Raw genomic sequence first — 115,343 nt, 5'->3', positions numbered from 1 at the left:
CGGTGACCTTCAAACTTACCGGAATCGGATCAATGTTATCGAATTTGATGTCCGGGACGTTGACCACGCTGTTTTGCACGACGTTGAAGTAGTCGCTTTCCCCGGAAAATGTATCTCCGAGAATGGTACACGTGGCCCGCGCCCTGACCCGGCCCATTTGCGAGGGCACGTTCGGCATCGACCAGCCGCCGTCCTTGCTGACCTGCACGGTTCGATTGAGAATATTGACGATACAGTTTTCATCCAGCACATTGGCCAATGCCGACTCTCCGGTCATGGCAAGACCCAACATCAACACCCATGTATAAAAGGCTTTAACGAACTGTGTTTTCATCGTCTTTATCTCCCGATCCCTAAGACGCTTTACTGTAAAGTTTATTTTTTAAAACTCTCTATCATGCCGGCAAAGGTTTCGAGCGACTGAACGCCATCGAAACGCTTGTAATCCACCAATTGCCGGTCTTTTATCCGCCCAACCAAAAACGCCGGTGTGCCGTTGACACCCAGCTTAGAACCCAAGGCCATGTCGCTTTCTACTTTGCGCAATTGAGCCGGATCATCCATGCATTGCGTTAATGCCGCCAAATCCAGCTTATGCTGCTTGGCAACGCTGCCTATCAACTCGTCGCTAACCAGACCGTGCGCCTCGAAAACCGCATCGTGCATGGCCCAATACTGTTTTTGCTCGCCGGCGCAACGCGTTGCCAACGACGCTTTCCTGGCATGGGCATGGAACTCCAACGGGAAATCCTTCATCACATATTGGATCACGCCCTTGTCGATGTAACGCTCGCGCAGTTTCGGCAACACGTTTTTATAATGCTTGGCACAAAACGGGCATTCATAATCAGAAAACTCGATGATCGCCAGTTTGGCATCCGCCTTACCCAATGTCATGTTCTCGCTACCGACTAACGATATGGGCGCCGCTTTCGGTTGCGCCTCCGCCAGTTTCTGCTCCAAACCGGCAACCCGGTCCTTCAATTGGCCGATTTCCTTACGCATTTCAGACATTTGCGTAAAAATTTCGTCGGCAACCCATTTTTCTTCGGCGTAGGCAATGCTTGTCGACACGCTATAAATAAGTAACCACACAGCCCATCTGCAGCCGATAACGGTCTTTACTAATTTTGAAAAAATAAACGACTTACTGAGTACCATCAGCCCCTTCCATTAGCGTTTCGAGCGCCCCTTGCAAGGGCTCAAGATGGCATTGCACAGTGTCCCAAACCATTTCTACATCCACTCCCAAATATTCATGCGCCAATACATTGCGCATGCCTGCAATTTCCCGCCAAGGCATACTTGGCGCCGTTTCCAACAACGTATCCACACCAAAATCTTTCAGTGCTTGTCCAATGATTTCCAGATTGCGAATCACCGCATCCTGAGTTTTCCTATCCCCCCAAAAACTCACCCAATCATAACCAGCGGTATAAGACTGAATTAACTCAATGCTTTCCAAAGCTGCCGAAATGAAAATCAAACGGTCTTTCATAACAGAACTGCTTCTTGCAAGACCTTTTCACGTAAGAATTTGTTTAGCGCACGCCCACTCACCACATCGACCTTTCGCCCCAATTCCAACGACAAGGCGTCGATCAAACCCACTTGATCCAACAATGTGCTACCGGGCATAAAGTCGACTAGCAAATCAACATCACTATCGTCACGCTCATCTCCTCGCGCTACAGAACCAAACACGCGGATGTTGACGGCGTGATACTGACCGGCTATCGCGGTAATCCGGGCTTTTTGCTGGTTCAAACTTTGCAATATTGTCGTCATAATTAACTATTCCGATTGTTCCTAATAGTCATTGCCAAATTAATCGGCTGCTCGCCAAATTAATCCAAATTCAAATCTAAACAACTCGACCAATCCTTATGCAAGATGCCCTGTTGCACATAACGATGAAAGGATGAATGCGGTCAATCGATCACACGTTGCACCAAGCCATGTTTTACCGGATTCCAATGGCAATAATCGACATGAGCCGCAAAATCACGCCCATCGCGGATCACATGCTCCCAAAAGCGACGTTGCCAAATTCCTCTTTCGCCTCTTGCGTTACGCACCTTTGAGCGGCGCTCGGTTGCAGGAATCGATTTTACAAAGCGAATCTTGATCACCTTCCAGCGGTTGGAAAAATCGCTGTCTCCCGGCGGCAACGTCCAGATACAATGCATGTGATCGGGCAACACCACCCAAGCGTCTATATGAAACGATCGCTCTTGCTTGGTTTTCCGTACAGCCTCGCGAAGATCGCCAATATGCCGCACCAGCAAATCTCGCTTCCTCTCCGGTAAATTCACCGTAAAAAAGTAAGTCCCACCCGGCACCCGATAACGTCGATAATCCGGCATGATTAAACCATCTCCTCATGACGTTGACGTAGGGCAGAAGTCGTCAGACGTTCCGCCATATCAAAACCAGCAACTTACCCGAAACAGACCACCACAGTTGAAGCCGACATTCGGCGGATCACCCTATCGGGTATCCGCCTTACGGGTTCAATTCATCTTTCAAGTTTAAAAATTTCAAGCTACGAAGTTATTCCAGATTCAAGTCTAAACAACTCGACCAATTCTGATTCAAAATGCCCTGTTGCACGTAACGATGAAAGGACGAGTGACGCCTTTATGCCTATTGGGTAAATCAATGACTCGTCGCATCAATCCATGCTTGATAGGATTCCAGTGACAATAATCGACATGAGACGAATAGTCGCGATCATCACGAATCGCACGTTCCCAAAAGCGGCGTTGCCAAATACCTCTTTCACCTCTTGCACTACGCACCTTTGAGCGGCGTTCAGTTGCCGGAATCGATTTTTACAAAGCGAATCTTAATGGCCTTCCACCGGCTGGAAAAATCACAATCCCCTGCTGGCAAAGTCCAAACGCTCGACAACCGCTCCCGGCGTTGTTCTACCTCCTGCATCCCTGCAGTCGAATGCTTGTGATCGGGTAACACCACCCAAGCGGCTATATGAAACGGTCGCTCTTGCTTGGTTTTCCGCACAGCCTCGCTAAGATCGCCAATATGCTGTACCAATAAATCTCGCGTCCTCTCCAGTAAATTCACCGTAAAAAGTAAGTCCCACCCGGCACCCGATAACGTCGAAAATCCGGCATGATTAAACCATCTCCTCATGACGTTGACGTAGGGCGGAAGTCGTCAGACGTTCCGCCATATCAAAACCAGCAACTTCCCCGAAACAAACCACAATAGTTGAAGCCAACATTCGGCGGATACCCTATAGAGTATCCGCCTTACGGGTTACAATTCATCCATCCGGGCTCTGCTTAGAACTCCCTACGAAGGCAAAATCCAGGGTAAATTTTAATTTTACCCTCATTGGCAAAACATCTTTAGGATTTTGTTTTGCGCCGATTAAGCTAATTTGCCAATGTTCATTTGCTTTAGAGATATCACCTAGCTGAATTTGAGTTGCAATTGCATTACCGAATTCACTAAAAAAATTAGGCTCTAGAATCTCTTTTAGATTTATTTTTTTATCAAAGTAATCCAACCCAGAATTATAATTTGAACCATTCTTATCAAAATCAGATTTCACCAATAATTCAATCTCCGAAGTGCTTTTATACAGACGATTAGAACGACTAACTAAAAGCAAATTTCCAGTTGTACAGAAAATTATTAGCTCATTTTCATCAACAAAGGGTTTACAAGTGCGCATGAATTGATCAGCCGGAAAACTGGTATGCTCAGGATACCCTCCGATTTCATAGCGCCACCAATAAAGTTTTTTTTGGGGGGCTGTAATAATCAATAGACGTCCCTCTTCCGATACCGCTTGATCATTCTTACCGTCTACTGGAACTGCAAAAAAATCAATTCGTTGTAATGTGTTTTTCTTTGAGCTGACCTTTATTGTTTTTAATGGTTTAGCAACATCTAACCCACCTGCTGTACTTAACGAGGCGAAAAATAACGCACCAGAAAATACTTTAATCAAGAAAATAAAGAATTTCATACTGCATCCTTAGTTTGAGAAACCATCGGTGAATGTGATATTTTTTGTGCTGTTGACTTTTCTTGCACGTAAAATAATATAATTGTTACCTCCCTTCACATAACTACCATCAAGAAAATTTACCGCATAACCTTCCAAAGCAGATGTCTCGAAACCTTGTTCCCCGGCATAAGTAACACCATATGAAGGGTCGTAATAACCACTTAAAGCCTTGACAATAAAATGCGAATTAAAAATCTTTTCTGAGGGTCGTGGTGAATTTTGCCCTGGCAATCCATTAATATTTGTTAAATCAGCATAGATTGATCCAGGTAAATCTGGGACCATATAATCGCCGTCATTAATATCTAATCTCCATTTATACAAGGGATCGGCAGGAAAGCTCCCTCCATTAAATGTCCATTTCTTGACTATCATTAAGCTACCATCAGTAGGAGCTATGTCCACCCAATTTGCCTGCACACCATTAACCGCTAATGAACCTAATAATAACTTAGCAAATGAACCGCACTGACCACTTTCTGGGTTTGTTTGAATAAGTGCTAAGTAATCCAAAGCACAAGAATTAAAGCCAACACCCGCTTTGTAATAATACAGCTGCCTATTATCCCAAGTAGTGATGTTTGCAGGACCTGAAAAACTTTGCCAGGTTTTCTGCAAAGCACTTGCAACATCAGTCGCACCTTGGTTTTGAATGGCCATTTTTAACAAAGTAACAGGTAAACCACCCGCTGTTGCTGCATAGGCTCTCGGCGTATCAAGCGTTAGATAAACCTTATTTTGTGATGATCCAGCACTTGTAAAAGCCCCGCTTCCATCTTTCTCAAACTTCCAGTCCAATGTCAAAGGTTCATAGATTTTAGTAGCATTATCCAAATTATTATTTGAATCAGTTGCCGGAAAATCGTAGCTTGAGCCGATAAGTATCTGACCCGTATTTTGAATCATACCGACACCCGCAACGTCCGCTTGGATTGTCACTCCACCAATAGGCTTAGTAATTGTAGGGGTAATATCAAACTTAGCGCTAACATTTAGTTTGTTATTTCTTTTGTAGGCTACCTCGCCATTATCTGCAGGCGCATTTGTAGATTTCCAGACCGGGTCGGTAACGGGTACGATCTTAGACTGCCGGTCACGAACAACATCAAAATCCTTTAAGAAAGAAACTTCTTTTAATTTTAATGTCACCGGTTTGCAACTACCGCTAACACAAGCACTAATGACATTGCTGGTTGAATCACATTGATTACCATCTTTGGCAGGATCAGCAACAATATTCCCACTTGCATCGCATTTTTTACAGGCATTATCAGCTGCCGCGTTAGGGTCAGGGGCATCAGTTGTGTCTGGAACCTGTTTCGGCCCATTATTACACCCCGGTTTCTTACAATCTCCTTTGCTATCTGTAAGTGAAGTCGGCTTCTTACTGTTATCCCAATAACAAGTACAACTCGCATCACAACTCTGACACTCCGCACAGTTATGCGTGCAGCCACTCCCCCCCGGTTGACTACCACAATGCCACCCAGCCTTTATAACCCCCACACCCTCATTAGACTTAATCACACTACCATCAGAAGCAACCGTCCCCAAGCCAATCGCCACAAACTCTTCCAAGTCATGGTCGTAGGAATACATCTCCACCTGCGCCCCCGGCTTATGGCCATCGACATTCGGCAAGGTCAAGCGGGCCGGCGGGTCGAACTTGGCGCCGACCGGTTGTATCGTGACGATAAACTGCGGTTGCATGCCGTTGGGCGGCGCCATCGGGATTTTGGAGGCGTTGACCGGCGTGACCGATAACTTGCCGGTTTTTTTGCCGTCCGGGAAGGTCACCGAGCCTTGTTTGACTTCCAGCGCAAAGCCGGGCACGTCGGGCAAGGTTAAGGTGACATCTTTATCGCCCACGGTTTGCGCATTGGCGGTATCCAGCTTGACCAGATAGATCGGCGCGGACAGCGGGTTGTCAGCGCCGGCGATGGTCACCAGATTGAAGGCCAAGGTCGGATATTCGCCTTCGGCGGTGGTAGTTGAGCCGTCGGCAATCAGCCGCACCGAACCAACCGGGACTTCGGTGATTTTGAACTGGCCGTTGGCGTCGGACTGCGCTTCGCGGGTGGTGCCGTCGACGCGCACGGTGACTTTCGGCAGCGGGTGTTCCTGGTTGTCGAGCACCACGCCGCTGATGCTGGTTTGGCCGGCGTTGCCGGTTTTCAGCGCGGAGGCGGTGAAGCCGGCGTAGAGTTCGGTGCCCACCAAGGTCGCGGTCACGCGCTGCACGTCCAAGCCTTCTTCGCTGCCTAGCGTGAATTCAGCGGTGGCGCGGCCGTCGCTGTCGGTGGTGCTGGTAATAGTGGTTTTATCGTTCTGGAACTTACCACTGCCTTGGGTGACTTTGAATTCGATTGGCGCGCCGGGTACGACGTTGGCACCGTCGTCAACCACCGCCACCACAAACGGCAACGGCAACGGCTGGCCGACCGCGCCGCGCTGGTTGTTGCCGGAATTGACGGTGACCTTGTTACCGGCACCTACCGTGGCGGTGGCATAAAATAGTACTTCGCCGTCGAAACCCACCGATGCGGCTCTAACCCGCTGGTTACCGGTACCGGCCCGACTACCGAGTTTGAAGCTAGTTGAGGCTACGCCTTGCGCATCGGTTTGCACCAGTACGCCCTGGCCTTGGTCGCCGTTGCCAACACTCAACACACCGTCGCCTTCGGTGACGCGGTAAATCACCGGTTTGTTGGCAACCGGCTTGTTGGCGCTGTCCAGCAATTTGACTTTCAAGGGTTGCGCCAGCGCCGCATTAATTTTCGCGCTTTGGTCCTGGCCGCTTAGCAATTCAATGTGTTGCGGAGCCAGCGGCTGGTAGGTGACTTTAATGCTGATGCTGCTGGTGTTGCCGACGTTGTCGGCGGCGTCAATTTTCAGGGTGTTTTCGCCGACATTCAAGGCTACGTTTTCGGCTAAATAGCTGCGGTTGGAGATGCTGGCGGCCACGCCGTTGACTTTGACGTTGGCCTGGCCTTCGGCGACGGTGCCGCGCACGATGTCGTTAATCAGGCCGGACACTGCGATTTTATCGGTGCGAACCGTGTCGCCGTTTTTCGGCGATTCGACGGTCAGATAAGGTGGGGTCATATCCAACGATAGCGAGATGGCGTCGCTGACGTCTTCGCCCTTGGCATTGACCGCACGGGCGCTAACGGTATTGTGGCCTTCCTCGAGGGCGACATCGGCTTGGAAGCTGCCGTTGTTGTTGGTGACCGGTGCACCGTTGAGGGTGATTTGCGCCTTGGGATCGTTGACGGTGCCTTTAACCGTTTGCGGGGTGCGCCCCACCGTAAGCAAGGTCGCCGGGCTGGTGATCTGCACCTTTAGCGCTTGCGCTGCGGATTTTTCGACTCGGGTTGAAAAACTGAAGGTATTGGGACCGCCGCCGGTGACAATAACCGTGACCAAGCCGCTACCGCCGGCGCTAAAGTTGCCGCCGACGTAGCCGGTTAAATCGAAGTAGGGTTCACCGGCATCGGTGGTACCGGTGGCGTTGCCGATAGCGACTTTGCCGGCGGGCGCCAATCCGGTAATCACCAGGCGTAACGGCCCGCTAATTTCGCCGCCGCTAGTATTTTTTAAACTGACATCGACTGTGGCATCGTTACTGCGCCGGTTGCGTACCGGGTTGGCGAGTTTGACGCTGACTTGGCTGGCGGATACGGTGTCCCAACTGGCGGTGGCGGCTTCGGCCGACGGCAAAAGCGAAAGCGACAGAAATAACAGCGTAAAAAAAGCCGCTATCGACAATAGCGGCTTGATCGGTGCTGCGGGATATCCTTTCCGCTTCGCGACAATTCCGACCATGAACAAAGCTTGCAAACGCTGGACTTCCGACATCCGTTACTCCTTTTTTCTTATTGTCACGACGGTGCGCCTACGCACCGTCAATTTCAAACGCTCAGGCTCAAGGCCTCCCAATACACGGCACAAACGTAAATGGCTGTAAAATTTCTTGACACCCGCAATTGTCCGTAGGCCACTGAGCCAAACTCTAGCAAATTATTTTCTGTGAAACAACACTAATTTAGTGGATTTGATTTTGAACTTTTCGATCGTTACGCGACACACGCCTAGAATAGCCAAATGCACCCAGGATCAACAGGCTAAGTGTTCCAGGCTCCGGTACGGTAACCGGTGGGTTGGTTTGCTGTTCCAAGCGCACGTTATCCAACAGAACCCTAGAGTCCAAACCGTCGTCCTCGTCGTTCAACTCAAATGAAAAAGCGACCGAGCGGCCAATATAAGAACTAAGATCGAGCGAGAAACTCGAAGAACTGGTCAATGCGTCAATGGTTGCCAACAGAACATCTCCCAACCCGTTGGCGTCGTACATCCAAAGCTGTAAATTATCGCTAAACAATGCCGCCGCGGTTTCCGAGGTATCGTTGCCTAAGGAGCTAAACAGGGCGTCAAACTTGAGCAAATCGTCACCGACGCCCAATAGCACCGGACTGGCAAAATTAAACAATCCATCGTCGCCTTGCACTAACACCGCAGAGTACGGTGCCGAGCCGGCTCCGGTGGACAACTCGGCGGAACCTCCGGCATTCCAGGCCACAGAGCCATTGCCGGTTAAAGCGGACCAGCCGTTAAGATCAGTATCGAACGTGCCGTTAACAATGGATGCCGCGCCCGCGGAATTTGAGAATGTACAAGATGCTAATAAAAGACTTGAGAACAAGATGGCTATTTTGAACACGACAGTATCCCTAAAAGTTTGTTGACCTCCCGTTCCATTAACAAAAAATGGACCATCTTGATATTTACTCATTAATAACAATACCCTAAAAAAAAACCCCCCTAGTCTTATAAATGATATTGCCATCTGTGTAAAAAAAGCCGACAGACACTAAGGAGTTTTTTAACTTGTTAGGCAACCACCATCAGAGCCCACCCGTTTCAACTTCAGGCCTAATTTTGATCGGCAATACCAACGAAGTCGATGCCATTTCAATGATAGGCAGCTCAATCTTTTCATCCTTTAGCGCCCATCTAGCATACCGATTGTTCAGTTTCCTATATTTCAGCCCGGCGGTTATCGTTAAAGGCCCCTTCGCATCGTCCGGCACTTTAAACGAGAAAAGTGATACGTCACTGCCACCCGGCGGAATAGTGCGTTTAAAACTATCCCCCACCATATTGAACAAATCGTGCCGCCATACTGCATTTCCGGCCCTATCAATGGCAACTGAGCGATAAAAATAAGCCCCTTCCTCGACATTGTTGTTTTGATCCAGGTAACCGGATTCATAAATCTTTTGTCCCTGCCCATCGGTAACCAAAACATGAATCCACGCCTCGTTGATATCGGTAGTACCTCCGGGAAAAGCATGCCCGACCTGGGCATTGGTAACCGCAACTTTAAGGGGCACGTTTTCCCCCAAATAGTAATAAGCAGGGGACTCCGTCGATTCGATCAATTTTGGATCAAGATGCTTTGCACTTTCAGTCGCATCCGGACGATTGGGCTTATCGATACTGATGCGGACTTGATCCGCCACCAAAAACTGTCTGGTGCGCTCCAATTGCGCAAGATTTTGAGTCACCCAGGGAATGGCCGTATTGGCACCAACGTTAAAGTGCGTTTTAATCAACCCAGATTGACTTGCGGATGGATCTTTACCCGGCTGCAGCGGAAAATGACAATCCTGACAGCGCCGCTGCTCGGCATGGGCAAAGGTCTGACGCGTTTGCCCCGAATAAGGTCCATTAAGCCAGGCCATGTAGTCATCCTGCATTTTCACCCAACCCCAGTTATTGAAGTCTTTATCCATGAATTGCGCATGGCAAGTCGCGCACATTTCCGGGGTTGACAGGACATTACGCGCGAGGTCTGCCTTGTGCTGTTCCGGCTTTATCCGTATCAGCAGATTATGGATGAATGTCGGCAATACCTGTTCCGAACCGTCAAACAGATAGGGTTTTGGTGGCATGAAACGATAACTTGCGACCCCTTTCAAATGTTCGACTCGCTCTATACCGTGACAGGCCATGCAGCTTACGCCTTCTTGTAGATGTCCAGGCGTGTCGAGCTTTCCGCCTTTAGTCAGTTGACCACTTAATAACGCCGCCGGCGCATGACAGCCCTCACAGTATCGTGTTGCTTCCATGCTCTTTTTTTCCGACAACAATTTGATATTGGTCTGATAGGTTTTGTCGGAAGCCGCCTGAGCATGAATCGATGCCTTCCATTGCACGGCAATTTCTTGATGGCAAGTTGCACAGCGCTCAGACTTACCCACTCGTTTAGCATCCAAAAATCCACCACTGCTGGTCTCGGTTTGACTAGGTCGGAAGGGATGCTCGCCATAAGCGTAGATATAAGGCTCAACAGCCGGCGCATCTTTATAGGGATTGTCTCTTATCTGATAGAGTGCTATTGCCACTAGCACCAATAGAAAGCCGCCGAGGAATACTTGAGTCGTCGACTTTAACAGACCACTCGACAAGGAAGGGAAACGGCTGGGTTCGTTTTTTTTCCGCCGCTCCGGCAGCGATATAACATGAAAAACCACGTGGATTGCTGACAAAGTTAGTACTATCGCGGCAAGCCAGATATGAGACTGAAAAACCCAATGCTGAGCTTCAGTTTGTCCTTCAATGACGACATCAATTCCGGTTGCAGCCAGCCCTAGAAACGCCAGGGCTAACAGAATCCCGGAAAATGCTATCCATGACCGCCGTAAGCCAATGGTTCTTTGAAAATGTGAAATAACATAGGGTAGCAATAACGCACTAATAACTACCCCTAACAACGTGTGAACCAAATAGACCCATTGCTCAACTATCGAAAAATCTTGCCAGAACCAACTGAAATAGCCGCTTACCACCAAAAAAAGTGTTAGGGCAGCTAAAGGTATCGCGAATCTTCGTTCGGTTATCATTGCGCTGTTCTGTACAGTCATACCATTGCCTTTATTTTGTTAAGCTTCAACGATACAGGATTTCCTGTGCATCCGACCGCCCCAGACGCACTAAAAAACCAATAGCCTGAAGACGAGTCTCGGCATCCTCGGAGGCATTCATTGCAATTTTTCTAGCGAACTCGATCAATGCGTCGGAATCAAATGAAAGTAGCTTAGTGACCACGTCATTGTGCAGCGGGTCTTTTTTCGTTTGTAATAAGCCATATAAGACGTTGATCGCGTCCGAATCAAAATTGACGCCGTAATGGTTTAAAACGGACTGGCGAATTGCAATGGGCTGAGCTGGGTCGCGCAATATCTTCACGGCAATTTCGCGATGCTCGGCGATAGTGCTCGAAAACAGGACGACTGAACAAATTTTTTGCAGGTTGGCGTTGGTACTGAAGCAAATTTTTTCCAATAAGGCATCGGAATTGTTGACAGCAAATTCGGGCAAATAAACTGATTGAATGGCCTTGATCAGTAAATTTGAATCTGCTGCCGTCAAGCCATTTTCCGACCAAAACTGTAAACCGACTGTTTGCAACTCGGGATTGGTCAGTATGGTGCGGTAATCCTGCTGCGTTAACGCCATTTTTTCGCGTAACAATTCTTTCAATGCCAAGGCTTTGATGCCCAATTCCTGATCGGACCAAGCCCGTCGTAAAATGGAGCTACGCTCAGTGTGTCCTTGCCGCTCATAAAAAAGCGCTCGATAGGCGTCTGCCCTGACATCTAGTTGTGCCGCGCTAGTTTGTTTATCCAACCAACTGATACCGGCTTGGTCGCTTATATGCCGCCAAATCGCGATCCAGTGCGGCGCTAACCCGGTGGATTTAACCACTGGAGGAAATTTTTGAAAAACGACATGGGTCACCCGCTTCAATTCCTGCGCATCGAATACGGTAGCCTCGTCATCCTGCGCCAATAAATCCGCAAACACCGCCAAGCGCTTTTCTAGTTCCACCGATTCGAAACCACCCTCTCCCATTAAAAAGGACTCAAGCTTTTTTAACGCGCCATCATCGCCCAGGCGTTTCAGTGCGATAAACGTATTGGCGACTACATGCGTGGACTGAGTGCGATCCGACAACAGCTCAGTCAGATTCGGAAGCGCTTTGGCTTGTCGAATCAACCCCAGGGTACGAACGATCTCCGCTCGCACTGAAGCCTCCGAATCACTCAAATGATCTAGTAAAGCATGCACTCCTCGAAAACGCTCGGCTTGACCTAAAGCTCTAACGGCGGCGATACGGACATTGGGATCGGGATCGTCAAGCAATCGAATCAAGTATGGGACGGCGAGATATTTGCGATAGACGACGGCTTCTTCTTCTTGAAAAAAATGAGCGAAGCAATCCGCAAGCTCGATTTTGACCGCAGCATCCTGATGTGAGAATACCCGTAATAACCATCTAACTGATGTCTCGTCCTCATAGTTCCTTAATCCTGTTATGGCAGCAATTACATTGGCGGGTTCTGCGTCCTCCAGACCATGTACCAGAATACTCAAACCTTGTACGGAATTTGTGCGGGAGGAAAAATCAATGGCCTCTCGGCGTACTGACGAATCACTATCGTTGGCGGCGACAGACAGTTCCGACCAAATATTTTTGGTATCTTTCGCTTGGCTGAGCATTTTGAGGTAACCGACTCGGATACTGGCCTGGTCGACCCCCAATTTTAACCGGAGATGTTTAACCGGTTTTTCAACAATCGTTGTACCAGGTAATTCCAAGGCATCATCGCTACTTTCAGTGATCTGCCAGTAATGATTGGCTTGAATCGCATGAATTGTTTGTTTATCACCACTGGGCCAGTCGATGATAAGTTGGTCAATTTTGCTGTCCTGACCTAAACCAAAAACGATTCTTTTATCACTATCCGACAAAAATCCCTCACCACTCACAACGAACTTAGTCTGATTTCCATTGGCTGTATCCAATTGGACTTTCGCGCCCACTGCATCCCGGTTGGATTTTGTCCCGATCAGTTTCAAACCCAGCCATTGCTGCTTAGGAGACTCATTTACCAAATACTGGCCCAAGTCATTGTTATGCGTAACGTATACATCGATATCGCCATCATTGTCGAAGTCAGCGGCAACAGCCCCTCGAGCCGATTGCCTATCTCTAAGCGCAACGCCTGATAACATCGTACTATCGACAAAATATCCCTTGCCATTATTCAGTAAAAGTTGTTTCGGCTGTCCTTGGCTAATTTTGGCTGAATCCGGATCAGGCTCCAATTGCCCCGCAGCAATAAACACGTCATTAAAACCGTCGTTATTAAAATCTTGAACTAGTGGGGACCAAGCCGAGATACTGAGAAATTGATCCGCGCCGATCCCGATTTCCCGTGCCCGATCCTTATATCGGAATTTCCCGTCAGATGATTTCTCATTAATGAGAGCGATCGTGCTTTCTCCAGCACTGCTGGCTATAACAAGATCTATATCGCCATCATTGTCTAGATCACCTGATGCTGTGCCACGACTGCCTAACGACGAACGAAGCCCAAGTGCTTGACCGCCCGGTTCAAAATGTTCACCATCTTTGTTCAAAAAGGACGCATTCGAGCCAGTACCTCGATCATTGCTAGCAATTAAATCCGGCAAACCATCTTGATTAATATCCTGCCAACTCACATCAAGCGTTCTACCCTCCGAATCCATTACACCGGATTCAGCTGTAATATCTTGAAATTTTAAACCGCCTAAATTTTGGTAAAGCCGATTAGGTTGTGCTTGATATAAACTAGCATCGAAGGAATGTTTTTTTTCTCCAGTAAACTGGCTACTGGCCTCAAAGGTTTTTTTACCTTTTTCAAAATCAATAAAATTACCTATGTATATGTCCAACAATCCATCGCTATTAAAGTCAATAGCGGAAGCAGAAGTTGACCAATATCCACCGATAATTCCGCTTTCCTGGCTGACATTGGTGAACGTACTATCTCCATTGTTTTTATAAAAAAGATTGCCATCCTTACCTGTAATTAAAAGATCAATATCGCCATCATTATCGAAATCACTGGCTAAACACCCCATACCCCACATGTTCTGATCTAAACCGCTGGCAGGTGTTGCATCACGGAAACCCTGCCCGCCATCATTTATAAACAACGTATTGCTTTGGGAGGTTTGCCACCAGTACTGTTTTCCATAATAGCGTGTCTGTCCGGATCCGTTAACCAAAAATAGATCTACCCACCCGTCACTATTGAAATCGGCGGAACAAGCGCCAGATCCTAAAGACTCATCGATTCCTGCTAGATGCTCATCGCCTTGTTGATGAAAAAAGTTTAGCCTCGCTTCTAAAGTCTTATCAGTAAATAGAACCTGATTGATATGGCTATTTTGAACTATCTGTTCTGAACTAAGCGTCTTTGCCGCAAAAGGAAAGCCTTCCGGGACATCTATGGGCATACAATAAATAATAAAACCTATTATTAAGGTAACAGCAAGAGCAAAATACATTCCAAATATATTCGTAATACGACTGCGCATATAATTTTCTCAAGAAGAATCCACTACGAATATATCAGCATCCAAATCATGATGTTGCGCAAATTTCACAGACACCCTATGAAGAAATCTCTGAAAACGGTCAGTCGTATGAGAAGCAATGACCGAACACTATTTGCTATAGTAAACCCTAAACGCAACAAATATTCACCCCGCGTATAGAGCCTTGGAGCAAGTAAGAACAAAACACAGCTTCTAAGTCAACTTCCCACCATAAACCAGCCGTTCGTTGCCTTGGTTTTCTCGCTTCTTGAATGTCGCTAATTGGCCCAGACTGTGTCAAAACGCCTAACTTGATATAATAGGCTCAGGTTATTGATGAGGTCAGCCGATGAAACGTTTCATTGAAGGTGAATGCCGAACACAAACAACGTTATTGCCGGAAAGTATCGACGACTACATCACCGATACCAATCCAGTGCGCGTCGTTGATGTTTTTGTCGACGAACTGGACCTGGGCAAGCTTGGATTTGACGGCGTTGAACCGGCGATCACCGGTAGGCCGGCCTATCATCCCGCCATTCTCTTGAAGATTTACATCTACGGTTACCTCAATCGCATTCAATCCAGTCGGCGTCTTGAGAAAGAGACACAACGTAATGTCGAACTGATGTGGCTGGTTGGACGACTGACGCCCGACTTCAAGACCATTGCCAATTTCCGTAAAGACAACGGCAAAGCGATTCAAAGCGTCTGCCGTCAGTTTATCGTGTTGTGCCAGCAACTGGGTTTGTTCTCGGAAGCTTTAGTGGCCATCGATGGTAGCAAATTCAAGGCGGTCAATAACCGGGATCGGAATTTCACCAGCGCCAAGTTGCAAAGGCGAATGGAAGAAATCGAGTCAAGCATCAATCGCTATCTGACAGCACTCGACACTGCCGACCGGCAAGAGCCAGCCATTGCCAAGGCCAAGTCCGAACGCCTGCAAGATAAGATTGCTGCCCTGAAAGCGCAGATGAAAGCGCTCAAGGACATCGAAGTCGAGCTCAATAAGACACCCGACAAACAGATTTCCCTGACCGATCCGGATGCCCGTTCCATGAAGACGCGTGGCACCGGCATCGTTGGCTACAATGTTCAGACGGCCGTCGATACCCAGCATCACCTGATTGTTACCCATGAGGTGACCAATGTCGGCATTGACCGAGACCAGCTGACCTCAATGGCTAAGCAAGCCCGCACAGCCATGGGTGTCCAAGACCTAACGGCCATTGCTGATCGCGGCTATTTCAAGAGTGAAGAAATTCTGGCCTGCCATGAAGCCGGTATCACACCCCTCGTCCCCAAATGCAAAACCTCTTCAGCCAAAGCTGCTGGAAGATTTGATAAGGCAGATTTTATTTACGACGCCGAGAACAACGAGTACCGATGTCCGGCCGGCCAACGCCTCATCTGGCGATACAGTACTGTTGAGCGAGAAATGAAAGTACACCGTTATTGGAGTTCATGCTGCCAACAATGTGAACTCAAAGCCAAGTGCACCCCAGGCGAACAGCGACGGATTACACGTTGGGAGCATGAAGATGTTCTGGATGCCATGCAAACGCGTTTAGACCAAGCACCAGACAGCATGCGTATTCGGCGCCAGACGGTGGAGCATCCCTTCGGCACCCTCAAGGCATGGATGGGTGCAACCCATTTTCTGACCAAGACACTTGATCGCGTCAGCACCGAGATGAGCCTACATGTACTGGCCTACAACCTTAAAAGGGTGATGAATCTACTGGGAACCACTGCATTGATGGAAGCAATGGTGGCCTGACGGCCATTTATTGCTCTTTTTTAGCCTATTACCGATGGCTATCAGCATCAATTTGGTCAAATCAAGTCGATAAACCAGTTAACGCCATTCAGAAACGTTAGCCGCTCAGGACCGCGCGATTTCAACAGAATTGGTCGATACGGGCTGGGTATTTCATCTATTCAACGTTTTTACACAGTCTGGGCCGAAAGCCACAGCACAGGTAGGCTGGGTTGAACGACAATCAAACCCAGCTTAGAAGCTGAAATATTTTCTAATCCAAAGATCAGTTTTAATGCTAAGCAAACTTGGTTATTTCAAAGCGTCTGCTGGGTGTCGCGTTGCTCCACCCAGCCTACCGGTTAAATAAAGTTAAAACTATCGTAAGTTTCCTGAGGCTCAGAGAGAAGTGCGCCCCAATTCCTGTAGCCTCAAATGAAAGTTATTTTTTATCGTCAGCCATTACACGCTGAGTTTCCGCGATTATATTGATTACGGTATAGCTTAAGTTACTATTTCGTTTAACTGTAAGCGCAGTAATGGGATATTTATCAGTTACCGGTGTCGCCACACATAATAAAAAATAATTTAGATATTTCTCATCCGCGCTTTTTCCAATTAGCTGAGAAATTAATTTATTGGTGGAAAATTCGTTGAATAAGGTGATACCCGGTGCTGATTTCTATTTTTCCCAGGCTTCTTTATAAGGTGGCGGATTCAAAACCGAAAGGCAACACCTAGTTTATTAATGAATGAGATTTGATTGTTGCGAGCTGTTCAAGAGCAATTCGCGATAAACAGCGAGCGGGCAGCGTACCCCAAGACCTTTTCGAGGGCGAGCGTTAATTTGATCGGCAAGCGCATCCAGTTGTTGCTGGGTATAGCCGGACAGATCGGTGCCTTTGGGTAAATACTGACGAACCAAGCCGTTCATGTTTTCGTTGGAACCGCGCTGCCAGGGACTATGAGGATCGCAGAAGTACACAGCAATGCCGGTGTTGACGGTCAGTTGTTTGTGTAAAGCCATCTCGCGGCCTTGGTCATAGGTCATGCTTAAGCGCATCGGCTGGGCAATGCTGTTGAGCTTATCGCTAAAGGCTTGCGGACGTTGGCGGCACTGGCAGGTTGCGGATGGGGAAGTTTGATCAGCATCAGTAAGCGACTGGTCCGTTCCACCAAAGTGCCGATGGCGCTGGCATTGCCCGCGCCTTTGATGAGATCGCCTTCCCAATGCCCCGTAAACTGGCGGTCTTCGATTTCCGGGGATCGCAGGCTATAGGCTCCGAACTGGACATATAGAAAGGAAGCCCAACAGTCCGCTTTTGGCCGATCTCCGGCGTTTAAACTCTGGCTGAGTTTGTATCGGAATCGCTGGTGGTTTTGCGCTCGGAATGTCTTACTGCCTTCAAGTCGGAATCAGTGGCGGCTTTGATCGGAACACGCAAACATCTAAAGGTATGGCCGTCGGCATCACTACGCCGACGGCTTAATGCAAGAAAGTTATAAGAGGGTATTGTGCTAAATCACCTAAGGAATAGCAGCGCGGGGATTATTTATTCCGAAAAAACGCTTCTAACGCCTTTGCCCGGTCGGCACCCACTATTTGCGCGTGCGGGCGACTTTCGATCATTTGTATATAAGCCTCAATGCCAGGAATATGCGTATTCACCAAGTTCTCGCCATAAATTTTTTGGGTAGCAAAACCTACCAACTGCAGATGCGGCCAAGCGACGATATCCGCTGCACTAAAGTGATCTCCCAGCGCATAAGGAGAGAATTTCATCAGTTTGGCTAAACCCGTTAAACCTGTATCCAGTTTGGCTCTGACTTCGTCCTTGGTTTCTTGCGACACATTGCTACCGAACAGGGCTTCTCCATACAAGCGGCGGGCGATCAGCTCGACGTTTAGTTCGATATGCTGGATAAATTCCCGGCATTTACCGCGTTCGAAAGCGTCAGATGGATACAGCGGATTTTCCGGAAATGCATCATCCAGATACTCCAGAATCGCTTGCGATTCGGATAGATAGCCTTCGCTGGTTTTGATGAAAGGGATTTTTCCCAGCGGGGAACGTTGTAACAAATCTTCGCTCTGGCTGGGTGCGGTAAACTCCTCGATGAACGCTATATCCTTTTCCATCAACGCAAATTTGATTTTGTTGTAATAGTTGCTGATGGCCACGCCGTATAAAGTAATCATTGCATATTCTCCGTTGGGTAAATTGAGGACTGATGCGGACAGACCGGTCAGTCTATTTACATAATACATACCGGTCTGTATAGTTGCAACCTATTTCTTCCGGCACTTAATTATGGCTCGTAATCTCCAAGATCACATTTTGCAAACCGCCTCTGTGCTGTTTTACAGCCAAGGCATCAAGGCCACCGGCGTCGACGCGATTGTCAAAGCCGCCGGCACCACCAAGATGAGCCTGTATAAATACTTTCCATCAAAGGACGACCTGGTATTGGCGCATCTAAGTAAAAGCAGAGAAGCCATGCTGAATCGTATACTTATCGGTATGGAACAACGCGCCAGCGAACCCAAGCAAAAGTTGCTGGCGGTGTTTGCGGTATTCGATGAATTATCATCCAGCCCGGAGTTTCGCGGCTGCCCGTTTATCAATGCGGCTGCCGAATTTGCCGAGGCCGCCAATCCTGTTCAACTGGCCGCCGCAGAGTTTTCCGACACCTTTCAACAAGTATTGACAGATTTAGCCCGACAAGCCGGCGCGCGCGACCCGGAAGCACTGTCTCAGCAATTGGCAATGCTGATTTCCGGCGCCATCGTTAGCGAACAGAGACGCCGAGAATCCGGGGCAATGCGCATTGCCGCAGAGGCGGCAAAAGTCCTAATCGAGCAAAGTTTAGCCTGCGCGGATTAATCAACACCCAAGCGGCTGGCTGTGCCGTATTGCGCGGCGAGCCGGCAACTGACTTACAATATCGCTACCTTAGACCTCAGCGAGAGGTCTCATCATTATTTGGATCCAACCGCTTTTGAGCTCACTACGCCAACTCGTCTCCCAAACCGCCATCTACGGTCTCAGCAGTATTGTCGGCCGCTTTTTGAATTATCTGCTGGTGCCGCTGTACACCTACACCTTCAGTGCCGGCGAATACGGCGTGGTCTCCGAGTTTTACGCTTATGCCGGATTTTTTGCGGTGTTGTTAGTGCTGGGTTTGGAGACCGGTTATTTCCGCTTCCGGCAGCGGCCGGAATTTAGCGGCGACGAGGTTTACCGCAGTGCCTTGGGTTTTTTACTGATTGCCAATCTCGGTTTCATCGCGGCAATCTGCTATTGGCAACAGCCATTGGCCAACTGGCTGCAGTATCCGCAGCATCCGGAATATCTGCTGTGGTTCGGCTGGCTTTTGGCGCTGGATGCCTTGTCGGCACTGCCGTTTGCCCGGCTGCGCGCCGAGAACCGGGCCTGGCGTTTCGCCGGCATCAAAATGACCGAAATTTTCCTCGCCATCGCTTTGAATCTGCTGTTTTTGTTGGTCTGGCCCAAGCTGCACAGCCTCTGGCCGGATAGCGAACTGGCTGCTTATTACGACCCCAAACTGGGCGTGGGTTACATATTTTTAGCCAATCTGGCAGCCAGTGTTTGCAAGCTGCTGCTATTACTGCCGCAATTTCGCGCGGTGCGTTTCCAGCTAGACCCGCGCGTGCTCGGGCCAATGCTGCGCTATTCCCTGCCTATGGTCATCATTGGCTTTGCCGGCATGGTCAACGAGATGCTGGACCGGGCGATTTTGAAAGTCTTGTTGCCCTACGATTTACCCACTAACCTGAAGATGCTGGGGATTTATGGCGCGTGCTACAAGCTGTCGATTTTAATGAGTTTGTTCGTGCAGGCGTTCCGGTACGCCGGCGAGCCGTTTTTCTTTTCCTACGCCGGGCGCGCCGACGCCAAACGCGCTTATGCCTTGGTGATGCAGTATTTTGTGATCGCCGGGGTGTTTATCTTTTTAGTCGTGATGCTGTTCATCGATCTGTTCAAGTATTTTATCGGCGAGGAATATCGAGTAGGCCTGGACGTTGTGCCGATATTACTGATAGCCAATTTGCTGTTGGGGATTTATGTGAATCTATCGGTCTGGTACAAGCTCAGTGACCGCACCGGCCTTGCCGCCTGGGTATCGCTGGCCGGGGCAGGCCTGACGATTGTTTTGAATATCTGCTGGATACCGGTGTGGGGTTATGTCGGCTCGGCGTGGGCGACCCTGGCTTGTTATCTGTTTATGGTGGTTTTATCTTGGGCTTTGGGCCGGCACTATTATCCGGTGAGCTATCCGCTCATGAAGATCACCGGTTATTTCGGCTTGGGTCTGGCGCTATATTTTGCCAATCGCTACGTGTTGGATATTTATCAGGTGAATGTCTGGCTGGCCGGTAGCCTGGGCTTGGCTACTTATATAGGCATTGCTGCTTGGCTGGATGTCAGGCCGATATTACAAAGGCGGCGTAGCGCTTAAGCTTTCGGCAATTGTTCGACATAACTAGACCTCAACCGAGTGGCTTGCAAAATCTTGGTACGCCGCTCGGCAGCCTGCTGCAAAAACAGTTCGCGCGTCTGAGTGTCTGCTGTAGACCACATGCGGATTTCATCCAGTGAGCGGTAACAGCCCAAGCAAATATCGTCGTCGTTCAGACAACAGTTACGGACACAAGGCGATGCCGGGAGGTTGGCGGAGTTAATCATTTCATGTCCAATGTTTGACTAAAAAACTGCTGAGCCTGTTCGACATCCCGGCTGATTTGCAGCGTCAACTCGCTCAGCGAGGCAAACCGGATTTCGTCGCGCAGCTTCTTTTTAAAATGCACTTCAACATAATGCCCGTAAATGTCTTGATCGAAGTTGAGTAAATGCGTTTCCAGCACCACTTTGGCGCCGCCGTCGAAGGTGGGCCGCGTGCCAACATTGGCTACACCTTGATACTCGTTACCGGCCACACCGGTCATCGTTACTGCAAATACCCCGACGATAGGCGTGTTCTTCCGAAACATCCGCACATTGGCGGTCGGAAAGCCCAACTCGCGGCCGCGCTTGTCGCCGTGCGCCACCCGGCCGCATACCGAATAATCTCGGCCCAACATCAGTTTGGCTTGATCCAGTTGGCCTTCGCCCAAGGCATCGCGTATTAAAGTGCTGCTGACTCTTAATCCCGCCAATTCGAAGGAATGACTATCTTCCACCACAAAACCGTATTCCTGACCGCGATGCTGTAACAACGCAAAATTGCCGCGTCTTGCCTTGCCAAAATGAAAATCGTCGCCAACCACCAAATGCTTGACCTGCAAGCGATTCACCAGAATGTCGCGGATGAAATGTTCAGCATCATAATCAGCCAGGCTACTGTTGAACGGTAACACCAACAATTCGTCGATCGGCAATTTTGCAAATTGGATAACTTTCTCGCGTAAACGGGTCAGTCTGGAAGGAGCATGGTCACCGAGGAAGTACTCCAAAGGCTGGGGTTCGAATACCATTGCTACGGTCGGCAAACTCAGGCGCCGACCATGCTCGGCGAGCTTTTCGATCACCAGCCGATGACCGAGGTGTAGTCCGTCGAAGTTGCCTATGGTCAATACGCAGCCGTCGCGTAACGGCTCAAGATGATTCAAACCCCTAATTAAGCGCATGATGGCTGTCTGGCTAAAAAGCCTAATTCTATCAGTAACAGCCCTTGAGCGACCATGCCGGCAGTTGCCCGTGCATTGAGCGGCAGTAAAATTCGTCTTGCCGCGTCATGGTTTTCCACCGAATATAAGCCACCCTAATTCTCCGGCATACCCCGACATGACAACCATAAACAGCATTTGCATCTATTGCGGCTCCAGTCCCGGCCGACTTGACGCTTATGGCGAGGCCGCGCAGACCTTAGCCCAAGCCCTGGTCAGCCGTAACATCCGCTTGGTATATGGCGGTGCTGGAATCGGCATCATGGGTACGGTCGCGGATCAGGTATTAAAGCTCGGCGGCCAGGCCATTGGCGTTATTCCCAAAGCCTTGGCGCACAAGGAGGTCGCCCATCCCAATCTCACCGAATTACATGTCACCCAATCCATGCATGAACGAAAAATGCTGATGGCCGAACTGGCGGACGGCTTTATCGCATTGCCCGGCGGCATCGGCACGCTGGAGGAATTATTCGAGATTTGGACCTGGGCGCAGTTGGGCTTCCACCAAAAACCTTGCGGATTGCTAAATGTGGTGGGTTATTACGACGCTTTGATTAACTTTCTGGACCACGTTGCGGCGGAGCAATTTGTCAAACCGCATCACCGTGAGATGCTAATGGTCGAAGCCGACCCAAATTTGTTGCTGAATCGCTATGCCCATTATCAGCCGCCTGCGGTAAAACATTGGGTGAATAAAGACGAAACCTGAACAAACACAGCAGTTTGCGTCTGAGTTATTTTTTATTCGGATGGAGAGTTTACGGTCTTGGACTATCCTCGACAGTGTGTAACAGGCGATTTTTAGGGTTTGATAAATATGGCTAAGCAAAACGGCAAGACGTTGAATCGCAGAGTGGCATTTCGCATCTATGAGCAAGCCAATCTTTTCTATCGGCAGATTGACCAGGATGGGCGAACGCAAGCACCGGAAAACTTCGATGCTTTGCTGAGTAACGTTGATCTGTCAGATGCCGCGACACTTCATGCTCTGCCTGGTTCGCAAAGCCGGGAAAACGACACGCTCAACGTCAATATCAGCACCAGCGGTATTGCGTTTACCTCGAAAGACCCTTTGCAAGCCGGCGATTATCTGATGCTGCGGATACTGCTGTTATCCAGCATGACCGCAATCATGACTTGCTGTAAGGTGGTGTATTGCAAACCCGGCAACCCTTACGAAAACGACCGTTATCCATATTTAATCGGCGCCCAATTTGTCAATCTGACGCCTGAAGATACCGCTCTTTTAAGTAAACATATCGACAGAAGTAAAAAGCAACAGTGGGCTGTGAACGGCGTATTGCTAAGCCTGGCAGCCTTAATTCTGGCGATGCCGGATGCCGCGTTCGGGCTGTTAATGGGCTTGGTCCATTATATTTTCGAAGTAGTTTTACACGTACTACACTTGATTTTTGAGTATGCCGAATACAATCTCGACCATGTCATTGAGCACACATTCCATACTGACACCTACCCTACCCAAGTCATCGTTTTTTATATTCTGTGTACGGTCGGCCTGATCGGCATTTACTTCCTTTGGCATATTGTTCCGCGTAACTGTCGGCGAGCCGGTAATAGCCTAATCGCATTCTGCTGCCGCAAAAAAGCCAGTTGTCTGTATTATTGGGGCGAGCAAAGTTTGGTGGACAAGATCAAAATTGTCGGACTAGGGATAGTCGTGGTGGCCTGTTACGGATATTTTGCTATCTGATCGATTCGTGTCAACGCTTAGGCGAACAAACGCTGCGATACTTTTCCAGTTGCTTGGCTATTTGCAGGCTGGGCCAGCACTCTGCATGTCGGATAAAGTCGCCAAGCCATCATGCCGTCAACACTATCTGCTTGTCCGGACAGGTGTCTTCTTTAGCCCTTGTAAAAGGATGTCTAGCAAAGCGTAGCCACTGCAAACATGCTTTCTATTTCTTACGCTAGCTGTCAGAATCCTGGCAACGCTAAATTTGTTTTAAGCTGCTAACTTCATAATATGTCGCAAGATTTCAAATCTGATATCGCTGCTGCTTTCGATAATGAGCTAGCTGATAAATTTAATATTGATACCTATCAGGCCTTGGTCGAGCATATGCTTAACGGTGTCGCGTACTGCCGTATGTTTTATCATGATGACCAGCCCAATGATTTTATCTATCTTTACACCAATCCCGCCTTTGAACAGCTGACAGGGCTTAAACAGGTTGTAGGCAAGCCTGTTTCCGAAGTCATTCCCGGTATCAGGGAAACTGATCCACAGCTTCTCAACACATATAGCCGAGTCGCTGCAGGAGGAAAACCCGAGAGATTTGAAACATTTGTCGAGTCATTGGGCATGTGGTTTTGGATATCGATCTATAGCCCTCTGCCGGAGCATTTTGTTGCGATTTTTGACGTCATTACCGAGCGCAAACAAATTGAATTAGAACTTATAGAGGCTAATGAACGATGGTCTTTAGCGCAGCGAGACGCAGCGGCTGGTGCCTGGTATTGGGATGTCGGTGACAATATCATCTATTGGTCCAAAGAACTCTACGAGTTATTTGGCCTGGATCCGCAAACAGCCACAGCTAATTTTGAAACTTGGCGATCGATTATTCATGTCGACGATAGACAGCAAGCCGAGAACAACATTTACCAAGCAATTCGCGAACATTTACCGCTTTCCAACGAATACCGGATCATTACACCTGACTGCGCAATACGCTGGATTCGTGCCTTGGGTAATACAAGTTATGACACTGACGGTTTACCAAAACGCATGACCGGAATTTGTCTTGATATTACCCGCAGCAAGGCTGTCGAAGACGAGTTGCGTGAAAGTGAAGCTCGGTATCGCCAAATGTTTCAGGCAAATCCTCATCCCATGTGGCTTTATGACGTGGAAACCCTGCAATTTCTGGCTGTGAACGACGCCGCTATTGCGCATTATGGCTATAGCGAGCAGGAATTCCTATCAATGACGATAACGGCGATTCGACCGCCCAAAGATGTGCCGCGCCTGATCGACCATTTACAACAGCTTAATGGTCAAGCCCAACATCATTCCGGTCTCTGGCACCATCGTAAGAAAGACGGTACGTTCATTGATGTCGAAATCAGCTCGCATGAAATCGAATATGAAGGCAGACATGCCAAAATCGTATTGGCATACGATGTCACGGAGCGACAACGTGCCGAGCAACGCATTCAGTTTTTGGCCAATTTTGATCCGCTGACCGAATTGCCGAATCGCGGCCAACTGGATGATCATCTGCGTTATGCGCTTAGCCTGGCCAAGCGCAGTAATGGCCACTTGGCTTTGATGTTTCTTGATCTTGACCACTTCAAAGATATTAACGATACGCTCGGGCATAGTGTTGGCGACGCCATTTTAATCGAATTAGCCAAGCGACTACGTTTAGTGCTGCGAGAGGAAGATACCGTTACCCGTTTGGGCGGGGATGAGTTCATCTTGTTGTTGCCAGGGGTTGATGTAAACGGAGCCGTACATGTCGCACAAAAACTATTGAGTACCATTGCCGAACCCTTTCAAATAGAGCACTACGACTTGGTTTTGACAGCGTCAATTGGCGTCGCGATTTATCCAGCTGACGGTGTTGATTTGGAAACGCTCTCAAAGAGCGCTGATACTGCCATGTATCGCGCAAAGCAGGAGGGACGCCAAGGTTATCAATTCTTCACCCAGGAAATGCAATCGCGCTCGGTGCGCAATCTGCAAATAGTCAATGCTCTCCGTCAGGCACAGCAGCTTAACCAGTTGCAAGTCTATTATCAGCCGCAAGTGTCGATTGCGGATGGACAAATTATTGGCGCCGAGGCCTTACTGCGTTGGTGGCATCCGGAGTTAGGGTCCGTGTCGCCTGCGGAATTTATTCCAATAGCGGAAGATAGCCGATTAATTCTATCAATTGGCGAATGGGTCATCAGACAAGCGGTGCGGCAGGCAAAAGATTGGATGAAGCAAGGCTTTGCCCCACTGATCATGGCGGTCAATTTATCTGCGGTTCAGTTTCGCCATCATGACTTACCCGCCTTGGTTTCGCGAATACTTACCGAGGAAAACCTGCCCCCGGAATGCTTGGAACTGGAATTGACGGAAGGCGTGGCAATGCATAATCCACAGGGAGCCATAGCCATAATGAACAATCTGCATGCGCGCGGTGTTCGCATGTCAATTGACGATTTTGGTACGGGTTATTCATCACTCAGTTATCTAAAAAAATTCAAAAGCTACAAATTGAAAATAGATCAGTCTTTTGTGCGCGATATAAACACGGATGTTGAAGACAAAGCCATTGTCAGCGCCATTATTAGCCTGGCCAAAAGCTTGGGATTGAAAACGATCGCCGAAGGCGTGGAAACCCATGATCAACTGTCATTTCTAAAGGAACAAGGTTGCGATGAGATGCAAGGCTATTTGATCAGTAAGCCCTTACCCAGTGATCAATTTGAGGCGTTGTTGAATACTTATCGCAGTCCAAGTAGCTAATATATCAGGGCTGGAAATGGTTTGCGAAACGCTAAATGAATCGCTGGGCTTTAGCGTAACAGCCCAGCTCTATTCAAGCCTTACAGCGCTTTATACAGTTCGATTGTCTTGGTCAATTGTTCGGTAGCTTTAGCCACGTTACCGCTTTTAGACAGAATTTGTCCTTGCATCAAAGATGCATGGGCTTTTTTCGCTGCTTCAGAGTTGCCGGCAATCGCTTCGGAACTGGTTCTGGCAGCTTTCAGATGAATTTGCGCGGCGGAGAAATCGCTTTTGCTCACTTCAACCAGCGCTTTTTCGATGTGAGAGATAATGCCGGCGGTACCGGATTGTGCTGTAGCAGCTGGCGCTTCTTCAGCAGCAAATGCGCAAACGCTGGTCAGATTTAAAGACACGGCCAATGACAAGGTCAATACTGCTTTGGTAAATAGTTTCATTAATTAATTTCGCGTGATGGTTTATAGGTCCAATGCCCTAAAAAACACGTCATCACAGAATAGATTTTTTATACCGGCAACTTTCATCGCTAAGTTCAGCGTGAAAGAGCACCGGCACAGCACCTTTTGGCAAATCGCCGCCAACAGGCTTGTAGCAAATCCATGCTGATGGGAAGTATCTTTTTTCCTACTGGGTCCAATTGAAAAACTAAATTGCTTTTCAGAGTCCATCATAACGGATTTAGGGCGCCTGCAGCGGACCATTTACAGCGGGTAGTTGCGACAAGTTGCCGCACCCCTCTGATCTGCGGTTTTATAGGTCGCAAGCCGGCGGCGCTATCGCGGTCGTCACTCTCTATCGCCGGCAATCATTTATAATGACCAACTGCCTTTTTGCTGCAAAAAATCCATCATGATAGACACCCTGTATATCGAAACCGCTATCGAGCAGCATCCGCGCGTGGCGACGATTCGGCGGCGTTTTCCGCAAGCGCGGACAGTGATTTGCGAGCGGTTTGGAGAAGTGTTTAATCCCAAGGCGCAAAACTTTCGCTTACAAAAGCAGCATCCGGCCCTGATTCTGGCGGAGAAATACCAAAAGTTCGTTCTACCGGCGCCGGCGGGTTACGGCATAGGCGGCCAGCGCAATTATTATTTTTCGCACATGCTCAATTGCTTGTACGACTGCCGTTACTGTTTTTTGCAAGGCATGTATCAGTCGGCGAATTACGTGTTATTTGTCAATTATGAAGATTTTCACGAGCAGATTCGCCAGATTTGCCGGGAAACGCCTGACCAGGATGTGTACTTTTTCTCGGGCTATGATTGCGACAGCCTGGCTTTCGAGCCGGTCACCGATTTTGCCGAGCAATTTTTGCCGGTGTTTGCGGAATTAGCCAATGCCTGGCTGGAACTGCGCACCAAAAGTACACAGATCAGAAGCTTGCTGAACCGCGAGGTGGTGCCGCGCTGCGTGGTGGCGTTTAGCCTGTCGCCGGATGCGGTGGCCGATAAGGTGGAGGCTAAAGCGCCTAATGTAGCCAAGCGCATCGAAGCCGCCGCCAAATTGCAGCAACAAGGCTGGCAAATTGGTTTGCGTTTCGATCCCTTGATTTATCAGTACGACTACCGGCAGCAATACCGAGCCTTGTTCGAACAAGTCTTTGCGGTAATCGATGCCCAGGCCCTACATTCGGCTAGCCTGGGGGTGTTTCGTTTACCTGAGCAATATTTCAAAAAAATCCACAAGCTGTATCCTGATGAAAAACTATTTGCTAGCCCGTTGCAAACCGCGTCCGGCATGGTGTCCTACCGAGCCGACCTGGAACAGGCCATGATGGCCGATTGCACGCAAATGCTGCTGGAATACATCCCTGAATCGAAATTTTTCCCATGCACACTCTAAAGCGCACGCTACTGGTCACCGGCGCCAGTTCCGGCATTGGCCGGGCGATTGCGCGGCGACTGTTAGCCCAAGGTCACAAAGTTATCGGCACCTCCCGGGATTGCCGGCGTTTTACCGGTTTTCATCCGAGTTTTGTCGGCGTCGAGCTGGATCTCGCTGAATTAAACAACGTGCCGCAGTTTGCCAAACAGCTGCAAAGCGATTTTCCGCAAATGGATGCAGTGGTATTCGCGGCCGGTTACGGCCAGTTCGGCAGCCTGGAACAGTTTTCTTACGAGCAGATCGAAAAGCTGATGACAGTCAACTTCACAGCACCAGCCTGTTTGACGCGAGCCTTGTTACCAAAACTGAAGCAAAAACCGCATGCCAACCTGGTGTATATCGGCTCGGAAGCGGCGTTAAAAGGCAGCCGCAACGGCAGCATCTATTGCGCCAGCAAATTTGCGTTGCGCGGTTTTACCCAGGCCTTGCGCGACGAGTGCGGCAAAAGCCCGGTAAGGGTATCGTTGATAAATCCGGGCATGGTCGATACCGCGTTTTTTGATACCTTGTCCTTCGCACCCGGCAAACAGTCCGGCCAGGCCTTAATGGCCGATGACGTTGCTGATGCCGTCTCGTACATCCTGCAAGCCGGCCCGCATTGCGTCATCGACGAAATTAATCTGAATCCCTCCAGCAAAGTGATCGAATTTAAAAAATAGGCAACGTATTGTTAAAACACCTATTTGCAATCATGATTGCTGCTAATGTCGTTCTACAAAAGCAGCGCTAGTGGTGCTTTGAATGATGTGCGCTGGGCTTTTGGTATGTTGGTAAAATACTATTCGTTCAAATTTCAAACATAGCCGGAAACACCAATAAGCAATGGCAAAACAACAAGATTTACCAAATATTGACTGTTTAGAGGAAACAAGAAAGCTCTTAAGAGAAAATTTCCTTGCAGACAGTCGCCCATGGGTTATTGCTTACTCGGGCGGTAAAGATTCGACGCTAGTCTTGCAGCTTGTCTATGAGATGCTGCTGACGTTAACGCCGGAACAACAAAAACCTGTCCATATTATTTCTTCGGATACCCGTGTCGAAGCGCCAAATATAGAGGAATACCTGCAAAACAGTCTGATACAACTTGAGCAGCACGCTCAAACCTCCAGGCTGGATTTAGCCGTTCACTTAGTCAAACCGGAAATCGAAGAGAGCTTTTGGTCTTTGATAATTGGCAAAGGCTATCCGCCGCCAAATCGCTGGTTTCGTTGGTGCACAACCAAATTAAAAATCAAGCCGGTTAGAAAAGTCATTGACGATATTACTTCCGGGTATGGCAGCGTGATCTTGTTGATTGGTACCCGTAAAGCCGAAAGAAGTAACCGCTCCCGCCAAATTGAAAGCCGTCAATACAATAGCAGAGGGCTCAATCAACATAGCGAAATTCCCAATGCGTTGGTATTACAACCGATTATGCATTGGTCTACCGACGATGTTTGGGAGTATTTGTTCACCCATAATCCCGCGCCGTGGAATTTCGACCATGACAGAATGCTGGCACTTTACCGGCAGGCAAACAGCGGTGAATGTCCGGTTATTACCGATCTAGATACACCATCGTGCGGCGGCAGTCGATTCGGTTGCTGGACATGCACGGTAGTGAAGGAAGATAAATCGATGAAGGGCTTTATAGAAACGGGCGACGAATGGAATATGGCAGGTGCTTAGCTCTACTTTGTCAGATTGCAAAAAAGGTTCGTCATACCCGCTGGGAAGCGGGTATCCAGTGCCATGGATGGTAAGCTTCGATCCGTCCATGGCGTCTGGATTTCGGCAATCCCTGCCGAAACGACGGACTTAGAGATGTAGTTCGAGTAATCTGACAAAGTAGAATTAGCAATAAATTAAAATGAGCAATTTCAAAAAGAAAGATTTAAATCACTACCTACTAAAATTTAAAAATCTTAGACGGGACAGAAAAAACGGTGGCGCTCCGCATAAACCAATATTATTGTTAAGTATTATAAGTTTATTTGAATCAAATCCATTACAAACCAACCAAATCTATATAACTCCCGAGCTAATAAGTTTTTTTAAAACAAACTGGGCTACTTTGGTTAATTCCGATCACCATATGATATTTGCCTTACCTTTTTATCATTTAATAAGTGATGGATTTTGGAGGCTAGTTGCGAATCCAGGATGTGAAAAATGGGTTGAAGCAAAATCAGCCATGAGAAGTTTTTCCAATCTGAATACCGCTGTTCAATATGCCGAACTTGATTTCGAAATTACTCAGCTTTTGAAAGATCTTACCAATAGAGAAATATTGAAGAAATTTCTACTAGAAGAGTACTTTCCAAAGCATACGTACCATTTTGAAAACAATTCAGGCCACACGAACCTTGATGACATCGCTAACAAAATCAGAGAAGAATCACCTACCGAATATAAGCAACATCTGATTAATTTAAAAACCGAACTAGATAAAAACGCTTATGAAGAAGAAATTTTTATCCGGGGAAGCTTATTTAAGCGGGAAATACCAAAAGTATACAATAATACTTGTAGCGTTACAGGGCTGCGTATAGATGCAGTCATTTCAGTATCTATGATAGATGCATGCCATATCACACCATTTTCTGAAAGTTATGATGACACCATTTCCAATGGAATAGCATTGTGTCCAAACTTACATAGAGCATTTGACCGTGGATTGATTTCTATTGATGCGAATTATCGAGTAATGATAAGCTCCACCTTTTCAGAGCTCTCGAAATCCACTCATAGTATTCGCCAATTTGAAAGGCAAATAATTAGCCTCCCAGACAATCCACTATATTTTCCATCCCAAGAGAATTTAGCTTCCCACCGTAAAAAATACGGATTTCTATAAAGACACAATATACATGGCTAACGAAATAATATTCCATGAATTTCGACCTCTATTTTTAACTTTACATCGCATTGGCCCTTTTCAAAATGCGCCATATGAAGTTGACTTCACCGACAAGCAAAATCGCCCTTGTAATTTTTTCCTGTTGACATCAAAAAATGGATTAGGAAAAACAATTGTTTTGGACACATTATCCTGCTTACTTAGTTTGCTAGGCCAAACCGAGCCTAAAGAATATGGACTGGAAGATTTAGACAGAGGGACTGGACGCGCACAGCTTGATTTAAAACTTCGGGTTTATTGGCAAGGACTAGATCATCATCTGGTTTTGTCGATTTTAGGCGGTGATTTAAGCAACGACTTGTCGTTAAAAGTTTGGAGTAATGATGACCTAAATTCCCATGGGACATCAAAATGGCACCGCATAGGATTTATTGGACAACACAGTGGCCTGCCTTTAAAACCATTATCGACGCATAAAGGCGACGACTTTATTGGTGACTTATTGGCAACCATTCAATTTAATATTGGAAGTTCACCGTCTAGTTTTGGGGAAAGTACATTTTCTTATCCAACCACACTTAACTTTTCCGCTTACCGAGATATTCCGCAGATTAGTGCCGCTAGAGAAATAGCTCAGCCGCGTTCAATTACCAGACCTCAGTATTGGGGATATAACCCGGTACATTCATTTTCCGCACACAATGAAACATGGACTTACTCATTGGATAATCTGTTGGTTTGGCTGAAATGGCTTGAAGGTGGCCGTTTTGAAAAAGCCTGCGAATATATAAATAAACATGTATTTGACGGCTCCAGTAAGTTTTTAAAAGATGTAGACCGTCCTACTTTAGAAGCTATTATACGCACGGGAGATAATGAACCTAGCGAACACCGCCTAGACCGATTGAGCAGCGGCGAAAAGAATCTGATGCAGTTATTTTTGCGTATTGGCGCTCATCAGACCAAAAACACTATTCTATTAATCGATGAATTCGATGTGCATTTACATATTCGCTGGCAATACCGATTGTATAATGCATTAAAAGCATTAGCGTTAAGAGATGATACTAATTTTACCGTTATAGCTAGCACACATTCGACAGAAATACTCCAAACCTTTGCTGACACGATGGACATTGAGGAATATGGGTTAATTAAAGGCGGCCATCTAATTAAGCAAGATATGGAGTAACTTCATGAAAAACAATGGAAGTTTTAAAAATATTGGAAAAACCGTTAGTAGCGAATATCAGGATGGAGTAAAGGTCTATCTTGAATCTGGAGATGATGAATATATTATTGGCAGAAAGTGGTTTTCAAAATTAAAGGATAAAATCAGCTTTGAAGCTGTTTCCGATAAAAAAGCTAATGGCGGCTGTCAATTAGTTATAAAAAGAGTAGAAAGCTCAAGCAACTCTAACAATAAAACATTTGGTATTGTCGATAGAGATGTTTTACTTGCCCACCCAAATTTTCAAGACTCTTTATGGTGGGAAACAAATAATCATATTTTTTCATCTACACAGCCTTATAAAAATGTCTTTATATTGCATCGCTGGGAATTGGAAAACTATTTATTACACCCTAATGCCTTGGCATCCTTAGTTGCGGACAAAAAGCTCGCTGAATCCTCAGCCATTTCGTCTTCAAGTATTGCTGATTTGCTGAATCGGCACGAGAGAGAATTAATAGCCGTCACTCTTTTATCCACAGTCCCGACCAAAACTGGCTCAAGCCAAGCGCCTGAAAAATATGGATTACAAGACAAAGGAGAGGATTTGATTACTAAAATTGCCGGAGAACTAGGCCTGACAATGGATAGCTTTATTGTTGAGCAAGAAAAAATCAGCCGGTTTGCTGAAGATGAAATTGAAGCAATTGACCGCTGGAACAAATTAAGCCGCTTGCTTGATGGCAAGAGAATCATGTATCGAATTGAACAACTCCTATCTGATTCAGATTTTGCCGGATTTAATATTCCGTTACAAAGTGAACGTGGGTATTTGGCGGGATACTTGGCTAGTCAAAACTTAATCGATCCCATGCTATCTGATTGGCTGAACAATATCTATCAAAACCATGTGTAAAAGATTCAGCGATATCGTGTTTTGTCGTTGCGGTCAATAGTATAAAAATTAATCGCCCCCAATATTCAAATGAGTTCTTTCGCAAAACGCATATATCAGTCCATCCAGCAAAGTGATCGAATTTAAGAAATAACCCCAAATGCTAGCCAAACTCATCGTTTATTGCGCTTACTACTTAAAATCCGCTGACTGGTATCGCACGGCCAAGCTGTTTTTTTACGACCTTCTGGAAAATAGCCACAGCCGCAAAAAGAAATATTTCGACGCGACGATGATCTGCTTGCTGATTTTCAGCGTGATTTTTCTGATTTACGACATCGAACACGAAGACAGCAAGATGGGCGGCTATTTCGAGCTGGCGATTCTGATCGTGTTTATCGTCGAATATTGCCTGCGGGGCTGGATTTATTCCGACACCTATAAAGTCATCATCGAAGAATATGAAAAAGCGCTGTATTTGAATCTGGATTTCAATCTGCTCGGCGTATTTCGGAAGGCTTTCGTTAGGGATATGGAATATATCACCTCGCCATTCGCGATTATCGACATCCTGGCGATTCTGCCCAGCTATCGGCCTTTGGCAATATTGCGCATCTTCATTATTTTCCGCCTGTTCAAGCTGTTTCGTTACTCCAATAGCGCTAAATTGTTTGCCGACGCATTGGCCAGCAAGCGCTTCGAATTAATGACACTGCTAATCTTCACCTGCTTTCTGGTGTTTATCGCCAGCGTGTCGATTTATATGTTCGAATACCAAGCGCCCGGTAGCGGCATCCATAATTTATTCGACGCGTTTTATTGGACCATCGTTACTTTGGCCACGGTGGGCTTTGGCGACATCACCCCGCAAACCACCGGCGGCCGCTGGGTAACGATCTTTTTGATACTGGCCAGTTTGGGCGTGTTGTCGTTCTTCACCTCCATCCTGATTGCCGCCTTCAGCGAGAAGATGCTGTCGGTTCGCGAAACCAGAACTTATGCCGAACTGGACCGGTACGACAGTTTCATTATTATTTGCGGCTTCGGCCGGGTCGGCCAGGAAATTGCCCGGCATTTGCATAACGAGCGGCAAAAATTCGTCGTGATAGACCCCACCCCGCAGAAAGTTGCGCTCGCAAAAAAGCGCGGCTATCTGGCACTTGAAAACGACGCCAGCAACAACGAAGTGTTGATGAATGCAGGGATTTGTCGCGGGGCGAGCGCCATTCTCTGTATCACCGGTGACGACGTGGTCAATGTGTACATCACCCTGACCAGCCGCCATCTGAATAAAGACCTGCGCATTATTTCCCGCGCCAATCGGCACGACAATGTCAACAAGCTGTATCAGGCCGGCGCGGATAACGTGATTCGGCCATTTGAAATCGCCGGCTTACTTGCAGCCGAATTCGTCGGCCAGCCGGTTGCCTTCGAAGCCATCTCCGGCATTTTGCATAATCAGACCGAAACGGTCATGGAGTCGGTATTAGTCAGCGAAAAATCGGTGCTGGACAATCAACAAATAGGCCAATTGGATTTACAGCAACGCAAGCTTACTTTGCTGGGCGTAATCAGCGACAATCCGATTCATCTGAAACATAAAAATAAATACCAAGTTAAACAGCAACATTTTTATTTCAATCCGGAAGTGGACTTTATTTTGCGGCATGGCGACATGCTGGTGCTATTGGGCCGCAAGTACGGCATCGATCACTTTCGCGATCAAGTGGAACAACGCCGTCTATTCAGCAGGAAGCCCGTATGAAAACCATTGCAGTATTCGGTTACAACCGGCTGTCGTTCGAGGCCATTAGCCGGTTGGACAAGGAGTTCTATCAAATCACCGTCATCGACCACGATCCGGTCAAAGTGGCACTAGCCCGGGAAAACGGCTTCGAAACCGCCAATATCGATTTCCGTAGCGATGACGATTTGAAACTGATCGGCATCGGCGCGCATGTTGATACGCTGTTTTGCTTTTTCGACACGGACTCTGAAAATGTATTTCTGACGCTTTCGGCGCGCGCGCTGGATAAGGAATTGAATATTATCGCGATTGTCGACAGCCCGGAATCGGCTGAAAAGCTGTTGGCGGCCGGCGCAAACAAGATTATCGACCCCTATGAAATCTGCGGACGCAAGATTCACGATATGCTAAAGAGGCCGGATATCAATGATATTTTCGATCACACTGTGTTCGGCAGGCACGACCTGCATCTGGCCGAGGTGACGATTCCTGAAAACAGCTATCTGGAAAAAACCCATGTCACACAGCTGCAGTTAAGTTCGCAGTACAATTTAATACTGATCGGTATCGTCAATAAACAAGTCAGCGAGCAGCTGCATTTTGTGGCCGAGGAATTCGACCGCCGCTTGAGTGTTGGCGATATTTTGGTCATTTTGGGCCCCTCCCGGGAAATTAGAGCATTCAAAAAAGACGTCGAAAATGAGTTTTGTAAAATTTAGTCCGCGTATTTGTTTTTTTCTGGGCTTTGCCGCCTGCGCTTCACTGTTGGCGGTTGGGGCTTATTTGCAGTTTGTCGAAGAACTAGAGCCTTGCCCGCTGTGTATCTCGCAGCGGCTGGCAATTCTGGCGACAGGCGCGATTTTCTTAATCGCCGGCTTGCATAATCGTGGCCGCAAAGTCTATGCGGTGTTGGGCGCCGCGGCGGCTTTGATTGGCGCCAGCGTTTCCGCTCGCCATATCTGGTTGCAACATCTGCCGCCCGAGGAAGTACCGGAATGTAGCCCGGGGTTGGAATATGTATTTCAGAATTTCCCGCTGGCCGACACCATTAAATTAATGCTGACCGGCACCGGCGAATGCGCGAAGATCGATTGGACTTTGCTTGGCCTGAGTATTCCGGCCTGGACCTTGGTCGCGTTTTTGTCGTTAGCGGGCTGGGGCTTTCTGCAATTCTTTAACGATGCAGATGCTGTGTAGCCGAGCGATAAACGGCTTGATCCAGGAAAATTTGTTTTACACCCCACAAAAGCCGCAATAATTGTGAGCTTGGGGTGCGGGATGTTTTCGAGCGACCAAGTTGTCTGAATTTCAGCCGCTACCGCGTAGGATCGACACAGCCTGGCAACAGGTTATGCACAAAAACGGGGCGGAGCCTTCGCGACATTTCCATAGCGGTCTGCGATATTTAACACAGATTAATTTTCAGCGTAAGCCATTGATTTATATTAACCAAGCCAGTTGGCTTAAATTTGCACAATTTAACAAATGTGTAATAAAAACCGACACTAAGCAGTTTTCTCGAAAGCCTATCCACAGAGTTATCCACAGATTTTGTGGGTAACTCAGATTCCTCAATCTAGTTAAAGACTTAGCGGCCTAATATCAAAAAAACATCACAAGACATGCCTAACTGTGACACTCCCGGCAATTTAATTTTGAAAGTTGCAGTGCCCGTTCCGCTGGACCGATTATTCGATTATCTGCCGCCGCTTGACCTTAGATTGTCCGAATTGCAACCGGGTGTTAGAGTGTTAGTGCCCTTCGGTAAGCGCCAGCAAGTGGGCGTATTGATGGCTGTCGCGGACAATTCCAGCTTCGACAGGGACAAACTGAAACCGGCTATCGCCATTCTGGATACCCATCCTCTCTTATCCGCAACCGATATAAGCCTGTTGCGCTGGGCCGCCCGCTACTATCACCACCCGCTCGGCGAAGTGCTGGCCGCTGCGTTTCCGGTGGCATTGCGTCAAGGCCGACCGGCTCTGCTACAACGGCAGCCCTATTTCGGCCTTAGTCCGCAAGGGCGGCTAGTCGCCCCTGAACAGTTACGCCGCGCACCCAAGCAACAAGCGCTATTGACCTTATTGCAAACTAGCGGTAGTGCGATGACCGGCACTGCGCTCAGCACCTATAAATCCGCGCTGAAAGCTTTGTTGGAAAAAGGTTTAGTGGCTGAGCAAGCGCCAGTTCCAGCCGCTGAATTAGCCCTTGCCCAGGCCTCGTTACCGGCTAATCCCGAACAGCAGGCGGCTATCGCTGCGGTGATCGCTAAGCTGGGCCGTTTTGCGGTATCGCTATTGGAGGGGGTTACCGGTAGCGGCAAAACCGAAGTGTATATGCAGATCATCGCCAAGGTGTTGGAGCAAGGTAAACAGGTGTTAGTTTTATTGCCGGAAATCAGCCTGACGCCGCAGCTGGAGCAACGTTTTCTGCAGCGTTTTGCCGTGAACATGGTGTCTACCCATTCCAAACTAACCGATAAGCAGCGTTTGCAGGCCTGGCTAAGCATGCAACAAGGCCACTCGGCAATTATGCTCGGCACCCGTTCCGCGCTGTTCACGCCCCTGCCGCGCCCCGGTCTGATTATTCTCGACGAAGAGCACGACAGTTCGTTCAAACAACAAGAAGGATTTCGTTTTTCCGCGCGGGATGTCGCTATCGCCAGAGCCAAAGGTTTAGGCATCCCGGTATTGCTGGGCTCAGCGACGCCCTCGCTGGAAAGCATGGCGAATGTCGCGCAGCACCGCTATCAATTGCTGCATTTGCCCAATCGGGCCGGCAATGCCACGGCTCCGCGTTTTCAATTATTGGATATACGTAATAAAAGGATGGAAGCTGGCTTATCTGAGCCGCTGCTGGCGGAAGTGCACGCCACGTTAGCCAAGCAGCAACAAGCTCTGATTTTTCTAAACCGCCGAGGCTATGCGCCGGTGCAGATCTGCCATGGCTGCGGCTGGGTCTCGCGCTGTCGGCGTTGCGATGCGAATCTGGTGATTCACGCCGCCGACCGTGTGCTACGTTGTCATCACTGCGGCAGCGAGCAGCCCTTGCTCAAGCATTGTCCGGCGTGTAAAACCGGCGAATTACAGGCCTTGGGCTTGGGCACCGAACGTATCGAACAAACCTTGGAGGCCGTGTTTCCAGATAAGGTAGTCGTACGTTTGGACAGAGACACGACGCAGCGCAAGGGTTCATTGGAACAATATCTGGAGCAGATTCACGATGGCGCGGTCGATATTATTCTCGGGACACAAATGCTCGCCAAGGGCCACCATTTTCCGGGCGTGACGCTGGTCGCCATTCTGGATATAGACAGCGGCTTGTTCAGTATTGACTATCATGGCAGCGAAAGACTGGCGCAATTGATTGTGCAGGTCGCTGGCCGGGCCGGCCGCGCCGATCAGCCCGGCAAGGTGATATTGCAAACCCGGCATCCGCAACACCCCTTGCTCGACACCTTGTTAAGTAAGGGCTATCGGGCTTTCGCGCAAAGTGCGCTCCAAGAGCGCCGACAGGCCGGCTTACCGCCGTTCGGCCATCAGGCCTTGCTTAGGGTGCAAGCTGGCAAAGCCGAAGAGCCGCAGCAGTTTTTACAAGCGGTTTGCCAGGCGATCAACTCCTTGAATCCCGGCAAAGTTCAGGTATTGGGTCCGGTGGCGGCACCGATGGCCAGGCGCGCGGGTTTGTTTCGTTTCCAATTGTTGTTACAGAGCCCGCAACGTAAAGAACTGCATCAATTATTGGATAGTTTGTTGCCGGCTATTTATGCGTTGAAAGACGCCAAAAAGGTGCGCTGGTCGCTGGATGTGGATCCGGTCGACTTGTATTAACCCAATCCGCCAAAATCCGGCTATTTAGTCCGGTTTATGTAATAATTCCCGCCCTTTGCGAGGGATCGTAGCGAAACCCATAGACATCTGCATCGGTAATATTCAGCGCAGTTGGATTGCACTGTTACAAACTAGGTGTCTATGCCTATAACTAAAATAACGAAGGTATTTTTCAATGTGTTGGAGTGGAGAAGCGTCAGGCGTGTTGGCTGCCGCAGGTTTAACGACCGCTGTTTACGTGGCTTACAAAGGCGAATCCAAGGAACTGTGGATTCCATTAACCTATTTTGCCTTGATGGAACTACTGCAGGCATTAACGTATGTGTACATCAATCTGTGCGATAACCCGAATAATCAGGTGTTAACGCTGCTGGGTTATCTGCACATCGCCTTCCAGCCGTTTTTCGTGAACATGGTGGCGATGTACTTCATTCCGGAAAGCGTCAAACTAAAGATAAGAACCACGGTTTACACCTTGTGTGCGATCAGTTCGCTGGCGATGCTGATCAAGATGTATCCATTCGCTTGGGCAGGCGACTGTGTCCCCGGCACCGAAGGTTTTTGCGGCGTGCAAACCTGCTCGGTTTCCGGTGATTGGCATATCGCCTGGCAAATGCCTTTAAACGGTTTGATGTCGCAACCCGTGACTTGGTTGCTGGGCTTTAACTGGGGCTTGCATGCGTTTTCGTACATTTTGGCGGCGTTTTATCTGCCTATCATGTACGGTTCCTGGCGCTTCGTGGCTTTCCATTATTTGATCGGCCCGTGGATTTCCGACGTGACCACCAACGATCCTAACGAGTATTGCGCGGTATGGTGTCTGTTTTCGATTGCGCTGTGCGTGTCAGTGATCAAAACACCGATCAGAAAACATTTGCATGTGAAGACCTGGCCGTTTTATCAACGTGAAGTAGGCGACAGTTTGTAAGATGACCATCAGTAAACAGGATATTCTCGACGCATATCAATTTCGTCACGCCTGTAAGGAATTTGACGCCGAGCGCAACATCGCCGGCGCGGATTTCGATTTCATTTTGGAGCTTGCCAGACTCTCGCCCAGTTCCTTCGGGCTGGAGCCTTGGCAGTTTCTGGTCATGCAAAATCCGGATTTACGGGAAAAACTGCGCCAGTTTACCTGGGGCGGGCAAAAACAACTGCCTACCGCCAGCCATGTGATTTTGACGCTGGTGCGGAAAAGCCATTTCATGCGCTACGACAGCGCTTATCTGCAACACATCATGCGCGATGTGCAGCAGTTTCCGGAAGACATCGTCAGTTTGCGTAGCGGCTTGATCGAAAAATTTCAGCGCAGCGATTTTGACTTACTGGGTTCCGAACGCACACTAATCGACTGGGCGACCCGGCAAACCTATCTGCCGCTGGCCAATATGATGACTGCGGCGGCGATGATAGGTATCGACTCTTGTCCGATAGAAGGTTTTGAGCGGGTGGAAGTAGAGCGGCTTTTGGCGGAGCATGCCGACGTGAACCTGGAGCACTGGTCAGCGGCATATATGGTAGCGTTCGGTTACCGGAAAAATCCGCCGGCACGGCCGAAAACTCGACAAGAGCGCGACGCAGTGGTGCGCTGGCTGGATTAATTGATCCCGCAGCTTGCCTGGTCGCTGTCGTTTAACGACAAGGAATAGCGCGCCACAGGACGGCGCACGCCGATAAAGCGCTCCCGCCAATACGGCTGCCTGAGGTCGGAAACCATGACTTGACCAGTCCGGCTACTGGGAGCATGCACGAACTGCTCGCCGCCGATATAAATGCCGACATGCGAAAACGGCCGGTCGGTAGTGAAAAACAACAGATCGCCGGGCTGCCTTTGCTCGGGTTGCACCGCCGGCAATTGCCGAGCTAGCGATTGGGTGTCACGCGGCAGACGCACGCCTTGGCGGTTGTAAACGTAATACACCAAACCGCTGCAATCGAAGCCCTGACTGGGCGACTCACCCCCATACACATAAGGCATGCCTCGCAATTGTAACGCGTCATTGGCCGCGATCCGGTTGCCGCCTTCGGTAGTAGGCAATACAGTCAGCGGTGGCTTTTCGTTGCTGGCGCAGCCGATAAGTTGGCTAAGCATGACAGCCGTCACCATCTGACTCAGCAGTAACAAAGCGCAGCGGTGAGGTCGATAAATGGACATCGGCGTTATCGGCAACAAAATCATCAATTTGCATATTATAGACAGGCTATTCGCCGCCCGCTCGCTGTTTATCGCTGACCGGCAATACTTTGATGTGTCTGCCGTGGTAAGCGAAAACACTCGACAGCCCCACCTGCGTGCCGAGCCTTTTGTACTGCAACACGCGCCGGGGCATCAGTTGGCGTTGCCAAACTGCTGACAGCGAGGCTGGCAAAGATATTGGGTTTGAGCCCATGCTGCACAATAAGCCGCCTGAGACATATCGCTACATTGCCAGGTCTCGATATGCTTGATCCACTGCGCTGAAATTCCCATCGCTTCTCCTCGTCAAAAAACACAAGGATGAACTATTTGTCGATTGATTTTCAGGTGGGGCCGTCGAGTGCTTTCTTTTAAACGAAGGTAAGTGAGTGTTCGAAATTCAGGGTTCCCGCGCCCCGGTGTGAACAGGGGAAAAGCTTTACGGGAACGAAATATTGATGGCTAGCCAGTTTTATTTATTTTTAGGCCAAGAAACTACAGATGGTGATTTTCAGTTTTTATTAAAGTGATAAACGTCGCCGAATTTGCCTTTTAAGGTCATGGATTTATCGGTTTTTTCTTGCAACGCAAATATGTCGAATTTATCCGATCTACCCAAAAGGGCGATTTTTAATTTACCGCCTTCTATTTCGTAAGCCACCGGAGACTGGTCGTAAAAAGTACCTTCGCGCGGAATATGGGTGATGGTGACTTTGCCATCTTTAAATGTCCAGGTATCTTCGCGCTTGATGGTATCCGTTGAAGTAACCGATTTTTTGGTGTATTCCAACTTCCAGCTGCCTTGCATTTCTTCCTTGGATTGCAGCGGAATGTCCGCAAAACTCAGGCCGGAAAATACCGATAGGCCTAGTAAAACAGCGGCTAATTTGATTTTTTTCATTGTGCTCTCCTGTTGGTAAATAACAAGAAAATCATTCTACGCTCAGGCAGGAGCAAAGTATCTTTAAATTATTGGGGTATATGCGGAAGGTTTTAAAAAACCGTTTTAAGCCTGTTTTCTTGGTCGATACTTGGAGGCTGTTCAGTCCTTATTTTTTAAAGTGTCGCTCCTGAAGCCGCTTATTCAAACGCAGTGATCACCTCGCTTTCCAATTTGCCGGCGTCCATCCAAGCGTTTACCGCCGGACAAGCCAGCACCGTGTCCACATACGCTTGCGCTTCTTTATTGGTTTCCAGTTGATAGCTGTGAAAACGTAAGGCAACCGGTGCGAACACTGCGTCCAACATTGTAAATCGGCCGAATAACCACGGGCCATCTTGGTGGTGGAGTTGGCGGTAGTGTTGCCAAATTTCGCCGATGCGTTCGATGTCCGGATGCACCGCTTCCGGCAAGGGCTTAGCTGTTGGTGTGCGCTTGCAATTCATACCGCAGTAGGTGCGCAGTGCAGTGAAACCGGAATGCATTTCAGCGGCCAGGGAACGGGCAATAGCGCGCTCGGCAAAATCGTCCGGCCAGCCTTGGGTTTGCGGAAAGCGCTCCGCTAGATATTCCAATATTGCCAGTGAATCCCACACCTTAAGCTCGCCATCTAACAGCACCGGCACTTTACCGGTCGGCGAGTATTGCAGCAGCTTGTCTTTCGAATCTTCACGATACAAAGGGATTCTAATTTCCGCAAAATCGATGTCGTGATATTTCAAAAATAGCCAAGGCCGCAGTGACCAGGATGAATAGTTTTTGTTGCCGATGACTAAGGACAGACTCATAAACTGGAACTCCATTACGAAACTAAAATGCTATTACGCAAAAAAAGGTTTGTGGCTCAGGTATAGCCCCTGACTATAGCCGTATACTGACCTTGGCTTCAAGTGCTTGTTAAACAGATGACAATGATTTATTTCGGCCACAAGCCACCGAGAAATTTAGTCTATTTTTGAATGGCTGATGATCAACGGCTATGACGCATTGTCCGTGCTGTTTTGTATCAAAACATCTAGGAGAGATTCGGGGAGTCGCTATTTTTGCCGAAAGATTTTTTTCGAGCATCCCAGCAGGAAAAAATCGGCAAAAACTACGCGACCGCTTATGCCTTCGGCGCCCCGATTCGTCCGCGTCACCTCGTTCCGACCCGACAAGGGGGTCGGAACATCGGCTCTCGCATGACTTGACGCCGTGTCGCGATGCCTTGCTCGGGCCCAATTCCAGTTGGTATATCGATCAAAACTTACACCCCCGTGTTTAGTCAATTAGCGCCGGTGGATGCCGCCCACTTCTTACCCAAGGTGCTAGGTACTCTAGCCAGTCGATACGACAGGGAGAAATTCGGTCAATACACTAATGCTTATGATGCAGTGCAAACGCTGTTTTTGAATATCATGGAAGTCAGCGACGGTACCAGACCGCCAGAAGCGCTAACTGATTTTTCTGATATACCGGTTTGGAGCAGCAGGATATGGCAAATCACCGGTGGTTTGAAACAGGCTTTTCCTAGAAATTACCGGCGTTACGTAGATCCGGGCTGCAATCATACGGTGTTCCGGTATGACGAGTTTTATACGTCCAACTTAACCAGCGCGGCCGGGGTAAACATTAGTTTTATTGATTGGTTAAAAGGCATGACCAGCGACGACACAGGAAGTTGGAAAAATCTGAGCTGTACTCCGGGTGTAAATTGCGGAGAAGAGCAATTGACCGCTACGGGCATTCAATCTTGCTTGGGCCGCACCTTCGAACCCTAGTTACGGATGATTAACGCGTTCCTGAGCTACACAGTCGGGAACGCATTTTAACTGCAGTGCTCGCCAATATCCTCAAACCATATATTTGGCGACTGCTCTATGAAGCGGCCCATCAAACCGATACACGCCGCGTCGTTCAATTCCACGATCTTAACCCCGGCTTCTCTCAACCAATCCAGGTGGCCGGCAAAGTTGGCTGATTCGCCGACCACCACCGTGCCAATATTAAATTGCCGGATTAATCCAGAGCAATACCAACAGGGCACTAAGGTCGTCACCAGGATTTTGTCGCGGTAGTTGGTTTGCCGGCCGGCTTTGCGAAAAGCATCGGTTTCGCCATGCACGGACGGGTCGTTATCCTGTACCCGGCGATTACGGCCACGACCTAACAATGTGCCATCCGCAGCAAACAAGGCCGCGCCGACCGGCACACCGCCTTCGTCAAAACCAGCTTGAGCCTCGGCAAATGCCACGGCCAGCATCTCGTTATAGTTCATCGTAAATCCTAAAATTGATTAGGTAGCTCTAAACATTCGGGAAAGAGCTATAGGAATAACTTATAGCCCATACGCCAACACAATCCCAACAAACACCACCAGACCGAACCAGTTATTGTTCAAAAACGCTTTGAAGCAATTAGGTTTATCGAAATGAAAAATCAGTTTTTGTTGGTAAACCGCCAGAACGCTTGCGGCCAATAAACCGCCGTAATACGGCCAGCTCAATTGTTGCATTACCCCGACCGTAATCAACAAACCTAAAATGACGATTTGCAGCCCGCCGGTGATTTCTCGCACCCTTTTGCCAAATAAAATGGCCGTGGATTTGACGCCGATTTTCAAATCGTCGTCAATATCCACCATGGCGTACATGGTGTCGTAAACCAGCGCCCACAGCAGTACGGCCAGATACAAAATCCAGCCCACCAAAGGAATTTCGTTGGTTTGCGCGGCAAAGGCCATCGGCACCGCAAAGCCAAACGCCGCGCCCAAGTAAGCCTGCGGCAGATGGGTAAAGCGCTTCATAAACGGATAGCTGGCCGCCAAAAACGCCCCGATAAACGACAGCGCTATGGTGTACCAGTTCATCGTCAATACCAAGCCGAAGGCCGTCAGACATAACACTGCAAACACGATCAAGGCTTCTCTCGGCGTCACCTTGCCGGCCGCGATGGGCCGCAGCTTGGTGCGATCGACATGTGGATCGAAATCCTTGTCGGCATAATCGTTAATCACACAGCCTGCGGCGCGCATCAACACGACCCCGGCCACAAATACCGTCAGCACCAACGTATCGGGATGGCCGTTACCGGCTATCCACAAGGCCCACAAGGTAGGCCAAAGCAGAATCAGGATGCCGATGGGTTTATCGAAACGGGCTAGGAGCCAGTATTGGTGGAAGCGGTCTTTGAGGGTTTCCATGAATCAAGGATGAATTAAAAGTATTGATAGACGACTAAACAGTTAATCGATGATATTTTGACTTAAAGCGATAAATCAAATTAGGCTTTGCACCGAGGGGACCTTAAGTTTGAAGATGGTGACAAAATATCCCGACTAACAAGGGACCGCCGTTGGCAATTTTATCTGGAGAAAAATGGATTCGGTCTCTATCCGGCTCAAGCTTACTGTGCCACCAAAACACAACATCTTCGCCGTTAACATTGATTGTTCGCTCTCTCCGTGCTTGGCTATTTCCTTTGGTATTTCCGTTTTCATCCGTGATGTCTACGCCAAGCGAACCAAACTCAGCCGTTACATTTTGCCAAGAGCCCAAGAAAATTCTTTTGCCGTGATCAGACAGAGCACTGAGATGCATAGTTAGAGGTTCAACAAGATCCCGATAAGGTTTACTCATATCTTTGATGCCATTGAATGAGTCGGGAATAAAATCAATAGAAGGGAACGCGGAAGCCGCAAATCTTGCCATTTCATCGGGATTCTTAGTGGTGTCAAGAATCAGCCACCGAAAATAGCCTCGATAGCTTTGAAAATCTCCGATAAACCATAAATTTGCTATCCGGTTATTGACCGTAACAGCATGATTTCCAACTGGACGAACGGCTGGAAAAACCAGACAAGCAACAGCGTTTGCCTTGTTTTGAATTGTTTGTTCGTGAGCCCAAGCTATCGACGGGGCAAATTCTTTACCATTGTTGTCAATTTGTACGTCAAAATCTCTCGGCTCATACGAGTCGAGTTCCTGCCATTTGGGCAGTCTGCCAAAGATACTCGCGACGCGTTCCTGAACTTCCCAAGGTATCGCCATTGGCGAATCAGGTTCATACAATCCATAAAAAGTTTTATTTTGCCAGACGACGGTTTCAAACAACTCTTCCGAATAACAGGCTAGCTGTCCTTGGTCATGCGCATCATCCAGTAAATCCAGCATCACCTCCAATGCCTCTATGCAGTTATTTTGCTCTAGCTCATCGAAATGCCAGCTTGTTTCGTCAATCACGAAGGGCATGACTTATTGCCTTGGACGCCTTACGCGCGTTAGGGCGGCAACATCAAGTTGGTACTGATCGAAAAAACCGCGAGGCCAAGAGGCAATGCCTCCGGTTTCGGTAAAGCGCAGTGTCTGTGGGTCCATTCCATCGACATCGAAGAAATGGATAATTGCTTGATCTTTGGTCAGCATACTATGCTCGCCAATAGCGCGGCGAATACCGTTCAAGACATGATCGGAGTGGGTTTCCACCACAACCTGCACGCCGGCCGATGCCATGGCGGCAAGGAAATATCCCATTTGCGATTGCCCGGCGGGATGAAGATGAGCTTCAGGATTTTCCACGATTAAAAGTCCACCGTTTCCAGCGGTTAAACCGGCAAGGATTACCGGTAGCGCATAAGTCACCCCAAATCCCATATTCGGCGGTCGCACCCACTCGCCATTGGGAACGCGGAAGCGCAATGCTGTTACCGTTCTAATCGAAATAGATTCGGTATCGATTTGTACTGGTCGCGCAACCCTCGATAGCCACCGCTCGGTCTCGAATTTCAATAACGCGGCATCCTCTTCGCCAAATCCAGGGCAGCGGCGGGATTCATCGATGGATAAACTGTCAAGACTATATATAACCTGAGCACTAAATTCTCCTCGGAAACCGACTTCCAAGAGTTCTGGAGGTAATGCTGTAGAGCCAAGAATGTTGCGTGGACCATAGCGTTCAGCACAAAGATATTGAAATGTTCGGCCTCCTTCAATGAAGAGCATTGGAAATTCTGGTTGTTGTGATTCTATTTCTGCATAGAGAGAACTAGCATTTCCTGTCAACTTCCATGAATAGGTTGTCTCAGTGTCATCCGTAAGATCAAACCTTACCTGCTCCTGAGCATTCCAGTTTTGAATATCTTCGAAAGAGCCCAATTCCAAACCGAACGGACCATTCAAAGGAACAATACTATCTCCGCGCCGAACGGACTCTTTTAAAAGCAGCAAAGCATGGATTACGGAAGTTTTACCGGCACCGTTCATGCCGGCCAGAATTGTCAGCGGCGCCATTTTGAAACTGGCCTCCGCAAACATTTTGAAGCCGCTTAGTTTAAATTCACGGATCATATGAAAATTTTCACCAGAGCTTTACGAGGCTTGTCTAGTCGATCAACTACTTTTCGATAAGAACCGGTGCCGGAACTTACTGCAGTGTCGTAATCAGGGTCCTTGAAAAGGTCCCGCAAAGATTTTTGGATAACTTCTTTATTAGCAACAACAATCTCCGTCGGGTAATCGGCAAGTGCTAATGTTTGTGACTCAAAAATTGCTCGGTTGAGACGACCACTGGGAGTTAAATTAAAAGGGTGCCATCTTCGAAACGCCCCTACACCAAACACTAGATGACAATTTCGCATTGCTTGGTGGAATGCAGTTTCTAGTTTTTTTAAATCCGCCGGTTTCGCTTGCTGGTCTAGCCAGCGAGCAAAATCTAACAAAAACACATCCAAGCTTGAAGCGCTGGCATATTTGTTTAATGGTATGGAGTAGAAAGCACAAAAGCGTAAAGCCATTTCCCTATCTGTCATCCTCTTGCTATCGCGAATCCATTGTCCAGAAGAGTCCTTACTCCAAAAAAACTTTCCTGTGGCTTGTTCAAAGCTGCTGCTTTCTACCAGTTTACGCAAAAATTCACGAGAACGTTCCTTGCTCATGCAATGACGAATTTCTTGTGCAGTCAGTGGACTGCCACCTGTATTTACACGGTTGAAAATATCGTATTTGACATCATCCGGTGTTTGCGGCTCGATGACATGAGCAACGATCTGGGTTCCGGCAAAACGCCGCTTGGTTGCGGGATCGAGAGAGGAAAATGTCGCCCCTTTTAGTGGACTCAGATATTCAAGATGCTCTTCCTTCAACTCTAACTGATTGGACATAAACCGCTTGATAGTAGTCAGTCGCTGAACACCATCAATCACCTGTTGAGCGCCGTCTTTATCCTGGTTGAAGTAAAAAGCAGGGAGAGGGATGCCTAATAGAATAGATTCAATAAGGCGTATCTGTTGCTTGGTATTCCAAACGAAAGTCCTTTGAAAATCGGGCGCTAAATCCAATTCTTTTTCTTGATCCGGTTCCTTGTCTTCGATTTGGGTGTAAATCTCCCGGATAGTGAAGTTTTTAGTGGTAATTCGAATATCGTTCGGATTCCAAGGCTTCATTTTTAGATCCGACCCAGATTTGTCCTCGTCTTCTAATGTAATTTCATCAGCGGAAGCATCGGCCTCATCGATCAGATCAGATTGCTTTTTTTTAGTCATAAACGCTTCAAACTTGATAAACAGCAAAAATAAGGCGGCTTATAACAAACGAAATTGATATAAACCAACTATTTTGGTGAGCTTACGAAACCAAATCATCCAAATCCACACCCAACGCTTCGGCTATTTTTTTCAATACAGCCACGGTGCCAGTGCGCTTGCCGCTTTCCATTTGAGCAATGCTGGCTTGGGCCATGTTGCAGCTCTCGGCCAGTCCCGACTGAGTCAGGCCGCGATGTTCGCGCCATACTTTGATTTTGTTCTCGCCATTCAACAGCCGATTGACGATTTCGGCAGGAACCAGTTCGTCTTCGCTCGCCAGGGCTTGCTCAAAGGTCGCTATGTCATCCAGCATTTCCGCCTTTTCCAACAGTTTTTCGTAGTCGGCGACGGGCACAACCGCATATTGTTTTTGGCCGTTTTGTTCGATAAATTGCACGCTCATTTGTAAATATCTCCCCGGCTACCAACCTTAAGCACTTCTATAATCAGCACATCGTGCAATTTGCGGTAAATCGCACGGTAACCGCCAATTCGCAATCTAAAGCCTTCTCTGCCTTCCAGTTTTTTTATGTCCAGTCCGTCTTCGTCATCAATTGCCATCTGCTCGAATGCTTTTTTGAATTGTTCGGCTACTCTAAGCGGCATTTTGAGTAATGCTTTGGCGGCAGTTTTTCGATAGACGACTTGATACATTGGCCGATAATAGCATTTGGCTATAAATAATAGCTAAAATAAATCACAAAACTCAAGTCGCATATGCGTATCTTGGCTATTGGCTGTCAGTTGCCGGTTTTTTCTTTAATCGTCTGAATAATCGCCGTAGTAGAATGCCCCTCGATAAACGACAAAATCTTCACTTCGCCGCCGTTGGCTAATACGCTTTCGTGGCCGGCGATGCTGGTGATGTCGGTGTAGTCGCCGCCTTTGACCAGAATGTCGGGCAGTAATTGGTCGATGACTTCTTTCGGGGTGTCTTGCTCAAATTCCACTACCCAATCCACGCACTCCAAAGCCGCCAGCATTTCCATGCGGTGATCCAGCTTGTTGACCGGGCGCTCCGGGCCTTTCAGGCGCTGCACCGAGGCGTCGCTGTTGACTAACACCACCAAGCGATCACCCAGGGTTTTAGCCTGTTGGAGATAACGGACGTGGCCAGGATGCAAAATGTCGAAACAGCCGTTGGTGGCGACGATTTTCTCGCCGTTTTGCTGGGCGGCGGCGCGTTCGGTCAGTAATTCCGGTAAGCTGCAGACACCTTTGCGATGGGCGCGCGGGCCTTGCAAGGCATTGGCCAATTCGTCGGTATTCACAGTGGCGGTACCCATTTTGCCGACTACGATGCCGGCGCCGATGTTGGCCAGTTGCGTGGCTTCGGCCAGCGGCTTTTTCGCGGCCAGGCTGGCGGCTAATACGGAAATAACCGTGTCGCCGGCACCGGTGACGTCGAATACCTCGCGGGCGTGGGTTGGTAGATGCAAGGGTTCTTCCGATTTACTGAGCAAGGTCATGCCGTTTTCGCCGCGTGTAACCAACAAGGCTTGCAACTCCAGTTGGTTCAACAAGTTCATGCCGCGTTCGACGATGTGTTGTTCATCGGCGCAGCGACCCACGACCGCTTCAAACTCACTGAAGTTGGGCGTAATCAGCGTAGCTTGGCGGTAAATGGAAAAGTCGCTGCCTTTCGGGTCGACCAACACTGGCTTGTGCAACTGCTTCGCCAATTGAATGAATTGCTGCACCTGGCTCAGAGTGCCTTTGCCGTAATCGGACAGCACGATGACTTGCGATTGCATCATCTCGGCGTGGTATAGATGCAGTAACGCGGCGCTATCGACATTATTAAAGCCGTCTTCAAAATCCAGCCGTATCAATTGCTGATGGCGGCTCATCACCCGTAATTTGGTGATGGTCGGGTATCCCAGCACCGCTTGAAACAAACACAAAACCTTGGCCTGTTGCAGCAAGGTTTTCAAAGCCGTCCCTGCTTCGTCTTCGCCGGTAAAACCCAGCAAGGACACTTTGGCGCCCAGCGCGGCGATATTCAATGCCACGTTACCGGCACCGCCGGCGCGTTGTTCGTCTTGTTTGACGTGAACCACTGGCACCGGCGCTTCCGGGGAAATTCGCGAGGTGGCGCCGTGCCAGTAACGGTCCAGCATCAGGTCGCCGACCACCAGCACGCGGGCGGTTGAATAGTTGGGTAATTGCATGGCTTTGGGAGCTTATCCGTGATTCGAAGGGTGCTATTATAGCCGCAACCCGTCATGATTAAGGTGCAAACCATGAGCGTCAAAATCTATCACAATCCGCGTTGCGGCAAATCCCGCGACACCTTGAAACTACTGGAAACGCAAGGCGTCACGCCGGAGGTTGTGGAATATCTTAAATCGCCACCTACCGCCGCTGAATTGCAGGACATTCTGACCAAACTCAACATTAAGCCGCGCGACTTGATGCGTACCAAAGAGCCGGAATACAAAGACAACGGCCTGGACGATAAGTCTTTAAGCGATGCGGAGTTGATCGAAGCGATGATCAGAATCCCCAAATTGATCGAACGACCCATCGTACTGAAAGACGGCAAAGCCGCCATCGGCCGGCCGCCGGAAAACGTATTGGCGATACTCTGATGGCGAAAATCCTGATTGTTTATTACAGCCGCGACGGCAGCACCATGCGCATGGCGCAGCAGATCGGCCGTGGAGTGGAATCGGTGGCCGGTGTGGAAGCGGTGTTACGCACGGTGCCGGAAGTCTCGGCGGTGTGCGAGAAAATCGCCGACAGCATTCCCGATGTCGGCGCACCGTATGCGACTTTGCAAGACCTGGAAACTTGCGACGGCCTGGCGCTAGGCAGCCCGACCCATTTCGGCAATATGGCTGCGTCGTTAAAGCATTTTTTGGATGGGACAACTGCACTATGGTTTTCCGGCGCGTTGTCCGGCAAACCGGCCGGCGTGTTTACTTCCAGCGGCAGCATACACGGCGGTCAGGAAACCACGCTGTTATCGATGATGCTGCCCTTGATGCATCACGGCATGTTGCTGATGAGCCTGCCGTGTAACGAAATGGCCCTACGCGAGACCGTCAGTGGCGGCACGCCTTACGGGCCTAGCCATGTCGCCGATACCGATGCGGAACTGACCGAGCATGAAAAACGCTTGTGTTGGGTGCTGGGAGAACGGTTGGCGAAAACGGCGCTGGCATTGCGCCCCCAGTAGAACGCTAGCGTTAAAATATCCCCAGTGCCTTAAGACAGGCCCTACCGATCTCTACCCGCTTGGGTGCATCGGCAGCCTGGGTAATGTCGATATTTAACGCAAAACTATACGCATGTTGTCCATTCGTGACCCAGCCCACCCACCAGCCGATACCGGGATTGGGAGCGTTTAACCAGCCGGTTTTGCCGTATAAAGTCCGTTCGCCGCTTTGCTCAAGCATGACGATTTCCCGGACTTTGGCCTGAACATCGCCAGAGAGCGGTAATTGATCCCGCGCCAGGCGGGCCAAAAATGCCGTCTGTTCCACCGCGCTGATTTTCAGCGGACCGTCCAGCCAAAACCTATCTACCTTATCGCCGATCTCGGCGTTACCGTAACCCATCGCGGTAACGCCGTCGCGCATTTGCGCATGGCCGATGCGGCGGGCCAATTCTTGATAAATCGGCACGTTGGACATTTTGATGGCTTCGCGCAAGCCCATATCCCGCTCCCAGTCTTTGATCATTTGTGGCTGGCCGCCGAATGGTAGTGCTTCATCTACACTACTGACCACGCCCACCGACAAGCCAACCAAGCTATTGACTATCTTGAAAGTAGAAGCCGGTATGAAGCGGGTTTCCGCGCGGAGCCGGTTGTGGCCGATCAGGCGATCAGCATCGACATCGTAGAGCACGAAAGTACCTTGTACGCCGGCCTCGCTAAATAGTTTGCCAAGCTCCGGGCCGTCCAGCCATTCGGTAGCATGAACTTGCCAGGAAAGCAGCATGAGGGCGGCGAATAGATGCTTCATTTAGGTTTTCTCGTAGGCTTGTTTTAAAGTTTGTATGTCTATTTTGGTCATTTCCAGCATGGCCTGCATCACTCGCCCGGCTTTCACCGGGTCTGGGTCGCTGATCAATTCAAGCAGCACATTGGGCACGATCTGCCAGGTTACGCCAAATTTGTCCTCCAGCCAGGCGCATTGATTCTCTTTGCCACCCGCGGAAAGCTTTTCCCAGTAATGGTTCACTTCCGCTTGGGTGTCGCAGTGTACGACAAAGGAAACAGCCGGGGACATCTTGTACACCGGTCCGCCGTTCAGCGCAGTAAACACTTGCCCATCCAGTTCGAAATTGGCGGTCATCACGCTGCCCTTCGGCCCCGGTCCGGCGTCGCCGTAGCGGTTAACGCCCAAGACTTTCGAGTTCTTAAAAATGGATACGTAAAAATTCATCGCAGCTTCGGCTTGGTCGTCGAACCACAAAAATGGGGTGATTTTTGCCATGGTGTTAACTCGGTAAGGTGTAAAAAGTAATAACCGGCTTTACAAGCCGGCAACCAGCTCAACCAGTTGGTCGGTGGCCTTGCCCCAACCTTCGTAAAAGCCCATCTCTTCGTGGGTTTTCCGGTCCGCCGCGCTCCAATGCAGCGCGCGGGCTGTGTATTGGGTTTTTCCGCCTGCGTTCTCAAAAGTAATGATGCCGGTCATGAAGGGTTTGGCCGAGGGTTCCCAAGCACTGGTGTAAGCATCGGTGAATACCAAGCGTTCGTTTTGAACGACTTCGAGATAGACACCTTGGCTTGGAAACGCCTGGCCCTCCGGGCTACGCATCACGATCAAACTGGTGCCGCCGGCTCTGACATCGAGTTCGGCTGAAGCCACCGTCCAGGGTTTTGGGCAAAACCATTGCATGAGCAATGCCGCTTCGGTCCAGGCTCTAAAGAGTTTCTCGGGTGGCGAATCGATCAAACGCGTCAACACCAGTTCGCGCGCTTCTGGGGCTTCTTCTGTCGGGTTCATGGTTTGCTCCTGTCGGATTTAAATCTGCTCAACTACTTTTCGGCTATGGTCTTTAACGCGGCCAGGCCTTCTTCGAATTTCCCGCCTATCATCTTGTCCATGCTGAACACCAGGCTCATTACTTTTGAAATATACGGACTAGGGCCGAAAATCGCTTGCGTGACCCGAGTGGCGCCGGATTCGGCTTGCAGCGTAAATTCCACGGTGTTTTCGGCTGGAAATGGTTTGATGAAATTCAGCCGCAGCGTAATCTTTACGGGCGGCGTCGTTTCCAAAATCTCCATGCGACCCTGGCCTATGTCGTTGTTGCCGTCCCATTCATAGACCGCGCCAGGACCGCTGGTTGCGCCACTGTAAGTCCGCTTCATACCTGGATCTACTTTTTCCCAGGCGGACCAAGTCTGCATGTTGTGCAAATCGCCGATCAACTGAAAAATCGTTTCCGGGCTAGCTTTGATTATGATCGAGCGTTGCACGCGGAATGTGTCGGGTTTGCTTGCCGCATAGATCAGCAGCGCGACGAGTATGACGACTAAAACGATAAGGATGGTTTTGATCATGGTCTTCTCCTAAAGCTTTGGTAAGTTCAATCGCCAGGCAGGCCTGGAATCTCAATCAGCGGCCGGACCTCGACAGTGCCTTTCCGCGCCATCGGAATCTGTTCGGCGATAGCAATGGCAGCATCCAGATCTTGAGCCTCGACCAGATAGTAGCCGCCCAGTTGTTCGCGGGTTTCCGCAAACGGGCCGTCGGTGACGAAGCGCTTGCCGTCGCGGACCCGAACACTAGTCGCCATGGTGGTAGGCTGAAGTGGGCTGGCGGCCAAGTATTGGCCGTTGGCTTTGAGCTTGTGCGCGAGTTGGGTGGACTCTACATAACAGGCTTGCCGCTCGGCTTCGTCCAGGCTGTCTTCTTCAAGATAAATCAGTAACATATATTTCATGCTGGTTTCCTTTTTAACAAATATCGATAGAAAGCCCGGTAGCCGATGTTATTCCGCCGTACCGCCCGCCGCTTGCGCCGCGAAAAATGCCGCCATGCGGCTGGGCATTTCGCTGGGGTCGACATCTTCGACATGCGTGGCGATCATCCATTGATGGCCGAACGGATCGCTCAGCGCACCCATCCGATCGCCCCAGAACTGGTCGGCAGGCGACCTTGTTTGCGTGGCGCCGGCCTGAATTGCTGCGGCAAACACGGCATCGACATCCGCGACATACAAAAACAGCTTGACCGGCGTACCGCCCAGCATTGCTGGCGAATGATCGGTACAGTGCGGGTTTTCGTCTGCCAACATGAATATCGAATCGCCGATTTTGAATTCGGCGTGAGCTATGCCGCCGTCCGGCGTATTCAGGCGGGATAGCTCACTGGCTGCGAAGGCATTTTTATAAAATTCCAGTGCCTGTGCCGCGCCTTGTACCACCAGATAAGGGGTAAGCGTGTGGTAGCCGTCGGGTATGGGGTTAATAGTGGTCATGGGGTTTTCCTCGTTTGGCGTTAAGTGTTGATAACTATGGTTTGCACCCTTAGTCGAACGACAATGGCTTAAATCGACAACGCGTCAAAATTTTTTTCGTCCGCTAGGTCGGGCCGCATGTCATTTAACCAGTCCCAGCGCTTTCAAAGTCTTTGGATCTTCCGCAACCGGTCGAATTTCCACGCAACCCAACTTCGCTCCGGGTATCCGCGTGGCCACCTGGATTGCTTCGTTCAGATCGCTGGCTTCGATCAGGTAATAGCCGCCGAATTGTTCCTTGGTTTCCGCAAACGGGCCGTCAGTGATGCTAACTTTACCGCCGCGCACCCGCAGCGTGATGGCGGCATTGGCCGGCAATAGCCGATTGCAGCTCAGGTAGTGGCCGCTGTCGCGGATGGCTTGGGTAAATTCGGTATATTCATCAAAGTGCTTGGCTGCCGCGTCATCCGACATCCCTTCCATCACGGTTTCGGCGCAAATCAGGCATAGGTATTTCATGGTCAACTCCTTGGTTAAAAATAGTGTTCGCACCGAGTAGTCGTTCGGCGCTGGGCATATTCGACAATTGGAACGCCTTTATCGTTGAAACGAGCTACCGAAAGTGGTGTCGTGCATGGCGACAATTTCCCCTACCTGCCTTGAGCCGAAGCCGGCTGTCGCTTACCATGAACTGATAGACTCAATTTTTCGTAATCTAACCGGAGATGGACTATGACGCTTTGCCCTTGCGGCTCCAAACTGGATTATGCCGAATGTTGCGGTCCGATCATCGACGGTGCACTCGCGCCCACGGCCGAGGCCTTGATGCGTTCGCGTTACACGGCTTTCGTGCAACGTAAGCTGGACCATGTCGAGCGTACCCATGCTCCGGAAATCAAAGACGATTTTAATCGGGCGGAAGCCGAGCGGATGGCGGAAGAATGCGAGTGGCGCAGCCTGGAAATCCGTAACGCCACGGAAACCGGCGATACGGCGCAAGTCGAGTTTACGATAAAGTTCCGCCGCGACAAGCAGGAGATGGTACAAACCGAATTGGCCAGTTTCCGCCGTGAAAATGGCGAGTGGCTATATGTCAGCGGGGATATCAATCCCAAAGTCACGCAACGCGTGGTCAGCAAAGTGGGCCGTAATGATCCCTGTCCGTGCGGGTCGGGCAAAAAGGCCAAAAAATGCTGCGGCACCACGACCGAATTAGAGCAGGAATGACGCAACATTTTCACTGTACAGCGTGCGGCAAGTGCTGTTACGGACAGTTGCCGCTGACGGTTAACGATGCGTTTAAGCATGCTGACCGCTTCCCCTTGGCCATGGTCTGGACGCCGTTACGCCAAGGCAGTAAGGACTTTGCGATGGTGTCCCAGCTGGGCGCCACGATAAAACTAGCCAACAGGAAAGAATTGGCGGTATTGATAGTACCGACCGCCTATCTTCCGCCGTCGTTTCCGTGTCCGGCGCTGACGGCCGATAATCTGTGCGGCATTCACGCCGATAAACCCTCGCGTTGTCGAACCATGCCGTTTTACCCGTATCGGGACGAGCAATTCCAAGCCGAGCTATTAAAACCGCAACCCGGTTGGGCTTGCGATACTTCCGAAACGGCACCGCTAGTGTTTGCCGACAAGAAAATCCTGTTTCGTGAAGATTTTGATGCAGAACGGGAGGAATTGGAGGAACAGATTCCGCAGATTCGCCGCTATGCCGACTATATGTTGAAGTACACCCCGCAACTGGTCGATAACCTCGCCAAAGTATCGCTTAAGCCTAAAGGCGGGCAAGTCGTGACCAGTCTTTCGTCATTTCTAACGGCAATTCGCCACCCCAATGCCCAACAGATTGCTCAGCAACAACTGCCGGTGTTGAACGGTTATATAGAGAAAACCGCATCGGAACTTGGCCTGGTGGAATACCATCGCCATTACCTGGCCGGGGCCAAAGAAATGCAGTATTTAGCCCCGCAAGCCGGATAACTTATTCGCCGATTGCCTGTTGTCACAACGCAAAAAAAAACGATTTGCTTTGGTTGCTAGAGCTTGAATGGGAGACTTGGTATGCAACTGTACTGGCATGAAACCTACAAGGCCTGGACACTGGGCTTTTCTGAAAGCCGAGGTTCCGGAATGACTGTTTTCAGGTACTCTGAATAACTGCTGCCGACCCTGAAGCGACATTGAACTGAGTTCCTTGTAGGGCAAGTATCTAAGAGAAAGCTGACAATCAAGTCTTGTGCCCTGTGAACTAGGCTGGAACAAACTAAGCCTATTCCAAACAACCAATTCTAAAACCATTCGATTTTACAAGACGACCTAGAAGTTGACTAAAATACTCAGTTGATAAGTTTTTATTTTAGGCGTAGAAAGTCAAGCGAATATAAACCTATTTTGCAGTTAGGGGGTATACAATTTTATTAAAATTGAAGCTTATTTTTAAATCGTTGTCATCGCATTTTTTATTTAAAATTCGCAATTAGACTGGTAATTACTATTTAAATATCATAATAAATATAAATTCCCGATAAATTGCGACCTGCCATTATCAAATATCTAGGAGAAAAAATGCATATTCAGTATAAAAAAATCGTTGCACTACTTCCCCTTATTTTCAGCCTTATTCAGATAGATTGTGTAGAGGCAGCGCCAGTAACTTATGGCAGCAAAGCTGCCTTCGATAGCGCAATATCCGCTCTTGGTCTTAAGGTTGGAGGCACTAATTTCGACTCTTTCAGCAATGGTCAAGTGATCAATAGCGGAGATCAACTGTTCAGTGGTTTATCTATTAGCTCTCAATTGGCTGATCGTGTCGATGCATCTGGCGCCCCTGTTCCTACGTTAATGGAGGTCAGTAATGCCTACACCACGACCTCCAATCCAAATTTCTTGGGTACGACGGATGCCCATATTTTCATGGATGGGGACAATTTAACATTATTTTCCGATAAACCAAGAGAAGCGCTCGGCATGTACATTATTTCAGCAGATGCTTTGCAGGATGGGGACATTTTTTTTCAGCACAATCTTATAGATTATTACGTTAATCTCAGCATAAACCAGACCCTAAATGATGGATCGAATGTTTACTTCATAGGGATTATAGATACCGCTGAGTTTCTGTATCAACGGGTAATGACTGCCAGTAATGGAGCATTTTTATATAACGTGGACGATATTGTTCTTGGGACCATTCCTGAACCATCCTCTATCAGCATTGTATTGTTAGGGTTAGGCATACTATTTTTTGCATTTAACAGAAGAATCACAACTAGTGAAATTCCTTTCGAAAACGAGAGAAAAATATCTCAAGTTTATTTTAAATAACTTAGGAGAAATGCCATGAATTTAAAACCAATTAGATTGAAAATATTTATTCTGATCGTGTCAGGGATTGGCCTTCCCGTCTCATCGCATGCGGAGACGCGTCCTTCACTCGCTGGTCTGCAATCGCAGATCAACGCATTACAGGCTCAAATCACACAAGCGGACAACGCCTGCAGCTGTTGGACTCCACAAGAACTGTCTGACCTGCTCACAAAAGCTGAGTGGTTCCCCAGTGTGATGACAGAAAATGGTTCAACCACTACCCCCTCTCCCTTTCAATGCACCAAAAATTATTCATCCAAAATTAGCTCCGGTGAGCATCTTAAATCTATATCTGCCAGTATTGTATATCCGGTTCCTATGGGGCAACCTAACATTCATACTGGAGTTTCTGTTGGTGTCTCCGCCTTAGAGGGTGGAGTGGCGGAATGTACGAAAACTGTAAACGGAATTACTTATGTAAATGGTATAAAAATTAATCAGGGCGATAATGCGCACCCTAGCATTTTGGACCAAACCGAGATTCAACAATGCTATGCTCAAATAATGGCGGTAGGGAAAACATTGCCAGACTGTGACTTCAACCCTATAACAATTCCCTAATAAATCGCCTCGTAGTTATTTGATACTAATAAAGAGGTCATTCAAGGCTAAGGGATATGGATTCGCCTTTAGCCTTGCGCATCACACAGCAACCTAATTTCCATATTTTACCCGACTTAGCCCACAAGAATGCGGCAAACAACAAGCAAAACCATAAGGTGCGCAGACGCTGCCGTCAGGCGCACCGCTTGCGATCGTTACGTCTCGCGTGGCTCGGCACAACCTATAGGCGGTCGTACATTTTTGGGATTACGGCTGGCGGCTGTAGATCAATCAGCAGACCTTCGTCAGAAAAACCATCTGTCTGCTTCTGGCCGAACTTGCTCTATCAGAATGGCGCGGCGTGAAACTTTTCATTTGTTGTGTCAGAAAGCGGGTATGGCGAGCGACTAAAACAATGAAATATCACTTTAAAATCAATCGTCCATTTTTCACTAATTCTGTCACTGGATGCGAATTTCCCGCAATCTACGCGCCAAAAAGCGCCGCTCAGGTTCCTGCCGCGCCAAAGCCAGGGCTTGTTCGTAAGCTGCGATAGCTTCGTCGGTTCTGCCCAAGCGTCGGTACAAGTCTGCCCGTGCCGCGTGCACCAGATGATAATCGGTAAGGTCGCCGTTCTGTAAAATCGCATCGATCAACTCCAGCCCGGCTGCCGGTCCATCCCGCATTGCTACTGCGACAGCCCGATTTAATTCGATCACCGGCGAGGCATCGATGCGCATCAAGACTTCATAGAGTGCGACGATTTGCGGCCAGTCCGTGGCGGCGGCATGGCTGGCGTTGGCGTGCACGGCGGCGATGGCGGCTTGCACGGTATAAGGGCCAAAGTGCTGTGACCCTAAAGCCTGCTGCACTAGCGCGGAGCCTTCGGCGATGCGTTCCCTGTCCCACAAGCTGCGGTCTTGGTCGTCCAACAAGATCAGTTCGCCGTCGGCTGTGGCTCTGGCGGCGCGACGCGATTCGTGCAGCAGCATCAACGCTAATAAGCCTTGCGCTTCCGGTTCCGGCAGCAACTCGACCAACAAACGCCCCAAGCGTATCGCTTCTTCCGACAAATCGTGCCGGGTTAACGCAGCGCCGGATGAGGCGGAGTAACCTTCATTGAACACCAGGTAAACTACCCGCAACACAGAATCCAGGCGTTGCGGCAGTTCGGCCGGCACCGGTACTTGATAGGGAATTTTGGCATCGCGGATCTTGGTTTTGGCGCGGACGATACGTTGGGCCAGCGTTGGTGTTGGCGTCAGGAAGGCGCGAGCGATTTCCTCGGTCGCCAGGCCGCAGACCTGGCGTAGCGTCAATGCCACTTGGGCATCCGGAGATAGCGCGGGATGGCAACAAGTAAAGATCAGCCGCAGCCGGTCGTCTTCCAGGGCTTCTGCTTCCGTGTCGTCAACTTCGCTGGCCGGATCGGCCAAGGCATCGGCATCTTCCAACACATCGAAACGGGCTTGCCGGCGCAGGCCGTCGATAGCCTTGAAGCGGCCGGCCGACACCAGCCAACTGCGCGGATTGGCCGGCAAGCCGTCGCGCGGCCATTGCTCTAAAGCCGCCCGAAACGCGTCGTGCAGCGCTTCCTCGGCCACATCGAAATCGCCGAGCAGCCGAATCAAGGTGGCCAGCACATGACGGGATTCGCTTTGGTAGATGGCGTCGATTTTTTCGCGCAATGTCGTTTCGGCTCCGTCGGCTTTCAGCCTTGTCTGCTCAAGCTACACATCACTTCATGCCAGCCGGTTTCGGCGCTGGCGCCGACTTGCGCGAATACCGTTTGCAACTGTTGCATTTGGGTGCCGGTCAGTTGCGCTTCCAACGCCGCTCCGTCCGGCGTTAAGCTAAGTTCGCGCACCCGTTTATCGTGCATGGCTGTGTCTATCATGACCAGCTGCATTTCCATTAACTGCCGCAACGGCGCGTTCAAGGCCTGTTTGCTGACGCTGAGCATGCCCAGCAGCGCGCTCACGGAAATCCCCGGACTGCGGCCGACGAAATACAATATCCGGTGATGCACCCGCCCCAGTCCGCGCTCGGCCAGGATGCGGTCCGGCTGTACGGTAAAGGCGCGATAGCCGAAGTAAAACTGTTCAATAGCCAGACGCAACGCAGCTTCGCGTTTGTCCGGCGTCAGCGTTTCATCAAGCTGGGGGTTATCGATAGCGGCTATTTGGTCAACCATATTGACATTATAGGCAGGCAGCCGTTAGCATGGCTATAGGTCAACTTTATTGACGTTTATCAATGTCCGCCATGAACCCATTCTCGCCGCACCCTATCCGCTTTTCCGCTCGTACCCAAGATCTTCATCCCTCGCCGATCCGTGAAATTCTGGCCGTCGTCGACCGACCCGGTATGATTTCCTTTGCCGGCGGATTACCGTCGCTGGACAGTTTTCCGCAATTCAACCTGGAGGCCATGCCGCAGCACATGCTGCAATACGGTGCCAGCGAAGGCGAAGCGGCGCTGCGCGAGCGGATTGCCGCAGATATGCAAAGCCTGGGCGTTAAATGTTCGGCCGAACAGGTGTTGATCCTGTCCGGTTCGCAGCAAGGCATCGATCTGGTCGCCAAACTGTTCATCGATCCTGGCACGCCGGTGGCCGTGGAAGCGCCTACCTATTTGGCGGCCCTGCAGGTGTTCCGCTTTTTCGGTGCCCGTTTTGTGGCTTACGATGCCGGGGCGCCGGACCTGGATATGTTGCAACGGGAAAAGCCGGCGTTTGCCTATGCGATCCCCACGTTCCAGAATCCCAGCGGCCGCTGCCTGGATGCCGGGGAACGCGCCGCATTGGCCGTCGCCTGCGATGCAGCCGATATTCCCTTGTTCGAAGACGACCCTTACCGCGATTTAGTGTATGACGACTGCGAACGCACACCGGTGTGCGCCGGTTTGCAGCAAGCACCCTGGATTTATCAAGGCTCGTTTTCGAAAAGTCTGGCGCCGGGCTTGCGCTTGGGTTACCTGGTGGCGTCGCCGGAACTCATGCCTTTTTTGACTCGGCTAAAGCAGGCTGCTGATTTACACAGTAACCGCATCAGCCAATGGTTAGTGCTACAACAACTAAACAATCCTGAGCGTAACCAGCAATTAGTGGCGCTGGCCGGGCATTACCGCCAGCGCCGAGACGCTTTCGAAGCCGCGCTGCGCCTGCATTTTGCGGATTTGGCGGTTTGGCAAACTCCGCCCGGCGGCTTATTTTTCTGGCTGACGCTGAATCGCCGCATCGATACCCGCCAGCTGCTGCCCAAAGCTATCGAAGCCGGCGTGGCTTTTATGCCCGGCGAACCTTTCCTGCCGATGGCGGTAGACGCTTGCGGCCAGCTGCGTTTGAATTTCAGCCACGCCAATAGCGAAGATGCCGAATCAGGCTTGCGGATTTTGGCTGATTTGGTGCGAGAGTTTATTTAAGCTAAGGTTGCAGCCGCGCCAGATTATGCAAACCCACCGTCGGCGCGGCACCGAAAGTCTTGCGGAATTCGTGGCTGAAATGGGCGGAATCGGAAAACCCGGTGGCGTGCGCGGCAGTCGTGAAGTTGTGGCCCTTGATGACTTCTTGTATCGCCTGCCGCATCCGGTTCCAGCTGCGATAACGGCGAAACGGCACACCGATCTGTTGACTGAATAGATGCTGTAGCCGGGACGCGGACAACCCCACATTGGCGGCCAGCGTAATCACCGACGTCAGGTCGTCGCCCTGCGCGAACAAAAACTCAACGATTTGGCTGATGCGCGGGTCTAGTCTGTCGGCTTGCGACCGGCGTTTCGAAAAATCCAGCAGATCGGCTAAGGGCTGCGCACTCCAATTCGGTTGATAGCGGTCTTCGTACAGCTCGCGCATGAAGGCGATTTCCCCGCCATTGCCGACCAAGGCACCGTTCACCGAGCGGGTATTACGGATCAAAGGTAACAGCGCCTCGGTGCCGGCGATGGTCGGTTCAATGTAAAACACCGCCAGCGGATCGCCGCCCACATCTAATTCGTGCCAAACGCCTGCCGGAATCACCGCCGTGCGGCAAGACAGCCAATCGCTACCCGCTATCTTCAAACGAAATTTCCCATACAGACCGGCCAGAAACACCGGGGCGCCGTGTTGGTGGTTGGCGTTGTAATGCAGCGGACCGCAAAAAAAGGTGCGGCCGCCGCTGATGTCCCACAGCGCATCGAACGGGGAGGCCGTGGCGGTAGCACGTTCATACAAGCGTGACGTATTGGTCATCGTTTAAGCTCCCTGTCGCGTCCGGCTCGCCGGCAATTTGCCAAGCAGTCTAGTCAATGCACCGGTGCTTGGCAACGGGCTTGGGGCGTTTGCCTTACAGGGCATTCAATCAGCGGGGCTAAGCTCCCCATTACTTTGAGGATAAACATGAGTAAGCAAACATTTCCACCCGAACCGATGGCCAACGTATTCCTACTGGCGTTTGCCATATTCTGCCTGGCGATAGCCTTGAGTATTGCCTGGGTATTGGGCGTTACGCTGTTTTTTCCCGACGGCGCGTTGGCCGGCCATTTGGTCGAACGGGCGGACATAATCCGCGCCCATATCGATTACCTGATGATGGCCCAGTTTCTGTTCATTTTCTTTTTGCTGTTTCGACAGTATGCGGTCACGCCGCCGATCTGGGTGGTGGGTGCCTGTTGCTTCGGGGCGTTTTTCAACCCGCTGTCGTTTTTACTAAGGGGATTGTCGGCCAAGCCGGTGGCCTCCGCTTTACCGGTCGAACCGTACTTCCCGATTCAGGCCGGCGTCAGTTTTACCCTGACCACGGTCGGTTTTCTAACGGCGGCGATTCTGGTGGCCCGAGCGGCTTGGAAGTCGAGATCGGAACAGGATTAGTCCGAATCGTTTGGAGGCGCTTGGGCGGTTAGGCAAACCGACTGACAGAGGTTGAGCGTTGGAATGTTCTTTGATTAGTTTGGGTCTTGGGTTATCTTTGCAAAAAATACGGAAATAAAATGTTTATTTCCGCGAAAGCGATAGTCTGAGGCTTGAATAAAGGTGGCTCATAAAGCCTTGGCCGTTTGTCGTATTTCTCGGGCAGGGCTGGTTTCTTTGTTAAATAAAGCGCAGTTTTATCAACTATTTAAACTCAGGAATAAGGTGTTGTACGACAGATGGCTGGGATTATAAGGCAAATGATGTCTCATACATTACGTTTGCGTCATTAACATCCTGTAGTTCAACCAAATCGAGAGAGGGCTAAACGTGGCAAACGTGAAATTTGAGACCATATGGCAGAACTATCCGGACGAGCATCCTTGCCTCGATCCGAAAACACGTAAGCCACCGAAAGGATATTCAAATCAGTGTGCGATGCGAGTGGGGTACGCACTTGATCTCGTTTGCGTCGTTTAGCGGAAAAAGATGTCCTTATGGTGCCAAGAATGGCGGGATGGTTGCCGGTGCACAAGAGTTGGCGAATTGGCTTGGCCCCAATCGATTTCAGGGTTGTCCTGACCCAGAGACGCACACAGCTAAAGATGCGTTTGAAAAGGTTAGCGGTCGTACCGGCATCATCTTTCTTGCCAACTATTGGCAGCGCGAAGGCGAAACTGGTTCAGCGCGAACGGGCGACCACATCGATCTATGGAACGGATCGCGAATGACTGCATATTCAAGCTGGTTTCGCGTTCATCTTGGAGTAGCGTGGGATGGGGTGTGGTCAGATTTCCGAGGTGCTTCGAAAGTTCTTATTTGGCCAATTTCATGAACAAAGTAGCAACTATTGTCGGTTCTGCCCTGCTGGGGCTTGGCATTTGTGGAATGCTCGTGTGGCTCTCAAACGTGCTGGGCATTGGAGTTCGATTTCCGTCGCCAGGGGGCGAAGATGATTTTTCGAGACGCGCTGCCTACTTCTTGTTTGGAGTATGTCCCGCGTTCCTCATTCTTGGGGCGTGGATCGGCTATGTGAGTTCTAGGAATAAATACCGTTTTGCCCTGATGTGGCTCGGCGCCCTCGCTGGAACGCTCGCTGTATGGCTAGGGACTCTCGTGCTTCGATCTCAAATTGAGCAGTTAATCGGAGAGGATTCCGGAACTAGCGCTGTAGCAGTGTTTTATGGTCTGTGGGTTCTGTTGTCCGTTCTCGGCGCAGCAATCGCCTGCCGGGTGCTTCCTAAGTGAACCTGATACATAACATGGCGCATCAAAGGGATGCTCCGCTTCACTGCGTGTCCCGTAGCTTTACGTTAGCTTTAGCGTAACCGGACGCACGTTTAACGTCGTTCCTCCGATTACGCTTCGCTAATCGGAGCTACTCGAGCTACCCGGGCTGTTTTGACCAAACACAAATCCGCCCGACACAAAACATCTTTTCCAAGAATAAAACCCCAAACCCCTTTGACAAAGTCCATAAATAGACTTATTTTAAACTAAAGTTTAGATAAGTTGTTTGGAGGGCTTATGTTGTCTACCGCTCAAGCGCCATTACCGGCCGACAGCGCGCTGGTGGCTGGCGCGGCATTACGGACCTTTTTTAATATCGCCGATGCCTGGCGTTTGAATGTCGAACAGGCCATGGTTTTACTGGGGCTGGATTCGCGCAGCACTTATTTTAAATGGAAGAAGAACCCGGAAAGCGCCAGTCTCAACGCCGATAAACTGGAAAGGCTGTCTTATATCTTTGGGATTTATAAAGCCTTGCAGATTTTACTGCCCAAGCCGGAAGCGGCGGATAGCTGGCTGCATCAAGCCAATCAGGCCGCGCTGTTTTCCGGGCAATCCGCGTTACAACGCATGCTGTCCGGGCGGGTGGCGGATTTGTATGTGGTGCGCCAATATCTGGATGCGCAGTGCGGTTGGGCCTAATGGCGGTAGCGAAAATCAGTCGGATAGATTGGCGACCCTGCTGGCGCTTGGTGCCCAGCCGGTTTCCGCCGACGGGTTTATTCGACAGAGTGGCCGACCCGGCCGATCTGGAAGTGGTGTTCGCTATCGAAGCGTTGACTAACGACAGGCTGCGCGACGAAGCCGGCGAAATTAGCTTGGTCGCGGCGGCGGACCGGATTGCCGGGCCGGGGACAACGCCTATTATGGCGGCCTTCACTCATCTCAATCCGGAAGGCAGCCGGTTTTGCGACGGCAGTTACGGTGTGTATTACGCTGCTAAGGACATCGATACCGCGATTGCCGAGACCCGTTTTCATCGCAATCGGTTTATGGCCGCGACGCAACAGGCGCCGATTGACATCGACATGCGCAGCTATGCCTCGGATTTAAATGCCGATCTGCACGACATTCGCGGCCGGCAAACCGAATTACCGGAAATTTACGACGCCGACACCGGCAATTACGCTGCCGCGCAGGCTTTGGCCCGGCAGTTGCGAGCGGACGGCGCGGACGGTATCGTTTATTCCAGCGTGCGCGCCGCCGGCGGCGAATGTGTGGCGGTGTTTAAACCGCGTTTGCTGTCGCCGGTCAAACAAGGCGCGCATTATTGTTATGTGTGGGACGGCCGGCAAATTAGCGCGGTTTATAAAAAAGAACTTTACCAGCCCGGTGTGTAACGGATAGCCATGCTCGATTTGCTAGTACCCAGCCAAGAAAACGATTTCTACGAAACTCATATCCAATTGCTGTTGCACAGCTATCAGCGCTTACTGGGCAAGCCGCTGTTGGAAAAGTCCACAAGCATGGCGTTGGGCCGGCAAGTGTATGAAGGCGATTTCGCCTTGCTATCTCACGACACCGCCGCCGATCCTGTATTCAATTACGCCAACCGCACTGCGCAGGTTTTATTCGAACTAAGCTGGCCGGAATTTATCGGCATGCCGTCGCGCTTTTCGGCAGAACCGGTCAATCGTGAAGAGCGCGAGCGACTATTAAATCAAGTGACCAGCCAGGGTTATATCGACAATTACAGCGGGGTGCGGATCGCCAAATCCGGCCAGCGATTTTTGATCGAGCGCGCGGTGGTGTGGAATGTCTACGATAGCGCGCAAGGCTATGTCGGTCAGGCGGCTTGTTTTAGCGACTGGCGCTTGTTACCCTGAGTCTAACCGTTTCCATTCACTCATTGCCTGCGAGAAATTTATGCTGAAAACATCCTTAAAACGTGGCGGCCGTTTATGCTGCGGTTTGTTGCTAATGCTGGCCAGCTCGGCGCAGGCCGATGAAGTGGGTTGCGTGACCACGGCCTGGAAACTGATCGGCGCCAATCACAAGGTCTGCGTCGATGCGTTTGAAGATCCGAAAATCCCTAACGTGATTTGTCATATCAGCCAGGCCAGATCGGGGGGTATTTCCGGCGGCTTGGGTCTGTCGGAAGATCCGTCGGAATTTTCGCTGGCTTGCCGGCAAATCGGCCCGATCACATTGCCGGCCAAACTGAGCACGGAAGAAACCGTGTTTTCTGAGAGCACCTCGCTGTTTTTCAAGTCTACCAACATTACCCGTTTATGGGATGCCAAGCACAACACCCTGGTTTATTTGGCGATTAGCCGCAGAGTGATCGAAGGCGCGCCGGCCAACAGCGTGTCGACTGTGCCGGTGATGCCTTGGGGTAGATAGGGCGTTGTGAACCCTATCCCAGGTCCAAAGGTTGGTCGGCGACGGGTTTCGTCCATTTCAATAAGGCCTCGTAAAGCGTGGCCGGCAGAATCGGTTTACTGATGAAATCATTCATCCCGGCAGCCAGGCAGTGTTGATGATCGCCGTGCATGACGTTGGCGGTCATCGCAATGACCGGTAGGTCGCGGCAAGCCGGGATTTGCCGTAACAGCCGGGTAGCTTGATAGCCGTCCATCACCGGCATTTGCACATCCATCAACACACAGTCGTACTCGTTATGCCGAAGCTTGTCCAAGGCCAGTTCGCCGTTTTCGGCAATATCCACCTGTAATTGGGCTTGCTCCAGTAACTCGATGGCGACGATACGATTGATTTCGTTGTCTTCCACCAGCAATACTCGTCCACCCTGTAGTCGCGCCAATTTACCGATGTCTATGCTGGCGCGGTGGCGGCGAATCTGAAAATTGCGGATAGTGTTCAGATCCGTGACGCCCAGCAGCACGTTAAAGGTGAAAGTAGAGCCGAGGTTTGGCCGGCTGCTAACGCTTATGCTGCCGCCCATCTGTTCTATCAATTGTTTGGAGATTATCAAACCCAGGCCGGTGCCGCCGTAATTGCGGGTTACACTATTGTCGCCCTGGCTGAAGGCCTGGAACAGTTTGGTTTGCTGGTTGGCGGTGATGCCGATACCGGTATCGCTGATCGCGAATTGCAGGCGCACCGAGCGCGCATCGCGGCTGATTTCGCTGAAGCTGACAGTTATCTCGCCATGCTCGGTAAACTTGATGGCGTTACCGATCAGATTGATTAAAACCTGCCGCAGCCGTTGCGGGTCGCCAATCACCGCATGATAGTCCGGCCCGGCCGGTGGCCTGATCAGTTGAATACCCTTGTTCGCGCTCAGTTGCAACATGGTGGAAAACACGTGTTCCAGCATTTCTTCCAGCAGGAAGGGGATGGTTTCCATCTGCATCTTGCCGGCTTCCATTTTGGAGAAATCCAGAATGTCGCCGATCAGTGTCATCAAAGAATGCGCGGACGACTCCACCCGTTTCAGATATTCGCGTTGCTTAAAGCTGAGTTCGCTGTTTAGGCATAATTCCACCAAGCCGACAATCGCATTCATCGGCGTGCGAATTTCATGGCTCATATTGGCCCAGACTGTGTCAAAACGCCTAACTTGATATAATAGGCTCAGGTTATTGATGAGGTCAGCCGATGAAACGTTTCATTGAAGGTGAATGCCGAACACAAACAACGTTATTGCCGGAAAGTATCGACGACTACATCACCGATACCAATCCAGTGCGCGTCGTTGATGTTTTTGTCGACGAACTGGACCTGGGCAAGCTTGGATTTGACGGCGTTGAACCGGCGATCACCGGTAGGCCGGCCTATCATCCCGCCATTCTCTTGAAGATTTACATCTACGGTTACCTCAATCGCATTCAATCCAGTCGGCGTCTTGAGAAAGAGACACAACGTAATGTCGAACTGATGTGGCTGGTTGGACGACTGACGCCCGACTTCAAGACCATTGCCAATTTCCGTAAAGACAACGGCAAAGCGATTCAAAGCGTCTGCCGTCAGTTTATCGTGTTGTGCCAGCAACTGGGTTTGTTCTCGGAAGCTTTAGTGGCCATCGATGGTAGCAAATTCAAGGCGGTCAATAACCGGGATCGGAATTTCACCAGCGCCAAGTTGCAAAGGCGAATGGAAGAAATCGAGTCAAGCATCAATCGCTATCTGACAGCACTCGACACTGCCGACCGGCAAGAGCCAGCCATTGCCAAGGCCAAGTCCGAACGCCTGCAAGATAAGATTGCTGCCCTGAAAGCGCAGATGAAAGCGCTCAAGGACATCGAAGTCGAGCTCAATAAGACACCCGACAAACAGATTTCCCTGACCGATCCGGATGCCCGTTCCATGAAGACGCGTGGCACCGGCATCGTTGGCTACAATGTTCAGACGGCCGTCGATACCCAGCATCACCTGATTGTTACCCATGAGGTGACCAATGTCGGCATTGACCGAGACCAGCTGACCTCAATGGCTAAGCAAGCCCGCACAGCCATGGGTGTCCAAGACCTAACGGCCATTGCTGATCGCGGCTATTTCAAGAGTGAAGAAATTCTGGCCTGCCATGAAGCCGGTATCACACCCCTCGTCCCCAAATGCAAAACCTCTTCAGCCAAAGCTGCTGGAAGATTTGATAAGGCAGATTTTATTTACGACGCCGAGAACAACGAGTACCGATGTCCGGCCGGCCAACGCCTCATCTGGCGATACAGTACTGTTGAGCGAGAAATGAAAGTACACCGTTATTGGAGTTCATGCTGCCAACAATGTGAACTCAAAGCCAAGTGCACCCCAGGCGAACAGCGACGGATTACACGTTGGGAGCATGAAGATGTTCTGGATGCCATGCAAACGCGTTTAGACCAAGCACCAGACAGCATGCGTATTCGGCGCCAGACGGTGGAGCATCCCTTCGGCACCCTCAAGGCATGGATGGGTGCAACCCATTTTCTGACCAAGACACTTGATCGCGTCAGCACCGAGATGAGCCTACATGTACTGGCCTACAACCTTAAAAGGGTGATGAATCTACTGGGAACCACTGCATTGATGGAAGCAATGGTGGCCTGACGGCCATTTATTGCTCTTTTTTAGCCTATTACCGATGGCTATCAGCATCAATTTGGTCAAATCAAGTCGATAAACCAGTTAACGCCATTCAGAAACGTTAGCCGCTCAGGACCGCGCGATTTCAACAGAATTGGTCGATACGGGCTGGGTATTTCATCTATTCAACGTTTTTACACAGTCTGGGCCAGGAACTGGCCCTTGGCCTGATTGGCCGATTCCGCGTCCTGCTTGGCGAACTCAAGCTCTTGGGTACGGCTTTGCACCTGGCTTTCCAGATCAGTCTCGTGGGCCTGGATTTGTGCCAGCATATTATTAAAGGCTTCGGCCAAATCGCTGATTTCGTCGTTACCGGAATAATCCGAGCGCCGGCTGTAATCGTGGTCTTTTTCGATTTGCCGCGCGGTATTGGCCAATTTCAACAAGGGCCCTAAAAACGAACGTTGCAAACGCTGCACATACAGCGCCACCACACTCAGGGCTATCAAGATAATGCCGGTGTTAATCAGCGTATTGAACAACAGGGAGTGATAGGACCGTTTCAAATCGGCAATCAGCGTGATATGGCCGACGATTTGCTTGTTTTTGTGAAAAATGGGTTGAGTGATCTGCCGGGTTTTGGATAGCCAGTCCGGCCACCAAGTATGCCAGTTGGTGGCGGGTTTTTCATAGCGCACCAGCGTGACACCGCTGGGAGTTTGGATTTGCCCGGCGATGATGTCCGGATCGTGAGCCAGGGCATCCAGCACTTCCTGAGCGGTTTGATTGTCGTCGAACAACAAGGCAAAACTGCTGTTCTGGCCGATCATATTGGCGGTCAAGGTCAGTTTTTGGCCAATGGTCTGCTGCAAAGCCGAATACTCGCGAATCGACAGCGATACCGTCGCTACCATCAGGCTTAACATTACCATCAGCCGCAGGATTTTACTGAGCTTGCGGCTGATGGAAATGCGAGGATCTGTTGACGCTGTCATTCTATTATTTCGGCCATCCGCAGTAATTTCGAACTCAGCTTCAGGTCGGCTGATTTCACCGCCGCTAAATTTACCACCAGTTTTAGCCTGTTGTCGCGCAGCGTAAATTGCACCATACCCCCGTGGTTAGCGAAGTTTTCCACGTCGCCGACCAATAGTACGTGATGTTGTCTGGCTTGTTCGGTCAGTACCGGCGTTAACGCGGCCAAATCACTTAAAAACAAAATACTGCACTGTGTCATGTCGGGCGCGTCGTCCAGATTGACGTGTACGGCATTGCCGTTGATTTGCTGACCTTCCAAAACCGGCAGATAGGCGCGCAGCACGCTATGGCCTTGCAAACAAATCGTGACCGGCGCGGTGCTAGGCCACTGCGCCAGTTCCGCGAAATGAAATAGATAGGCGGTCTTCAATTGAAACTCACGGCTTAAGCCGTGGTTTTCCTCCGCGCGCGCTAAACCGGCAAAGCAAACGCTGACACTCAGTAGCAAAAGTTTAAGCAGACGCATCGGCGCAATAAACCGTCTTAAAAGTGCCAGGATATTTGCGCCAGATAGCCGCGTTGAATCTGGCTGGCGACCGGAATATACAAAACGTCGCTGAATTCCGGATGCTGGTTATCCAGCAGATTTTGCCCGCTCAGCGATAACTCCAGATTTTTGTGTGGGTGCCAGCCCAGCCGCAAGTCCAGCGCGATATAGGCGGGTATGCTGCGTCTGTCGATATACACTTCATCGACATACCGGGCCCAGGCGTCCAGTTCTATTTCGTTGGTCAAGTTGAACAAGGAGCGCAGGGAGACGTTATGCTGCGGATTGAAATGTTCCTCGGTGAGCGGATCGCGAAACCACGGTTGATTTTTATCGTAATTGACCGAGAACTGGTTGGCGCTATAAGAGGCTTGCAGGCGCCAATCGGCACTTACCCGGAAATTGACTGCCAGCTCCAGACCGTAACTGTCCACTTGCCGATAATTGGCCACCGTAGCTTGTCTGATATTGCCGAAAATCGGATCGTTATAAGTCACACCGGTAAACTTGGTACCCTGCATCCGATCATAAATGTTGTAAAACAAGGCGCTATCGAAATCCAGACTATTGGAGATTTGCCAGCGCCAACCCAATTCGTAGGCCAGCAGGTTTTCGGTGAGCATGTCCGGATTAGCTTTGGCTTCGAAAAATGTGCTGGTGTCCGGAATCTGTTTGAACAAACGAATGCTGTGTTGAGCCCGATTCGGCAACACCACGGCCCGTGAGACAGCCGCCCATAGGCTGTGCTGCTTGTTGGGCGTCCACAGCAGCCGGGCGTTAGGTTCGGTTTCCCAACCAGTAAAAGTAAAATGCTCCACCCGGTTGCCCAGGGTCAGTTTCAGATCGTCTGTTAAATCGATCTGATCCTGTAAAAATACCCCGACATTGTGCTGCGTTAATTGCTCGGGTTCGAAACCCAGGGTCAGCGTGTTATCGAAACTATCGGCGATATTCTGATAATTCAACCCCCACATCAGTTTGTGGTGGTCGATGATGACCGGCAGGGTGTGTTGAAAGTCCAGATCGTAATGCGAGCGGCTCATCCGGTTCATCGCCAATTGCCATTCGGTTTGGGTAAACGCCATATTCAGACGCCAATCGTGGCCGCTGTCGGTGCGGTGCGACCAATTGCCCTGCAAACTGCCGGTCACGCCGTCCCTGCCGAAATCGTCGTTTTGCCACAAGGGCGCGGTCGTCGAGGTTTTGCCGATATAGTAACCGCCCAGCCGATAGCGGGAGACGTTGGCTTCCACCATTAGTTTATCCTGGGCGCTGAGTTGGCTGTCCAGGCGAAAATTAGCGGTCTCGGTATCGCCGGTGTCGTGGGTGTCTTGCTGGCCGGCCAGATCGATACTGGCGTCGCGCACCATCGTGCTGATCGTGCCGCGCAAGAATGTCGATTCCGATAACTTTTGACCGTAACGAATCCCGCCGAAACCGCGTTCCTCGGTGCCGCCGCCGGCATTGAGCAATCCGCCCTGGGTGTCGCGGGCCGAACGGGTAATAATGTTGATGGTGCCGTTCACGGCATTGGCCCCCCACAGGCTGCCGCTGGGGCCACGCAACACTTCGATGCGCTCGATGTCGGGCAGCGACGGATTTTGCTGGCCCCAATACACCCCGCTGATCAATGGGTCGTAGATACTACGGCCGTCTATCATCACTTGCAGTTTGTTGGCGTATAAATCGTTAAAACCGCGCGCGCTCACCGCCCAATTCCAAGCGTTGATTTTCGCGACATTCATGCCCGGCACCATGCGTAACACCTCCGGCAAACTGGTGGCGCCGGAACGGCGAATGTCTTCCGAGGTAATCACGAACGCTGCGGCCGGGCTATCCTTGACCGTTTGTTCCTGCCGCGCCAGGCTGGACACTTCCAGCTCGGTTAGCTCCTCCCAACTAAGCGGCAGTAATTCGTTGGTTGCTTCGATGTCGGCCGGACTACCTTGAGCGAGTACGTTCATATGCACTAGGCAGAACGGGCTGCATAAGTAGGCAAATTGACGCAGATAACGGTTAGCTAGCATGACATTTAGGCTTGGAAAGACAAGGTTGCCGCTATTATAAAAGCCTTAACCGTTAACTGGGCAAATCAGTCGATGAGGTGGCGGATGAATAGAGCGGCCTTGCAAATTACCAGTCTGGCTTTAGCGATTGATTTTGGCGCTGTCGAAGGACCAATGCTACAGCAAGCTTTCGATTGCCGCGCATTCCGCGCTACTCAATGCAAACTCGAAAATAGCCAAATCGTCGCGGATATGTTCGGCGGAGGTGGTGCCGGTTAAGGGCACGATGCCGATTTGGGTTAAATAGCGGAAGAATATTTGCGCCGGATTACGTAGGTATTTTTCCGCCAGGGTTTTCACCGCTGTGTCTGCCAGTATTTTGGGGTTGGCGGTTAGCGTCCAGAAGCTTTGATAGACGATCTGTTGCTGCCGGCAAAATGCCCGCAGCTGTTTATCGTAACCGGTGTCCGCGTAAAACCGGTTTTGCAACACGGCCGGTTTAACTGTGGCGTTGTCGTATAAAAACTCGAACAAGGCTGGGTCGTAGCAATTGCTGATGCCCAACTGCTTGGCACCGCCGTTTTGTTGGATGGCTTCCAGCGCTTGCCAAGCCTCCAGCAGTTGTTCGCGATCAGCCAGCGGCGAATGCAACACCAGCCCATCCAGATAATCGGTTTGCAGATTTTTTAGCGAGGTTTGGAAGGACTGTGCAACTTGTTCGGGCAAGCCGGCTTTAGCGTCGTAAGGAATGCGTAGCGGGTCCTGGCCGTTCAAAGGCGTAAATTTGGTCTGCAAGTAAAGCTCGGCTCGCTCCAAACCCAAGGCTCGGCAAGCCGCCAACACACCCTCGCCAACGCCGGCCTCGTGATAATGCTTGGGCTGGCAAGCCGTGTCGATGCCGCGAAATCCCAGGCTTATCGCCTGCTCCACGAATGCGGCGGTGCGTTCCTGTTTCCAAGCGGTGCCGTAAATAATGCCCGGCATGCGTACACCGGCGGTGGCGAGACTAAAGTCGGTGGTGCTCATAACGGCTCCCGAAAAAGTCTTGATCTTCGGCGATCCTGGCCTGAGCGTCAATTAGGCGGGCGACTAAATCCGGATTGCTCAGTCATAAAGATGAAGCTCAACGGCTATCGGATCGCTGTCAATGTTGTGTCGCAAAGCTGACAATTACACAAGCGGAGATAGGTTAACGGCTGATTATTAAGGATTTTATATTGGCATAAGGCTTGCTTTTGGATTTATAGCGTTTGCCGGCCTCAATTAGGCTTCTGTTCCTGGCGTTTGTGAGGAATTAGAAGGCTGAAATGTGATCGGCAATAAACCTTTCCATTGATAACGTCCGGGACAGAATATGCCAGCCACTTTTGAACTGAAAACCAACGACGAAAAGCAATATTTTTTTAATTTCCTGAACAGTAAGGGCGAACTCCTGTTGATGAGCGGCGATTACGGCAACAAGGATGAAGCCATGCAGGCCATTAAAGAAGTGCGAACCGGCTCTTTGATGACCAACCAGATTGCTGCCAGCAGAATTCCTGAGGGCGATACGTTTTTTGTCATTAAAGATGCGGCCGGTAGCATCATCGTCAAAAGCGTTTTATTTAACTCGAATATGGTGTTCGACAATGCGCTGCACATTGTTAAAGACAATGCCTGCGTTGCCGAAATCGTTGATCTGACTGAGTGAATCAAGGATAGTGGCGATTCGTAATTTTTTGTTCAGATAGCGGTGAGGTGTTGGCGATATGGGAGTCGAACTTAAAATTGTTCGGGAATTGGCCACGGTTTGCGTTACTGCAGGCGAGCTGGCCGCGATTGAAAGTCTGATTAAAGGTGAACTTAATAAGTCAGCCTTTATTGAGCAATTCGACAAAGTGGCAGGCGCGATTGGCGAGTGCTACGACGTCACGGCAGCTAGTATTCAGCCTTGGCTTAACATAACGAGCGAAACCGAATTTTGCGAAAAATTCGATTCTACTTATGCCGAATTCAAAGCCACTTACCTGAGTATTACCAATCGGCCGCGGGTAACCTCCGAGGAGGCTTACCTCGGATATATGCTGCTTCGGGAATACAAAGAAACCCAAACCGCTTATCCCTTACTGAAACTGACTTTCGTGCGTTTGGATGAGTTTATCGATAAATGGATTACCAACGACGCCTGGCTGGCGATGACGATAGAGAATCTGGTAAAAATGCTGTATCGGTTTCTGACCGAGGTCGCCGAGCATAAACAGAAAGACCCGACCGATGCCTTTGCTATTTATCAGGCATTGATGGTGGCTATGCGCCCTTATTACGGCTTGCTGGAAAATCACTGGAAACTCGTGGCAGAACCCGCCTGATGGGTAATTAATGTTCAAAAAGGATTTTTCAGCAACTGCTTAGCATCGGCATCGCGCAAAATTTTAATAGGCGACAAGCGCGATTCCGCTTCGGTATAGTGCCTGCTTCTAATTGCCGGTAAACCGCCATGAAAAAACTCCTGCTTACCCTGCTGGCCATCCTGCTGATCATCGAAGAATGGTTGTGGGATTTTCTCTCAGCCTGCGCTCACTATCTGGCTTTGTGGCTGAGATTGGAAGGCATCGAGCGTTGGTTGGCGCAAACCACGCCGGCCATGGCTTTGCTGGCGTTTACCATTCCGGTATTGATCGTCACGCCGATCAATCTGGCGGCCTTGTCCTTGTTATTGCACGGCATGTTGTTGCAGGGCATTTTGTTGGAAGTATTCGCCAAGTTGCTGGGTACTTTGCTGGTGGCGCGGGTATTTAAATTGACCAAGCCGCAACTGCTGACGTTTGCCGCAATCGCCTTCGTCTATCACACCGTAATGGGCTGGCTGCACTGGGCGCACGCCAAAATTGTCGATACCGAGATTTACCGCTGGTCGCGGCAGGTAAAAGCCCAGGTGAAGGCAAAGATTAAAGCATGGTTGGGCTAAATCCTTGGGCGACTTAAACCGCTACTAATCCGGTTTAGAGTCAGTCAGCGCTTGCCGCTGTTTTAGCAACACATAGCCGCAGCCCATCAGCGAGCCTATCATCAAGATCGCGCCGAGCAATTGCGCGAGTTTGGCCAATGTATGATCCTGCGCCAACAGCCCGGATTCGGTCAGCAAATATTCCCAATCGTGAAAACCATAAGGTGCGGAATGGCCGAAATTGCCGCCCAGCAAGGGCAATTGTCCGGCGCGGGCGTCGTTGATATAGGGGGCAATGTCCAGGAAGTTCTCGCCCACCCACCATAAACACAAACCGGCGCCGAAAGGGTCGTGGGTTTTTAATAATAAGGTCAGCATGCAAATCGTCGGCATCAATATTTGCCCGAGAGTGCCGCCTAGCGAGGTGATAAATTGTCCGAACGGCCGAAAAATCACGTGGCCGGCTTCGTGAAACGGCAGATTGACCAAATGTAGAAATGATTCGCCGACCGCATTGCTGGCCAAGCCCGGCGTAATCAGCAACCAGCTCCAGACTAAAAAACCCGGTAATAATAGGCAGCGGCCCAGGAAGATCGTTTCGTTATCCCGGTAGACGTCGTTGCCAAATAGCGTGTCTGCGGGTGGAACGATATGTATGACAACTTGCGGGCTATCGGTCGCCGGCGAGCTTGCGTTGCCGTGGTATTTGTAATATTTGGCAAAAACGATACCGCAGTACGGGCAGCTATGTTCGGCAGCCGGGACATCCTGATTACACTTGGGGCATGGCTTCATGGTGGGGGCTCCAGGCTGGATGAGTAACAATGTGTACAGGTTTTGCCAATAAACCTTAGCAGCAAGGCCGGGATTTTTTATGCCTCGGCAAGATTTTATTTACAACTTCGGCGGTTTGCCGAACGCCTGAGTTTTTGAGGTTAATCATGTTGGAACTGACATTCTGCAGAGCCACGCCCGCCGACGCGGAACAACTGGCAGAGCTGATAAATTCGGCGTATCGCGGCGAATCCAGCCGGCAGGGCTGGACCACCGAGGCCGATTTGCTGGACGGTCGGCGCACAGACATGGCGGATATTCTGGATTTAATCGCCGGCGCGGGATCGATGATTTTGCTGTGTCGGCGGCAGGGCGATTTGCTGGGTTCGGTACATCTGCAAAAGGTCGAGCAACAAGTGCATATCGGTATGCTGGCGGTCAGGCCCACTTTACAAAACCAGGGGATAGGCAAGCGCTTGTTGGCAGCAGCGGAAATCGAGGCTAGGCAAGAGTGGCAGTTGCAGCGCTTCGTGATGGCGGTGATTCCGCACCGAACCGAGCTGGTTGCCTTTTACGAACGGCGCGGCTATCAGCGCACCGGGGTTATTAAGGTGTTTCCGCTACATCCGGCATTGTGGCAACCCAAAGTGTCAGACTTGTGTTTGGAGATATTGGAGAAGCTTTTTTGACGCACGACCATCAGGCAGCATGGGGTAAGGCCAACCGGGGCGGCATCGCGCAACACCGCCAACGTCACACCGGTTTCAAACCCCCACCAACCGCCCGCCTGATACAGCTCGTTTTTCAGTGTTTGGGTAAGTCGGGCGGAATGCTGTAGAGAATGTTTTGGCCTTCCAGCAGCGAAAACTCCGCCTCGTCAAAGAAACCGCTGTCCGCACGCAACCCGAAGAAAGGCTGTGATTTTGACCTTAAAAATTAAACGGCAATTCGGAACCAAGCGGCATACAAGGCGGGCAAAAACAGAAGTGTCAATACCGTAGCGACAGTCAAGCCCCCCATAATCGCTACCGCCATCGGCCCGAAAAAGGCGCTGTGAGTGAGTGGAATCATTGCCAGTATCGCTGCTGCGGCAGTTAATACGATAGGCCGGAACCGGCGCACCGTCGAATCAACAATAGCATCAAAATCCGAACGCCCTGCCAGCTTATCCTGATCGATTTGATCGACCAGAATCACTGAGTTGCGCATGATCATTCCCGAAAGCGCGATGGTACCCAACATCGCTACAAACCCGAATGGTTGCTGAAAAATCAATAAAAACAAAGTCACGCCGATTAAACCCAGCGGCGCTGTCAATAACACCAAGGCCATCCGCGAAAAACTTTGTAATTGGATCATCAACACGGTCAATACAGTCAGAAAAAACAAAGGCATACCGGCTGCCACCGAATCACCACCTTTAGCCGATTCTTCAACCGCACCACCCGTCTCCAGGCGGTAGCCGGCGGGCAATTGCCGCTTTATGTCGGCCAGTTGTTCTTCTATTTGTGCCGACACCATCGGCGCCTGCATGTTGCCGTATAAATTCGCTCTAACAGTAACGGTAGGCACGCGATTACGCCGCCAAATCAAACCTTCCTCAAAGCCGTATTCCAGTTCCGCAACTTGCGACAGGGGCACACTGCGTCCGCCAGGAATCGGGATCATCAAATTTTGCAGACGCGATAAATGCTTACGTTCGATTTCGGCTCCGCGCACCAATAAGTCGATGCGCTCGATACCTTCGCGAAATTCGGTAACATACAAACCTTGCAGGGCGCCGTTGATAATGTTGGCAATATCGTTGGAAGCGATTCCCAACAGCCTAGCTTTGGATTGCTCGACATTCACTCGCACGACTTTCACCGGCTCATCCCAATCCAACTGCACATTCGATGGATAGGGGTTTGCGCGCATGACATCCGCCACTTGATGGGCGATAGTGCGTAACGTTAATAAATCCGGCCCGGATACTCTGAATTGCAAAGGAAAACCCACCGGCGGCCCATTTTCCAGACGTAATACGCTGCCGCGCATATCCGGAAAATCCTGTTCGAATAGGCGTATCAATTTATCGCGTAGTTGTTCGCGTTCTGCCGGGCCATTAGTCAATACCACAAACTGCGCAAAGCTGCGTTGCGGTAACTGTTGATCCAAAGGCAAATAAAAGCGCGGACTGCCGTTCCCAACATAAGCCACATAATTATCGATGCCGCTTTGTTTATCCAGCCATGCCTCAAGTTTCTTCACATCGGTTTCGGTAGCGGCATACGACACGCCCTCCGCCAAGCGCAAATCGACAATTAGTTCCGGCCGGGTGGAATCCGGAAAAAACTGTTGTTGCACAAACTTAAAACCGAAAATAGCGGTAAAAAACATGGCTATGGTTAAAAAAATCACCAGCCAACGGTGTATAACGCAAGCGGCAACCAATTTTCGAAAGCGCAGATAAAATGGTGTTTGGTAAAGATCGTGCGCATGGATTTTTGGCGGGTCTGACTGTGGTTTTTTCAACAACCTAGCCCAAAACCGCGCCCAACCGGACGCTTGCTCCGGCCCCTTACCCATGTCCGGCAGTAAGCGATAGCCCAAATAGGGTACAAACACCACTGCCGCAAACCAAGATACTAGCAGCGCTATCACCACCACCTGAAAGATGGAACGCGTGTATTCGCCCGTGGAAGAGGCAGCCGTGGCAATCGGCAAAAAGCCGGCGGCCGTGACTAATGTGCCGCTTAGCATAGGCATAGCGGTGGATGTATAGGCAAACGCTGCGGCGCGAGTACGATCCCAGCCCTGTTCCATCTTAGAGGCCATCATTTCCACGGCGATGATCGCGTCGTCCACCAGCAAACCCAAGGCCAAGATCAATGCACCCAGGGAAATTTTATGCAGCCCAACGCCAAACAAATGCATCAGCCAGAAAGTAACCGCCAAGACTACCGGGATAGTGATCGCCACAACAATACCGGTCCGCAAGCCCAAAGACAGCAGGCTAACGCCTAATACTATGACGACCGCTTCGGTCAGCGATTTGGCAAATTCGTTGACCGAACGCTGTACCGCTTTCGGCTGCGAAGACACAGTATGTAATTCCAAACCCACAGGCAATTGGGCTTGGGTATTTGTTACGGCCTGATCCAGATCGCTGCCCAATTTGATGATATCGCCGCCAGCACGCATTGATACCCCGATCAATAAGGCGTCATGGCCTTTATAACGAACTCTGTCCTTGGGAGGATCTTCAAAGCCCCGACTGACCTTCGCTATATCGCCGAGTCGGAATTCATGGTTATTGGCGCGAAAACGTACATCCCGCAATTCTTCCAATCTATCGTAACGACCAGTCACCGCTATCCGAATACGCTCGTTTTCAGAATCGAAACTGCCACTGCCGGTTACCAGGTTTTGGGCTTGCAGCGTACGTAGCAAGGTTGCGACATCGATGCCGATTGTAGCCAACTTGGCATTGGACAAATCGACATAAATGCGTTGTTTCTGCTCGCCGAAAAAATCGACCTTAGCTACATCGTTCACTCTAAGCAGCTCGGCGCGCAGTGTTTCAGCGTACCGCTTCAGTTCCGCGTAGTCGTAGCCGTCGCCGGTCAATGCATACAAATTTCCATATACATCCCCAAATTCATCGTTAAACGTTGGGCCTTCGACGCCGTTTGGCAAGGTATACGCAATATCGCCGATTTTTTTACGAACTTGATAAAAAATATCCGGGACTTGCGCCGCTGGTGTGGAGTCTTTGGCCGACAGAAAAATTAATGATTCGCCCGGCCTGGAATAGCTGCGTAAATTATCCAACCAGGGAACTTCCTGCAGTTTTTTTTCCAGTTTATCGGTGACTTGTTGTTCCACTTCCTGGGCGCTGGCACCGGGCCAAGCGGTACGGACCACCATTACTTTAAAGGTAAACGGCGGATCTTCCGACTGGCCCAGCCTGGTATAAGAAAGCATACCAACCAAAGTCAACGTCAACATGGCATATAAAACCAATGCCGGGTGGCGTAAGGACCATTCGGAAAGGTTAAAACCCGATTTCATGGCTGGCTCCGCATCGGCGTCGCCCTTACTATCTGCCCAGGTACCAAAGTTTGCACCCCAGCGACGACGACTTGTTCGCCCTTTTGTATGCCTTGAGAGATCAACACGCCGTCTTCGCGGAACGCACCGGCTTGTACCGCCCTAGGTTGAACTTCGCCGTCGGCTGGATTAAGCACCCAAACTACGGATTTGCCGTCGCGCTGGGTAACTGCCGTGGTCGGTAATAAAAAGTCGTTGGTCTCTTGATGATAAAAACGGACGCCGGCGGTCATGCCCAAACGCACCGAATCGTCGGCATTCAGCAGAGCCACCCGCACTTGAAAGGTACGCGTAACATTATCGGCAGCCGGCGCCACTTCCCGAACTTTACCTTGATATACGGTATTCGGATTAGCCCAAAGTCTTATTTCCGCCGGCACATCAACCGCAATGCCCAACATCCGCGATTCGGGCACTGCAATTTCGACTTCCTTATTGTCCGGCACCGCTATACGAACAATAGGCTCGCCGGCAGCAACCACCTGGCCCGGTTCGGCATGAATTTGGGTAACCACGCCATCCCGCTCCGCCAATAAATGCGTGTAGCGCGACTGATTGCCGGTTACGGCGGCTTGCGCCCGCGTCTGCTTTACCCTGGCCGCCGCTGCCTTGAACTGCGCTTCCTGGATATCCAAAGCCTGGTTGGAAATAAATTTGCTGGCATGCAATTGGCGTTGTCTGTCCAGTTCGGCTTGGGCCAATGCTAAATCGGCTTCCGCCGCCCGCACTTCCGCCTGAGCCGCTTGGGTCGATAAACCGGTATCCATACTGTCCAGTTTCGCCAACAGCTGACCTTTCGTCACCACTGCGCCTGTATCAACATTACGTTCGATAATTTTGCCGTTGATGCGAAAACCTTGAGCACTTTCATAGCGGGAGTGGATTTCACCCACCAGTATGATGGGAGCCGCTGCGGTCTGTTCGCCTACTGTCACCACTAAAGCCGGTCTGGGCACTGATGCCGTGGGCGCTGGTTTTTCGCAAGCGACCAGCAATAGCGGCAACGTCAACAACAAATATTTCATCTTATCCCCTTTAAAATAGACCGAACTGCATTCAGCGTTACTTATGCCATTGCCTTAAGGATCGACTCCAGCGGCACCAACGAAATCAATGCTCTAAACAACAAAGCATTATTATTGTTGACGAGGCCGTAACATTCGTAATCCAAGGGTGTGGCGTTCAAATCGCCAAAATCGTGCGCGGCACAATCCGCTGCGGGTTTGATCAAAATATGCACCGCGTCGTTACTTCTAAGCTGCGACAAACACCGTCTGTCGATAGAAATTTTGTGCGAAGTATAGACCATGGGGTTACGCTCGAAATCGTGCAGCCATTTCAAGGCCTTTTCAAGTAAGGCACTAGACAACAGCGCACATGGGAACATCTCCGGAAAGATAACCTTATCCTGCAATTCGTCGAAATACTGGGTTTGATCCCTTAGCGATGCGCATAGAAAATTCTTGGCATTGCTGGTCATCATGAACTTACGTTTTAGAAAAAAACCATTATTCAAAAAACAACGGTCGGGCTGGATTTTTAATTCGCCGACCCGAGACAAATTCGGCTGACCCAAAAACAGCGGTTCGGCGGTTTCTTTTTTATAGCCGGTCAAAGCCAGTTTACCGTCGGCTTTGACGATAATCCGATTGCTCAAACTCGCTGAAGGCTCATGTTTAAACAGCGATTCCTTGATGTCTACTTCAATTGTCTGGCCGGGCTTGATGGCGTTAGCAAAGGTAAATTGGTAATTGCTAAAGTTCAAACCCTGTTCAGCTATCAATTTTTCTTCGTCATGTTGCCGACGATACTCGGCAATCTTACCTTCGATCAAGGACTCCAGCTGAAATCCCAAGCTAATCGGGCCGTTAAACGGATTGCCATTAATGTTCTGCCACTTCCGGCTATCGTGGAGTAGATTGAAATCGTCGGTGGAATTGCGGGCAATGTCGATATGTAACTGACTGAAAAACTCTGGGTTGGTTTGATTCATGCTGATGGCCTCTGTTCTTTTTATTCCGGTATTCAAGGACTGACTACGCTATTCCCACACTCCAGGCATGCTATCACTGTTAATGGCTGTAACAAACCCAATAGCAGGTCATTGGCTGCGAAAAGGCTAGATAAAAATCCTTAATCTGAACATAGGCCATTTGTTGAAAACCTGTTGGTTGAAGACCTAGGAATTTGTGGATAAGTAGTCTGCAAAAACCCGTCTTTCAGTTATCCCCAGCCTGTGAACAAGCAGAAAGTCCCAGGTATAACAGCGTTAATTTCCAATAAGTCTTTGAATAAAAACAGCTAAAACAGGTTTTCCACAGATTTTTCGTCACTAGTAGTAATAGTAATCTAAAGATATATATAAAGTTATTATTACTATTGCGACTGTCCCATTTATACGGGCAGGGAATTTGAGCTGCTTAAAAGCTAATCTTCTGCTTGCAGGTGTTCCGTTAAGCTTTTAGGCAGTTTCTTTTTGACTTTGACGCCCAATTCTTCCAAAGCGCTGGCTTGACGCAACAAGTTGCCGCTACCGCTACTCAGTTTGTTGACGATGCCATCGTAGGTTCTTTGTACCGTGCTGAGTTGATTTCCCAATTTTTCGATGTCTTCGACAAAACCTCTGATCTTGTCGTACAAACTGCCGGCCTTGTCTGCAATCAAGCGCGCGTTCTCGTTTTGTTGTTCGTACCGCCAGATGTTTTGCACGGTGCGTAAAGTCGCCAATAAGGTTGTCGGGGTAACGACCACGATTTTGTGTTCGAAAGCATCGTTGAATAATTTTTCGTCGGCCTGGAACGCTGCCATGAAGGCCGCTTCTATTGGCATGAAGAGCAACACAAAATCCAGCGAGCGTAGACCTTTCAAACTGGAATAGTCTTTGTTGCTTAAGCCTTTGATGTGGTTTCTAACTGCTTCGGTGTGTTGTTTCAGGGCTTCGATGCGCTGGTTATCGTCTTCTGCCGAGCAATAACGCTCGTAGGCCACTAGCGAGACTTTGGAATCGATGATTACATCCTTGTTTTCCGGCAAACGCACGATCACATCGGGCTTGAACAGCCGATTGTCTTCATCGCGAAACGCACCTTGAGTTTCGTATTCGATGCCTTTGCGTAAACCGGATTGTTCCAAGACTTTTTCCAGGATCATTTCACCCCAGTTGCCTTGGGTTTTGTGATCGCCTTTCAAAGCTCTGGTTAAATTCAGCGCTTCCTGATTCATCTTGGCAGTATCGCGGCGGAGCGAGACGATTTCCTCGCGCAAAGAAATACGATCTTTGGTTTCGTTGTCGTAAACGCTTTCGACCCGAGTTTTGAATTCGCCCAGTTGTTGCTTGAGTGGTGCCACCAGATTTTCGATACTGACTTTATTGTGCTCGACGAATTGTTTGCCACGTTCTTCAAAAATCTTGTGGGCTAAATTTTCGAATTGTGTTTTTAACTGATTTTCCGTGTCTTGCAGTAGGCGGATTTTCTCGGCGTTGCCTTTGTGTTGTTCTTGCTGCCGGGCGTTGAGATCCGCGTTTTCGGTTTTTAACTCCAACAATTGTTGTTGCAGCAATTGCAACTCGGATTCTTTTTGCGCCAACAGCAAAACCCGCTCTTCGGCCACGGCCAATTTAACGGCCTGTTGCTGGACTTGCTGTTGCTGCTGCTCTAACTGACTTTGCAATTCGCGCTGCCGCTTACCGCTCAGCCAGGCGCAAATCATGTAACCAAGCAAAGCCGCCAACGGTATTGCCGCTAGTGCCATCCCTACTCCTGTTTCCATCGAAATCCTCTTAATGAATCAAGCAGACGAGTTAACGCGGCTTGATCGACAAATCCCCAATCGTAAAACCAATATCAAAGCCCTTGCCTTTACCCATTAAAACCAGGGAAATTTCGCCGCGGGTCAATACTTGCCTATCCACCGAGTTTTTAATGCCAAAGTGATTGCCCAGCGAAATGTAATCGCCAAAAATTTCGCTGATATATTTCACATCGGTGAAATGGCCTTCGCCTTCTATAACGGAATAACCAATCGTAAAACCTATGCTTTTTGACGACAGTTTGACCTGAGCTTTTTGACCATTGCGGCAGGTGATTTCGCCGGTGCCATCGTATTGCTTATACGCCAGCGAAAAGCCCTCCAGCTTGTATGTCATGCTGCAGGTACCCAGCTTCTTTTCTCCAAACTGCTCGTTAAAGTCAATTTCCGCTTGATTGGCTTGTTTAGTCTCGGCAGTGTCCGGCTGGGCAGGGGTTTCCGCTGACTGAGCAGGCGGAGCACCGTCCAGCGGATGGGTAACAAACTCCGCGTGGCTTAGGTGTGGAAATACGGTGAGCAAGCCAAACACCAAAAGCAAAGACTCGTTTAATTTGTTATGTGGGTACGCGCATTTCTCGTTACGAACCGATAAAAGCGATTCAATCTGCTTGGTCAGTCTATTCATCTGTTTTAGTCCAAATCGGTTATCTGGCTGATAGCTGTAAAAACCGCTGCCGCGCCAAGAATGGGGAACTATTGAAATTCTAACTCGCGGCAACTACTTTCGCGCATATTCATACTAAGTGCATTTATCTTTTGAAGATCACGGAGTACACGGCATGAAAAATCACATATCAAGTTGGCGAAATTTTTGTAAGGACTGGGATGCGTTGACGTTTTATCAACGCTTCGAAAGCGGCGTAGCGTTTGCGCTGACGTTTTTGGTGATGTTGGTCGTCAGCGTCGCTTTGTTCAGGTTATTCGTTGGGGTAATCGGCGGATTGGTGTTCGATGCTTTGAATCCTTTGGACCACGAAATATTTCAACAGGTATTCGGCGAGATCATGACCTTGCTGATCGCGCTGGAGTTTAATCACACCTTGCAATACGTTGTGACCCGCGAACAAAGTGTCATTCAAACCAAGGTCGTACTGTTGATTGCAATGTTGGCATTGGCGCGCAAGTTTATCGTGCTGGATCTGGGCAAAACCTCCGCCGATGTATTGCTGGCCCTAGCAGCAGCGACATTGGTGTTGGGTGTGACGTATTGGCTGGTGCGTGAACGCGATGATCGCTTGTTAGAAATACAGCGATCTAATTCAAAACTGGAGAATAGATAGGCTGGGAAGAGCAACGCGAAACCAAGCCACTTAACTGGCCCAAGCAGGGCATTAAAGTGCGGTTAGCGGAGCTTACGTAACCGCACAAAGTAGCCCTGTTAGAACGATATTTCAGTGCTATCCCACTTAATTGACTTTATATACATAGCCTCAGAGCTTTCTAGTGCTATCTCAGTATACGGTAAGTGTATTTTTTGATTGCTGTCCAATGACCTAAAACAAAGCCAAGTTCCGGTTTTGGTAAGAGCTTCGGAAATGCTTGGTAAAGGATCCTCTATACCTGAGGCATTCCTAACAAAGATTTTCGGTGAGAACGACGCTCCATTGGGGCCGACAAATTTTGGTGGTACCACCCCATTTGGCCCGAAAACTGCGTCCGCAACCACATATGGCTCGGCTGGAAGCACGCAAACAGAATCATAATGGTTCGGGGTTACTATATGTTCTGGATTTCTGATTGACACCCGTGTGTTCGCGGGGATTTGAAGTGGTCCACTCACCACACCAAATTCAAACTCATGAGAGCAGCCAATAAGAGTTAAGGCAACAATTAAAGCGAAATAGATGAAGGGGTTATAGTGATACATAAGCCTAACAAGTAATTAAAAGGTTTTCATATATTACTCGGACACCACAATCTCACAACGCTTTAAACACCTCAGCCGCCGCATCCACCGTTGCCTGCAAATCCTCATCCGTATGCGCGGCGGAAACAAATCCGGCTTCAAAAGCCGACGGCGCTAGGTAGACACCTTTATCCAGCATGGCATGGAAGAATTGCTTAAAGCGATTTGCATCGCAAGCCATGACTTGAGAAAAACGGCTGACCGATTTTTCATTGCTAAAGAACAAGCCAAACATGCCGCCGACCTGGTTGGTGGTAAAAGCGATGCCGGCCTGATCGGCAGAAGCTTGCAGGCCGGCCAATAATTTAGTGGTTTTGGCGGTCAGGGCGTCGTAGAAGCCGGGCTGGTTGATCAGCTCCAGGGTTTTCAAACCGGCGGCCATCGCTACCGGGCAGCCGGACAACGTGCCGGCTTGATAGACAGGACCCAGCGGCGCCAGATATTCCATGATCTTGCGGCTGCCTCCGAAAGCGCCGACCGGCAAGCCGCCGCCGATGATTTTACCGAGCGTGGTCAGATCCGGTTTGATGCCGTATAGGCCTTGCGCGCCTTGCAAACCGACGCGGAAGCCGGTCATCACTTCGTCGAAAATCAACACGCTTCCGTATTGGTCGCAGACGTCGCGTAGGGTTTGCAAGAAGCCGGGTTCCGGTGGAATGCAGTTCATGTTGCCGGCTACCGGTTCGGCGATGATGCAGGCAATCTTGTCACCCAGTTCGGCAAAGGTGCTGCGCACTGCATCGCTGTCGTTGTAAGTCAGCGTGAGGGTGTCGGCAGCAACCGAGGCTGGTACGCCCGGCGAGCTGGGTACGCCCAGAGTCAGCGCGCCGGAGCCGGCTTTCACCAATAAAGAATCGGAGTGGCCGTGGTAGCAGCCTTCGAATTTGACGATTTTGTCGCGGCCGGTATAACCGCGGGCCAAACGCAAGGCGCTCATGGTGGCTTCGGTGCCGGAGCTGACCATCCGCACCATGTCTATCGATGGCAGCAATTCGCAGACTGTTTGTGCCATCAGAGTTTCTATCTCGGTGGGCGCACCAAAGCTCAAACCTTTTTCGGCAGTTTGTTTAACGGCTGTAATCACGGCCGGATGGGCGTGGCCCAAAATCATTGGCCCCCAGGAACCGACATAATCGATATAGCGCTTGCCTTCGCTGTCGTAAACGTAAGCGCCGGCCGCGCGGTCGAAATACACCGGGGTACCGCCGACGCCACTGAAGGAACGTACCGGCGAGTTCACGCCACCGGGAATGTATTGTTTGGCTTGAGAAAATAATTCGGAAGATAGTGTCATGGGGAATGATGGATTGGGTAAAACGGTAGGTTGGGTCAGGCGCTAGCCGTAACCCAACACGTAAACTTTGAATGTTGAGTTGTGCTTTATCGAGCTAACCCAACCTACGATGTTATTGCGGTTTGCCAAACAAATGCGGGCCTTTGGGCTGCGGTTTGTTTTGCAAACAGAAATATGCCGCAGCATCGAATTTGATCTGCAAGGTGTGGGTGTCTTCGTGGTCTTCCAGATATTTCTCGGCATCGATTTCCGATAGATCTTTCATGATGTGTTCGGCGATGCAATCGCAGCTTTCTTGGAAGCGTTTTTCGTCGACATCTTTGTTATTCGAGTTTTTCAGCTCCCGCGCGAGGCATTTGGCTGAAAACTCTTTTTCGAATTGACGTTTCTCTGGTTCGGTCGCTTCGCCGCTATCGACTCTGTGTACTGCTTTTTTTGCAGTACCGGCACTGGCTTTGGGAGTTTCCGATTCATCGCTGGAGCAACCGGCAATGGTCAACGCCGAAACAATCAGCGTGGCAAACAGATAAGAAGTTTTTCTAGTTTTCATAAGTGTTGTTAGTTCTATTAGTTAAGTAAATCTTGCAGCAATGCTGCCAAGGTTTTTTGTTGTTGATTTTGGGTTAAGCGGTTTGCGATAACAATGCTTTTTAATTGCTGCAACGCCAGACTGAAATCGTCGTTAACGATCAAATAATCGTACTCCGGATAATGGCTCATTTCCGTCACCGCATCGCGCATGCGCCGGGCAATCACCTCCGGGTTATCCTGACCGCGGTTTTGCAAGCGCTGGCTTAATACTGCTATCGATGGCGGCAGGATGAAGATCGATAGACTTTCCGGCAACATTCTTCTCACTTGCTGGGCGCCTTGCCAATCAATTTCCAAAATTACGTCCAGACCTTTGGCCAGATTGTCTTCTACGGTCTGCTGCGCGGTACCATAAAAATTATCGAAGACTTGCGCATGCTCTAAAAAGGCTTGTCGTTCGTTCATGGTTTTAAAAGCCTCAACCGAGACGAAAAAATAGTCAACGCCATCTTGTTCGCCACTGCGCATTGCCCGTGTAGTATGGGACACCGACACGGCCAGATCGTCCATCTCGGCAATGAGTTGTTTAACCAAGCTGGTTTTGCCTGCCCCAGATGGTGCGGAAATAATATAAAGTTTGCCCGAAATCATGTGTATTAATGAGGGTAATCCATGCGGCCGTCATTCTTTTCTGATAACGTCCATAGAGTCAAGCCCTAAGCGGTCACTGTGGTATCATGCAAGGCCTTTCTAAGCCCCTTCTTGAACGCCGATGAGTGTGATTTGGAACAACTGCCTGGCCAAGCTTGAACATGAAATTCCCAGTACCGATTTCAGCACCTGGATTAGACCGCTGCAAGCGGTGGAAACCGACAGCCAGTTAAAATTGCTTGCTCCCAACCGCTTTATTATCGACCATATCAAACAGCATTTTTTCGCGGTGATTGAAGACGCAGTCAATGAGTTTTCTAACGCGACTTTGGCCGTACAGTTTGAAATCGGTAGCAAAAAGGCAGCAGCTATCAAGGCGCCAACGATAAACAAGAGTCCGGCGCAGAAAAAGAATCAACCCAATTTTTTAAACAGAGCCTTCACCTTCGAGAGCTTTGTCGAGGGTAAATCCAACCAATTGGCCAAAGCGGCTTCGATGACGGTTTCCGAGAATATCGGTAAAGTCTACAATCCCCTGTTTATCTACGGCAGTTCCGGTTTGGGTAAAACCCACTTGATGCATGCTATCGGCAATGCGGTGTTGCTGAAAAAACCCGATGCCAATATTGTCTATCTGCATTCCGAGAAATTCGTGCAGGACATGGTCAAAGCCCTGCAGCAAAACAGCATCAATCAATTTAAAGAGTATTACCGCAGCATCGATATTTTGTTAATGGACGATATCCAGTTCCTGGCAGGCAAAGAACGCTCGCAAGAAGAGTTTTTCCACACCTTTAACAATCTGCTGGATAACAAACATCAGGTGGTTTTGACCTGCGATAAATATCCCAAAGAAATCGATGGCTTGGAAGATCGTTTAAAATCGCGCTTTGGTTGGGGTTTGCCGGTGGCTATCGAACCGCCGGATCTGGAAACGCGTGCGGCAATTTTAATCAAGAAAGCCCAACAGGTCAGTGTCGATCTGGATCAAGACATTGCTTTTTTCATCGCCAAACGCATACCGTCCAATGTTAGAGATCTGGAAGGTGCCTTGCGCAGAGTGGTAGCCAACTCGCAATTTACCGGCCGCGACATTACTTTGGAATTTACCAAGGAAGCGTTGCATGATTTGATCAGCTTGCAAGACAAGTTAATCAGTATCGATAACATCCAGAAGACTGTGGCCGAGTATTTCAAGATCAGAGTGGCCGATTTGTCCTCAAAAAATCGCAAACAGTCCGTCACTCGACCCAGGCAGGTGGCCATGTGTCTGGCCAGGGAATTGACTTCGCACAGCTACCCGGAAATCGGCGATGCCTTTGGCGGACGCGACCACACCACTGTGATCAATGCCTGCAAGCGCGTAGCGGAGCTAAAAGACGACGATGTGAAGATGGCTGAGGATTACAAAAACCTGTTGAGAACCTTATCGCATTAATTGCGCTTAAGTTGTGGATAAAGTGTGCCAAAAATAAGCCCTTTAGCTTATCCACAAAACCCATACAAGCTAAAGCGGTATCCGACAACAATGTTTGATACATGCTAAGATTTTGATTTAAATTAGATAAAACCAGTTTTCCACAGCTTTTTGTTTACATAGTAGTAACAATATATAAAAAATATTTATATGAAATTTATTATTAGCAGAGATCAAATTTTGCCGCCGCTGCAACAAATCGTCAGCGTTATCGAGAAACGGCAGACTATGCCGATTCTGTCCAATGTATTGTTGCAGGCTAGCGACGATCAATTGGTAATGACCGGTACAGATACCGAAATTCAGATCGTTGCTAAATTAAATATCGAATCAATATCTAATTCCGGAGAAATTACGGTTCCCGCCAGAAAATTTCTGGATATTTGCCGCTTATTGCCAAACGGCGCGGAAATTCTATTCGAATTGCAAGACGACAAAGTCAAAGTCGTCTCCGGCCGCAGCCGATTTTCTTTGAGCACCTTACCAGCCGAGCATTACCCGGAGTTTAATGAGTCCGAGTTTGAGTATAGCTTTTTGCTGAATGCCGGAAAATTCAAGAAAGCTCTGGAGAAAACCGTGTTTTGCATGGCCAATCAGGATGTGCGCTATTACTTGAACGGTTTATTGTTGAACGTGAGTAATTCCAGGCTGAAGTTGGTGGCTTCCGATGGGCATCGTTTGTCGATTTATGAAGATGATATTGGACAAGCGACCGGTTATGAATCCCGCATCATCATGCCTAGAAAAGCGGTGCAGGAACTTAGCCGTTTATTGGACGATGCAGAGGCTGAATTGAACATTCAATTCTCCAACAACAACATCAGAATTTATTACAAGGAAGTGGTGTTCTCGTCAAAGCTGATCGATGCCAAGTTTCCGGATTTCAGTAAAGTGTTCAATCAGAGCTTTATGAGTCCGCTGTTGATTCAAAAACAGGTATTGCGAGATGCGTTAACGCGGGTAGCGATTCTGTCCAATGAAAAGTACAAGGGTGTAACTTTCGATATATCCGGCGATTTGCTAAAACTCAGCACGCATAATCCGGAGCATGATGAGGCCGAGGAAGAATTGATCATCGATTATCAAGGCGAGCCGCTGAGTATTTCGTTCAACTCGCAATATATGCTGGATGCGGTATCGAATTTGGATTCCGAAATGGCAGTGTTGACCATAGCCGGAAATGCCAGCAGCTGTTTCATCGAAGAACCCGAACAGCCTATCTTTAAGTTTATCGTCATGCCGATGCGGATGTAGGTCTTTTAGCGATCATGACCTTGTTAAAGCTGGATGTGTTGTCAGTCAGAAACATCCATTCTGCAAGCATTTCGCCGTCGCCTGCCATTAATCTGATCACCGGCGCTAATGCCAGCGGTAAGAGTTCATTGTTAGAGGCTATTTTTATTTTGGGTAGATCACGCTCTTTTAGGACTACCCATATTAAGCAGGCAATTTCTTTCGATCAGCCGCAACTGACTGTTTCCGCGCAAAATCGGCAACACTCCGGGTCCGTCAGCACGCTTGGGATACAGATAGACAATAAACAATGCCAGATCCGTATCGATCAGGAAGATAGGCAAAAAGCCGATTTGGCTTATGCCTTGCCGGTGCAATTGATTCATCCGAAAAGTTACCGCCTACTCGATTCCGGACCGCAAATTCGTAGGGAGTTTTTGGATTGGGGGATTTTTAACCAGCACAAAAATTTTCTGCCTTGCTGGCGTAAGTTTAATAAGGCTTTGCAGCAACGTAATGCCTTATTAAAAACTCGGCAGATTAAACAACTCTCGGCTTGGGATAAGGAGCTTGTGGAATATGGGCAGGTAATTAACGATTTTCGTTTGACCTACTTGGCAAGCTTGCAGCCGGTGTTTTTAGAAATGGCTCGGCATTTCTTAAGCAAGGAGCATGTCGATTTGCGCTTCTTAGCGGGTTGGGATGACAGGCAATCCTTGGACTTGATGTTAAAAGCTGATTTGGATCGAGATATGCGTTACGGGTTTACTCATAGTGGTCCGCATCGCGCCGATTTTCAAACTTATCTGGATAAAAGATTGGCGAAAGATTATTTGTCCCGTGGACAGCAAAAGCTGTTAGTACTGGCTTTGCTGCTGGCACAAGTGACTTTATTGAATCAGGAAAGCCCGAATGCCTGTTGCATATTAATCGACGATCTAACATCCGAATTGGATGCCGAAAACCGGGCAAAATTGATAAAATACCTCGTTGGATTAAGTTGCCAGGTTTTTATCAGCAGTAACGATGTCGCTGATTTTGGAGATTTAGGTTCAGTAGAAAACTATAAATGGTTTCACGTGGAACAAGGCGACATAAAACAACTTTGATGTTTCACATGGAACAAATAATAAAAATTAACAACTCCCATCACACACGATACAACTGCTTCATGCGTGACATGAAGGCCAGGCATCGTTGCGGTAAAACACAACACAATGGATATACCCATGAGTGAACAATACGATAGTTCGAATATCACAGTACTTAAAGGATTGGATGCAGTTAGAAAACGCCCTGGCATGTACATCGGCGATACCGATGACGGTTCCGGCTTGCACCACATGGTATTCGAAGTAGTCGATAACTCAATCGACGAAGCTTTAGCCGGGTATTGCAAAGGCGTCGATGTCGTGATTCATGAAAATGGTTCTATATCCGTGTACGACGACGGTCGCGGCATCCCAGTCGATATCCATAAGGAAGAAGGACGCTCCGCAGCCGAAGTGATCATGACTGTGTTACACGCAGGCGGCAAGTTCGATGACAATGCTTATAAGGTTTCCGGCGGTCTTCATGGCGTCGGGGTTTCGGTGGTGAATGCGTTGTCGGAAGAGCTGACTTTAAAAGTGCGTAAGGGCGGCAAGTTGTATCAGCAAAAATATATGTTGGGGGAACCTGTCGCGCCGATGGCAGTCGTGGGCGAAGCTGAAGGCTCCGGTACTTACATCAACTTTAAACCCAGCGACACTATCTTTACCCATATTGAATTTCACTACGACATCCTGGCGAAACGTCTTCGCGAGTTGTCATTTCTGAATTCCGGAGTGCGGATTTCCTTGCGCGACGAAAGAACCGGCAAAGAAGATGTATTCGAGTTTGAAGGCGGTATCAGCGCCTTCGTCCAGCATCTGAATAAAAACAAAACCCCGTTGTTTGATAAAGTCTTCCACTTTATCGCCGAGAAAGAAGGCGTGGTTGTAGAAGTAGCGATGCAATGGAACGACTCCTACCAAGAGAACGTTTTCTGTTACACCAACAACATCCCGCAACGCGATGGTGGTACGCATTTGGCCGGTTTCAGAGGCGCACTGACCCGCACTATCAACCAATATATCGAAACCAACGGTTTAGCCAAAAAAGAGAAAGTTGCCACCACTGGCGACGACGCCCGTGAAGGCTTAACCGCCGTGCTATCGGTAAAAGTCCCCGATCCTAAGTTCTCCTCGCAAACCAAAGACAAGTTAGTTTCATCGGAAGTAAAACCCCTGGTCGAATCGACCATGAACGAAAAACTCCAGGAATTCTTGTTGGAACAACCGCAAGTCGCCAAAGCTATCGCCGCCAAAATAATCGACGCCGCCAGAGCGCGCGAGGCAGCCAGAAAAGCCCGCGAAATGACCCGTCGTAAAACCACTCTCGATATCGCCGGTTTACCCGGCAAACTCGCCGATTGCCAGGAAAAAGACCCGGCCTTGTCAGAACTGTTCATCGTGGAAGGGGACTCGGCGGGAGGCTCCGCCAAACAGGGCCGTGATCGCCGCACCCAAGCCATCCTGCCGTTGAAAGGTAAAATCCTCAATGTGGAACGGGCACGCTTCGACCGTATGATCTCCTCGGAAGAAGTCGGCACACTGATCACCGCACTGGGCTGCGGTATCGGTAAAGACGAATACAACATCGACAAACTCCGCTACCACCGCATCATCATTATGACCGACGCGGACGTCGACGGCTCGCACATTCGTACCTTGTTACTGACATTCTTCTATCGGCAATTGCCGGAGTTGGTGGAGCGCGGCCACATCTACATCGCCCAACCGCCGTTGTACAAAGTCAAAAAAGGCAAACAAGAACATTACGTCAAAGACGACAATGCCTTAAACCAATACCTGATCCAACTGGCCCTGGACAAAGCGCAATTACAAACCGACGCCGACACGCCAGTAATCCAAGGCCAAGGCCTGGAAAAATTAGCGACCGAGTTTGCCGATGTAATGAGCGCCATCAATCGTCTCTCCAGACGCTACGACGACCTGTACTTAGAGCAAATGACCTACATGCAGGTGTTAAGCGAAGACATAAAAGCCGATCAACAAAAGCTGCAAGCCTGGTTGGATTTGCTGCAAAAAAATCTGAACGAAGGCGGCCATAAGGCTATATTCAGCACCCAATTAAAATATCGCGGCAGCGATGACTTTGATGTAGAAGTCAGCAAACGTCTGCACGGCATTACCAAAAGCTTTGTTTTGCACGCACCGTTCTTTGCGGGTAACGATTATCAAAAAATCGCTCGGTACGTGGAAAAAACCCTCAGTATGTTCGGCGAAACCTCGGTCATGCGCATGGGCGAACGCGAACAGCAAGTGGATAACTTCAAGCAAGCATTCGAATGGATGATGAAAGAAGTTAAAAAAGGTCAGCATATCCAGCGTTACAAAGGTTTGGGCGAAATGAATCCGGAACAACTCTGGGAAACCACCCTGGACGCCAACAGCCGCCGCATGCTGCAAGTCACCATTAATGACGTAGTGGCCGCCGACGAAATCTTCACCACCCTAATGGGCGATGTCGTGGAACCGCGTAGGGATTTTATTGTGAAGAATGCCTTGGATGTGGCGAATTTGGACGTGTAACTGTTGTCGGGTGACACAAAAAGTGAAAAGTGTGCCAAATTAGTTGTCAGATCTCAAAATTTCTTAAATTTGTCTCACAATTCTTATGTGAAATCTCAAAATTTATGAAATGCACTTTGAGGTGGTCAGCTTAATACCGTGGCGTATCAACACAACCGCACTAAACATGGTGTGTTGATGGTGCTGGAACTGCTAATGGATACGCCAGACATCGCCGGTGGCAAGGCACAACCATTGCCGACCGAAGGAACTATCACAGCACTGAACATCCCGTATTCGTCTATGGTTTTTGACCTTCACCAAGTCACCGAGATCCAGGCTGAACTCCTCGGTGGCAACGGTATCGCGAAGAAACAGATCAAACATGCCAACCTGTTTAGCTTTACCTGCCTGAAGTCGTTCGCTTTCAATCAGCGTTTTGAACGTAAGGATGTGCACGACTTAATCTATTGCATCGAGCCTGCACCCAACAAAGGTATGGATGCCGTTGCCGACACCTTTTGCAAGGAGCTGGCAGGAAAGCACTGCGATGTGGTCAAAGCGTGCTTATTAATCCTCCGCGATCGTTTCGTTCAGGATGAGAAGGTCGAGGTTTATCGCAAGGATGGCCCTAGGCTGTCCCCAAATTGAGCTTGGCGAGGCAAGCGATGTGATCGAGTAATTATTCGGACAAACCGGATAACCACATGTTTGCGACATTTCAGTTGATTCTAAAAAAGAAGGGGGAGTATGAACGTTCGTACACCACATCGGGATGCAATCAGAATACTATTCATTCTGAACGCGGGCAGTGTGCAATGGACCGATCCAAGTGATGCCACTGTCGCCAAGATTTTCAAAGGCGAAGCACGATTGCACGCATTCGATTTTTGGATGCGCAATCCCGACTATCTGGCGAGTGAGCTTCTTGATTCATTTGAAACCACTGACAATGTGCGACACCGTGAAGCTGCGGAAGCAATTTTCGAGAACGAGGAGCCTGATCTACGACGTGTCCCAATGATTCGGTACTTATTTGGCGCGTTCGAGCGTCTTGACGATGCCCTCTCTTTGCTCCGATCGCGCGATTTGGTACGCATCACGGGTCTCAAAACTAAGGCCAAGGTCCAGGAAACTGACTTCCTTCTGACAGTCAAGGGAGTAGGTGTATGCCATGATGCTGTCACACGAGAACCTATCTTGGGATGGTACGCGGATCGTGCCGCCCTGATCGCCGAAATCGCCGGTGCTCGCGGAGGCGGTGCGCTTAAAGAAAAGCAATATGAGCAGGTCACCTACGCAGAGACTCAACTTGGCGGAATCATCCCGCCGATTGGGGAAAATGTGCTGCAGAGGCTCGCGCGCCTAAAACAAGCAGCCTAACGGGAGGGAGATATGGCAAAAGAGAGTATGGAATGGCTAGATGCCATTGCGGACAAAGCCAAGGTTGATCTGGAGCGCGTTGAACAAGTTCTCGCGACACGACATATAGTACCAACACCTGTTTTGCCGGCCCCGCGGAGGATGAAGCTCCTGAGCATTTCTTTCGGAGGGGAGAAGCATGAAGTCGAAGATGAAGGCCAATACACTTTTGATTGGAATGACCTTGGTGAAGGGTTGTGGGGGATGATGACCGACAGAAACCTACGAGGTAAGTCGTCAATCATTGAGGTTGTACGTTGGTTGTTGCGCGGTAGGCCGTCGCCGAATATGCAGGACGATGTGAAAGCATGGATACATAGCGCGTCCCTGCGGTTCGACCTAGATGGTGTCGAGCATAAGATTGAGGTTGAATGTCGAGAAGGGGCGCGCGGATCGCTGAGTCGGCGAACGTCTGCGGTGGCAGATGCAACAGTAATCGCATCGTTCAATAGCGAGAAGCAGTTCGAGACGGTTATGTCCGATTTCTTTTTGCGCGCGTTTTCGATGGAGAGCATAGCGACGTGGCGAGAAAGCGAGTCGGAGGATAAGAGCGGACAAACAGTTGTACATGGCTGGCCCGCCTTGTCCGGTGCCATGTTCATTGGCACCAACTATGACGTCGTTCTCGGTGATTTGCCTGCCACCACGGGAACGCAGGCACGGCTCATGCAGATGTACCTCGGGGTGCCCTGGGTTTCAACGCTTGCGTCTGCAATTGCGGCACAGAAGTTGGTCAACTCAGGCAACGAGTTGGATAACCGGCGAAGGAGTCATGCGGCACGCGCCAAGCAAACACGGGCAGCCGAGATTGAAGCGCAGCTAAAACAGAAGCGCGAGAATTTGAGCACGCTGCCTTCGGACGATGCCATTCAGGCTGAGTTATCGCAGCTCAGTGGAAGATATGCGGAGACGAAGCGCCGTGAAAAGGCAATGCAAGAGCGTCTGGATCGCGAAATGACTGCCGAGGTGCAAGCAAATGTAGCTTACTTGCAGGACCGCCGCGACCTGCAGACACATAAGGACTCCACTGCTGCAGGTTCGATCTTCCGCATGCTTGACCCGACGTGTTGCCCACGTTGTGATCACGAGATTGACAAGGAGAAAAAGAAAAAGGAAGCAGTCAGTCATGCGTGTTCAGTTTGCGGTGAAAGCATTTCTAACGGGGAAGATGCTGAGCATATAAGAGAGCGGTTGGAGGCTAGCGTTAAAGCCTCGAAGACGGCGCTCGACAAGGTTCAAAAGACCAAGAAGCAAGCTGACGATAGCTTGATTGAATTGCAAGCTGAATTGGAGCGCATCCAGGCCAGAAACGAAGAGTTGACCAAGCAACTTGGCACGTTCGATGCCAGGAAACTTCTGATGAACGAGATCGCGATGCTCGAAGGCCGTCTCGAAGAGGCTCGGTTCGATCCTGGTATCGGCAACGTTACTGATGATGAATCGGCTGTGCTTAAAGCAATCGTTACTGAGACGGAAATGCGATCCAAAGCCGTGCGTGACGAATTCCTTGAGGAGGTTTCGACTAGCTTGCTTCGCTATGCGAAGAGCTTTGGAATGCACAGCCTATCGAAAGCCCAACTTAGAGGAAATGCAAACCTGTTGCTTGTGAAGGGCGGCGCAGATACCTCGTTTAGCAAAGTGACCAAGGGTGAGCGTCTACGTCTAAAGGTTGCCACGGTTCTCGCCATGATTCAGGTAGGCGAACGGCGCGGTATTGGCAGACATCCAGGCTTGATTATGATCGATTCTCCCGCCGCGCAAGAAGTTGCACCGGAAGACCTTCGTGGGTTACTTTCAGGTCTGCAAGTTGTCAGGAAGGAGCTTCCGCATCTACAAATATTTGTTGCCGGAATCACGTCACCTGCGATGCATGAATTCATTGCCGTAGACCGCCGTAAGGAAGCGTCGAACGGGGGATACCTGTGGTAGCCGCTGCTGCTGCAGGCGGGGCGCTTCATCCATTGGAGCAAACACTGCACACGTTGTTGGCCCAAGGAAAGGTACCTAGTGTCAACGATCTCGGTGGTTTGAAGGCGATAGCGCAAATCGTTTCATCCGTTGCAACGTCGCCAATTGCGGCAGAAATCTTGGCGACGATTCTGCGCAGTCTGAGCGAAGCCGAAGACGATGATTCTCTTGTATGGAGAGAGCCAATTGTTACTCTCGTTCAAGGGGCCATTGTCGACACTGTATTAATCGAAATGATCGATGCGACAGATGGTTGCGAACATCTCCCGCAATCAGTCATTGAAGACATATTCACGGCTTTTCTGCAGAAAGCTACGAATACTTCAGGAGCGATTTCCGCCTATGCACGTGCAATCGCTCTTGAGGGGGCATTTCGCCTAGCACTGACAAATAGAAGGAGACAGTTCCGCCTTCTTGATATGTTGTTGAGCATTACGGTCGCTGATGAACCCCAATATCTTCAGTATGCGGCAAAAATTCTCGGTATCGCGCATTCACATTGGCGGGAAAAAGAGATCGTTAATGTTTTAAATGGTCTTGTGGACTGCGAAGAGGTTGCATACGAGGCGACATTCGAACTGGGAATGGCAGGTTTGACCTCGGCTCTTGATGAACCTAAAAGAGATGTTGCCGCTTCCTTCTTCAACGAAGCGTTGCTCTGGTTCAAGAAGGCCAAGGCGCTTAGAGAAACTGCACCAGAAGCATTGCTTTACAGCGAGAGCCTCACACTTCTGACTGAGTTTGAGGCAGGTAGAACGAAGCCGGAATTGGCGGAGCGGAGCAAATCGATTCATAAAGCAGCCTTCGAGTTGCTTGCATGGCATACGGATTCTTCCTTACCTGCTTGGTTGGGAACTCGTCATATTCAAGCGGCATGCTGGAACAGCTTAGCCAGCATATTGGTCTCCCTGATGGAGAGCCTGGAGGAGGTCTGTTGGTGGGAGCCGGCAGTCGTCATCGAAAGCCAGGTATTAGCCGCATACAGCGCGGGACGAACGGTCCTGAAACGCAATCGTGAGGGATACCTTGAGACCTTGGTACGTCCGAGGATCGAAAATTCGATCGGGCGTCGCGAAGGGCAGGCTTATCTTTTGAGGCGTTGGCTGCTTCAAAACCGTCACCATGCTTTGGTGCCAGAAGCTGATTCCCTATTGAACGGAATCGAACACGTGATTTCTCAAGGGGCGAAATCTTCCCACCCTTTTGAGGCAGGAACCGTTTGGGCGCCGGTTACTGCCGTACTTTCTCAAGTCCATTGCAGCGAAGAGACGGAGCAAAGAATTAGGCGGTTAATTGAAAATGCATTTACTTCCAGCCTTGAGAACCTGAGCGGAGCTGAGATCGATATCTTTGACCATTGCCGATCTGCGGTCGAAAATCATCCGGATCATCGCGACAATATTCGTGGCGCCAAGTTGTTCGATACCGTGCTGCTATGGACGGTTCGGTTTCTGAAGAACCGACTAGAAATGACAAGGAAGGACGATGCTTCCGTCGCATATCTTTTCGAAAATGCTGGTGGAACGCTTCCTTACGAAGGCGCCTTGCAGGAAGATTATTTTCGTTGGATCTCTACCCAGACTGCGGCTGGGGAAATCGAAGCCACTAATCTAGGAGGCGGTCGCGCGGACGTCGTTCTTAAAACGACCGGTGAGCGGATCGTCATTGAGGTTAAACGGGAAATGCAGGATGCATCGTTTGATGCCATAGCGAAGAGTTATGCCGGCCAGACCACTGAATATCAGAACGTCAGTATTCGATTGGGTTTTTTGTTGGTCCTTGATCTGACTGACGCAAGGCGTACCGGTGCTCCACATATCCGTTCTCTTGTTGAGTGTCGACAAGTGACGAGGGCGGGAGAGGATGAGCCGCGGCGTGTCGTTATAGTGAAGGTGCCTGGTAGAAGATATTCTCCCAGCGCAGTTCGGGCGGGTAATTCGATTGGATTGGAATAAGTGCGATGGTACAGTTTAATGATTGGTGCGTTTCCGTCGACGAGACCATTGGAAACCATCATTGCAGAGTAATGACCGCGCAGGCAGTAAGCCTTCCGACGGGGATTCAAGCAACCGCAGCCATTGTGCCAGGACACTATGCCTCGGAAGAGCAAGTTGCGCGTGCGTTGGCTCGTCTAGGCAAGCCGGCTGCGGCTGCGCTAATTCAGGGCAAGCTTCCGACGACGAAGGCGATCCGCTCCGGAGATCTTGGTGAAATTTACGCTACTGAATGGATCGATGCGCATAGCGGAGGTTATCGTGCTCCGATCAAGCGGCTGCGATGGAAAGATCATCGCAATATGGCAATGCGCGGCGATGACGTCATCGGCATCCTTCAAGACCCTCAGACTCAACGTCTTCACTTCCTTAAGACGGAGGCAAAGAGTCGCGTCGCACTGACCACCCAAGTCCTTACCGAGGCTAGGGCCGGCCTTGACAAGGATGGCGGCCTGCCATCCGCGCATGCGCTCTCCTTCATCTCAGCGCGCCTGCTAGAATTGAACCAACTGCCACTCGCTGACGCGATCGATGACGCGTTATTGAAGCACGGCATTCCGCCGCAGAACGTCCGCCATTTGCTTTTCACCTTTTCCGGCAACGCACCGGATGCGCTATTAGCAGCGTCTCTTCAGGCCTATCCCGGACCGATAACCCAGTGGGGCGTCGGACTGCGCGTGGATGGGCACGCTGCCTTCATCGGCGCAGTCTACGACCGAGTAATTACCAATGCCAACAACGCCTGAAACAATCGCGGCTGACATCACCGAGGCGGCAACTGCCGGCTTCCGAGGCCGTCTCATCGCGCGCGGTCAGGCGCGAGCAATCATCTGGAGAGATGGGGTGCTCCCCCCAGATGCACCGGCTTTCGCAGCGCAGCTTAGCCATGACCTGCATTCCTATGGCTATGCCCTTTTCGGGCTGGGTCTTCGCCTGCGAGAAATGGATGAAGATGCAGCCCAAGCCCGGATCGCCTTCGAGCAGGCAGCTACAGCCCTAGAAGCTGTGATTGCAAAGGGCAATCGCCAGGAGATCGATCGCGACTTCCATTTCATCATGGCGGCAGCGAGCTATCACCTCGCACATCTGTCCGCGCGCGCTTATTCGCTATTGGCCCTCGTCGAAGCGGATGAAAATTTTGCGCCTATGGAGCGTGTCCTCGCCATGTTGATGAGGCGGAACTTCGACTCACTGCGCGCTACGGTGCTTGATTTCCGGGCCTCGGGCGAAGGTAGCGATGCTCGAATCGCCGCCAGAATTCAGGAAAGCCTCAATCAAGCTGAAGCGGCGGTCAATATCGCAACCGGCGAAGACTTCGTCTTCGATAGCCTCGACATTGCGTTGACCGACACCTTCATGGCGGCGATAGCCCTGTTCCTGCTCGCGCTTGAACGTGGCGAGCGACCATTGCTAGAACAAGCGTTGGAGCGACTCCGCACCGGACTGGCCATCTGCAGCGAGATGAATATGCTCCCGCAGTGGTGGTCGTATCGCATAACCATCCACCTCCTATCCGATCTGTGGACGACTACCTTTCATGAGAGGATTCCGCATCAACCGGCGGGCGGAGAGGCGAACGATTGGCCCAGACTTCGCGAGTTATTTATTGCGCTGATGTTGCGTCGCCCGAAAGCCGAAGTGGATCTCTGGCCTTCGCAGATTGATGCAGCAAACCGTGCGGTTGATCAAGCGGACGATCTGGTTGTCTCTTTGCCTACCAGCGCGGGCAAGACGCGCATCGCTGAACTATGCATTCTGCGCTGCCTCGCCGGTGGGAAGCGCGTAGTCTTCATCACGCCGCTTCGAGCGCTGTCCGCGCAGACCGAAACAACCCTTCAGAGAACCTTTGGTCCACTCGGCAAGACGATCTCAGCACTCTATGGCAGCATCGGGGTTAGCGGCTTTGATGAGGATGCGATCCGGGAAAGTGATATCGTTGTCGCGACGCCGGAGAAACTCGACTTTGCGCTTCGCAACGAACCCTCTCTCCTCGATGACGTTGGCCTACTTGTCTTCGACGAGGGGCACATGATCGGCTTGAACGAAAGGGAAGTCCGCTACGAGGTTCAAATCCAGCGGCTTCTCCGGCGCACTGATGCACATGAGCGGCGCATCGTGTGTCTCTCAGCGATTCTCCCTGACGGCGACCAACTCGACGACTTCGCCGGATGGCTGCGTCGAGACCATCCTGGTGGCTTGATCAAACATGACTGGCGTCCGACTCGATTGCGGTTTGGCGAGGTGGTCTGGACTCCCCCCAATGCGCGCCTGAATCTGCGTGTCGGCGAAGAGCGCCCATGGGTTCAGCGCTTTCTCACTGGAGTGGTGCCACCTATCGGGCGACGAAAGAAGCCTTTTCCAAATGATCAGCGGGAACTCTGTCTTGCGGCCGCTTGGCGGCTGGTTGATGACGGGCAAACCGTCCTCATCTTTTGCCCGGAACGACGTAGCATCGAACCGTTTGCAGACGTGATTGTCGACCTCCACAAGCGTGGAGCGCTGCGACCATTACTGGAAGCAGACCCTGCTGTTCTCGCTACTGCAATAGCGCTTGGTGAGGAATGGGTGGGTCCGGACAGTGCAATCCTCAAGTGCCTGCTTCTCGGGGTGGCGCTTCATCACGGGGCTTTGCCAAAGGCCTACCGGAAGGAGGTCGAAAGCCTATTGCGTAGCAATATCCTCAAAGTCACTATCTCGTCGCCGACCTTGGCTCAAGGTTTGAATTTGTCCGCTACCGCAGTAGTCTTGCACTCCCTCCATCGGGCAGGAACCAGGATCGATATCTCCGAGTTCAAGAACGTGATCGGTCGAGCTGGCCGGGCCTATGTCGACGTGGAAGGCCTTGTGCTCTTCCCCATGTTCGACGAGATTCCGAAAAAGCGGAACAACTGGGAAAAGCTCATCAATGATCTCGGTGCTCGCAATATGGAGAGTGGGCTGGTGCAACTCGTTGTGGCGCTGCTTTCTCGCATGAAAGCCCAAGTCGGTGGTGACCTGGATCAGCTTATCGACTATGTTGCAAACAACGCCGTGGCGTGGACCTTCCCCGAAGTCGCGAATGAGAGCCCCGAAGATCGGGCACGTGCCCTTGCGGATTGGCAGCAGCATATTGCAACGCTCGACACGGCCGTCCTGAGTCTCATTGGCGAAAACGACATTCCGGACGAAGGTGTTGCGGCGGCGCTGGACGACATCCTCCAATCTTCTCTGTGGCATCGCCGTCTTCAGCGGCGAAACGAGCAGGTTCAACAGGTTCTAAAAGCCGGCCTGGTTTCTCGCGGCCGACATATCTGGAGCCAATCGACTACAGCACGCCGCCGGGGCTACTTCTTGGCAGGCGTGGGATTGGGAACCGGGCAGGCACTGGATGCCATTGCAGAGGATGCGAACCTTTTTCTGATTCGGGCCAACGGCAGCATTCTCAATGGCGATGTTGAGGCGGCGATAGCCGCAATTACAGCGATTGCGGAACGCGTCTTCGTCTTCTATCCATTCATACCAGACCCTATGCCGGGAAATTGGCGTGACATTCTCCGCGCCTGGCTTCTCGGCGAACCTCTCTTCGCCATCGCCGCCGGCCAGGAGTCGGAGACGCTGCAGTTCATTGAAGGAGGCCTTGTCTACCGCCTCCCATGGGCGATGGAGGCCATTCGGGTGCGTGGAGTTGCCAACGGCGACACCATTGATGGGCTCCTTTCGCTTGAGGACTGTGAGCTTGGCTTCGCTGTGGCTGCCGTTGAAACTGGAACGTTGAATAGGTCGGTTGCGATCCTCATTCAGGCGGGGTTCAACTCTCGGCTCGGCGCTATAAAGGCTGTCACGGACAGTGGGGCAACCTTCCAAACGGCCCAGGAGCTGCGGCACTGGCTCGGTTCGGATGATCTTGCGGCGTGGAGCGTAAGACCTGATTGGCCGACACCAGAGACGAGGGTGATGTGGATGGAGTTTGCGCAAAGCTTCACACCGCGCGCAAACCGCGTCTGGGCAGACCGCCGGTACTGGGCAGGGGTGACGTGGCTCGGAGTACATCCACCGCCAGGAACACCAGTTCAACTCCATTATTGGGCAGGTCAACCACGCGTGCTTGCTGCGGACGGTGTGCTGGTGGGGACGCTGCAAGCAGCACTTGCACCTGGGAGAGCTGGCCTGATACGTGCCCAAGTGTCTCAAGACGCTGGTCGGATAGACATAGCGTATTTGGGGCCTGACGACCTTGTTGGCACCTAGTACGAATTTACGAAGAATGTTCAGTTCTATGTGCTGCCGTTCCTTATCGATAACACTCGCCCGACCCGTGACGATCCACGGAATGAACGTCCACTGAATACATTTATCGTTTTACGCGACCGTTTTGAGAACGGCGCGCTGAACAGCGTCGAGTTTTTGAAACAGTTACGCAAATTGCCAAGGAAGTTTTGCAGACCGAGAAGGAAACACCGCCGGAAGAAGATGAGGATCATGGTAAATCGGCATTGACCGAATTATTCAACGAAGTCAAAACCGCCGATACTCCGATTATTGTCGAGCGTGTGGTGGCAGACATCGACGAAATCGTCCGGCTGGTGCGTTTTCCCGGTTGGCAAAATACCTTGGCCGGCGAGCGGGAGGTCAAAAAGGCGCTACGCAAATCCTTGTTCAAATACAAACTGCATGCCGATGGAGCTGTTTGAGAAGGCTTACAGCTACATACGACAATATTATTAGCTAAATTTTTTGGCATTTTGCCGTGAAAAATTAAGCTAGATATCGCAAATATTTTGCCAAAAACAGTCACTTACAACGATAAGTATGTTATTTTTTCCTTAATTTTCAATGATTTGATATTTTTTGAGCTTAGAGTATCATCGTTATCAGTATTAATTTCTCTAATGCCTTCTTATAAAAGTGAGTCCATTTTCTCATCTGCTACAAGCTATCAGAGCCTCCCGAGGCATCTGCCAGTCAGAGCTCTCTGACTTGATCGGCTATGAGCAAACTTACATATCGTCTTTAGAAACGGGGAGAAAAGGCCCTCCTCCCCAAGCGTTTATCGATCGTTTGGCAAAAGTTCTTAATTTATCAGCGGATGAACACGCACAGCTAGTTGAAGCGGCTGATGCTTCTAATCGTAAGGTTATTATCGAAAAAGAAGTACCGCTGGACGTTTATTGGTTATTCAGCGATCTGAGGAAGCATCAGCTAGACCTATCCCCATTTCAAGTACGGATGATCCGAGAATTCATCTTATTGAAAGAGACCTTGGCGGCTCAACCAGAATATCCGGTTCAGAAAATAAGGCGTCGAAAAAATCGGGAGGTTCACATGTAAAAACGGGACAAACCTTGCGGCTTGCCCCGCTGGTGTAAGAATCATTGATTGATACCTACGTTTGGCGACTTCAGTATCATCAAAGTTCCCATCAGCGTCAAGCCCCTTCAGCTTCTAACTTCCTGTTGATTATCGAGTTTTACGACCCGATATAGGCATTCTTTTGCCAAAAAACAGGCGTATTCAACATCACAGCTTAAGTTGTGAGGATTTGCCGCATCTAATGCGGTAAGGAATCGTTATGTCTATTGAATTTGATGACCAGCGGCAAAATGCTGGTCGGAGGCCAGATTTGCGCCTCAATATTACGCCTCAGCCCAAAGCTGAGCGAGCAAGAGAGCCAGTGACGCGATCTCGTGGCCAGGTTCGGGGGGGAGTTCCTTCGACAAAAATTAATCGCTCGATTGCCTGGGAATCACAGAATGAACAAAAAGCTTGTTACCACTTTGAATTTTCCCCAGCGGTTAAGGCATTCAGAGAGCAGCCGCAAACCTTCTACCTACCAGCATCAAAGGGAATGTTCCGATATACGCCGGACTTTGAGCTGACCTTGCAAAATGGCGAAATTTGTTACGTTGAAGTTAAGCCGTTATCCAAGTTGTTCACGCCGAAAGTACTGGAGGGGCTGCAAGTAGCCCACCAGTTTTTGGCCGAAAAAGGGCACCGTTTCATCGTCTTGACTGAGGAAGAGCTGAATTTTCCCCATCGAATCCGGAATTTTTCAATTCTAAGACCGTATCTGCGCTACGAGATTCCCCCTCATATTTCCGAACAAGCCAAGGCTTGGGTGGAACAGGTAACTGATCCAACCTTGGAGGCTTTAAGCCGATTTTTGGGTTTTCGGTCTATGGCCTTTGCCCTTATTGCGCAATTGCATATCGGCTTTGATTTTGACCAACCGCTCGACAACACCAGCCCACTTTTTACCTCAGCTATTGGAGACCATCATGAAACTTGCTTCTTTACATACCGGACAGGACCTGATTTTAAACAATGTGCCATACCGTCTAATCCGTATGCTTGAGGATGGTCAATGCCAGTTAGAGCGCAAAAGTGACTTGGCACTAGCCAGTTATACCAAAACTATGCTGTTGGGTTTTATTAGCTCTGGAGAACTCACATTGGCTGGGCAGCAGACTGTTGATGTTACCGGCAATCCGGAAGATCGTCAGCGTTTGGAATGCGATTTATCGGCTTATCCGCAGGCAATACAAAAAGAAGTTTATTACCAATATCAATACGTGAAAAAAGCTGATGAGCTATTGGGTGTAAACGTGAGTTACAGCCGATTGCCCAGGGTGATCAAGTTGGTTGCGGATGAAAACAATGATGTCAAGCCGCCCTCAGCACTGACGGTCGAGTTGTGGTGGAAGAAGTGGATTAAGGCCGATCGTTCGATCACCGCTTTGATTAAAGATAAACGAGGCCCTAAGAATAAGCGACGGATTATCAAAGAGATGGAGACGCTGGTCCAACAGCTCGTAGATGAAATCTATCTCAAAGCTGAAGGTAATAGTGTTAATGATGTCTATGAGGCATTAGCGCTTAAGATTAAGGCTCTAAACGTCAATCGAAATACTCCTCTCGCTATTCCCAGCCGAGCAACCGTCTACCGTTACGTTGGTACCTATGATGAATACTTGGTCATGGCGGCCAGGAAGGGCAAACAAGCGGCCGACAAACATTTCCGAGCAACGGGCAGAGGCCCGGAACCCAAATATATCCTGGAGCGGGCCGAAGTTGACCATACGCCCTTGGATCTATTGATCAACGATGAATTGACCGGCTTAACCATTGGTCGACCCACGGTGACATTCATTCTCGATCGCCATACCCGTTTACCGTTGGGTTTTGAAATCGGATTTGAGCCACCTGCGAAATCGCAGCTCACTTGCACACGCAAAATCACACAACTTGCACACCATTAACTTTTCTAGCTGCACAGGGCTTTTTATCAACTTGCACACTTCCAAGTGCGTATTACGTCAGAAACCCGGCCAGTTACTCCGATTGAAAACCGCTATCTGTTCCAATGTGTTGTCGGCCATCGATTTCGATATGATTACGCTAGTAGGGAATGAGTTTTTTGGAGAAGGCGAATTGTCGTAATCGCCAATACCTGGCGGTCGATATATTAGAGGTTTAAGGGTAGGTAACGGAGTAGAGTAGTCTCTCTCAGGGCGGCTGCCATTGCTGCCGTTACTTCCGTCGAGCTGAAGCGGCGGGTGTTGGTTGCAAACTTACCCTAGACTAAGGGTCAGTTTTGCTCCTTCAATTCTTTTAGAGCAAGTTCGGCCAATAGCCGACTTATTACACCGGTTGATCAATGACTGCAAATTGGCACATTACAGTCAATAACTTGGGAAGGCTAAAAAATCCCGTTTAAAGAACAATATCTTCAACCTTACGAGTAAATCCAGATAATTTTTCGCTCTGATTTACAAAATAGTCGTGGACAAAAGAAATGATTTCCAATCGGTCTTCGTACATGATGTGAAGCTGATTACTGTAATGTTCTGATCTGGGAAAAACTCTCCAATGAACTGGTTCACCGATAAAGGTTTCAACCTTACCATCACTACGTAAAACTAACAGACTTTCATCAAGTTCAATAACGGTTCCGAAAGGTGCTGTAGTAGTAGCTACAACTTGATCTAAGTTTATATTGGATTTAATTTGTCCTTTGATGTCGAACATTTCTGCATTTCTTTTACTCTTATTGTTAATATTTTTCTGTGAGTTGGGATTGTAGTCAGCAACATCAATCCCAGAATCAGTGAGGAAGTAAAGTTTTTCTCTTGCACCCCATGCAATGGAACGGTTTGTAACGTTGGCGTTTCGAGTCGCCCCTTGAAAGACTTCAGAAATTTCGACTACACGATCTTGACGTCTAACAGTTTTTCTACTGTCCGGGTCTTTCTCTTCCGTGAAGCTAGCAAAAAAAGCACTGTTCGAGGTCCACCCCATGACACTCTGAAAAGCCCAGTCACATGAACTGCATGATCTATTTGCCAAAGTTTTAGATTGGCCTATCGCATTTGTCTTTCCAGATAAACTTTCTTCTTTGTTAAATGGGAATTCAATTAACCCGTCATCACCTGCAGCAGTAGCGAGTGAAGTGTAATGGTCGGAAGCCTTAACTTGAAAAATCGAGCCATCATGATGCTTAGAGGCTCTGGAAAAAATAGATGAGTTCCTTTTTGGTTTAGCTGTACGAGGGGACGAGAATAGACCGGTATCACCGCTTGCAAAAATGGTGTTGTAGTAGACTTCGGTATCAGTTGGTAAAAAATCGAAGGGACTACTTTCGTGGGATCGATAATCTTTCAGATCTCCCAGATCTTTACATAAATCGATTGCAGAGAGCGTGCTTAACTGCCCCTTGATAGGTGTTGCCAATTCCGGGTCGAGAAGTATTTTGCGAACCTTCGAGCTATAAAAAAGATCTCCATCTAAAAAAGCTACTCTGAGAGCTGTTTGTACTGATTGGTTCTTCTGCGCCAAGTTGTCGATGGCACCTCTCCAGTCAATGCGAAGAATAGATCCTTCTTCGTCGAAAAGCATCAATTCACTCGAATAGATCTGAGAATCCCAAAAGCTGCCTAAAATAGTGATTTTTACAGGCTGCATCTTTTACCTCTATGAATCTTAGATTTTTTCGGAGTACTAATAAGACCACGATTCTCCCAAACAGTTAGAGTCTGTTCATCAGGCTTATCAAACGGAGAGAGCCATGTTGCGACAGGGTAGCCATGCCAATTCCCTTGATCGGAAACAAACTTAGCTATGAATAATTGATTACTACAAGGCGAAATCCCAAGATTTTCGGGCTTTAGCTCGACTAAGTGCAGTCCCCAATAAATATTGTTGGTAGCCCAGTTTTGATCAACAGAGTGATTAAAACTCGCTTCTTCCGCAGGTATCGGGATCGTCCATTGAGATTTTGTGCTGGAAAATTGCGTGTTCCGATGCTGCGGATTTGGGGAATAAGGCATTGAAAAACTATGGATAGAGGAATGTACGAAATATTTCAACGAAATGTATTTTCTGATACTTTTAGGCTGCTGTCATTATATTGGCCTACCTATTTTTCTACAGCCCCTTATGGGTTGTGCGAAACGATAACCAGTTTTAAAAACTTTAATGCCGTGATGCCGTAATGCCGTAATGCCGTTGATTTGATGCCAGATTAAGGACTTTAGCGGACGCTGAATATTGTTCCGTGAATTTCCGCTTAGGGTCCATGTCATCAGCCTGGGTCGATTGCAACAATTCCCCACCTCCCAAATCCCCCATTCACTACTGGCGTAATAGTATCGGAATGGGTGGCTGGTTTGGGGGGACTATGCCTGCCACCTGTTACTCATTTGAGAAGGAATCCGTACCGTCCCCATAAAAAGAGCTAACATATTAAGGCGAAGCAAGGCACGTGTTATAAGATGTCCGTTCAATTACGACGCTGAAAACAAAACGTAATCTTCAATCTCACGCTCGATGGAAGCGACGGAACCGCGAATTCAATAAGAGGGAATAATGGCCGAAAAGAGCAACTTCGAATTCCTCAAAGAGCATGATCCCTTATTTTTCCAGCTCGCCTCGGCTGCGGAACGTGTTTTTGCCAGTGATCCCAACACTACGCTGATCAAACTCCGCCAACTAGGTGAGGCGCTTGCTCAAGACTTGGCGGCGCGTTGTGGCATTGAATTTGACGACAAAACCAGCCAAGCCGATTTATTGTTCAAGCTCAATCGGGAAATTCGTCTCGATGCCAATGTGGCTGAGCTGTTCCACACCTTGCGAATCGAAGGTAACCGCGCTACCCATCAATTCAAAACCCAACACAAAGAAGCCCTGGATGGTCTGCGCATTGCCCGTGCCTTGGCGATTTGGTTTCATCAGGCCTTTGGCAAGCAAGGCATAAATTTCAAACCTGGTCCCTTCATCGCTCCGACCGATCCTAGTCTTGAATTGCGCGAGTTGACTATCCAGATTGAACAACTCAAGGCTAAACTTCAAGATGCCAGCGAGCAAGTCGAAACCAACCAGCAACTAATCGAACTGACGGCGCGCGAAAAGGAGCAATACGCGGTATTAGCCGAACAGATGGATGCCGAGGCTCGCATCTTCGAGCAGATGGCGCAAGCGCATGAACAGCAACTGCATCAAGAACGCCAAGCTTTTGAGGCTCGATTGCAAGCCATGCAAACTGAGCTGGAAACCAAGGAGCAAGCCAGTGAGGAAGCCAGTGCCAGCATTAAAAAAGCGACTGCCGAACTGTCGCTCAACGAAGAACTCACCCGCATCCTGATCGATCAACAGTTGATCGCCGCCGGCTGGGAAGCCGATACGGAACAATTGACTTACCAGAGAGGTGCAAGACCGGAAAAAGGCAAAAACAAAGCCATTGCCGAGTGGCCGACGAAAGGCAAACAAGCCGCCGACTACGTTCTGTTTGCCGGATTGACGCCGATTGCCGTGGTTGAAGCCAAGCGCGAAAACGTCAATGTCGCCGGCAAAATTCCGCAAGCGGAACGCTATGCGCGCGGTTTTACCCCAACGACAAACATGCAAACGGCTTGGCAGCAACAAGGCCGCACCATCGCATGGCCGGATCACGAAGATGGTCATTACCAGATTCCATTCGTGTATTCCTGTAATGGCAGACCATTCGTCAAACAACTGGCCGAACAATCCGGCACTTGGTTTCGCGACGTACGCGAGCCGTCCAATTTGGCTAAACCGTTACCGGATTTTCACAGCCCCACCGGCTTGCTGGATAAACTGGAACGCAGTAAAGCAGCGGCGGAAGAAAAGCTCAAGCAGGAAGGCTTTGCCTATCTGCGCTTGCGCGATTATCAGGAAAAAGCGGTACAGGCTGCCGAGCTGGCATTGGCGGCCAACCAAACCAACTGTCTTTTAGCCATGGCCACCGGCACCGGTAAAACCCGCACCATCATAGGCTTGATGTATCGGTTTTTAAAAGCCGAACGCTTCAAACGGATTCTGTTTTTGGTGGATCGCAAAGCACTAGGCCAGCAAGCGATTGATAACTTCAACGATGCCACTCTGGAGCAAAACCAAACCCTATCCAAAATCTATAATGTCGCCGAACTCGGCGACATGGCCGCCGAAGCCGAAACTCGTATTCAAGTGGCCACCGTGCAAGCCATGGTCAAACGCATCTTTCAATCCGACAACCCGCCGAATATCGATGCCTACGATTGTTTGATCGTCGATGAAGCGCACCGTGGTTATACCTTGGATCAAGACATGACCGAGGGCGAAATGGCGATGCGCGATGTAGCGCAATATCTGTCCAGCTACCGCCGCGTGTTGGATTATTTCGATGCCTTCAAAATCGGCCTCACCGCCACCCCTGCCAAACACACCACGGAAATTTTCGGCAAACCGGTTTACACCTATTCCTACCGTGAGGCGGTGGCTGACGACTGGTTAATCGACCATGAGCCACCGATTCGCTACCAAACCCTGCTGTCGCAAAAAGGCATCCAATTTGCCAAGGGCAGCCAAGTCAGCGTCATCAACACTCAAACCGGTGCCGTCGAACTCGCCACCCTTGATGACGACATGAATTTTGATGTCGATGACTTTAACCGCCGCGTGATCAGCCCATCGTTCAATAAGGTGATCTGCAAGGAATTGGTCAAGGAACTCGACCCTTTCGGCGACGAGAAGACTATGATTTTCTGCGCCTCGGATCGCCATGCCGACATGGTCAAACGTATTCTCGACCGCCTTTACAAAAAACTCTACGGCGACGAATACAACGAAGCGGCGGTCAAGAAAATCACCGGCCAAAGCGATAAGGTTAACCAGTTAATTCGCCAATACAAAAACGAACGCTACCCCAGCATTGCCATCACCGTGGACTTGCTGACCACCGGCATCGACGTACCGAAAATCTGCCATGTGGTATTTTTCCGCCGCGTACGTTCACGGATTCTGTACGAACAAATGCTGGGCCGTGCCACCCGCCGTTGCGACGAAATCGGTAAAACCGTTTTCAGGATTTACGATCCGGTCGACATCTATGCCACATTGAAAGATGTCAGCGATATGAAACCGCTGGTCAAAGACCCCAATATCTCGATCGAGCAGCTTATCGAGGAACTGAACAATCCAAAAAGCCTAACCGCAACCGGCACCAAACCGGATGTCAGCCATGCCCAAGATGTCCTGAATGCCCTGAGTCAACGCATTATGCGCATCCTACGCAAAGCCAAAACCAAGGCGGCCAATAAACCGGAGCTACAAAAGAAACTGAGCGAACTGGAAGATTCATGGGGCGTAGCACCCGAACAGCTGCACCAACATTTGCATCAGCTTGGCCCGCAACAAGCGGCACAGTTCATCCAAAATAATGCCAATCTGCTTAATCAACTGGAACAAGTCAAAACCTTGCTCGGATCGGAATACTACCCGTTGCTCGCCGAACACGAAGATGAATTGAAAGTTCGCGAACAAAGCTACGGCAAATATGACAAGCCCGCCGATTATCTGGAAAGCTTCAACGACTTCATCAAAAACCAAATCAATCAGTCGGCGGCATTAGCCGTGGTGGTCAATAAGCCCAAAGACCTGACCCGCGAGCAACTGCGCGAAATCCGCCTGTTATTGGATCAAAACGGCTACAGCGAAGCCAAGCTGCAAAGCGCTTGGCGCAACCAAACCAATCAAGACATCGCCGCCAGTATCATCGGTTACATCCGTCAGGCAGCAATCGGCGAGGCCCTGATACCGTTCGAGCAACGTGTTGTCCACGCCATGCAAAAAATCTACGCATTGCATCCATGGACGCAGGTACAACGCAAATGGCTTGATCGCTTGGCCAAACAACTCAGTCATGAAGTGGTGATCGATCAAACCTTCGTCAATCGCGTGTTTGCCAATGACGGCGGCGCCAAAACTCTAAATAATTTACTCAACCAGCAACTGGATACCGTACTGGATACTCTGTCCGAATCCCTGTGGTCGGCAGCTTAATCAACACCAAGAGCAATAATGAGCAATAGCGAAATCGTCCAAAAACTGTGGAATCTCTGTGACGTCTTAAGAGACGACGGCATCAACTATTCGGATTACGTCACCGAGCTGGTGTTGCTGCTGTTTATCAAAATGGAATACGAAAACACCGAAGCCGGTATCCTGCTAAAACATAAACTGCCGGAAGGCTGCCGCTGGCTGGATTTAACCAAGCTATCGGGCTTGAATCTGCTCAACCATTATCGGCAACTGCTGTTGGATTTATCCAAAAGCGATGACCATTTGATTGCAGCCATTTACGCCGACGCACAAACCCGTTTGCGCGAACCGCGTCATTTGGAACAACTGATCAAAAGCCTGGATGCTATCGACTGGTTCAGCGCCAAACGCGATGGCCTGGGCGACTTGTATGAAGGCCTGCTGGAGAAAAATGCCAGCGAAACCAAATCTGGCGCCGGTCAATACTTTACCCCGCGCCCCTTGATCGACAGCATCATCCGCTGCATCAGACCACAAGCCGGTGAACTGATTCAAGACCCTGCCGCCGGTACCGCCGGTTTCCTGATTGCCGCAGATGCATACATCAAGGAACAAACCGACGATCTTTACAACCTCACCGAAAAACTACAAAGCTTCCAGCGCAATCAAGCCTTTGTCGGCATGGAATTGGTGCCAGGTACCCGTCGTCTGGCGTTAATGAACTGCTTGTTGCACGGCATGGAAGGTGACGACGAAGGCGTGGTACATCTGGGCAATACCTTGGGACAACCTGGAACCCATTTACCCAAAGCCGACGTGATTCTGACCAATCCACCGTTCGGCACCGCCAAGGGCGGCGAAGCCAGCGTCACCCGTGACGACTTCACCTACAAAACCAGCAA

At 49.8% G+C, this 115,343-nt stretch carries 106 protein-coding genes and 3 pseudogenes (2 of these 109 only partly in view); 56 read left to right on the top strand and 53 right to left on the bottom strand.

Features of this window, described 5'->3' with window-relative positions; all coding sequences use genetic code 11:
* The 11 genes and pseudogenes from EBA_RS23985 to EBA_RS23935 all read right to left on the bottom strand — a co-directional run.
* Positions 1 to 334, bottom strand: partial view of an Ig-like domain-containing protein gene (locus EBA_RS23985; protein ID WP_192377060.1) — the start only. Its footprint begins 9,476 nt before the window's first position; 334 of the gene's 9,810 nt are visible here — the first part of the coding sequence; its start codon is at positions 332 to 334; the stop codon falls past the left edge of the window.
* Positions 335 to 375: 41 nt separating this feature from the next.
* Positions 376 to 1,074 carry a DsbA family protein gene (locus EBA_RS23980; RefSeq protein WP_192377059.1) on the bottom strand — a complete coding sequence of 233 codons (699 nt, stop codon included), beginning with the start codon at positions 1,072 to 1,074 and terminating at the stop codon, positions 376 to 378.
* A 73-nt stretch (positions 1,075 to 1,147) separates the two neighbouring features.
* Positions 1,148 to 1,498 (bottom strand): HepT-like ribonuclease domain-containing protein, encoded by a 351-nt coding sequence (locus EBA_RS23975; RefSeq protein ID WP_192377058.1) that lies wholly within the window; start codon positions 1,496 to 1,498, stop codon positions 1,148 to 1,150.
* On the bottom strand, positions 1,495 to 1,788 hold the full coding sequence (locus tag EBA_RS23970; protein ID WP_192377057.1) for a nucleotidyltransferase family protein: 294 nt from the start codon (positions 1,786 to 1,788) through the stop codon (positions 1,495 to 1,497). Before EBA_RS23970 ends, EBA_RS23975 begins: the two co-directional genes overlap by 4 nt.
* A gap of 146 nt (positions 1,789 to 1,934) precedes the next feature.
* A pseudogene (locus EBA_RS23965) lies at positions 1,935 to 2,366 on the bottom strand (REP-associated tyrosine transposase); the annotation flags it as partial.
* A gap of 187 nt (positions 2,367 to 2,553) precedes the next feature.
* Positions 2,554 to 3,137, bottom strand: a pseudogene (locus EBA_RS25010) (REP-associated tyrosine transposase).
* Positions 3,138 to 3,289: 152 nt separating this feature from the next.
* Positions 3,290 to 4,000 carry a hypothetical protein gene (locus EBA_RS23955; protein WP_192377055.1) on the bottom strand — a complete coding sequence of 237 codons (711 nt, stop codon included), beginning with the start codon at positions 3,998 to 4,000 and terminating at the stop codon, positions 3,290 to 3,292.
* A 9-nt stretch (positions 4,001 to 4,009) separates the two neighbouring features.
* The gene (locus EBA_RS23950; RefSeq protein ID WP_192377054.1) at positions 4,010 to 7,900 is read right to left on the bottom strand and encodes a carboxypeptidase-like regulatory domain-containing protein; all 3,891 of its coding nucleotides are present in this window, start codon (positions 7,898 to 7,900) and stop codon (positions 4,010 to 4,012) included.
* Positions 7,901 to 8,087: 187 nt separating this feature from the next.
* Complete coding sequence (locus EBA_RS24790) at positions 8,088 to 8,762, bottom strand: PEP-CTERM sorting domain-containing protein (RefSeq protein ID WP_192377053.1); 675 nt, start codon at positions 8,760 to 8,762, stop codon at positions 8,088 to 8,090.
* Between the two features lie 184 nt (positions 8,763 to 8,946).
* The gene (locus tag EBA_RS23940) at positions 8,947 to 10,968 is read right to left on the bottom strand and encodes a cytochrome c family protein (protein WP_192377052.1); all 2,022 of its coding nucleotides are present in this window, start codon (positions 10,966 to 10,968) and stop codon (positions 8,947 to 8,949) included.
* 25 nt (positions 10,969 to 10,993) lie between these two features.
* A complete protein-coding gene (locus tag EBA_RS23935) occupies positions 10,994 to 14,476 on the bottom strand; it encodes an FG-GAP-like repeat-containing protein (RefSeq protein WP_192377051.1) in 3,483 nt (1,160 codons plus the stop codon).
* A gap of 349 nt (positions 14,477 to 14,825) precedes the next feature.
* Here EBA_RS23935 and EBA_RS23930 point away from each other — a divergent pair, with 349 nt between their 5' ends.
* Positions 14,826 to 16,256 (top strand): IS1182 family transposase, encoded by a 1,431-nt coding sequence (locus EBA_RS23930; protein WP_192374158.1) that lies wholly within the window; start codon positions 14,826 to 14,828, stop codon positions 16,254 to 16,256.
* A gap of 724 nt (positions 16,257 to 16,980) precedes the next feature.
* Here EBA_RS23930 and EBA_RS23925 read toward each other — a convergent pair.
* Positions 16,981 to 17,507: pseudogene (locus tag EBA_RS23925) on the bottom strand (IS30 family transposase); the annotation flags it as partial.
* A 277-nt stretch (positions 17,508 to 17,784) separates the two neighbouring features.
* A complete protein-coding gene (locus EBA_RS23920) occupies positions 17,785 to 18,435 on the bottom strand; it encodes a glutathione S-transferase family protein (protein ID WP_192377050.1) in 651 nt (216 codons plus the stop codon).
* 112 nt (positions 18,436 to 18,547) lie between these two features.
* Here EBA_RS23920 and EBA_RS23915 point away from each other — a divergent pair, with 112 nt between their 5' ends.
* Both EBA_RS23915 and EBA_RS23910 read left to right on the top strand, forming a co-directional pair.
* Positions 18,548 to 19,120: a TetR/AcrR family transcriptional regulator gene (locus tag EBA_RS23915; protein WP_192377049.1), complete on the top strand. Its 573-nt coding sequence runs from the start codon at positions 18,548 to 18,550 to the stop codon at positions 19,118 to 19,120.
* A 115-nt stretch (positions 19,121 to 19,235) separates the two neighbouring features.
* Positions 19,236 to 20,717: an MATE family efflux transporter gene (locus EBA_RS23910; protein ID WP_192377048.1), complete on the top strand. Its 1,482-nt coding sequence runs from the start codon at positions 19,236 to 19,238 to the stop codon at positions 20,715 to 20,717.
* Here the strand turns inward: EBA_RS23910 and EBA_RS23905 are convergent.
* The gene (locus EBA_RS23905; RefSeq protein ID WP_192377047.1) at positions 20,714 to 20,944 is read right to left on the bottom strand and encodes a DUF1289 domain-containing protein; all 231 of its coding nucleotides are present in this window, start codon (positions 20,942 to 20,944) and stop codon (positions 20,714 to 20,716) included. The genes EBA_RS23910 and EBA_RS23905 overlap by 4 nt on opposite strands.
* Positions 20,941 to 21,885, bottom strand: a complete 945-nt coding sequence (gene ribF / locus EBA_RS23900) for a bifunctional riboflavin kinase/FAD synthetase (RefSeq protein ID WP_192377046.1) — start codon at positions 21,883 to 21,885, stop codon at positions 20,941 to 20,943. Before ribF ends, EBA_RS23905 begins: the two co-directional genes overlap by 4 nt.
* A gap of 157 nt (positions 21,886 to 22,042) precedes the next feature.
* On the opposite strand from ribF, the gene EBA_RS23895 reads away from it, so the two are divergent.
* The 3 genes from EBA_RS23895 (at position 22,043) to EBA_RS23885 (ending at position 26,404) form a co-directional block, all read left to right on the top strand.
* Positions 22,043 to 22,633, top strand: a complete 591-nt coding sequence (locus EBA_RS23895) for an LOG family protein (protein ID WP_192377045.1) — start codon at positions 22,043 to 22,045, stop codon at positions 22,631 to 22,633.
* Positions 22,634 to 22,741: 108 nt separating this feature from the next.
* Complete coding sequence (locus tag EBA_RS23890; protein WP_192377044.1) at positions 22,742 to 23,635, top strand: PilZ domain-containing protein; 894 nt, start codon at positions 22,742 to 22,744, stop codon at positions 23,633 to 23,635.
* A gap of 273 nt (positions 23,636 to 23,908) precedes the next feature.
* The gene (locus EBA_RS23885; RefSeq protein ID WP_192377043.1) at positions 23,909 to 26,404 is read left to right on the top strand and encodes a sensor domain-containing protein; all 2,496 of its coding nucleotides are present in this window, start codon (positions 23,909 to 23,911) and stop codon (positions 26,402 to 26,404) included.
* An 80-nt stretch (positions 26,405 to 26,484) separates the two neighbouring features.
* On the opposite strand, the gene EBA_RS23880 is transcribed toward EBA_RS23885, so the two are convergent.
* A complete protein-coding gene (locus EBA_RS23880) occupies positions 26,485 to 26,841 on the bottom strand; it encodes a hypothetical protein (protein WP_192377042.1) in 357 nt (118 codons plus the stop codon).
* Positions 26,842 to 27,253: 412 nt separating this feature from the next.
* On the opposite strand from EBA_RS23880, the gene EBA_RS23875 reads away from it, so the two are divergent.
* The 12 genes from EBA_RS23875 (at position 27,254) to EBA_RS23820 (ending at position 40,371) form a co-directional block, all read left to right on the top strand.
* On the top strand, positions 27,254 to 28,246 hold the full coding sequence (locus tag EBA_RS23875) for an SPL family radical SAM protein (protein WP_192377041.1): 993 nt from the start codon (positions 27,254 to 27,256) through the stop codon (positions 28,244 to 28,246).
* Entirely contained in the window at positions 28,234 to 28,947 is a 714-nt protein-coding gene (locus tag EBA_RS23870) for an SDR family oxidoreductase (protein ID WP_192377040.1), read from the top strand. Before EBA_RS23875 ends, EBA_RS23870 begins: the two co-directional genes overlap by 13 nt.
* A 163-nt stretch (positions 28,948 to 29,110) precedes the next feature.
* On the top strand, positions 29,111 to 29,956 hold the full coding sequence (gene dndC, locus EBA_RS23865; RefSeq protein WP_192377039.1) for a DNA phosphorothioation system sulfurtransferase DndC: 846 nt from the start codon (positions 29,111 to 29,113) through the stop codon (positions 29,954 to 29,956).
* A gap of 181 nt (positions 29,957 to 30,137) precedes the next feature.
* Positions 30,138 to 31,124 carry an HNH endonuclease gene (locus EBA_RS23860; protein ID WP_192377038.1) on the top strand — a complete coding sequence of 329 codons (987 nt, stop codon included), beginning with the start codon at positions 30,138 to 30,140 and terminating at the stop codon, positions 31,122 to 31,124.
* A gap of 13 nt (positions 31,125 to 31,137) precedes the next feature.
* Entirely contained in the window at positions 31,138 to 32,319 is a 1,182-nt protein-coding gene (locus tag EBA_RS23855) for an AAA family ATPase (RefSeq protein WP_192377037.1), read from the top strand.
* A 4-nt stretch (positions 32,320 to 32,323) separates the two neighbouring features.
* Positions 32,324 to 33,214 (top strand): DUF4435 domain-containing protein, encoded by an 891-nt coding sequence (locus tag EBA_RS23850; RefSeq protein ID WP_192377036.1) that lies wholly within the window; start codon positions 32,324 to 32,326, stop codon positions 33,212 to 33,214.
* A gap of 139 nt (positions 33,215 to 33,353) precedes the next feature.
* On the top strand, positions 33,354 to 34,958 hold the full coding sequence (locus EBA_RS23845) for an NAD-binding protein (protein WP_192377035.1): 1,605 nt from the start codon (positions 33,354 to 33,356) through the stop codon (positions 34,956 to 34,958).
* The gene (locus tag EBA_RS23840) at positions 34,955 to 35,659 is read left to right on the top strand and encodes a potassium channel family protein (protein WP_192377034.1); all 705 of its coding nucleotides are present in this window, start codon (positions 34,955 to 34,957) and stop codon (positions 35,657 to 35,659) included. The genes EBA_RS23845 and EBA_RS23840 overlap by 4 nt, the downstream gene beginning before the upstream one ends.
* Positions 35,640 to 36,137 carry a disulfide bond formation protein B gene (locus EBA_RS23835; RefSeq protein WP_192377033.1) on the top strand — a complete coding sequence of 166 codons (498 nt, stop codon included), beginning with the start codon at positions 35,640 to 35,642 and terminating at the stop codon, positions 36,135 to 36,137. Before EBA_RS23840 ends, EBA_RS23835 begins: the two co-directional genes overlap by 20 nt.
* A gap of 425 nt (positions 36,138 to 36,562) precedes the next feature.
* Positions 36,563 to 38,770, top strand: coding sequence for a primosomal protein N' (locus EBA_RS23830; protein ID WP_192377032.1), 2,208 nt, complete (start codon positions 36,563 to 36,565; stop codon positions 38,768 to 38,770).
* A gap of 175 nt (positions 38,771 to 38,945) precedes the next feature.
* Positions 38,946 to 39,698, top strand: coding sequence for a DUF5765 domain-containing protein (locus EBA_RS23825; protein WP_036272963.1), 753 nt, complete (start codon positions 38,946 to 38,948; stop codon positions 39,696 to 39,698).
* Between the two features lies 1 nt (position 39,699).
* A complete protein-coding gene (locus EBA_RS23820; RefSeq protein WP_192377031.1) occupies positions 39,700 to 40,371 on the top strand; it encodes an NAD(P)H-dependent oxidoreductase in 672 nt (223 codons plus the stop codon).
* On the opposite strand, the gene EBA_RS23815 is transcribed toward EBA_RS23820, so the two are convergent.
* Positions 40,368 to 40,862 carry a C40 family peptidase gene (locus tag EBA_RS23815; protein ID WP_192377030.1) on the bottom strand — a complete coding sequence of 165 codons (495 nt, stop codon included), beginning with the start codon at positions 40,860 to 40,862 and terminating at the stop codon, positions 40,368 to 40,370. The genes EBA_RS23820 and EBA_RS23815 overlap by 4 nt on opposite strands.
* Positions 40,863 to 40,917: 55 nt before the next feature.
* Between EBA_RS23815 and EBA_RS23810 the strand changes: the two genes are divergently transcribed.
* The gene (locus EBA_RS23810; RefSeq protein WP_192377029.1) at positions 40,918 to 41,124 is read left to right on the top strand and encodes a hypothetical protein; all 207 of its coding nucleotides are present in this window, start codon (positions 40,918 to 40,920) and stop codon (positions 41,122 to 41,124) included.
* A gap of 333 nt (positions 41,125 to 41,457) precedes the next feature.
* Here the strand turns inward: EBA_RS23810 and EBA_RS23805 are convergent, their stop codons facing one another.
* The gene (locus tag EBA_RS23805; RefSeq protein ID WP_192377028.1) at positions 41,458 to 41,847 is read right to left on the bottom strand and encodes a lipocalin family protein; all 390 of its coding nucleotides are present in this window, start codon (positions 41,845 to 41,847) and stop codon (positions 41,458 to 41,460) included.
* Positions 41,848 to 42,026: 179 nt separating this feature from the next.
* Entirely contained in the window at positions 42,027 to 42,674 is a 648-nt protein-coding gene (locus tag EBA_RS23800; protein WP_192377027.1) for a glutathione S-transferase family protein, read from the bottom strand.
* A gap of 468 nt (positions 42,675 to 43,142) precedes the next feature.
* Between EBA_RS23800 and EBA_RS23795 the strand changes: the two genes are divergently transcribed.
* Positions 43,143 to 43,646 carry a hypothetical protein gene (locus EBA_RS23795; RefSeq protein ID WP_192377026.1) on the top strand — a complete coding sequence of 168 codons (504 nt, stop codon included), beginning with the start codon at positions 43,143 to 43,145 and terminating at the stop codon, positions 43,644 to 43,646.
* A gap of 47 nt (positions 43,647 to 43,693) precedes the next feature.
* Here the strand turns inward: EBA_RS23795 and EBA_RS23790 are convergent, their stop codons facing one another.
* The 8 genes from EBA_RS23790 to hldE all read right to left on the bottom strand — a co-directional run bounded on the left by EBA_RS23790 (position 43,694) and on the right by hldE (position 50,616).
* Positions 43,694 to 44,143 (bottom strand): nucleoside deaminase, encoded by a 450-nt coding sequence (locus EBA_RS23790; RefSeq protein WP_192377025.1) that lies wholly within the window; start codon positions 44,141 to 44,143, stop codon positions 43,694 to 43,696.
* A gap of 60 nt (positions 44,144 to 44,203) precedes the next feature.
* On the bottom strand, positions 44,204 to 45,067 hold the full coding sequence (gene ubiA, locus EBA_RS23785) for a 4-hydroxybenzoate octaprenyltransferase (protein ID WP_192377024.1): 864 nt from the start codon (positions 45,065 to 45,067) through the stop codon (positions 44,204 to 44,206).
* A gap of 103 nt (positions 45,068 to 45,170) precedes the next feature.
* Positions 45,171 to 46,115 (bottom strand): hypothetical protein, encoded by a 945-nt coding sequence (locus EBA_RS23780; protein ID WP_192377023.1) that lies wholly within the window; start codon positions 46,113 to 46,115, stop codon positions 45,171 to 45,173.
* Between the two features lie 3 nt (positions 46,116 to 46,118).
* A complete protein-coding gene (locus EBA_RS23775; protein ID WP_192377022.1) occupies positions 46,119 to 47,210 on the bottom strand; it encodes an AAA family ATPase in 1,092 nt (363 codons plus the stop codon).
* Entirely contained in the window at positions 47,207 to 48,403 is a 1,197-nt protein-coding gene (locus tag EBA_RS23770; protein ID WP_223146735.1) for a DUF262 domain-containing protein, read from the bottom strand. The genes EBA_RS23775 and EBA_RS23770 overlap by 4 nt, the downstream gene beginning before the upstream one ends.
* A gap of 82 nt (positions 48,404 to 48,485) precedes the next feature.
* Positions 48,486 to 48,848, bottom strand: a complete 363-nt coding sequence (locus EBA_RS23765; protein WP_192377021.1) for a helix-turn-helix domain-containing protein — start codon at positions 48,846 to 48,848, stop codon at positions 48,486 to 48,488.
* On the bottom strand, positions 48,845 to 49,099 hold the full coding sequence (locus tag EBA_RS23760) for a type II toxin-antitoxin system RelE family toxin (RefSeq protein WP_192377020.1): 255 nt from the start codon (positions 49,097 to 49,099) through the stop codon (positions 48,845 to 48,847). The genes EBA_RS23765 and EBA_RS23760 overlap by 4 nt, the downstream gene beginning before the upstream one ends.
* 86 nt (positions 49,100 to 49,185) lie before the next feature.
* Positions 49,186 to 50,616: a bifunctional D-glycero-beta-D-manno-heptose-7-phosphate kinase/D-glycero-beta-D-manno-heptose 1-phosphate adenylyltransferase HldE gene (gene hldE, locus EBA_RS23755; RefSeq protein ID WP_192377019.1), complete on the bottom strand. Its 1,431-nt coding sequence runs from the start codon at positions 50,614 to 50,616 to the stop codon at positions 49,186 to 49,188.
* A 72-nt stretch (positions 50,617 to 50,688) separates the two neighbouring features.
* Between hldE and arsC the strand changes: the two genes are divergently transcribed.
* Together arsC and wrbA are read left to right on the top strand one after the other, a co-directional pair.
* Positions 50,689 to 51,036, top strand: coding sequence for an arsenate reductase (glutaredoxin) (gene arsC, locus EBA_RS23750; RefSeq protein ID WP_192377018.1), 348 nt, complete (start codon positions 50,689 to 50,691; stop codon positions 51,034 to 51,036).
* A complete protein-coding gene (gene wrbA / locus EBA_RS23745; protein WP_192377017.1) occupies positions 51,036 to 51,626 on the top strand; it encodes an NAD(P)H:quinone oxidoreductase in 591 nt (196 codons plus the stop codon). Before arsC ends, wrbA begins: the two co-directional genes overlap by 1 nt.
* A 10-nt stretch (positions 51,627 to 51,636) precedes the next feature.
* Here wrbA and blaOXA read toward each other — a convergent pair whose 3' ends face one another.
* From blaOXA to EBA_RS23710, 7 genes are all read right to left on the bottom strand, one after another.
* Entirely contained in the window at positions 51,637 to 52,416 is a 780-nt protein-coding gene (gene blaOXA / locus EBA_RS23740) for a class D beta-lactamase (RefSeq protein WP_192377016.1), read from the bottom strand.
* Positions 52,417 to 52,890: a VOC family protein gene (locus EBA_RS23735; protein ID WP_192377015.1), complete on the bottom strand. Its 474-nt coding sequence runs from the start codon at positions 52,888 to 52,890 to the stop codon at positions 52,417 to 52,419.
* Positions 52,891 to 52,929: 39 nt separating this feature from the next.
* Complete coding sequence (locus tag EBA_RS23730; protein WP_192377014.1) at positions 52,930 to 53,406, bottom strand: SRPBCC family protein; 477 nt, start codon at positions 53,404 to 53,406, stop codon at positions 52,930 to 52,932.
* A gap of 32 nt (positions 53,407 to 53,438) precedes the next feature.
* Positions 53,439 to 53,966 (bottom strand): SRPBCC family protein, encoded by a 528-nt coding sequence (locus EBA_RS23725; RefSeq protein WP_192377013.1) that lies wholly within the window; start codon positions 53,964 to 53,966, stop codon positions 53,439 to 53,441.
* 26 nt (positions 53,967 to 53,992) lie between these two features.
* Entirely contained in the window at positions 53,993 to 54,349 is a 357-nt protein-coding gene (locus tag EBA_RS23720) for a YciI family protein (protein ID WP_192377012.1), read from the bottom strand.
* 48 nt (positions 54,350 to 54,397) lie between these two features.
* Positions 54,398 to 54,886 (bottom strand): VOC family protein, encoded by a 489-nt coding sequence (locus EBA_RS23715; protein WP_192377011.1) that lies wholly within the window; start codon positions 54,884 to 54,886, stop codon positions 54,398 to 54,400.
* A gap of 120 nt (positions 54,887 to 55,006) precedes the next feature.
* Positions 55,007 to 55,384, bottom strand: a complete 378-nt coding sequence (locus EBA_RS23710) for a YciI family protein (RefSeq protein WP_192377010.1) — start codon at positions 55,382 to 55,384, stop codon at positions 55,007 to 55,009.
* Between the two features lie 213 nt (positions 55,385 to 55,597).
* Between EBA_RS23710 and EBA_RS23705 the strand changes: the two genes are divergently transcribed.
* The 4 genes from EBA_RS23705 (at position 55,598) to EBA_RS23690 (ending at position 58,800) form a co-directional block, all read left to right on the top strand.
* Entirely contained in the window at positions 55,598 to 56,092 is a 495-nt protein-coding gene (locus tag EBA_RS23705) for a YchJ family protein (RefSeq protein WP_192377009.1), read from the top strand.
* Positions 56,089 to 56,853, top strand: coding sequence for a YkgJ family cysteine cluster protein (locus EBA_RS23700; protein WP_192377008.1), 765 nt, complete (start codon positions 56,089 to 56,091; stop codon positions 56,851 to 56,853). Before EBA_RS23705 ends, EBA_RS23700 begins: the two co-directional genes overlap by 4 nt.
* Positions 56,854 to 57,438: 585 nt before the next feature.
* Positions 57,439 to 58,197, top strand: a complete 759-nt coding sequence (locus EBA_RS23695) for a PEP-CTERM sorting domain-containing protein (protein ID WP_192377007.1) — start codon at positions 57,439 to 57,441, stop codon at positions 58,195 to 58,197.
* Positions 58,198 to 58,212: 15 nt separating this feature from the next.
* Positions 58,213 to 58,800 carry a hypothetical protein gene (locus EBA_RS23690; RefSeq protein WP_192377006.1) on the top strand — a complete coding sequence of 196 codons (588 nt, stop codon included), beginning with the start codon at positions 58,213 to 58,215 and terminating at the stop codon, positions 58,798 to 58,800.
* 443 nt (positions 58,801 to 59,243) lie between these two features.
* Here EBA_RS23690 and EBA_RS23685 read toward each other — a convergent pair whose 3' ends face one another.
* Together EBA_RS23685 and EBA_RS23680 are read right to left on the bottom strand one after the other, a co-directional pair.
* Positions 59,244 to 60,470: an RNA polymerase sigma factor gene (locus EBA_RS23685; RefSeq protein WP_192377005.1), complete on the bottom strand. Its 1,227-nt coding sequence runs from the start codon at positions 60,468 to 60,470 to the stop codon at positions 59,244 to 59,246.
* Between the two features lie 23 nt (positions 60,471 to 60,493).
* Entirely contained in the window at positions 60,494 to 60,976 is a 483-nt protein-coding gene (locus EBA_RS23680; RefSeq protein WP_192377004.1) for a MarR family winged helix-turn-helix transcriptional regulator, read from the bottom strand.
* Positions 60,977 to 61,038: 62 nt separating this feature from the next.
* On the opposite strand from EBA_RS23680, the gene EBA_RS23675 reads away from it, so the two are divergent.
* The gene (locus EBA_RS23675; RefSeq protein WP_225616421.1) at positions 61,039 to 62,205 is read left to right on the top strand and encodes an aminotransferase-like domain-containing protein; all 1,167 of its coding nucleotides are present in this window, start codon (positions 61,039 to 61,041) and stop codon (positions 62,203 to 62,205) included.
* 1 nt (position 62,206) lies between these two features.
* On the opposite strand, the gene EBA_RS23670 is transcribed toward EBA_RS23675, so the two are convergent.
* Entirely contained in the window at positions 62,207 to 63,013 is an 807-nt protein-coding gene (locus EBA_RS23670; RefSeq protein ID WP_192377003.1) for a helix-turn-helix domain-containing protein, read from the bottom strand.
* Between the two features lie 147 nt (positions 63,014 to 63,160).
* On the opposite strand from EBA_RS23670, the gene EBA_RS23665 reads away from it, so the two are divergent.
* The 7 genes from EBA_RS23665 (at position 63,161) to EBA_RS23635 (ending at position 67,303) form a co-directional block, all read left to right on the top strand.
* On the top strand, positions 63,161 to 63,631 hold the full coding sequence (locus EBA_RS23665; RefSeq protein WP_192377002.1) for a hypothetical protein: 471 nt from the start codon (positions 63,161 to 63,163) through the stop codon (positions 63,629 to 63,631).
* Positions 63,632 to 64,103: 472 nt separating this feature from the next.
* Positions 64,104 to 64,505 (top strand): T6SS effector amidase Tae4 family protein, encoded by a 402-nt coding sequence (locus EBA_RS25005; RefSeq protein WP_407663607.1) that lies wholly within the window; start codon positions 64,104 to 64,106, stop codon positions 64,503 to 64,505.
* On the top strand, positions 64,502 to 64,918 hold the full coding sequence (locus tag EBA_RS23655) for a hypothetical protein (RefSeq protein WP_192377000.1): 417 nt from the start codon (positions 64,502 to 64,504) through the stop codon (positions 64,916 to 64,918). The genes EBA_RS25005 and EBA_RS23655 overlap by 4 nt, the downstream gene beginning before the upstream one ends.
* Before the next feature lie 279 nt (positions 64,919 to 65,197).
* Positions 65,198 to 65,602 carry an MbcA/ParS/Xre antitoxin family protein gene (locus EBA_RS23650; RefSeq protein ID WP_192376999.1) on the top strand — a complete coding sequence of 135 codons (405 nt, stop codon included), beginning with the start codon at positions 65,198 to 65,200 and terminating at the stop codon, positions 65,600 to 65,602.
* Entirely contained in the window at positions 65,602 to 66,300 is a 699-nt protein-coding gene (locus EBA_RS23645; RefSeq protein ID WP_192376998.1) for an RES family NAD+ phosphorylase, read from the top strand. Before EBA_RS23650 ends, EBA_RS23645 begins: the two co-directional genes overlap by 1 nt.
* 9 nt (positions 66,301 to 66,309) lie before the next feature.
* A complete protein-coding gene (locus EBA_RS23640) occupies positions 66,310 to 66,786 on the top strand; it encodes an MEKHLA domain-containing protein (RefSeq protein ID WP_192376997.1) in 477 nt (158 codons plus the stop codon).
* A gap of 40 nt (positions 66,787 to 66,826) precedes the next feature.
* Positions 66,827 to 67,303, top strand: coding sequence for a CreA family protein (locus EBA_RS23635; protein WP_192376996.1), 477 nt, complete (start codon positions 66,827 to 66,829; stop codon positions 67,301 to 67,303).
* A gap of 13 nt (positions 67,304 to 67,316) precedes the next feature.
* On the opposite strand, the gene EBA_RS23630 is transcribed toward EBA_RS23635, so the two are convergent.
* Entirely contained in the window at positions 67,317 to 68,453 is a 1,137-nt protein-coding gene (locus EBA_RS23630; protein WP_225616420.1) for an ATP-binding protein, read from the bottom strand.
* A 68-nt stretch (positions 68,454 to 68,521) separates the two neighbouring features.
* Between EBA_RS23630 and EBA_RS23625 the strand changes: the two genes are divergently transcribed.
* Entirely contained in the window at positions 68,522 to 69,952 is a 1,431-nt protein-coding gene (locus tag EBA_RS23625; protein ID WP_192374158.1) for an IS1182 family transposase, read from the top strand.
* Between the two features lie 170 nt (positions 69,953 to 70,122).
* On the opposite strand, the gene EBA_RS23620 is transcribed toward EBA_RS23625, so the two are convergent.
* From EBA_RS23620 to EBA_RS23605, 4 genes are all read right to left on the bottom strand, one after another.
* Positions 70,123 to 70,923 (bottom strand): CHASE sensor domain-containing protein, encoded by an 801-nt coding sequence (locus EBA_RS23620; RefSeq protein ID WP_225616419.1) that lies wholly within the window; start codon positions 70,921 to 70,923, stop codon positions 70,123 to 70,125.
* Positions 70,920 to 71,432 (bottom strand): YfiR family protein, encoded by a 513-nt coding sequence (locus EBA_RS23615; protein WP_192376995.1) that lies wholly within the window; start codon positions 71,430 to 71,432, stop codon positions 70,920 to 70,922. Before EBA_RS23615 ends, EBA_RS23620 begins: the two co-directional genes overlap by 4 nt.
* Before the next feature lie 17 nt (positions 71,433 to 71,449).
* Positions 71,450 to 73,480, bottom strand: coding sequence for a TonB-dependent receptor plug domain-containing protein (locus tag EBA_RS23610; protein WP_192376994.1), 2,031 nt, complete (start codon positions 73,478 to 73,480; stop codon positions 71,450 to 71,452).
* A 156-nt stretch (positions 73,481 to 73,636) separates the two neighbouring features.
* Positions 73,637 to 74,485 carry an aldo/keto reductase family protein gene (locus EBA_RS23605; RefSeq protein ID WP_192376993.1) on the bottom strand — a complete coding sequence of 283 codons (849 nt, stop codon included), beginning with the start codon at positions 74,483 to 74,485 and terminating at the stop codon, positions 73,637 to 73,639.
* Positions 74,486 to 74,813: 328 nt separating this feature from the next.
* Here EBA_RS23605 and EBA_RS23600 point away from each other — a divergent pair, with 328 nt between their 5' ends.
* From EBA_RS23600 to EBA_RS23590, 3 genes are all read left to right on the top strand, one after another.
* The gene (locus EBA_RS23600) at positions 74,814 to 75,149 is read left to right on the top strand and encodes a YegP family protein (RefSeq protein ID WP_192376992.1); all 336 of its coding nucleotides are present in this window, start codon (positions 74,814 to 74,816) and stop codon (positions 75,147 to 75,149) included.
* A gap of 58 nt (positions 75,150 to 75,207) precedes the next feature.
* Complete coding sequence (locus tag EBA_RS23595) at positions 75,208 to 75,807, top strand: hypothetical protein (protein ID WP_192376991.1); 600 nt, start codon at positions 75,208 to 75,210, stop codon at positions 75,805 to 75,807.
* Positions 75,808 to 75,935: 128 nt separating this feature from the next.
* Complete coding sequence (locus EBA_RS23590) at positions 75,936 to 76,406, top strand: hypothetical protein (RefSeq protein WP_192376990.1); 471 nt, start codon at positions 75,936 to 75,938, stop codon at positions 76,404 to 76,406.
* A 24-nt stretch (positions 76,407 to 76,430) separates the two neighbouring features.
* On the opposite strand, the gene EBA_RS23585 is transcribed toward EBA_RS23590, so the two are convergent.
* Complete coding sequence (locus tag EBA_RS23585) at positions 76,431 to 77,180, bottom strand: zinc ribbon domain-containing protein (RefSeq protein ID WP_192376989.1); 750 nt, start codon at positions 77,178 to 77,180, stop codon at positions 76,431 to 76,433.
* 146 nt (positions 77,181 to 77,326) lie between these two features.
* On the opposite strand from EBA_RS23585, the gene EBA_RS23580 reads away from it, so the two are divergent.
* Positions 77,327 to 77,848: a GNAT family N-acetyltransferase gene (locus EBA_RS23580; RefSeq protein WP_192376988.1), complete on the top strand. Its 522-nt coding sequence runs from the start codon at positions 77,327 to 77,329 to the stop codon at positions 77,846 to 77,848.
* Between the two features lie 247 nt (positions 77,849 to 78,095).
* On the opposite strand, the gene EBA_RS23575 is transcribed toward EBA_RS23580, so the two are convergent.
* The 5 genes from EBA_RS23575 to EBA_RS23555 all read right to left on the bottom strand — a co-directional run bounded on the left by EBA_RS23575 (position 78,096) and on the right by EBA_RS23555 (position 85,686).
* On the bottom strand, positions 78,096 to 81,212 hold the full coding sequence (locus EBA_RS23575) for an efflux RND transporter permease subunit (RefSeq protein WP_192376987.1): 3,117 nt from the start codon (positions 81,210 to 81,212) through the stop codon (positions 78,096 to 78,098).
* Complete coding sequence (locus EBA_RS23570; RefSeq protein WP_192376986.1) at positions 81,209 to 82,276, bottom strand: efflux RND transporter periplasmic adaptor subunit; 1,068 nt, start codon at positions 82,274 to 82,276, stop codon at positions 81,209 to 81,211. The genes EBA_RS23575 and EBA_RS23570 overlap by 4 nt, the downstream gene beginning before the upstream one ends.
* 41 nt (positions 82,277 to 82,317) lie before the next feature.
* Positions 82,318 to 83,244, bottom strand: a complete 927-nt coding sequence (locus tag EBA_RS23565) for a hypothetical protein (RefSeq protein WP_192376985.1) — start codon at positions 83,242 to 83,244, stop codon at positions 82,318 to 82,320.
* Positions 83,245 to 83,678: 434 nt separating this feature from the next.
* Positions 83,679 to 85,022 (bottom strand): DNA recombination protein RmuC, encoded by a 1,344-nt coding sequence (locus EBA_RS23560; RefSeq protein ID WP_225616418.1) that lies wholly within the window; start codon positions 85,020 to 85,022, stop codon positions 83,679 to 83,681.
* Positions 85,023 to 85,053: 31 nt separating this feature from the next.
* Complete coding sequence (locus tag EBA_RS23555; protein ID WP_192376984.1) at positions 85,054 to 85,686, bottom strand: hypothetical protein; 633 nt, start codon at positions 85,684 to 85,686, stop codon at positions 85,054 to 85,056.
* Positions 85,687 to 85,840: 154 nt separating this feature from the next.
* Between EBA_RS23555 and EBA_RS23550 the strand changes: the two genes are divergently transcribed.
* Positions 85,841 to 86,341 carry a phosphate-starvation-inducible PsiE family protein gene (locus EBA_RS23550; RefSeq protein ID WP_192376983.1) on the top strand — a complete coding sequence of 167 codons (501 nt, stop codon included), beginning with the start codon at positions 85,841 to 85,843 and terminating at the stop codon, positions 86,339 to 86,341.
* A 639-nt stretch (positions 86,342 to 86,980) separates the two neighbouring features.
* On the opposite strand, the gene hemL is transcribed toward EBA_RS23550, so the two are convergent.
* From hemL to gmk, 3 genes are all read right to left on the bottom strand, one after another.
* Complete coding sequence (gene hemL, locus EBA_RS23545) at positions 86,981 to 88,261, bottom strand: glutamate-1-semialdehyde 2,1-aminomutase (RefSeq protein WP_192376982.1); 1,281 nt, start codon at positions 88,259 to 88,261, stop codon at positions 86,981 to 86,983.
* Between the two features lie 112 nt (positions 88,262 to 88,373).
* Positions 88,374 to 88,811, bottom strand: coding sequence for a hypothetical protein (locus EBA_RS23540; RefSeq protein ID WP_192376981.1), 438 nt, complete (start codon positions 88,809 to 88,811; stop codon positions 88,374 to 88,376).
* A 17-nt stretch (positions 88,812 to 88,828) separates the two neighbouring features.
* On the bottom strand, positions 88,829 to 89,443 hold the full coding sequence (gene gmk, locus EBA_RS23535) for a guanylate kinase (protein ID WP_192376980.1): 615 nt from the start codon (positions 89,441 to 89,443) through the stop codon (positions 88,829 to 88,831).
* Between the two features lie 121 nt (positions 89,444 to 89,564).
* On the opposite strand from gmk, the gene dnaA reads away from it, so the two are divergent.
* The 14 genes from dnaA to EBA_RS23465 all read left to right on the top strand — a co-directional run bounded on the left by dnaA (position 89,565) and on the right by EBA_RS23465 (position 108,386).
* Positions 89,565 to 90,881 carry a chromosomal replication initiator protein DnaA gene (gene dnaA / locus EBA_RS23530; RefSeq protein WP_192376979.1) on the top strand — a complete coding sequence of 439 codons (1,317 nt, stop codon included), beginning with the start codon at positions 89,565 to 89,567 and terminating at the stop codon, positions 90,879 to 90,881.
* Between the two features lie 189 nt (positions 90,882 to 91,070).
* The gene (gene dnaN / locus EBA_RS23525) at positions 91,071 to 92,174 is read left to right on the top strand and encodes a DNA polymerase III subunit beta (protein WP_192376978.1); all 1,104 of its coding nucleotides are present in this window, start codon (positions 91,071 to 91,073) and stop codon (positions 92,172 to 92,174) included.
* Between the two features lie 14 nt (positions 92,175 to 92,188).
* Positions 92,189 to 93,262 carry a DNA replication/repair protein RecF gene (gene recF, locus EBA_RS23520; protein WP_192376977.1) on the top strand — a complete coding sequence of 358 codons (1,074 nt, stop codon included), beginning with the start codon at positions 92,189 to 92,191 and terminating at the stop codon, positions 93,260 to 93,262.
* Positions 93,263 to 93,382: 120 nt separating this feature from the next.
* Entirely contained in the window at positions 93,383 to 95,788 is a 2,406-nt protein-coding gene (gene gyrB, locus EBA_RS23515) for a DNA topoisomerase (ATP-hydrolyzing) subunit B (protein WP_192376976.1), read from the top strand.
* A 138-nt stretch (positions 95,789 to 95,926) separates the two neighbouring features.
* Positions 95,927 to 96,418 (top strand): hypothetical protein, encoded by a 492-nt coding sequence (locus tag EBA_RS23510; RefSeq protein WP_223146734.1) that lies wholly within the window; start codon positions 95,927 to 95,929, stop codon positions 96,416 to 96,418.
* 99 nt (positions 96,419 to 96,517) lie between these two features.
* Positions 96,518 to 97,150: a hypothetical protein gene (locus EBA_RS23505; RefSeq protein WP_192376975.1), complete on the top strand. Its 633-nt coding sequence runs from the start codon at positions 96,518 to 96,520 to the stop codon at positions 97,148 to 97,150.
* Between the two features lie 12 nt (positions 97,151 to 97,162).
* The gene (locus tag EBA_RS23500) at positions 97,163 to 99,118 is read left to right on the top strand and encodes a large ATP-binding protein (RefSeq protein ID WP_192376974.1); all 1,956 of its coding nucleotides are present in this window, start codon (positions 97,163 to 97,165) and stop codon (positions 99,116 to 99,118) included.
* Positions 99,112 to 101,112, top strand: coding sequence for a hypothetical protein (locus EBA_RS23495; RefSeq protein ID WP_192376973.1), 2,001 nt, complete (start codon positions 99,112 to 99,114; stop codon positions 101,110 to 101,112). The genes EBA_RS23500 and EBA_RS23495 overlap by 7 nt, the downstream gene beginning before the upstream one ends.
* 71 nt (positions 101,113 to 101,183) lie before the next feature.
* On the top strand, positions 101,184 to 101,897 hold the full coding sequence (locus tag EBA_RS23490; RefSeq protein ID WP_225616417.1) for a Hachiman antiphage defense system protein HamA: 714 nt from the start codon (positions 101,184 to 101,186) through the stop codon (positions 101,895 to 101,897).
* Positions 101,881 to 105,378: a DEAD/DEAH box helicase gene (locus EBA_RS23485; protein WP_192376971.1), complete on the top strand. Its 3,498-nt coding sequence runs from the start codon at positions 101,881 to 101,883 to the stop codon at positions 105,376 to 105,378. The genes EBA_RS23490 and EBA_RS23485 overlap by 17 nt, the downstream gene beginning before the upstream one ends.
* 188 nt (positions 105,379 to 105,566) lie before the next feature.
* A complete protein-coding gene (locus EBA_RS23480; protein WP_223146733.1) occupies positions 105,567 to 105,821 on the top strand; it encodes a hypothetical protein in 255 nt (84 codons plus the stop codon).
* Between the two features lie 214 nt (positions 105,822 to 106,035).
* Positions 106,036 to 106,458, top strand: coding sequence for a helix-turn-helix domain-containing protein (locus EBA_RS23475; RefSeq protein WP_192376970.1), 423 nt, complete (start codon positions 106,036 to 106,038; stop codon positions 106,456 to 106,458).
* Positions 106,459 to 106,699: 241 nt separating this feature from the next.
* A complete protein-coding gene (locus tag EBA_RS23470) occupies positions 106,700 to 107,482 on the top strand; it encodes a TnsA endonuclease N-terminal domain-containing protein (protein WP_192376969.1) in 783 nt (260 codons plus the stop codon).
* Positions 107,406 to 108,386 (top strand): hypothetical protein, encoded by a 981-nt coding sequence (locus tag EBA_RS23465; protein ID WP_225616416.1) that lies wholly within the window; start codon positions 107,406 to 107,408, stop codon positions 108,384 to 108,386. Before EBA_RS23470 ends, EBA_RS23465 begins: the two co-directional genes overlap by 77 nt.
* A gap of 454 nt (positions 108,387 to 108,840) precedes the next feature.
* Here the strand turns inward: EBA_RS23465 and EBA_RS23460 are convergent, their stop codons facing one another.
* Both EBA_RS23460 and EBA_RS23455 read right to left on the bottom strand, forming a co-directional pair.
* Positions 108,841 to 110,088 (bottom strand): hypothetical protein, encoded by a 1,248-nt coding sequence (locus EBA_RS23460; RefSeq protein WP_192376968.1) that lies wholly within the window; start codon positions 110,086 to 110,088, stop codon positions 108,841 to 108,843.
* Entirely contained in the window at positions 110,076 to 110,453 is a 378-nt protein-coding gene (locus tag EBA_RS23455; protein ID WP_192376967.1) for a hypothetical protein, read from the bottom strand. Before EBA_RS23455 ends, EBA_RS23460 begins: the two co-directional genes overlap by 13 nt.
* A gap of 538 nt (positions 110,454 to 110,991) precedes the next feature.
* Between EBA_RS23455 and hsdR the strand changes: the two genes are divergently transcribed.
* Both hsdR and EBA_RS23445 read left to right on the top strand, forming a co-directional pair.
* Positions 110,992 to 114,462 carry a type I restriction-modification system endonuclease gene (gene hsdR / locus EBA_RS23450; RefSeq protein WP_192376966.1) on the top strand — a complete coding sequence of 1,157 codons (3,471 nt, stop codon included), beginning with the start codon at positions 110,992 to 110,994 and terminating at the stop codon, positions 114,460 to 114,462.
* 18 nt (positions 114,463 to 114,480) lie between these two features.
* Positions 114,481 to 115,343, top strand: the 5' portion of a protein-coding gene (locus EBA_RS23445; protein ID WP_192376965.1) for a class I SAM-dependent DNA methyltransferase. The gene runs 706 nt beyond the window's last position; the window shows 863 of its 1,569 coding nt (coding positions 1-863); it begins with the start codon at positions 114,481 to 114,483; its stop codon lies off the right edge, out of view.

The organism is Methylomonas albis (assembly GCF_014850955.1).
Taxonomy (GTDB): domain Bacteria; phylum Pseudomonadota; class Gammaproteobacteria; order Methylococcales; family Methylomonadaceae; genus Methylomonas; species Methylomonas albis.
The sequence above is the reverse complement of the archived record's forward strand: the minus strand, read 5'-3'. Positions and strand labels throughout refer to the sequence as shown.

Bases quoted from the DNA above. Each gene is read 5' to 3' on its own strand.
- EBA_RS23975 (WP_192377058.1), bottom strand. From the start codon at position 1,498: ATGAAAGACCGTTTGATTTTCATTTCGGCAGCTTTGGAAAGCATTGAG.
- EBA_RS23970 (WP_192377057.1), bottom strand. From the start codon at position 1,788: ATGACGACAATATTGCAAAGTTTGAACCAGCAAAAAGCCCGGATTACC.
- EBA_RS23955 (WP_192377055.1), bottom strand. From the start codon at position 4,000: ATGAAATTCTTTATTTTCTTGATTAAAGTATTTTCTGGTGCGTTATTT.
- EBA_RS23950 (WP_192377054.1), bottom strand. From the start codon at position 7,900: ATGTCGGAAGTCCAGCGTTTGCAAGCTTTGTTCATGGTCGGAATTGTC.
- EBA_RS23940 (WP_192377052.1), bottom strand. From the start codon at position 10,968: ATGACTGTACAGAACAGCGCAATGATAACCGAACGAAGATTCGCGATA.
- EBA_RS23935 (WP_192377051.1), bottom strand. From the start codon at position 14,476: ATGCGCAGTCGTATTACGAATATATTTGGAATGTATTTTGCTCTTGCT.
- EBA_RS23930 (WP_192374158.1), top strand. From the start codon at position 14,826: ATGAAACGTTTCATTGAAGGTGAATGCCGAACACAAACAACGTTATTG.
- EBA_RS23920 (WP_192377050.1), bottom strand. From the start codon at position 18,435: ATGATTACTTTATACGGCGTGGCCATCAGCAACTATTACAACAAAATC.
- EBA_RS23915 (WP_192377049.1), top strand. From the start codon at position 18,548: ATGGCTCGTAATCTCCAAGATCACATTTTGCAAACCGCCTCTGTGCTG.
- EBA_RS23905 (WP_192377047.1), bottom strand. From the start codon at position 20,944: ATGATTAACTCCGCCAACCTCCCGGCATCGCCTTGTGTCCGTAACTGT.
- ribF (WP_192377046.1), bottom strand. From the start codon at position 21,885: ATGCGCTTAATTAGGGGTTTGAATCATCTTGAGCCGTTACGCGACGGC.
- EBA_RS23895 (WP_192377045.1), top strand. From the start codon at position 22,043: ATGACAACCATAAACAGCATTTGCATCTATTGCGGCTCCAGTCCCGGC.
- EBA_RS23890 (WP_192377044.1), top strand. From the start codon at position 22,742: ATGGCTAAGCAAAACGGCAAGACGTTGAATCGCAGAGTGGCATTTCGC.
- EBA_RS23885 (WP_192377043.1), top strand. From the start codon at position 23,909: ATGTCGCAAGATTTCAAATCTGATATCGCTGCTGCTTTCGATAATGAG.
- EBA_RS23880 (WP_192377042.1), bottom strand. From the start codon at position 26,841: ATGAAACTATTTACCAAAGCAGTATTGACCTTGTCATTGGCCGTGTCT.
- EBA_RS23875 (WP_192377041.1), top strand. From the start codon at position 27,254: ATGATAGACACCCTGTATATCGAAACCGCTATCGAGCAGCATCCGCGC.
- EBA_RS23870 (WP_192377040.1), top strand. From the start codon at position 28,234: ATGCACACTCTAAAGCGCACGCTACTGGTCACCGGCGCCAGTTCCGGC.
- dndC (WP_192377039.1), top strand. From the start codon at position 29,111: ATGGCAAAACAACAAGATTTACCAAATATTGACTGTTTAGAGGAAACA.
- EBA_RS23860 (WP_192377038.1), top strand. From the start codon at position 30,138: ATGAGCAATTTCAAAAAGAAAGATTTAAATCACTACCTACTAAAATTT.
- EBA_RS23855 (WP_192377037.1), top strand. From the start codon at position 31,138: ATGGCTAACGAAATAATATTCCATGAATTTCGACCTCTATTTTTAACT.
- EBA_RS23850 (WP_192377036.1), top strand. From the start codon at position 32,324: ATGAAAAACAATGGAAGTTTTAAAAATATTGGAAAAACCGTTAGTAGC.
- EBA_RS23845 (WP_192377035.1), top strand. From the start codon at position 33,354: ATGCTAGCCAAACTCATCGTTTATTGCGCTTACTACTTAAAATCCGCT.
- EBA_RS23840 (WP_192377034.1), top strand. From the start codon at position 34,955: ATGAAAACCATTGCAGTATTCGGTTACAACCGGCTGTCGTTCGAGGCC.
- EBA_RS23835 (WP_192377033.1), top strand. From the start codon at position 35,640: ATGAGTTTTGTAAAATTTAGTCCGCGTATTTGTTTTTTTCTGGGCTTT.
- EBA_RS23830 (WP_192377032.1), top strand. From the start codon at position 36,563: ATGCCTAACTGTGACACTCCCGGCAATTTAATTTTGAAAGTTGCAGTG.
- EBA_RS23825 (WP_036272963.1), top strand. From the start codon at position 38,946: ATGTGTTGGAGTGGAGAAGCGTCAGGCGTGTTGGCTGCCGCAGGTTTA.
- EBA_RS23820 (WP_192377031.1), top strand. From the start codon at position 39,700: ATGACCATCAGTAAACAGGATATTCTCGACGCATATCAATTTCGTCAC.
- EBA_RS23815 (WP_192377030.1), bottom strand. From the start codon at position 40,862: ATGCTTAGCCAACTTATCGGCTGCGCCAGCAACGAAAAGCCACCGCTG.
- EBA_RS23810 (WP_192377029.1), top strand. From the start codon at position 40,918: ATGGACATCGGCGTTATCGGCAACAAAATCATCAATTTGCATATTATA.
- EBA_RS23805 (WP_192377028.1), bottom strand. From the start codon at position 41,847: ATGAAAAAAATCAAATTAGCCGCTGTTTTACTAGGCCTATCGGTATTT.
- EBA_RS23800 (WP_192377027.1), bottom strand. From the start codon at position 42,674: ATGAGTCTGTCCTTAGTCATCGGCAACAAAAACTATTCATCCTGGTCA.
- EBA_RS23790 (WP_192377025.1), bottom strand. From the start codon at position 44,143: ATGAACTATAACGAGATGCTGGCCGTGGCATTTGCCGAGGCTCAAGCT.
- ubiA (WP_192377024.1), bottom strand. From the start codon at position 45,067: ATGGAAACCCTCAAAGACCGCTTCCACCAATACTGGCTCCTAGCCCGT.
- EBA_RS23780 (WP_192377023.1), bottom strand. From the start codon at position 46,115: ATGCCCTTCGTGATTGACGAAACAAGCTGGCATTTCGATGAGCTAGAG.
- EBA_RS23775 (WP_192377022.1), bottom strand. From the start codon at position 47,210: ATGATCCGTGAATTTAAACTAAGCGGCTTCAAAATGTTTGCGGAGGCC.
- EBA_RS23770 (WP_223146735.1), bottom strand. From the start codon at position 48,403: ATGACTAAAAAAAAGCAATCTGATCTGATCGATGAGGCCGATGCTTCC.
- EBA_RS23765 (WP_192377021.1), bottom strand. From the start codon at position 48,848: ATGAGCGTGCAATTTATCGAACAAAACGGCCAAAAACAATATGCGGTT.
- EBA_RS23760 (WP_192377020.1), bottom strand. From the start codon at position 49,099: ATGTATCAAGTCGTCTATCGAAAAACTGCCGCCAAAGCATTACTCAAA.
- hldE (WP_192377019.1), bottom strand. From the start codon at position 50,616: ATGCAATTACCCAACTATTCAACCGCCCGCGTGCTGGTGGTCGGCGAC.
- arsC (WP_192377018.1), top strand. From the start codon at position 50,689: ATGAGCGTCAAAATCTATCACAATCCGCGTTGCGGCAAATCCCGCGAC.
- wrbA (WP_192377017.1), top strand. From the start codon at position 51,036: ATGGCGAAAATCCTGATTGTTTATTACAGCCGCGACGGCAGCACCATG.
- blaOXA (WP_192377016.1), bottom strand. From the start codon at position 52,416: ATGAAGCATCTATTCGCCGCCCTCATGCTGCTTTCCTGGCAAGTTCAT.
- EBA_RS23735 (WP_192377015.1), bottom strand. From the start codon at position 52,890: ATGGCAAAAATCACCCCATTTTTGTGGTTCGACGACCAAGCCGAAGCT.
- EBA_RS23730 (WP_192377014.1), bottom strand. From the start codon at position 53,406: ATGAACCCGACAGAAGAAGCCCCAGAAGCGCGCGAACTGGTGTTGACG.
- EBA_RS23725 (WP_192377013.1), bottom strand. From the start codon at position 53,966: ATGATCAAAACCATCCTTATCGTTTTAGTCGTCATACTCGTCGCGCTG.
- EBA_RS23720 (WP_192377012.1), bottom strand. From the start codon at position 54,349: ATGAAATATATGTTACTGATTTATCTTGAAGAAGACAGCCTGGACGAA.
- EBA_RS23715 (WP_192377011.1), bottom strand. From the start codon at position 54,886: ATGACCACTATTAACCCCATACCCGACGGCTACCACACGCTTACCCCT.
- EBA_RS23710 (WP_192377010.1), bottom strand. From the start codon at position 55,384: ATGAAATACCTATGCCTGATTTGCGCCGAAACCGTGATGGAAGGGATG.
- EBA_RS23705 (WP_192377009.1), top strand. From the start codon at position 55,598: ATGACGCTTTGCCCTTGCGGCTCCAAACTGGATTATGCCGAATGTTGC.
- EBA_RS23700 (WP_192377008.1), top strand. From the start codon at position 56,089: ATGACGCAACATTTTCACTGTACAGCGTGCGGCAAGTGCTGTTACGGA.
- EBA_RS23695 (WP_192377007.1), top strand. From the start codon at position 57,439: ATGCATATTCAGTATAAAAAAATCGTTGCACTACTTCCCCTTATTTTC.
- EBA_RS23690 (WP_192377006.1), top strand. From the start codon at position 58,213: ATGAATTTAAAACCAATTAGATTGAAAATATTTATTCTGATCGTGTCA.
- EBA_RS23680 (WP_192377004.1), bottom strand. From the start codon at position 60,976: ATGGTTGACCAAATAGCCGCTATCGATAACCCCCAGCTTGATGAAACG.
- EBA_RS23675 (WP_225616421.1), top strand. From the start codon at position 61,039: ATGTCCGCCATGAACCCATTCTCGCCGCACCCTATCCGCTTTTCCGCT.
- EBA_RS23670 (WP_192377003.1), bottom strand. From the start codon at position 63,013: ATGACCAATACGTCACGCTTGTATGAACGTGCTACCGCCACGGCCTCC.
- EBA_RS23665 (WP_192377002.1), top strand. From the start codon at position 63,161: ATGAGTAAGCAAACATTTCCACCCGAACCGATGGCCAACGTATTCCTA.
- EBA_RS23655 (WP_192377000.1), top strand. From the start codon at position 64,502: ATGAACAAAGTAGCAACTATTGTCGGTTCTGCCCTGCTGGGGCTTGGC.
- EBA_RS23650 (WP_192376999.1), top strand. From the start codon at position 65,198: ATGTTGTCTACCGCTCAAGCGCCATTACCGGCCGACAGCGCGCTGGTG.
- EBA_RS23645 (WP_192376998.1), top strand. From the start codon at position 65,602: ATGGCGGTAGCGAAAATCAGTCGGATAGATTGGCGACCCTGCTGGCGC.
- EBA_RS23640 (WP_192376997.1), top strand. From the start codon at position 66,310: ATGCTCGATTTGCTAGTACCCAGCCAAGAAAACGATTTCTACGAAACT.
- EBA_RS23635 (WP_192376996.1), top strand. From the start codon at position 66,827: ATGCTGAAAACATCCTTAAAACGTGGCGGCCGTTTATGCTGCGGTTTG.
- EBA_RS23630 (WP_225616420.1), bottom strand. From the start codon at position 68,453: ATGAGCCATGAAATTCGCACGCCGATGAATGCGATTGTCGGCTTGGTG.
- EBA_RS23625 (WP_192374158.1), top strand. From the start codon at position 68,522: ATGAAACGTTTCATTGAAGGTGAATGCCGAACACAAACAACGTTATTG.
- EBA_RS23620 (WP_225616419.1), bottom strand. From the start codon at position 70,923: ATGACAGCGTCAACAGATCCTCGCATTTCCATCAGCCGCAAGCTCAGT.
- EBA_RS23615 (WP_192376995.1), bottom strand. From the start codon at position 71,432: ATGCGTCTGCTTAAACTTTTGCTACTGAGTGTCAGCGTTTGCTTTGCC.
- EBA_RS23610 (WP_192376994.1), bottom strand. From the start codon at position 73,480: ATGCTAGCTAACCGTTATCTGCGTCAATTTGCCTACTTATGCAGCCCG.
- EBA_RS23605 (WP_192376993.1), bottom strand. From the start codon at position 74,485: ATGAGCACCACCGACTTTAGTCTCGCCACCGCCGGTGTACGCATGCCG.
- EBA_RS23600 (WP_192376992.1), top strand. From the start codon at position 74,814: ATGCCAGCCACTTTTGAACTGAAAACCAACGACGAAAAGCAATATTTT.
- EBA_RS23595 (WP_192376991.1), top strand. From the start codon at position 75,208: ATGGGAGTCGAACTTAAAATTGTTCGGGAATTGGCCACGGTTTGCGTT.
- EBA_RS23590 (WP_192376990.1), top strand. From the start codon at position 75,936: ATGAAAAAACTCCTGCTTACCCTGCTGGCCATCCTGCTGATCATCGAA.
- EBA_RS23585 (WP_192376989.1), bottom strand. From the start codon at position 77,180: ATGAAGCCATGCCCCAAGTGTAATCAGGATGTCCCGGCTGCCGAACAT.
- EBA_RS23580 (WP_192376988.1), top strand. From the start codon at position 77,327: ATGTTGGAACTGACATTCTGCAGAGCCACGCCCGCCGACGCGGAACAA.
- EBA_RS23575 (WP_192376987.1), bottom strand. From the start codon at position 81,212: ATGAAATCGGGTTTTAACCTTTCCGAATGGTCCTTACGCCACCCGGCA.
- EBA_RS23570 (WP_192376986.1), bottom strand. From the start codon at position 82,276: ATGAAATATTTGTTGTTGACGTTGCCGCTATTGCTGGTCGCTTGCGAA.
- EBA_RS23565 (WP_192376985.1), bottom strand. From the start codon at position 83,244: ATGAATCAAACCAACCCAGAGTTTTTCAGTCAGTTACATATCGACATT.
- EBA_RS23560 (WP_225616418.1), bottom strand. From the start codon at position 85,022: ATGGAAACAGGAGTAGGGATGGCACTAGCGGCAATACCGTTGGCGGCT.
- EBA_RS23555 (WP_192376984.1), bottom strand. From the start codon at position 85,686: ATGAATAGACTGACCAAGCAGATTGAATCGCTTTTATCGGTTCGTAAC.
- EBA_RS23550 (WP_192376983.1), top strand. From the start codon at position 85,841: ATGAAAAATCACATATCAAGTTGGCGAAATTTTTGTAAGGACTGGGAT.
- hemL (WP_192376982.1), bottom strand. From the start codon at position 88,261: ATGACACTATCTTCCGAATTATTTTCTCAAGCCAAACAATACATTCCC.
- EBA_RS23540 (WP_192376981.1), bottom strand. From the start codon at position 88,811: ATGAAAACTAGAAAAACTTCTTATCTGTTTGCCACGCTGATTGTTTCG.
- gmk (WP_192376980.1), bottom strand. From the start codon at position 89,443: ATGATTTCGGGCAAACTTTATATTATTTCCGCACCATCTGGGGCAGGC.
- dnaA (WP_192376979.1), top strand. From the start codon at position 89,565: ATGAGTGTGATTTGGAACAACTGCCTGGCCAAGCTTGAACATGAAATT.
- dnaN (WP_192376978.1), top strand. From the start codon at position 91,071: ATGAAATTTATTATTAGCAGAGATCAAATTTTGCCGCCGCTGCAACAA.
- recF (WP_192376977.1), top strand. From the start codon at position 92,189: ATGACCTTGTTAAAGCTGGATGTGTTGTCAGTCAGAAACATCCATTCT.
- gyrB (WP_192376976.1), top strand. From the start codon at position 93,383: ATGAGTGAACAATACGATAGTTCGAATATCACAGTACTTAAAGGATTG.
- EBA_RS23505 (WP_192376975.1), top strand. From the start codon at position 96,518: ATGAACGTTCGTACACCACATCGGGATGCAATCAGAATACTATTCATT.
- EBA_RS23500 (WP_192376974.1), top strand. From the start codon at position 97,163: ATGGCAAAAGAGAGTATGGAATGGCTAGATGCCATTGCGGACAAAGCC.
- EBA_RS23490 (WP_225616417.1), top strand. From the start codon at position 101,184: ATGACCGCGCAGGCAGTAAGCCTTCCGACGGGGATTCAAGCAACCGCA.
- EBA_RS23485 (WP_192376971.1), top strand. From the start codon at position 101,881: ATGCCAACAACGCCTGAAACAATCGCGGCTGACATCACCGAGGCGGCA.
- EBA_RS23470 (WP_192376969.1), top strand. From the start codon at position 106,700: ATGTCTATTGAATTTGATGACCAGCGGCAAAATGCTGGTCGGAGGCCA.
- EBA_RS23465 (WP_225616416.1), top strand. From the start codon at position 107,406: ATGAAACTTGCTTCTTTACATACCGGACAGGACCTGATTTTAAACAAT.
- EBA_RS23460 (WP_192376968.1), bottom strand. From the start codon at position 110,088: ATGCAGCCTGTAAAAATCACTATTTTAGGCAGCTTTTGGGATTCTCAG.
- EBA_RS23455 (WP_192376967.1), bottom strand. From the start codon at position 110,453: ATGCCTTATTCCCCAAATCCGCAGCATCGGAACACGCAATTTTCCAGC.
- hsdR (WP_192376966.1), top strand. From the start codon at position 110,992: ATGGCCGAAAAGAGCAACTTCGAATTCCTCAAAGAGCATGATCCCTTA.